Annotated in this window: 108 protein-coding genes (2 of these 108 running past the window's edge); 31 read left to right on the top strand and 77 right to left on the bottom strand. The window is 47.0% G+C overall.

All coding sequences use genetic code 11. The annotated features are described in order from the left end of the window. The 18 genes from QJS83_RS09590 to QJS83_RS09505 all read right to left on the bottom strand — a co-directional run. Positions 1 to 741, bottom strand: the 5' portion of a protein-coding gene (locus tag QJS83_RS09590; protein ID WP_284604338.1) for an aldehyde dehydrogenase family protein. Its footprint begins 642 nt before the window's first position; only the first 741 of its 1,383 coding nucleotides appear in the window; its start codon is at positions 739 to 741; its stop codon lies off the left edge, out of view. Between the two features lie 8 nt (positions 742 to 749). Continuing rightward, positions 750 to 2,315 carry a chemotaxis protein CheB gene (locus tag QJS83_RS09585; protein ID WP_284604336.1) on the bottom strand — a complete coding sequence of 522 codons (1,566 nt, stop codon included), beginning with the start codon at positions 2,313 to 2,315 and terminating at the stop codon, positions 750 to 752. Beyond that, positions 2,312 to 3,046: a chemotaxis protein CheW gene (locus QJS83_RS09580; protein ID WP_284604335.1), complete on the bottom strand. Its 735-nt coding sequence runs from the start codon at positions 3,044 to 3,046 to the stop codon at positions 2,312 to 2,314. The genes QJS83_RS09585 and QJS83_RS09580 overlap by 4 nt, the downstream gene beginning before the upstream one ends. Continuing rightward, positions 3,043 to 4,776, bottom strand: a complete 1,734-nt coding sequence (locus QJS83_RS09575) for a chemotaxis protein CheA (protein WP_284604333.1) — start codon at positions 4,774 to 4,776, stop codon at positions 3,043 to 3,045. Before QJS83_RS09575 ends, QJS83_RS09580 begins: the two co-directional genes overlap by 4 nt. 368 nt (positions 4,777 to 5,144) lie before the next feature. Beyond that, a complete protein-coding gene (locus QJS83_RS09570; RefSeq protein ID WP_284604331.1) occupies positions 5,145 to 6,656 on the bottom strand; it encodes a di-heme oxidoredictase family protein in 1,512 nt (503 codons plus the stop codon). Between the two features lie 13 nt (positions 6,657 to 6,669). Further along, a complete protein-coding gene (locus tag QJS83_RS09565; RefSeq protein ID WP_284604329.1) occupies positions 6,670 to 7,755 on the bottom strand; it encodes an imelysin family protein in 1,086 nt (361 codons plus the stop codon). Between the two features lie 21 nt (positions 7,756 to 7,776). Continuing rightward, positions 7,777 to 9,129 carry a hypothetical protein gene (locus QJS83_RS09560; RefSeq protein WP_284604327.1) on the bottom strand — a complete coding sequence of 451 codons (1,353 nt, stop codon included), beginning with the start codon at positions 9,127 to 9,129 and terminating at the stop codon, positions 7,777 to 7,779. A 184-nt stretch (positions 9,130 to 9,313) separates the two neighbouring features. After that, a complete protein-coding gene (locus QJS83_RS09555) occupies positions 9,314 to 9,553 on the bottom strand; it encodes a DUF1653 domain-containing protein (RefSeq protein WP_284604324.1) in 240 nt (79 codons plus the stop codon). Between the two features lie 8 nt (positions 9,554 to 9,561). Next, a complete protein-coding gene (locus QJS83_RS09550; RefSeq protein WP_284604323.1) occupies positions 9,562 to 10,101 on the bottom strand; it encodes an inorganic diphosphatase in 540 nt (179 codons plus the stop codon). 10 nt (positions 10,102 to 10,111) lie between these two features. Then, complete coding sequence (locus QJS83_RS09545; protein WP_284604321.1) at positions 10,112 to 10,513, bottom strand: HIT family protein; 402 nt, start codon at positions 10,511 to 10,513, stop codon at positions 10,112 to 10,114. A 162-nt stretch (positions 10,514 to 10,675) separates the two neighbouring features. Then, the gene (locus QJS83_RS09540; RefSeq protein WP_284604319.1) at positions 10,676 to 12,211 is read right to left on the bottom strand and encodes a L,D-transpeptidase family protein; all 1,536 of its coding nucleotides are present in this window, start codon (positions 12,209 to 12,211) and stop codon (positions 10,676 to 10,678) included. A gap of 131 nt (positions 12,212 to 12,342) precedes the next feature. Next, positions 12,343 to 15,819: a hypothetical protein gene (locus QJS83_RS09535; protein WP_284604317.1), complete on the bottom strand. Its 3,477-nt coding sequence runs from the start codon at positions 15,817 to 15,819 to the stop codon at positions 12,343 to 12,345. A gap of 174 nt (positions 15,820 to 15,993) precedes the next feature. Continuing rightward, positions 15,994 to 17,133, bottom strand: coding sequence for a citrate synthase (locus QJS83_RS09530; RefSeq protein ID WP_284604316.1), 1,140 nt, complete (start codon positions 17,131 to 17,133; stop codon positions 15,994 to 15,996). A 225-nt stretch (positions 17,134 to 17,358) separates the two neighbouring features. Further along, on the bottom strand, positions 17,359 to 18,249 hold the full coding sequence (locus tag QJS83_RS09525; protein ID WP_284604313.1) for a PP2C family protein-serine/threonine phosphatase: 891 nt from the start codon (positions 18,247 to 18,249) through the stop codon (positions 17,359 to 17,361). Between the two features lie 66 nt (positions 18,250 to 18,315). After that, a complete protein-coding gene (locus tag QJS83_RS09520; RefSeq protein ID WP_284604310.1) occupies positions 18,316 to 19,479 on the bottom strand; it encodes a hypothetical protein in 1,164 nt (387 codons plus the stop codon). Continuing rightward, a complete protein-coding gene (locus QJS83_RS09515) occupies positions 19,457 to 20,215 on the bottom strand; it encodes a class I SAM-dependent methyltransferase (RefSeq protein ID WP_284604308.1) in 759 nt (252 codons plus the stop codon). Before QJS83_RS09515 ends, QJS83_RS09520 begins: the two co-directional genes overlap by 23 nt. Then, positions 20,191 to 21,258, bottom strand: coding sequence for a prenyltransferase (locus QJS83_RS09510; RefSeq protein WP_284604306.1), 1,068 nt, complete (start codon positions 21,256 to 21,258; stop codon positions 20,191 to 20,193). Before QJS83_RS09510 ends, QJS83_RS09515 begins: the two co-directional genes overlap by 25 nt. Next, positions 21,255 to 22,211, bottom strand: coding sequence for a polyprenyl synthetase family protein (locus QJS83_RS09505; RefSeq protein ID WP_284604305.1), 957 nt, complete (start codon positions 22,209 to 22,211; stop codon positions 21,255 to 21,257). The genes QJS83_RS09510 and QJS83_RS09505 overlap by 4 nt, the downstream gene beginning before the upstream one ends. Positions 22,212 to 22,303: 92 nt before the next feature. On the opposite strand from QJS83_RS09505, the gene QJS83_RS09500 reads away from it, so the two are divergent. Next, on the top strand, positions 22,304 to 22,759 hold the full coding sequence (locus QJS83_RS09500) for a YkgJ family cysteine cluster protein (RefSeq protein WP_284604303.1): 456 nt from the start codon (positions 22,304 to 22,306) through the stop codon (positions 22,757 to 22,759). A gap of 24 nt (positions 22,760 to 22,783) precedes the next feature. Here the strand turns inward: QJS83_RS09500 and QJS83_RS09495 are convergent, their stop codons facing one another. Continuing rightward, positions 22,784 to 23,437, bottom strand: a complete 654-nt coding sequence (locus QJS83_RS09495) for a hypothetical protein (protein ID WP_284604300.1) — start codon at positions 23,435 to 23,437, stop codon at positions 22,784 to 22,786. A gap of 121 nt (positions 23,438 to 23,558) precedes the next feature. Here QJS83_RS09495 and QJS83_RS09490 point away from each other — a divergent pair, with 121 nt between their 5' ends. Both QJS83_RS09490 and QJS83_RS09485 read left to right on the top strand, forming a co-directional pair. Then, positions 23,559 to 23,972 (top strand): hemerythrin domain-containing protein, encoded by a 414-nt coding sequence (locus QJS83_RS09490; RefSeq protein ID WP_284604299.1) that lies wholly within the window; start codon positions 23,559 to 23,561, stop codon positions 23,970 to 23,972. 157 nt (positions 23,973 to 24,129) lie between these two features. After that, positions 24,130 to 26,046, top strand: coding sequence for a hypothetical protein (locus tag QJS83_RS09485; RefSeq protein ID WP_284604298.1), 1,917 nt, complete (start codon positions 24,130 to 24,132; stop codon positions 26,044 to 26,046). Here the strand turns inward: QJS83_RS09485 and QJS83_RS09480 are convergent. From QJS83_RS09480 to menA, 4 genes are read right to left on the bottom strand one after another with little or no spacing between them, the layout of a single operon-like run. Continuing rightward, positions 26,043 to 26,366 (bottom strand): (2Fe-2S) ferredoxin domain-containing protein, encoded by a 324-nt coding sequence (locus tag QJS83_RS09480; RefSeq protein ID WP_284604296.1) that lies wholly within the window; start codon positions 26,364 to 26,366, stop codon positions 26,043 to 26,045. The two genes, QJS83_RS09485 and QJS83_RS09480, sit on opposite strands and share 4 nt — an antisense overlap. Further along, positions 26,360 to 27,523: an AMP-binding protein gene (locus tag QJS83_RS09475; protein ID WP_284604295.1), complete on the bottom strand. Its 1,164-nt coding sequence runs from the start codon at positions 27,521 to 27,523 to the stop codon at positions 26,360 to 26,362. The genes QJS83_RS09480 and QJS83_RS09475 overlap by 7 nt, the downstream gene beginning before the upstream one ends. Then, the gene (gene menC, locus QJS83_RS09470; RefSeq protein WP_284604293.1) at positions 27,499 to 28,485 is read right to left on the bottom strand and encodes an o-succinylbenzoate synthase MenC; all 987 of its coding nucleotides are present in this window, start codon (positions 28,483 to 28,485) and stop codon (positions 27,499 to 27,501) included. Before menC ends, QJS83_RS09475 begins: the two co-directional genes overlap by 25 nt. Further along, complete coding sequence (gene menA, locus QJS83_RS09465) at positions 28,485 to 29,372, bottom strand: 1,4-dihydroxy-2-naphthoate octaprenyltransferase (RefSeq protein WP_284604292.1); 888 nt, start codon at positions 29,370 to 29,372, stop codon at positions 28,485 to 28,487. The genes menC and menA overlap by 1 nt, the downstream gene beginning before the upstream one ends. 105 nt (positions 29,373 to 29,477) lie before the next feature. Between menA and QJS83_RS09460 the strand changes: the two genes are divergently transcribed. Further along, positions 29,478 to 30,701 carry a DNA recombination protein RmuC gene (locus QJS83_RS09460; RefSeq protein WP_284604290.1) on the top strand — a complete coding sequence of 408 codons (1,224 nt, stop codon included), beginning with the start codon at positions 29,478 to 29,480 and terminating at the stop codon, positions 30,699 to 30,701. Between the two features lie 20 nt (positions 30,702 to 30,721). Here the strand turns inward: QJS83_RS09460 and QJS83_RS09455 are convergent, their stop codons facing one another. The 17 genes from QJS83_RS09455 to flgF form a co-directional block, all read right to left on the bottom strand. Continuing rightward, positions 30,722 to 33,748, bottom strand: coding sequence for a tail fiber domain-containing protein (locus tag QJS83_RS09455; RefSeq protein ID WP_284604288.1), 3,027 nt, complete (start codon positions 33,746 to 33,748; stop codon positions 30,722 to 30,724). Positions 33,749 to 33,938: 190 nt separating this feature from the next. After that, positions 33,939 to 35,021, bottom strand: coding sequence for a hypothetical protein (locus QJS83_RS09450; protein WP_284604286.1), 1,083 nt, complete (start codon positions 35,019 to 35,021; stop codon positions 33,939 to 33,941). After that, the gene (locus QJS83_RS09445; RefSeq protein ID WP_284604284.1) at positions 35,011 to 35,781 is read right to left on the bottom strand and encodes a DUF4423 domain-containing protein; all 771 of its coding nucleotides are present in this window, start codon (positions 35,779 to 35,781) and stop codon (positions 35,011 to 35,013) included. The genes QJS83_RS09450 and QJS83_RS09445 overlap by 11 nt, the downstream gene beginning before the upstream one ends. Before the next feature lie 75 nt (positions 35,782 to 35,856). Then, positions 35,857 to 36,792, bottom strand: a complete 936-nt coding sequence (locus QJS83_RS09440) for a hypothetical protein (RefSeq protein ID WP_284604283.1) — start codon at positions 36,790 to 36,792, stop codon at positions 35,857 to 35,859. A 177-nt stretch (positions 36,793 to 36,969) separates the two neighbouring features. Further along, complete coding sequence (locus tag QJS83_RS09435) at positions 36,970 to 39,777, bottom strand: hypothetical protein (RefSeq protein WP_284604282.1); 2,808 nt, start codon at positions 39,775 to 39,777, stop codon at positions 36,970 to 36,972. 124 nt (positions 39,778 to 39,901) lie between these two features. After that, complete coding sequence (gene fliW / locus QJS83_RS09430; RefSeq protein ID WP_284604279.1) at positions 39,902 to 40,429, bottom strand: flagellar assembly protein FliW; 528 nt, start codon at positions 40,427 to 40,429, stop codon at positions 39,902 to 39,904. 163 nt (positions 40,430 to 40,592) lie between these two features. Then, the gene (gene csrA / locus QJS83_RS09425) at positions 40,593 to 40,820 is read right to left on the bottom strand and encodes a carbon storage regulator CsrA (protein WP_041869353.1); all 228 of its coding nucleotides are present in this window, start codon (positions 40,818 to 40,820) and stop codon (positions 40,593 to 40,595) included. 60 nt (positions 40,821 to 40,880) lie between these two features. After that, positions 40,881 to 41,963: a flagellar hook-associated protein FlgL gene (gene flgL, locus QJS83_RS09420; RefSeq protein WP_284604276.1), complete on the bottom strand. Its 1,083-nt coding sequence runs from the start codon at positions 41,961 to 41,963 to the stop codon at positions 40,881 to 40,883. A gap of 97 nt (positions 41,964 to 42,060) precedes the next feature. Then, positions 42,061 to 43,467 carry a flagellar hook-associated protein FlgK gene (gene flgK / locus QJS83_RS09415; RefSeq protein ID WP_284604274.1) on the bottom strand — a complete coding sequence of 469 codons (1,407 nt, stop codon included), beginning with the start codon at positions 43,465 to 43,467 and terminating at the stop codon, positions 42,061 to 42,063. A gap of 73 nt (positions 43,468 to 43,540) precedes the next feature. Then, positions 43,541 to 44,062 carry a flagellar protein FlgN gene (locus QJS83_RS09410; protein ID WP_284604273.1) on the bottom strand — a complete coding sequence of 174 codons (522 nt, stop codon included), beginning with the start codon at positions 44,060 to 44,062 and terminating at the stop codon, positions 43,541 to 43,543. 58 nt (positions 44,063 to 44,120) lie between these two features. Then, a complete protein-coding gene (gene flgM / locus QJS83_RS09405; protein WP_284604270.1) occupies positions 44,121 to 44,450 on the bottom strand; it encodes a flagellar biosynthesis anti-sigma factor FlgM in 330 nt (109 codons plus the stop codon). A gap of 79 nt (positions 44,451 to 44,529) precedes the next feature. Beyond that, positions 44,530 to 45,273 carry a rod-binding protein gene (locus QJS83_RS09400; RefSeq protein WP_284604269.1) on the bottom strand — a complete coding sequence of 248 codons (744 nt, stop codon included), beginning with the start codon at positions 45,271 to 45,273 and terminating at the stop codon, positions 44,530 to 44,532. A 294-nt stretch (positions 45,274 to 45,567) separates the two neighbouring features. Further along, complete coding sequence (locus QJS83_RS09395; RefSeq protein WP_284604267.1) at positions 45,568 to 46,575, bottom strand: flagellar basal body P-ring protein FlgI; 1,008 nt, start codon at positions 46,573 to 46,575, stop codon at positions 45,568 to 45,570. Further along, the gene (locus QJS83_RS09390; RefSeq protein WP_284604265.1) at positions 46,568 to 47,308 is read right to left on the bottom strand and encodes a flagellar basal body L-ring protein FlgH; all 741 of its coding nucleotides are present in this window, start codon (positions 47,306 to 47,308) and stop codon (positions 46,568 to 46,570) included. Before QJS83_RS09390 ends, QJS83_RS09395 begins: the two co-directional genes overlap by 8 nt. Then, positions 47,305 to 48,237 carry a flagellar basal body P-ring formation chaperone FlgA gene (gene flgA, locus QJS83_RS09385; protein WP_284604263.1) on the bottom strand — a complete coding sequence of 311 codons (933 nt, stop codon included), beginning with the start codon at positions 48,235 to 48,237 and terminating at the stop codon, positions 47,305 to 47,307. Before flgA ends, QJS83_RS09390 begins: the two co-directional genes overlap by 4 nt. A gap of 3 nt (positions 48,238 to 48,240) precedes the next feature. Beyond that, positions 48,241 to 49,026, bottom strand: a complete 786-nt coding sequence (gene flgG, locus QJS83_RS09380; protein WP_284604261.1) for a flagellar basal-body rod protein FlgG — start codon at positions 49,024 to 49,026, stop codon at positions 48,241 to 48,243. Positions 49,027 to 49,054: 28 nt separating this feature from the next. Continuing rightward, positions 49,055 to 49,870: a flagellar basal-body rod protein FlgF gene (gene flgF / locus QJS83_RS09375; RefSeq protein ID WP_284604259.1), complete on the bottom strand. Its 816-nt coding sequence runs from the start codon at positions 49,868 to 49,870 to the stop codon at positions 49,055 to 49,057. 222 nt (positions 49,871 to 50,092) lie between these two features. Between flgF and QJS83_RS09370 the strand changes: the two genes are divergently transcribed. Together QJS83_RS09370 and QJS83_RS09365 are read left to right on the top strand one after the other, a co-directional pair. Further along, positions 50,093 to 51,049, top strand: coding sequence for a lytic transglycosylase domain-containing protein (locus QJS83_RS09370; RefSeq protein WP_284604257.1), 957 nt, complete (start codon positions 50,093 to 50,095; stop codon positions 51,047 to 51,049). Beyond that, positions 51,046 to 52,233 carry an aspartate kinase gene (locus tag QJS83_RS09365; protein WP_284604255.1) on the top strand — a complete coding sequence of 396 codons (1,188 nt, stop codon included), beginning with the start codon at positions 51,046 to 51,048 and terminating at the stop codon, positions 52,231 to 52,233. The genes QJS83_RS09370 and QJS83_RS09365 overlap by 4 nt, the downstream gene beginning before the upstream one ends. Before the next feature lie 8 nt (positions 52,234 to 52,241). Here QJS83_RS09365 and QJS83_RS09360 read toward each other — a convergent pair whose 3' ends face one another. Beyond that, the gene (locus tag QJS83_RS09360; protein ID WP_284604253.1) at positions 52,242 to 53,702 is read right to left on the bottom strand and encodes a hypothetical protein; all 1,461 of its coding nucleotides are present in this window, start codon (positions 53,700 to 53,702) and stop codon (positions 52,242 to 52,244) included. 72 nt (positions 53,703 to 53,774) lie between these two features. After that, a complete protein-coding gene (locus QJS83_RS09355; RefSeq protein WP_284604251.1) occupies positions 53,775 to 55,268 on the bottom strand; it encodes a hypothetical protein in 1,494 nt (497 codons plus the stop codon). Positions 55,269 to 55,496: 228 nt separating this feature from the next. Here QJS83_RS09355 and QJS83_RS09350 point away from each other — a divergent pair, with 228 nt between their 5' ends. Then, positions 55,497 to 55,982, top strand: coding sequence for a glutathione peroxidase (locus tag QJS83_RS09350; protein ID WP_284604250.1), 486 nt, complete (start codon positions 55,497 to 55,499; stop codon positions 55,980 to 55,982). Here the strand turns inward: QJS83_RS09350 and QJS83_RS09345 are convergent. Next, the gene (locus QJS83_RS09345; RefSeq protein ID WP_284604249.1) at positions 55,942 to 57,216 is read right to left on the bottom strand and encodes a cytochrome P450; all 1,275 of its coding nucleotides are present in this window, start codon (positions 57,214 to 57,216) and stop codon (positions 55,942 to 55,944) included. The genes QJS83_RS09350 and QJS83_RS09345 overlap by 41 nt on opposite strands. A 200-nt stretch (positions 57,217 to 57,416) precedes the next feature. On the opposite strand from QJS83_RS09345, the gene QJS83_RS09340 reads away from it, so the two are divergent. The 3 genes from QJS83_RS09340 to QJS83_RS09330 all read left to right on the top strand — a co-directional run bounded on the left by QJS83_RS09340 (position 57,417) and on the right by QJS83_RS09330 (position 60,930). Next, positions 57,417 to 59,636, top strand: coding sequence for a S8 family serine peptidase (locus tag QJS83_RS09340; protein ID WP_284604248.1), 2,220 nt, complete (start codon positions 57,417 to 57,419; stop codon positions 59,634 to 59,636). A 76-nt stretch (positions 59,637 to 59,712) separates the two neighbouring features. Next, positions 59,713 to 60,144 carry a hypothetical protein gene (locus tag QJS83_RS09335; protein ID WP_284604247.1) on the top strand — a complete coding sequence of 144 codons (432 nt, stop codon included), beginning with the start codon at positions 59,713 to 59,715 and terminating at the stop codon, positions 60,142 to 60,144. Between the two features lie 57 nt (positions 60,145 to 60,201). Next, on the top strand, positions 60,202 to 60,930 hold the full coding sequence (locus tag QJS83_RS09330; RefSeq protein WP_284604245.1) for a hypothetical protein: 729 nt from the start codon (positions 60,202 to 60,204) through the stop codon (positions 60,928 to 60,930). A 78-nt stretch (positions 60,931 to 61,008) separates the two neighbouring features. On the opposite strand, the gene recA is transcribed toward QJS83_RS09330, so the two are convergent. The 5 genes from recA to QJS83_RS09305 form a co-directional block, all read right to left on the bottom strand. After that, positions 61,009 to 62,139 carry a recombinase RecA gene (recA, locus tag QJS83_RS09325; RefSeq protein WP_284604244.1) on the bottom strand — a complete coding sequence of 377 codons (1,131 nt, stop codon included), beginning with the start codon at positions 62,137 to 62,139 and terminating at the stop codon, positions 61,009 to 61,011. A 45-nt stretch (positions 62,140 to 62,184) separates the two neighbouring features. Continuing rightward, complete coding sequence (locus QJS83_RS09320) at positions 62,185 to 62,667, bottom strand: CinA family protein (RefSeq protein WP_284604243.1); 483 nt, start codon at positions 62,665 to 62,667, stop codon at positions 62,185 to 62,187. Next, complete coding sequence (locus QJS83_RS09315) at positions 62,668 to 63,147, bottom strand: phosphatidylglycerophosphatase A family protein (protein WP_284604242.1); 480 nt, start codon at positions 63,145 to 63,147, stop codon at positions 62,668 to 62,670. 67 nt (positions 63,148 to 63,214) lie between these two features. Beyond that, positions 63,215 to 64,003: a substrate-binding periplasmic protein gene (locus QJS83_RS09310; RefSeq protein ID WP_284604241.1), complete on the bottom strand. Its 789-nt coding sequence runs from the start codon at positions 64,001 to 64,003 to the stop codon at positions 63,215 to 63,217. 46 nt (positions 64,004 to 64,049) lie between these two features. After that, a complete protein-coding gene (locus QJS83_RS09305) occupies positions 64,050 to 65,738 on the bottom strand; it encodes an AMP-binding protein (RefSeq protein ID WP_284604239.1) in 1,689 nt (562 codons plus the stop codon). 107 nt (positions 65,739 to 65,845) lie between these two features. Here QJS83_RS09305 and QJS83_RS09300 point away from each other — a divergent pair, with 107 nt between their 5' ends. From QJS83_RS09300 to alaS, 3 genes are read left to right on the top strand one after another with little or no spacing between them, the layout of a single operon-like run. Continuing rightward, on the top strand, positions 65,846 to 66,991 hold the full coding sequence (locus QJS83_RS09300) for a metallophosphoesterase (RefSeq protein ID WP_284604238.1): 1,146 nt from the start codon (positions 65,846 to 65,848) through the stop codon (positions 66,989 to 66,991). Positions 66,992 to 67,005: 14 nt separating this feature from the next. After that, the gene (locus QJS83_RS09295) at positions 67,006 to 67,479 is read left to right on the top strand and encodes a regulatory protein RecX (RefSeq protein WP_284604237.1); all 474 of its coding nucleotides are present in this window, start codon (positions 67,006 to 67,008) and stop codon (positions 67,477 to 67,479) included. After that, positions 67,466 to 70,189, top strand: a complete 2,724-nt coding sequence (gene alaS / locus QJS83_RS09290; RefSeq protein WP_284604235.1) for an alanine--tRNA ligase — start codon at positions 67,466 to 67,468, stop codon at positions 70,187 to 70,189. The genes QJS83_RS09295 and alaS overlap by 14 nt, the downstream gene beginning before the upstream one ends. 52 nt (positions 70,190 to 70,241) lie before the next feature. Here alaS and QJS83_RS09285 read toward each other — a convergent pair whose 3' ends face one another. The 3 genes from QJS83_RS09285 to QJS83_RS09275 form a co-directional block, all read right to left on the bottom strand. Further along, on the bottom strand, positions 70,242 to 70,805 hold the full coding sequence (locus QJS83_RS09285) for a hypothetical protein (RefSeq protein ID WP_284604234.1): 564 nt from the start codon (positions 70,803 to 70,805) through the stop codon (positions 70,242 to 70,244). Positions 70,806 to 70,918: 113 nt separating this feature from the next. Continuing rightward, positions 70,919 to 73,159: a hybrid sensor histidine kinase/response regulator gene (locus tag QJS83_RS09280; protein WP_284604233.1), complete on the bottom strand. Its 2,241-nt coding sequence runs from the start codon at positions 73,157 to 73,159 to the stop codon at positions 70,919 to 70,921. A gap of 47 nt (positions 73,160 to 73,206) precedes the next feature. Next, entirely contained in the window at positions 73,207 to 75,018 is a 1,812-nt protein-coding gene (locus QJS83_RS09275; protein WP_284604232.1) for a hypothetical protein, read from the bottom strand. A gap of 234 nt (positions 75,019 to 75,252) precedes the next feature. Between QJS83_RS09275 and QJS83_RS09270 the strand changes: the two genes are divergently transcribed. Continuing rightward, positions 75,253 to 75,636: a hypothetical protein gene (locus tag QJS83_RS09270; RefSeq protein ID WP_284604231.1), complete on the top strand. Its 384-nt coding sequence runs from the start codon at positions 75,253 to 75,255 to the stop codon at positions 75,634 to 75,636. A gap of 54 nt (positions 75,637 to 75,690) precedes the next feature. On the opposite strand, the gene QJS83_RS09265 is transcribed toward QJS83_RS09270, so the two are convergent. From QJS83_RS09265 to QJS83_RS09240, 6 genes are all read right to left on the bottom strand, one after another. Continuing rightward, positions 75,691 to 75,933, bottom strand: a complete 243-nt coding sequence (locus QJS83_RS09265; protein WP_284604230.1) for a hypothetical protein — start codon at positions 75,931 to 75,933, stop codon at positions 75,691 to 75,693. 5 nt (positions 75,934 to 75,938) lie between these two features. After that, positions 75,939 to 77,288, bottom strand: a complete 1,350-nt coding sequence (locus QJS83_RS09260; RefSeq protein ID WP_284604229.1) for a DUF3373 family protein — start codon at positions 77,286 to 77,288, stop codon at positions 75,939 to 75,941. Between the two features lie 238 nt (positions 77,289 to 77,526). After that, the gene (gene rpsI / locus QJS83_RS09255; RefSeq protein ID WP_284604228.1) at positions 77,527 to 77,925 is read right to left on the bottom strand and encodes a 30S ribosomal protein S9; all 399 of its coding nucleotides are present in this window, start codon (positions 77,923 to 77,925) and stop codon (positions 77,527 to 77,529) included. A 14-nt stretch (positions 77,926 to 77,939) separates the two neighbouring features. After that, positions 77,940 to 78,383, bottom strand: coding sequence for a 50S ribosomal protein L13 (gene rplM / locus QJS83_RS09250; protein ID WP_284604227.1), 444 nt, complete (start codon positions 78,381 to 78,383; stop codon positions 77,940 to 77,942). Positions 78,384 to 78,492: 109 nt separating this feature from the next. Beyond that, a complete protein-coding gene (gene truA, locus QJS83_RS09245) occupies positions 78,493 to 79,278 on the bottom strand; it encodes a tRNA pseudouridine(38-40) synthase TruA (RefSeq protein WP_284604226.1) in 786 nt (261 codons plus the stop codon). A gap of 75 nt (positions 79,279 to 79,353) precedes the next feature. Beyond that, complete coding sequence (locus QJS83_RS09240) at positions 79,354 to 79,944, bottom strand: L,D-transpeptidase family protein (RefSeq protein ID WP_284604224.1); 591 nt, start codon at positions 79,942 to 79,944, stop codon at positions 79,354 to 79,356. A 249-nt stretch (positions 79,945 to 80,193) separates the two neighbouring features. Here QJS83_RS09240 and QJS83_RS09235 point away from each other — a divergent pair, with 249 nt between their 5' ends. Then, positions 80,194 to 80,454, top strand: coding sequence for a hypothetical protein (locus tag QJS83_RS09235; RefSeq protein ID WP_284604223.1), 261 nt, complete (start codon positions 80,194 to 80,196; stop codon positions 80,452 to 80,454). Here QJS83_RS09235 and QJS83_RS09230 read toward each other — a convergent pair. The 6 genes from QJS83_RS09230 to QJS83_RS09205 form a co-directional block, all read right to left on the bottom strand. Then, positions 80,451 to 81,551 (bottom strand): porin family protein, encoded by a 1,101-nt coding sequence (locus tag QJS83_RS09230; protein ID WP_284604222.1) that lies wholly within the window; start codon positions 81,549 to 81,551, stop codon positions 80,451 to 80,453. The two genes, QJS83_RS09235 and QJS83_RS09230, sit on opposite strands and share 4 nt — an antisense overlap. Next, a complete protein-coding gene (locus QJS83_RS09225; RefSeq protein ID WP_284604221.1) occupies positions 81,551 to 82,939 on the bottom strand; it encodes a CFI-box-CTERM domain-containing protein in 1,389 nt (462 codons plus the stop codon). The genes QJS83_RS09230 and QJS83_RS09225 overlap by 1 nt, the downstream gene beginning before the upstream one ends. A 94-nt stretch (positions 82,940 to 83,033) precedes the next feature. Next, on the bottom strand, positions 83,034 to 84,044 hold the full coding sequence (locus QJS83_RS09220) for an aspartate-semialdehyde dehydrogenase (RefSeq protein ID WP_284604220.1): 1,011 nt from the start codon (positions 84,042 to 84,044) through the stop codon (positions 83,034 to 83,036). Beyond that, positions 84,028 to 84,885 (bottom strand): CDP-diacylglycerol--serine O-phosphatidyltransferase, encoded by an 858-nt coding sequence (gene pssA, locus QJS83_RS09215; protein WP_284604219.1) that lies wholly within the window; start codon positions 84,883 to 84,885, stop codon positions 84,028 to 84,030. Before pssA ends, QJS83_RS09220 begins: the two co-directional genes overlap by 17 nt. A 19-nt stretch (positions 84,886 to 84,904) precedes the next feature. Continuing rightward, positions 84,905 to 85,492: a diacylglycerol/polyprenol kinase family protein gene (locus tag QJS83_RS09210; protein ID WP_284604218.1), complete on the bottom strand. Its 588-nt coding sequence runs from the start codon at positions 85,490 to 85,492 to the stop codon at positions 84,905 to 84,907. Between the two features lie 208 nt (positions 85,493 to 85,700). Next, entirely contained in the window at positions 85,701 to 86,201 is a 501-nt protein-coding gene (locus tag QJS83_RS09205; RefSeq protein ID WP_284604217.1) for a hypothetical protein, read from the bottom strand. Positions 86,202 to 86,336: 135 nt separating this feature from the next. On the opposite strand from QJS83_RS09205, the gene QJS83_RS09200 reads away from it, so the two are divergent. Next, positions 86,337 to 87,377, top strand: coding sequence for an immunoglobulin domain-containing family protein (locus QJS83_RS09200; protein ID WP_284604215.1), 1,041 nt, complete (start codon positions 86,337 to 86,339; stop codon positions 87,375 to 87,377). A 36-nt stretch (positions 87,378 to 87,413) separates the two neighbouring features. Here the strand turns inward: QJS83_RS09200 and QJS83_RS09195 are convergent, their stop codons facing one another. Both QJS83_RS09195 and QJS83_RS09190 read right to left on the bottom strand, forming a co-directional pair. Next, entirely contained in the window at positions 87,414 to 87,818 is a 405-nt protein-coding gene (locus tag QJS83_RS09195; RefSeq protein WP_284604214.1) for an ExbD/TolR family protein, read from the bottom strand. A 2-nt stretch (positions 87,819 to 87,820) separates the two neighbouring features. Further along, positions 87,821 to 88,450 carry a MotA/TolQ/ExbB proton channel family protein gene (locus QJS83_RS09190; RefSeq protein WP_284604213.1) on the bottom strand — a complete coding sequence of 210 codons (630 nt, stop codon included), beginning with the start codon at positions 88,448 to 88,450 and terminating at the stop codon, positions 87,821 to 87,823. Positions 88,451 to 88,614: 164 nt separating this feature from the next. Here QJS83_RS09190 and QJS83_RS09185 point away from each other — a divergent pair, with 164 nt between their 5' ends. Next, positions 88,615 to 90,336 carry a sulfatase-like hydrolase/transferase gene (locus QJS83_RS09185; RefSeq protein ID WP_284604212.1) on the top strand — a complete coding sequence of 574 codons (1,722 nt, stop codon included), beginning with the start codon at positions 88,615 to 88,617 and terminating at the stop codon, positions 90,334 to 90,336. A gap of 3 nt (positions 90,337 to 90,339) precedes the next feature. Here the strand turns inward: QJS83_RS09185 and QJS83_RS09180 are convergent, their stop codons facing one another. The 6 genes from QJS83_RS09180 to QJS83_RS09155 are packed head-to-tail and all read right to left on the bottom strand — an operon-like array spanning position 90,340 to position 97,141. Continuing rightward, positions 90,340 to 91,029: a hypothetical protein gene (locus tag QJS83_RS09180; protein WP_284604211.1), complete on the bottom strand. Its 690-nt coding sequence runs from the start codon at positions 91,027 to 91,029 to the stop codon at positions 90,340 to 90,342. A 1-nt stretch (position 91,030) separates the two neighbouring features. Beyond that, on the bottom strand, positions 91,031 to 93,052 hold the full coding sequence (locus QJS83_RS09175) for an FHA domain-containing protein (protein ID WP_284604210.1): 2,022 nt from the start codon (positions 93,050 to 93,052) through the stop codon (positions 91,031 to 91,033). Further along, on the bottom strand, positions 93,052 to 94,227 hold the full coding sequence (locus QJS83_RS09170; protein WP_284604209.1) for an FHA domain-containing protein: 1,176 nt from the start codon (positions 94,225 to 94,227) through the stop codon (positions 93,052 to 93,054). Before QJS83_RS09170 ends, QJS83_RS09175 begins: the two co-directional genes overlap by 1 nt. Further along, on the bottom strand, positions 94,227 to 95,894 hold the full coding sequence (locus QJS83_RS09165) for an FHA domain-containing protein (RefSeq protein WP_284604208.1): 1,668 nt from the start codon (positions 95,892 to 95,894) through the stop codon (positions 94,227 to 94,229). Before QJS83_RS09165 ends, QJS83_RS09170 begins: the two co-directional genes overlap by 1 nt. Further along, positions 95,881 to 96,231, bottom strand: a complete 351-nt coding sequence (locus QJS83_RS09160; RefSeq protein WP_284604207.1) for a DUF192 domain-containing protein — start codon at positions 96,229 to 96,231, stop codon at positions 95,881 to 95,883. Before QJS83_RS09160 ends, QJS83_RS09165 begins: the two co-directional genes overlap by 14 nt. A 1-nt stretch (position 96,232) precedes the next feature. Then, positions 96,233 to 97,141, bottom strand: a complete 909-nt coding sequence (locus QJS83_RS09155) for a type II secretion system F family protein (RefSeq protein ID WP_284604206.1) — start codon at positions 97,139 to 97,141, stop codon at positions 96,233 to 96,235. A 29-nt stretch (positions 97,142 to 97,170) separates the two neighbouring features. Here QJS83_RS09155 and QJS83_RS09150 point away from each other — a divergent pair, with 29 nt between their 5' ends. The 7 genes from QJS83_RS09150 to QJS83_RS09120 all read left to right on the top strand — a co-directional run bounded on the left by QJS83_RS09150 (position 97,171) and on the right by QJS83_RS09120 (position 102,198). Continuing rightward, positions 97,171 to 97,752 carry a Maf family protein gene (locus QJS83_RS09150; protein ID WP_284604205.1) on the top strand — a complete coding sequence of 194 codons (582 nt, stop codon included), beginning with the start codon at positions 97,171 to 97,173 and terminating at the stop codon, positions 97,750 to 97,752. A 161-nt stretch (positions 97,753 to 97,913) separates the two neighbouring features. Further along, the gene (locus QJS83_RS09145) at positions 97,914 to 98,825 is read left to right on the top strand and encodes a hypothetical protein (RefSeq protein WP_284604204.1); all 912 of its coding nucleotides are present in this window, start codon (positions 97,914 to 97,916) and stop codon (positions 98,823 to 98,825) included. A 105-nt stretch (positions 98,826 to 98,930) separates the two neighbouring features. Then, positions 98,931 to 99,788 (top strand): S1 family peptidase, encoded by an 858-nt coding sequence (locus tag QJS83_RS09140; protein WP_284604203.1) that lies wholly within the window; start codon positions 98,931 to 98,933, stop codon positions 99,786 to 99,788. 18 nt (positions 99,789 to 99,806) lie between these two features. Next, positions 99,807 to 100,466 (top strand): YggS family pyridoxal phosphate-dependent enzyme, encoded by a 660-nt coding sequence (locus QJS83_RS09135; protein WP_284604202.1) that lies wholly within the window; start codon positions 99,807 to 99,809, stop codon positions 100,464 to 100,466. 9 nt (positions 100,467 to 100,475) lie between these two features. Continuing rightward, positions 100,476 to 101,303, top strand: a complete 828-nt coding sequence (locus tag QJS83_RS09130; RefSeq protein ID WP_284604201.1) for a pyrroline-5-carboxylate reductase family protein — start codon at positions 100,476 to 100,478, stop codon at positions 101,301 to 101,303. A gap of 61 nt (positions 101,304 to 101,364) precedes the next feature. Beyond that, positions 101,365 to 101,904 (top strand): DivIVA domain-containing protein, encoded by a 540-nt coding sequence (locus QJS83_RS09125; protein ID WP_284604200.1) that lies wholly within the window; start codon positions 101,365 to 101,367, stop codon positions 101,902 to 101,904. Between the two features lie 15 nt (positions 101,905 to 101,919). After that, positions 101,920 to 102,198: a DUF167 domain-containing protein gene (locus QJS83_RS09120; RefSeq protein ID WP_284604199.1), complete on the top strand. Its 279-nt coding sequence runs from the start codon at positions 101,920 to 101,922 to the stop codon at positions 102,196 to 102,198. A gap of 10 nt (positions 102,199 to 102,208) precedes the next feature. On the opposite strand, the gene QJS83_RS09115 is transcribed toward QJS83_RS09120, so the two are convergent. Next, complete coding sequence (locus QJS83_RS09115; protein WP_284604198.1) at positions 102,209 to 103,351, bottom strand: hypothetical protein; 1,143 nt, start codon at positions 103,349 to 103,351, stop codon at positions 102,209 to 102,211. 29 nt (positions 103,352 to 103,380) lie between these two features. On the opposite strand from QJS83_RS09115, the gene QJS83_RS09110 reads away from it, so the two are divergent. From QJS83_RS09110 to QJS83_RS09095, 4 genes are all read left to right on the top strand, one after another. Continuing rightward, positions 103,381 to 104,598 carry an MFS transporter gene (locus tag QJS83_RS09110; protein ID WP_284604197.1) on the top strand — a complete coding sequence of 406 codons (1,218 nt, stop codon included), beginning with the start codon at positions 103,381 to 103,383 and terminating at the stop codon, positions 104,596 to 104,598. A 2-nt stretch (positions 104,599 to 104,600) separates the two neighbouring features. Then, complete coding sequence (locus tag QJS83_RS09105) at positions 104,601 to 104,948, top strand: rhodanese-like domain-containing protein (protein ID WP_284604196.1); 348 nt, start codon at positions 104,601 to 104,603, stop codon at positions 104,946 to 104,948. A gap of 92 nt (positions 104,949 to 105,040) precedes the next feature. Further along, complete coding sequence (locus tag QJS83_RS09100; protein WP_284604194.1) at positions 105,041 to 106,090, top strand: porin; 1,050 nt, start codon at positions 105,041 to 105,043, stop codon at positions 106,088 to 106,090. Positions 106,091 to 106,642: 552 nt separating this feature from the next. Continuing rightward, entirely contained in the window at positions 106,643 to 109,321 is a 2,679-nt protein-coding gene (locus QJS83_RS09095) for a valine--tRNA ligase (RefSeq protein WP_284604193.1), read from the top strand. Positions 109,322 to 109,393: 72 nt separating this feature from the next. On the opposite strand, the gene QJS83_RS09090 is transcribed toward QJS83_RS09095, so the two are convergent. From QJS83_RS09090 to tsaA, 4 genes are all read right to left on the bottom strand, one after another. After that, positions 109,394 to 110,164, bottom strand: a complete 771-nt coding sequence (locus QJS83_RS09090) for a hypothetical protein (RefSeq protein WP_284604192.1) — start codon at positions 110,162 to 110,164, stop codon at positions 109,394 to 109,396. A gap of 7 nt (positions 110,165 to 110,171) precedes the next feature. Further along, complete coding sequence (locus QJS83_RS09085) at positions 110,172 to 110,642, bottom strand: hypothetical protein (protein WP_284604190.1); 471 nt, start codon at positions 110,640 to 110,642, stop codon at positions 110,172 to 110,174. 127 nt (positions 110,643 to 110,769) lie between these two features. Next, a complete protein-coding gene (locus QJS83_RS09080; RefSeq protein WP_284604189.1) occupies positions 110,770 to 111,753 on the bottom strand; it encodes an isopenicillin N synthase family dioxygenase in 984 nt (327 codons plus the stop codon). Positions 111,754 to 111,818: 65 nt separating this feature from the next. Further along, positions 111,819 to 112,526 (bottom strand): tRNA (N6-threonylcarbamoyladenosine(37)-N6)-methyltransferase TrmO, encoded by a 708-nt coding sequence (tsaA, locus tag QJS83_RS09075; protein ID WP_284604188.1) that lies wholly within the window; start codon positions 112,524 to 112,526, stop codon positions 111,819 to 111,821. Positions 112,527 to 112,648: 122 nt separating this feature from the next. Here tsaA and QJS83_RS09070 point away from each other — a divergent pair, with 122 nt between their 5' ends. The 3 genes from QJS83_RS09070 (at position 112,649) to QJS83_RS09060 (ending at position 114,947) form a co-directional block, all read left to right on the top strand. Next, complete coding sequence (locus QJS83_RS09070) at positions 112,649 to 113,059, top strand: hypothetical protein (RefSeq protein WP_284604187.1); 411 nt, start codon at positions 112,649 to 112,651, stop codon at positions 113,057 to 113,059. A gap of 81 nt (positions 113,060 to 113,140) precedes the next feature. After that, a complete protein-coding gene (locus tag QJS83_RS09065) occupies positions 113,141 to 114,730 on the top strand; it encodes a S8 family serine peptidase (RefSeq protein ID WP_284604185.1) in 1,590 nt (529 codons plus the stop codon). Positions 114,731 to 114,809: 79 nt separating this feature from the next. After that, on the top strand, positions 114,810 to 114,947 hold the full coding sequence (locus tag QJS83_RS09060; protein WP_284604184.1) for a hypothetical protein: 138 nt from the start codon (positions 114,810 to 114,812) through the stop codon (positions 114,945 to 114,947). A gap of 57 nt (positions 114,948 to 115,004) precedes the next feature. On the opposite strand, the gene QJS83_RS09055 is transcribed toward QJS83_RS09060, so the two are convergent. Further along, positions 115,005 to 115,343: the final stretch of a Crp/Fnr family transcriptional regulator gene (locus tag QJS83_RS09055; RefSeq protein ID WP_284604183.1), read on the bottom strand. 378 nt of this gene lie beyond the right edge of the window; 339 of the gene's 717 nt are visible here — the last part of the coding sequence; the start codon falls outside the window, past its right edge; its stop codon occupies positions 115,005 to 115,007.

Genomic DNA, 115,343 nt, shown 5'->3' with positions numbered 1-115,343 from the left:
AGCAAGAACCATGGCAGGATTTTTTGCGCCGCCACTCAATTGCAATTTTTTGAACTGGGTCAAACCCGCTTTCGCAATACTTTCTAAGGTTGCGGATTTTCCTGCCGCAGACACCGCGCGAATGCTGGGATGACCTGCGATCGTTGCACCGACTTCCGCCGCTCCCTGCAGAACATTCACGACACCCGCGGGAAGTGCGGCTTCTTGAAAAATCTCGCCTAGAATTTTTACCGTGATCGGTGATTGTTCGGAAACTTTAACAAGTGCGACGTTACCGGCAGCCAAGGTCGGAGCCAGTCTTTCAATCACAAGACGCAAAGACAAACTCCACGGCGTAATGATTCCAACAATGCCCGTCGGCTGAACAAGTGTTTGCTGTGGTAGTGGCTGCAACAAACTGGCGGCTGTGTCTCGCAAAACTTTTTCAGCGACCTTCACACTGTTTTCAAGAACGAAACTTTGTGAAAGTCCCTGATAAAGCGCCTCTTCATAGGCCACGTCTTCAGACTTCGCCGCAAGTGCATCCGCCATCTTTAACAACAACTGCGCTCTGCTTTCCAATGTCGAGTCTTTAAAAGAGACCGCCGCTTTTTTCGCTTGTTGCAAAGCCTTGATAACATCCATGGCGTCAGAAGATGAAACTTCAGCCAAAGAAGATCCGTCAAAAGGAGAGTACTTGGGAAAAGTTTTTTTGCTTTCGGCAGAGACAAAATCCCCGCCGATAAAATTTTGAAGTTCCAAAGAAAGTCCTAATAAAGGTTTTGGTTTCGATACTGCATCAGATGATGCGCGAGCATGTCTGACTTTAGTATCTCATCCGCGACCCCGAGTTCAATGGCTTTCTGTGGCGCATAAGGGAATTGCGCTTCCTCCGGGTGCTGCACCACAGTGGCGCCGCCTTTTTTCTGCACGTCGATAAGACCGTCAACACCATCTGTACCGAAACCACCAAGAAGGATGGCATACACGCCTTTACTGTAACTCTGCGCGGCCGATTGAAACAGGACGTTGCTCGAAGGAAGTTGTGAGCAAACAGGAGCTCCTTTCGCAATATGCAAAACAGGTCCATTGGCTCCCGGCGAAAGACGACCGTGATGCTCGGCAGGAATGAAGTACACATGCCCCATACGCAGGAACTCACCGTCTTTCGCAACGACGGACGTCACTTTGGAACCGATCTTCAGCTTTCCAATAAAGGCAGTGACAAAGTTAGCCACCGTACTGCACGAAACAACAACGGGAGGTGTATCGGCCGCCAAACCTTTTACGAATTTTTCCAAAGCATCCGCGCTGCCGGCATTTCCGCCAAGTACTATAACTTTTAACTCGGCCGCTTTACGCAAAGCCGTCGGCATGGAAGAAAGATTTTTTGTTTCAATGACAGGTGGAGCTTCCTTTAATTTCTTTAAAACATTCACAGAGGCCGCGGCCTTCACTTTTTCAACGAGCATGCCGGCAAGATCTTTTAAAACCGCCGGATCAAATTGCGAGGGCTTGTGAACGAATTCAACCGCACCTAATTCAAGAGACTTTAAAGCCGCTTCTCCGGTACTGGCCAAGGAAGAAACCATCACTACGGGAATAGGATGATGTTTCATTAATTTTTCCAAGAACATCACGCCAGACATTTTCGGCATCTCGATGTCCAAAGTCATAACGTCAGGTTTTTTTGTCAGAATAATTTCGCGGGCTTGATACGCGTCCGCCGCAGCACCCACCACTTCAAGACCGCTTTTCGTAAAGATATTCGTGAAGAGCGTTCGCACCGTCGCCGAATCGTCGACAACAAGCACTTTTACGTTCTTCGCGACTGTCAAGGGTTTGAAGCCCGAGACATCCACAGGTCTATCCACAGCCCCGGAATCTTTCGAACTATTATGTAAGACTTCAAAAGTCGCCGTATTCAGTTTAATCGTGCGCGCGGATTCACCGGCCACGTTGCGTTCCAGGATGGGAATGCCGTTTTCTTGCAAAATTTGTTCGGCAATTTCAATATTGCGTTTGCCAATACCCTCACCGATTTGCGATACGCTGATGACGTTTCCTCCGCCATAAATTTTCGCCTGCAGTTTATTGCGATTGGCGCCTAGACGAACACATTCATCAATTAATGTCGGAATCGCGTGAATCCCGTAGCGCATATTTGCGCGTTCATCTGGCAAACCATCCGGCAATAAGTAGTGATTTAAACCACCGATCTTTGTCGTCGGATCGTGCAATGCCACCGCTACACAAGAACCCAGAAGAGTTGAGATCACTGTCTCGTCCTTAAAAGCCGCTAGTTTTCCAGGAAATAAATAATGTGTGTTCATCATGCCACCAGTTTTTCAAGATTAAGAATCATGATGCTTTTGTTAGCCTTAATAAAAAACTGCTTATCATCTACGTTCTGAAGTTCCGACTCACGTAAAGCGATCAAATCGTCTGTCTCCGTCACCTGTAATGAAAAACGCACTCCCTGAAATTCACAGATAACAAAATATGTATTTTTATTTTCAAAAGAAGCAAAACCATGATCCTGCAAATTGATCACTGGAATAGCTTCACCGCGGAAGGGCACCACGCCCAAAATTCCAAGCTTCTGCTCCGGCAAGGCGAAAAGAGGCAGCTTGCCACTGATCTCGACGACACTGAGAATCGGAATCGCAAAACTTGTTGCGCCCGTTTTACAATGTAAAAAAAGCGCTTCCTGATTACTATGAGAGATCACCGCAAATCTTGACGCCAACTCCGCAGAGTCTTTTTTCTCAACAAGAAGAGCTTCCGCGTATTCTTTTAAGGCATGCAGGATTTTAATTAGATCCCGCGGAGCAGAAATGGAGGACGTTCTTTCCTCAAAGCCTTCGATCCAAGCGGCCAAAAATTCAAACTCGTTGGTTTTGGCGTCCACGGCCCAGGCCTGACATTGCTCCGCCACTTCCGAACGAATACGTTTCCACAAAGATTCATCGATAAGATCAATAAATTTCTCAGTCTCCTTGATAAGACTATCAAGGAAATAGGCTTTCAGTTCGGCGGTAAAGTCGTCGCTAAAAAAATCGCTCATGCCGCCTCCTCCATACTCGATGATTTCACAAGTAGCTGAACCATGCTTTCAGGGTCCACAATGTAAGTAACCTTTTCGTCCGCCAGGATCGAAACACCCTTAAAGCCTTTTTGCGAGTTAATAACTTTGCCGAAAGATTTTACGACCAAATCAGTCTGAGCCTCGATGCGATCAACAAGGAAAGCAAAAAGACCTTCTTTGACTTTAATAAAGACCGCCGCGGAGCTGCGCACCTTGTCCGTGTCTTCGCTGACTTGAAGATGAAGAATCTCTTGATAGTTTAAAAGCGGGACTGTGAATCCGCTGAATTGGCAGTAGCGAAGTTTGTCCACCGTTGTCAGTTGCAGCTCATCACAAGAACTGATGTGCGCCACCGAAGTCAAAGGAACGGCGAATTGATGATCGCGCCACGTACAAAGCAAAGAACTTTCCACCATAATATGCTGTGGAATCGGAATCTCCATACGGAAGCAAGCGCCTTGCCCCGGGGTATTCTCGATAACGATACGACCTTCATATTTTTCCACGGTCGCAAGGACGATATCCATACCTACACCACGACCGGAAATCGTCGTGACTTTGTCTTTGGTCGAAAATCCCGCATGGAAAATAAAACGATAAATCTCGTCGTCGCTGAGCTGAGCGGCTTGTTCTTCGGTAGTCAAAGACAAGCGCAGGGCTCGCTGCAAAATTCTTTCTTTATCTAAACCTTTTCCGTCATCCTTGTAGACAACGGAAACAGTGTTATTCTTCTCTTCAATTTCCAGCGTGAGTGACCCCAATGAAGATTTGCCCTGCACCGCGCGCTCGAATTGATCTTCGATCCCGTGGTCGATGGAATTTCTCACGATATGAACAAGGGCTTCGTAAAGATCCTTGCCCAAGCCCTTATCAATCAATTGCTCGCCGTTCAGGATATTCAGCTGAACGCTTTTATTCAGTTCCGTCGAAGCCTGACGAACCAGTACATAAAGACCGTTAAAACACTCGGATACTTTCTCTTTACGAACAATCTGTACCTGGCTTTGAAACTGGTCACAGATTTTCCCAAGGCTTTGCGAAAAATCCGACTGGCGCCGTTCAAAGAGTTCAGGTTCAGAACGGAAGTTCACCGTCTGATTCATCATTTGGAAGAAGTTTTTGAGAACTAAAAGTTCTCCGGAGATTCTTAAAAATTCATTCAGCTGTTTGGTCGATAGCCATACGCCCTCTTCATCAGAGGTTGGCGCAGATGACTTAAAGCTTTTGCCCAAAGCCTTCGTGGTGCTGTTTTCAACGAACGAGAAACTGCCGTAGCGGGCAATCAGTTCGATCGCTTCGCTGAGTTCTTCGGGATAAAGTTCGCTCTTGTCGCGTAGGCTTTGCGCTAAAACTTTAAGAATGCGCGAGCTTTGCAAAAACAAATCCACGCATTCTTTTGTCACGGAAAGAGAATCGCGTTTGATTCGAGTTAACAGCGCCTCGAATTCATGCGCTAAAGAGCCCATTAACTGGCCACCGGGAACGGCTCCAACACTGCCTTTGATCGTATGAATTTTACGGAATAGAATGTTGATCTGATCCTGATCATCAGGATTTTGTTCGATCTTCAGAATGAGTTGATCAAGTTCTTCGAGAATCTCTTTCGACTCTTCAAAGAAAACGCGCGAGACTTCTTCGACTTGCTCGAAATCGATAAAGGCAGCGACTTCCTGCTGCGAATTTTCTAATTCATCATTTTTGTCCGACATATTTTTGGAAGTCCTGCACTTTCAAGAGTTTCAAAGCTTCAGGAATTTATCGGACAAATCAGGGATTTAACTTAGATACTACGGACACTTAGGGAGACCAGTTTTTACGGTGGTCGAGGAAAAAAAAGAGCGGCTTTTAAGGGCCGCTCCGGTTTATGATTTTTAGAAACCTAGGCGAAGGTCTCGCGGTCCTCGTTAAGAGGCCGTCACCTCCGCCATGGTTATGTCACAGTTATTACTATTAACCATAAGCATCACCTCCTTTTCAGCCCCAATAGAAGCTTGAAGATGATCGTACTATGCGGCCACTGTTTTTCGCCACAGGATTGTGGTCCAGATTTCCTGAACCACTCGTTCTGATACACCTTTTAAAGAGACTTAATGAAATGGATCAAAGCGGTGCGATCCGCTTTGGGAAGGCGGGTGAATTTGTTCTTAGAATATTCACCTTCACCACCGTGCCACAAAATAGCTTCTTCGATTGTGCGAGCACGACCATCATGCAAGAAACCCGCGCGTGGATTGATGGTTTGTGTTTGACCGATACCCCAAAGAGGTCTTGTCTTCCACTCTCTTCCTGTGGCATCGAAGTCTTGGCGGCCATCCGCTAAGCCATCGCCCATATCGTGCAAAAGCATATCCGTGTAGGGGTAAATCTTTTGGTTGCTGAACGCTGCGATTTGATGAGGTCCCGTAACGTAACTAGGCTGGTGACAGCTTGTGCAGCTTACTTGGTGGAAAAGTTCTGCGCCACGAACAACTTCCGCTTCATCAACATTACGACGAGACGGAACCGCCAGAGTTTGCGAGTAGAATACGATATCATCAGCCACTTCGCGCGGCGCCTCGACTCCCATTGGAAGAGTGCGACCATTTTTAAAAATGTCATAGAGGATTGTGCCCACAATGCTTTCATCAGGAAATGCATAGTTGGTCACGCCGATATCACCGCGAAGAGCGCCCAAAGACTGGTGCATCACGGACGGCGTATTGTTTTTCAAGCCGAAACGACCCATAGAAACAGGATAAGGATTGTTCGCCAAAACTTTTTCGATATCAATAACGTAGTTTGGCTTCCCGCTGACACCTTCATCAGAAAGGTCGCGAGCTGCCAACGCGAGAATATCAGATTCTTTGATCGCCTCAAGCAAACCTAGGCCGATCATTGGAGTGCCGATACGCGCCCCCATTTTTACGTCGTTCTCATAAAGACGACTTCTTGTTTGACCCGTTACAGAGTCAAAGTACTCGTCGTAAGCGCCGGTGACTTTGAATAGCGGCTTACGCAAGTTCACGACTTCACCATCAGGATACGTGAATGTGCTTTTTTCGTATTTCATCCAAACTTGCGCTTGGCCGGAACCGGGAATGTCTTCACGAACTCCCATGGATCCTAAGTGGAAAAGCTGATCCGAAAAGCCAGGAACTGGAACCGGAGCTCCCCATTTGTTCTGAGCATTTTTAGGACGCTGGATACCGTCTTCGATGCTAATACGCAGGAAGACCGCTTCATTTTGTTTCAGTTGCACCCACTCTTGGTTGAATGGAATGACAGGCAATGCACCACGGCCGTCTTTCGAGTGACACGCGTTACAGCTTGTATTGTTGAAAACCGGGCCCAAACCGTATTCGAAACGATTTGTATCATCCGAGAAATTTCTTTCAAAAAGAGCATCCCCGGAAAGATGACGGCGAATGTCGTCTTCCGACAAGTTCGCCGCGGGATTACGAAAGGCTTGAACCGATTCGCCTTTAAAAAACACAGTAGTATCTCCACCTGTTTTTATAGCGCGAACATAGTCCATGTTGATTTGCGGAGCTGCAAGCGCCACCTCAACCATGATCAATTTCAATGAGAGAATTGCAATCCAAGCCTTCATATTTCTCTCCTAATTACATATCCAAAGTTGGAAGAACTTCAGACTCAAGTTTTGTGTGAAGCGCATTCAAAGCATCGATAGCTGCTTGAGTGCGAGCACGACCGTCTTGTGTGAAGATCGCTTGACCGAAGTCACCGCCATTTGCCGGGCGGATCGCCTGGATCAACTGCATGCAGTTCAAGATGTCTTGTTCAACTTGCGCCGCCAATGCAGGATTGACCTTTTCAACCAAAGCTTTTACGCCAGGTCCTTTAGAAGAACGGTAGTGACCAGTGTAGATGCTGTAAACAGAGCGCACGTTGTTTGTGAAGTCATTCAAAGAGTTCCATGCAAATGGAGACTCAACAAGAGCCATGTTCGCGGAACCGATATCAGCACCCATTGGATCTGACATTTTACCGTTAGCTACTTCGTCAACAATACCCATCATACCTTGGATGAACTCTTCCATAACTGCTCTGTCTGAAGAGTAGAATGGATTGTCGAAACCAGGTTTGCTGATCACAGTAACGTAACCAGGAGCAGATGGATTTTCTGGGTCATAGTTTGTAGACCAAGAATGAGCAAGGTAAGCCGTGTGCTCAGCCAAAAGAGCCGACGTTGCTTTAAGGTATTCGAATTGTTTTGCAGTGAATGCAGAAACAGCTTTTGTGTTTGAAGTTTTACCTTCGCCGAACAAAAGATATTCGATTGTATGGAAGCCTTGAAGATTTGTTCCCAACGCACGTACGAAATCAGTTGTGATTGTGCGGTTAGAAGCCAAAACGGCATCCAAGTCCAATTTGTTCAATGGCCAAGTATCCAAAAGAGGATCAATTCCCAAAGAATCTACCGGACCGAACAAGAAAGCTTCTGAACTTTCCCAGGGAATACGAGCTGCACGCCAAGCTGCTTGAGCTTGATCCAAGTTTGCCTGGTTTGGGTTTGCCGCCAAAGTGTCTACAGCGGATTTCAATTTCGCAGTAGCACCAGCCAAGTCATTGTAAGTTGCCAAGATCACATTGTAAGAAACGTGATTGATGATCTCTTGGTTTGTTGCTGCTTGAGCTGTCGCACCAACGAAAGCGAAAGCGGCCAACATCATTTTAAGAGCTTTCATGTTATCTCCTTATAGTGTTGATTAATTAAAACTATCTAAATCAAATCCAAATGCGATGTTTGCTTGATAGGTCTCAGGCAAGCCATCGAGTTCTGTCTTCTCGCGAGCATATTGAGCTTTCATGAACATGGCTGTATCCCACTGCCACATGAAACCTGCAGAACGTCTGTTCACGTTGTAGCGAGGATTTTTGTTAATGTTTCCTTCGACGTCCGCGAAAGTATCTACGTGCTCACCCTTCAAATAGAAAGTGAAACTGTCAGCGATGTCATAAGACACTTGAAGACTTTCCAAGTTCGCCTTGTGACCCAAAGGCGCGAAGGCTTTTGGTTTCGCAAGACCACCCAGTGTCGCATTGGCAGCGGAAACTTTATCTGAGTTCGATAATTCACCACGAATCACCTCGCCTGCCAAACCGAAGCGGCCCCATTTGTAAGAGCCCATCACAGTCAGCAAACTGACGTGAGCTTCATCTTTTAATTTGTCGACTTTGTAGCGGTTTCCAGTTGTGTCACTGAAATAGTAAGAAACCGCGGCACCAAGACCTTTACTCAAGTTGCCGTACTCAAGACTGACAAGAGTTGCCAAGTTATCCGCGTTCGTTGTTTCGAAGTGACGTTGATATCCGCCGCCCACCCACGCATAGGTTCTGAAAAATTCAGAGTTCAAGCCGCTCACAAGACCCAAACGGCCGGTGAATTGGTGATACTTCTGTTCCACTTGAACGCCAGTTTCGGTCCAGCTAAGGGGAATCATGCGGGCTTCAACGTCGGAAGGCAAAATGGAAGCATAAAGGTGCGGCTTCGTCAGGACAGAACCCAACGAAATGAAAAGAGGGAACTTACCGACTTTGAGAGCCGTGTTCGTCTTTGTGAATGTCTTCTTATAATAGATTTCCGGAAGGACAACTTCCCCGCCTTTTTCGATTTCTTGTTCGAATTCCCCGAACTCTTCGAAAGGATCGAACTCAATCGTTGTACCGACACCGCCGTGCTCGATTTCAACTTCGAACTCTACTTTTGAGGTCTCAGTAAGAATGAATTCCCCCTCAAAAGCGATTTCTGCCAAATCCATTTCGCGGCGAACGAAAGGCTCTAAATTTTGAACTGTTTTGAAAGTCTCTTTTTGACCAAAAACGATGTAACCGTAAGATTTGAACTCGAACTCAGGGAAAGAACGCTCTTTCTTAATAGACGTTGTAGAAGTCGTTACTGTTTCTACAGCCTTCGCATCGTCTTCCTCATCGCCAGGAACAGCGGGTGCTGTCACTTCCTGCGTAACTGTCGTCGTCGTTGTGGTTGTTGTCGTTGTTGCGGCTTCTTGCGCGAAGCCTTCCTGTGCAAATAGAATTGCTACCAAAAATAAAAATCTCATGGGCCCTGACTCTCCGTGAGGCCCGTTTGTAGAGAAGCGGCGTGCAAAGGTCAAAAAATGGGCGCCAATTCTCATCAACTGAGAATGACCTGAACGCTAACTGAAAGCTTAATGACAATGAGATTAGGAACTCCTGGAACACAGCGATTTTATTGAAAAATCTACCGGGTCGTAGGAGGCGATATTACTTAAAAAGAAAGCGGAAACGGGGGACTTTTTCTCCGTTTACGTCGACAAGTTCCGACCACATTTTAAGAGGTCGGCACCACAGACGGCCGAGTGAATTGTCGTAAAGAGCTTCATAGAGAACCACCTCTTCAAGGCTTTCACTGTGGCGGCCAATGCCGATCACGCGGTAGTGTTTTCCTTTATAGTGTTGGTAGATGGCGCCCGGAATGATCTCTTTATCTGTCAGCATCGTCATATAAACCTCTAGACACGAAGGTTGTGCTTTTCGGCTTCGTACAATCGAATCGAATCCGCGATGACATTGTAGGCTTCATTACGATCTTTGAAACCTTCCACTTCGATTTTTTTATTTTCCAAACCCTTGTAGATTTCAAAAAAGTTTTGGATCTCTTTCAACGTGTGCGGCGCCAAATCGGCAATGGAAAAAATATTGGCCATCTCGGGATCATCCGCATGAACGGCGATGATTTTGTCATCCATTTCGCCTTGATCCAACATTGTCATGCAACCGATGGGACGAGCGCGCATCAAAGAGAGCGGGTAAACCTGCGCCTGTCCCAAGACCAAAATATCCAAGGGATCTTTATCACCACAATATGTCTGCGGAATAAATCCGTAGTTCGCGGGATAATGGACCGAACTGTAAAGAACCCGATCCACTTTCAACAAACCCGATTTTTTGTCGATCTCAAATTTTGTCTTTGAACCCGATGGAATTTCAATAAGAGCCGTGACGATCTCAGGAACTTTTTCGCCAGGTGAAATGTCATGCCATGGGTTCATAAAAACATCCTTATTTGATCGCTTCCAAGTTTTTAATAATTTCCGCCTGAATCTGCTTCATTTCCGCATCGGAACGGCGCTGAGCTCTTTTAAAGTCCAAATCAGGAATGGACCATGCAGGAATCAAGTGCAAGTGATAGTGAGGCACTTCAAATCCCGCCACCATTTGTCCCACTCGCGGTGAGCCTGCCGCTTTCAAAATAGCCTTACCGATTTTTTGCGACACCTTATGCAAATGAGCATAAGTATCCGCAGGCACTTCCGTCCAATGATTGATCTCTTCTTTGCAGATTACCAAAGTGTGGCCGAGATTCACCTGGTCAAGAGCTAAAAATGAGAGAACCTTTTCATCCTCGTAAATTTTGTAAGAAGGAAGTTCACCACTGATGATTTTTGTAAAAACAGAAGCCATTGTATCTCCTTGATCTTGCTTATTATGGTGAGGCTCTGAAAAACGAGCAAGGATTTACGAGGATGGCGCACAAGCTCAAAACAAACGGATACGCTCGAAAAAAATCGAAAGACTCACAACCCAAACCGAGTTGTGAGTCGTCATTCCCTATTATTGCAGCGACTACCAGCCGCCTTTTTGCAACATGCGGCTGTTCTGTCCATACACGTCGTCAGCAAAACGGATCACACCATCTGAGCTTAACTGCGACGTCAGAAAAGCCATATACACCGGCATTGGTTTCTTTAAGTAAGCACGAGTGTCATTGGCGAGAACTTCACCCGGTTTTGCAGCGTAACGTTCAATCACGTCACGGCTCCACGGAGTTTCTTTTAACAAATACTCGGCTAGATCCATGGGACGCTCTAGGCGCACACAACCAGAACTGAGCAAACGGTCCGGTTCTTGGAAAAGCTCTCTTTGATTCGTGTCGTGCAAGTAGATCGCAAAAGAGTTCGTCAGCATAAATTTCAAAACACCCAAGGCGTTATAGTAATGCGGTTTCTGACGGATGAAAAAGTTCGCATCAGCGCTGGAATCCAAGTTCCACCAGTCGATTGTCGTGGGATCAATACGGCGAGTGAAGGACTGATTCCACACTTCGTAGTAACGCGTATCAAAGTAATTGCGCACTTCAGATGGCTTGAGATTGCGAATTTCTTCGACTTTGTCTTCGCGGAAAATCGTCGGTGGCACAACCCAGAACGGATTGATCACCACATAGACGATTTTATCTTTCATCGTCGGCGATTTTCTTTGGTTGCGTCCGTTGATTGTTCTGAAACTCATTGTGAAAAGTTGCGGACCTGTTTTATCGACCAGACTGAAGTAAGCCATGCCAAGGTTAATGAAGATGTATCTGTCTTCAAACTGTTGCGGAAACCAGCGCATCTTATCCATGTCGAGACGAATCTGACGCATGCGCGACTCACAGGAAACATCCAAATACTTCATCGTCTTTCCGTTCGGGGAAATCATCCCGTCGGGTTTCATACGCAACATCCATTGTACGTCATTGATGGCATTTACAGTTTCAGGATCGAAATTGTCATCGCTTGTCGAAATAACGTAACCCAGCTGACGCAGACGATCTTTGATCGCAGGAATTGCGGGATGTTTCGTTCCAGGTTTAATCATCTTTTTCACGGAAGGAAGATCAGGCCATTGATTTCGAGCGCAGTAATCGGCGATACGACGCAAACTTTCTTTCAAAGCGATATACGGTGCCGTCTGCGGAGCAAAACTTTCCAAAAGCGGTCCCGCAGCTGTTCCCGCAGCCAACAGCCGCACTTGCAACTGAGAAGGAGTGAGGAAAGGTTTCTTTTCAAGCTTAACGTCAACACCCATTTCTTCGGGGTTTACTAGCCCGGCATTCATATCGAGAAGAAGCTGAAGGTAGTTTTCATTCGCAGCCGCCTTAAGTTCCCAACTGGCTGCTCCCGAAGCCTGACCGCCATAGAGCAAGTCCATATCGTCAGTCCAATATTTTTTGGGATTCAAGCCATGGACGCCGACGCCTTTCATTGTGACCTTCATATCCTCAAGATTTAAGGCATCGATCACTTTGATAAACTCTTGGCGGTAGCTTTCGGTTTGCCCCACGCTTAAGGAAGAAAAACCAAAAACCACACAAAGAATGCACATTCGAAGCGTTCTCATCGGTCCCTCCTCTTTCCTTATCTCAGTAAGGATTTTCATCCTAAATAAGATTTTTTGGGAGATAACCTCTGGCCCTGTGACGTGAACATTTCGAAAACAAAACGTTGTCCTGCAAGCTGACAGATAAAAACTTACTGTTGAAGCACGGGCTCTAACAAATTCTCTCGACGAAAGCGGTCTAAAAAGCTATGGCCTTGATACTTCCCAATTTCCGGAGCCCAAAATTCACTTTCTTTTTGGTGCCGGAATGTCGGATGACTGAGCTCCAACATATTCGTGATATTTGTTGTCACCCAAATATTGTCGTCTTTTGTAAAGCGGCGAAGAGCGCCAATAAGCGCGGCCTTTCTGCCGATGAGGCGATCAAAAACATAAACAATGTCTCCGGCTTGAGCTTCTAAAGAATAAACGCGACCGTTGATGGCAACGGGACGATCCAAGGCACTTAATAGTTTCGAAGCCCGTCGGCTTACTTCGTCGCGAGGATCGTCAAAACCATGTTCATGCTCGCGATGAAACGTGCCTCCTCCGGGCAAAAGATAATCTAAGTTGTTGCTGTTGCTGGCGGCAGAAAGAATATCGCGCAATGCTTTTTTGGAAATTTGCCAGCGCATTGTGCCTGCAATCTCTGGATACGCATCAAGTTCATCAGGCATATTAAAGCGAATATAACTTGTTGAACCGGATCGTTTGTTAAAAAAGGTTTTAAAATCTTTTTCGAACTCTTTGCGCGTACAATAATTATCAAACATCGAAAGAGTGATCGTAAGCTCCATATCAGAAAACTTCTTTTGCGTCGAATCGACGACACCTTCAAGGGAGAGAGTGACATGCTTGCCTTCTCCCCAAAACTCTCCGACAAAATTAACGGCAGGTTCGACGTAACCGCCTTGGACTTTGTCATTCCAGATGCGACTTAACGACCGATCAAAACTGTCGTTCTTATGCGCGACAATCAGCTTTTGCCCGTCAACGGAAAGATCACTGACCCCTGAGCTGCGCGCTTTATTCCAGACGAAGAATGAAAAATTAAAGTATTTACTTTTTGCAGACTCAATCCACTCGTGCGTGCGCGCGTTTTTATCAAGAGCAGAAAAATCGTTGTCGATTAAAGCGGCATCAAACGCATCCTGAAGGCGAGCTTCATCTTCTAGGCTTTGATTTAAAAAATCCACGCGATAAAGACGGTAAACTCTTTTGGATCTTTCCGCTCGTGCGTTGGCGGCAAGACGAATGTACGTGCGCACGTCAATCCCGGTATAAGCGGAGGCCACGCGCAGATGATCCGTTGAAATTTCAAAAAGTGTCGGATGGGGCTTTGCAAAATAGACGGTTTTGACGGAAGCGATTCCTAAACCCAACAAAGCCGCTTCGATTTGTGCATCATCCAAAATTTTGACTTTGGTTTTGCCAACAGAGGCGCCAATAGAATGCGTTACTTTAAGCTGCTCCCCCATTCCTAAAGAGCGGCGGATCGCCAGGATACTAAATGGATTTAACAAGGAAAAGAACCGGCTTGTCCCTACTTCCTTCATTGTGGAGACACTGTGCGAGTACTCGAACGTGTAGGTATAATAAAGTCCTACAGGTGTCGTAATTTTATCCGAGAAGAATCCCATCGGAATGCTGATGCTCATTTTATCAACCAAAAGGTAGCGCCTTTGCCCGGGTCCTAACTCTGGATTCACAGCCACACTGCGGGAAGCTTCAAAGCCAACATTGCCTTGCACGGTGAAACGCCCTAAATCGACTGTAAAATTTCCCGTTCCATAATTCGCAGGGTTAAACAGCGCTAAGAATCTATTCTGCAAATTATTGATCGTCAGAACAATCGCTCCCTGAAAGGGAGTAAAACGATTTCCCAAAATGGGCAAAGTATTCCCAGGATATTCTTGGGCTCCTTCTTTAAGAAGCCCGTGTTCATTGATGTACTCAGGATATTCTCGGGAAAGTTCGTGTTTGCTTTTGACGGGATGAAGAACATATCCCTCTTTAAGAAGATCAAAGTCGACCATCATTTTGTTAAGGCGTGACTTTAGTTTTTCGCCATAAAGTTTTCGTGCGGGCTCTGGAAAACCGGAGGTGTCCATGATGCCGTCAATTTGCTCTGTGCGAATCTGCGCCAGACGGCGCGCGAGCCACTTAACGTCGCTGTAGGTCGTGTCTTTCCATGTGCGCGAGTTAAAAACGGAAAGCCAAAACAGACGAACCAAACCATGATCGCGCTTTGTGAATTCCCAGGTAAACTCATTCACCGTCCCGACATTGCCCAACATCGCCGGAAGTCCCAGCGCCGAACTCGTATCAGAAATAAAGTAAATGGGCAGCCAACCGCGCTGAGGATCTTTGACGGCATCGACGCGTGATTGGTACTCAAAATGATCTTGCAAAGAAATCAAAGAATTATAAAGCACCATGGCCCGGTATTCCCGGCGATTGCGAAGACCATTGTCGCCCATTCGAAAAGGCCCCATACGGCGATATTCCTCTTTGTCAGGATAGGCTTCGAGCGTGACGTTTTTAAGAATCACCGCGTTTTCGCCAGGGATGCGCTCGACATGAGTCATCGCGGAGCCCATCTCGAGACCATGACGTCTTTTCCATTGCGAAAGAAATTCTTCAAAGGACACATCGCCAAGCTCCAACTTGATCGCCGCACGAAACGTCGTTGGATTTGCGGGATAACCCACGATGCGAGCAAGATGATTCACCACCGAGGCATTATAGGCTTCAAAACCTAAACGGAGAGTGACATCCTTCTTTTTCGGTAAGCCTTTTTTATTGAGTTCATTTTCATCGAACCAGTGAGTTTTAAATTTGATTGTGCCATTGCCCATTCTTTCATAGTGAAAAACCGGCAAAGCCACATCGCGTGGAGGAAAGAATTTTTTCTTCCAATACACCTCCGCATAAGGATCATAAGCTTGAATATCATTGTCCGTCCAAATGGGCGAGGATGGCGGATCAATCTTGCTCACGTCACCGCCCTGGGCTCTAAAAGCGCGCAAGTCGTTTTGATTCGCAAAGCGTCCGTTAAGCAATAGGTTGCTGGCCTGGGTTTTTCCAGAATCATCAATGGCGAACTCAAAAAAATTCTCGGCTATATTTTTGGCGCGATCTACCCAAGACGAAATAATCGTCATGGGATAAGGCGTGTAGCCCGCTCCGATAAAAAGCAGAATCAGCTCGACCTTCTCATGAATCTGCAAAGGCGACATTGTCTTACAGTGTGCTTGCAAATCCCGCGTATGTTCCAAAGCGAAAATCAAAGGTGCGATGGTTTCTGACTCTGAACTTTGCGCTTCAAGACCTTCTTTTTCCGCTTTGTCGTTTTCGTAGCCGTGATCCAAAATAAGGTTCACTTTGCGATTCATTTTTGCAGAATCCATCAAGAGCGATTTTTGAAACTCCAGAAATTGCACAAGACTTTCCAGACGGCGCGGGCTGAGCTTACCGTCGTCACCATAAAAGTATTTGCGGCGATATTTGTTTAAGGCGGGATCATGCCCCTTATCCAAATAACCTTCCGAAGGAGAATAAGGACTTGTTGCCGAAGCCGGAAAGGCTGCTACGAGGCACAGGGAAAGGATGAATACCAAGAATTTCATATTATTTTCCTCTAAAAACGGAAGGTCTGTTGATAGAGGAACTTATAGAGGAAGGCCAGTTGCTATACTGACAGGTCTATTACTATGTTGAAAGGCAAAGGTGCTCCCTAAAAACAAAGAAGGGAAACTCTCGCAAGTTTCCCTTCTTCGGAAGTTTGAATTTAGAAATTCGAACTATCTTTGAGCGGCAGGCACCCATTTCAAACCTTCTTTACCAGCCCATTTTCCACGAGGACGGTAAATACGGTTGTTCGCATATTGCTCAAATGCGTGTGCACACCAGCCAGAGATACGAGAAGCCGCGAAGATCGGCGTGAACAAGTCTGTTGGGATACCCATAGAGAAGTAAACCGTTGCAGAGTAGAAGTCCACGTTCGGCATCAAACCTTTTTCGTTGAACATCGTATCGTCAATCAAAGTCGACATTTCGTACATGTGGTGGATACCAGCTTGCTTCGTCAACTTGTCAGACATGCTACGCAAGATACGAGCACGCGGATCGCCGTTTTTGTAAACGCGGTGACCGATACCCATTACTTTTTCTTTCGCCGCCAAAGCGTCTTTTACGAATTGTTGAGCTTTTTCCATTGTGCCGATTTTTTGCAACATCAAGATCACTTGCTCATTGGCGCCGCCGTGAAGAGGGCCTTTCAAAGCGCCGATCGCGGAAACGATCGCAGAATGAAGATCCGACAATGAAGAAGCCGTTACGCGAGTCGCGAATGCAGAACAGTTCAACTCGTGGTCCGCGTGAAGGATCAAACATGTATCCATCACTTTGACGTGCTCAGTGTTTGGCTCTTTACCACCGCCCAACATGTACATCATGTTCCAAGCAATAGATTTATCCATTTTCGGAGTCACAGGCTCTTGGCCTTTGCGGATCGCATCGAATGCACAAAGAAGAGTTCCCATTTTCGCCGTCAAACGAACAGATTTTTTCAAATTTGCAGCCGGAGAGTTGTCATTGGCATCAGTATCCCAGTGTGCCATCAATGAAACTGCCGTACGCAACCAACCCATAGGGTGAACGTTTGTAGGGATCGCTTTCAAAACTTTGATAAAGTCAGGGCTTAAAGCCATTTCTTTATGAAGTTCAGCAGAGAATGCTTGAAGTTCTTGAGCTGTAGGAAGCTTGTCATTCCAAAGAAGGTAAGTAACTTCTTCGAACGTAGAATTCGCAGCCAAATCTTCAATTGTGTAACCACGGAAATTAAGAGAATCACCGACGATAAAAGACACTTTCGTCGTACATGCAACAACGCCTTCCAAACCCTTATCCAAGGCGCCTTCGTAAATGTTTACTTCAGCCATTGTAGTTTCCTTTCGACTTACCATTTAGCATTTTAGTCTTATCAAAATTTCTCACAAGAAGTCACCGATATTGCAGACAGGTCGGTCAAAAAGGTCCAGACGCACAAAAATGCAAAGCATTTTTGAGGCGTAGCCCACGCGGAGGGCCTTATCTGAAACGAAGGCGTACTTTTAGTACGTCGTAGTGAAAGGTAAGGTCCGACAACGCAGTCGGATGGGCCTTTTTCACCGAGCTGCTAACTTAATCACCTTGTCTTTGACTTCGGTGATAATCAGCGTCTGATCCCGAACCGGGTCCTGTTTTCCGGTGTACTTCTCGTTGGCAAAGAGGATTTCGTTGCGCAATTCATGCACGCCCTGCTTCGGAGCCCGAGTAATTGCCTCCGACAAGCCATGCCCTCCCCAATTTACACCCAGGGAGTTCTGCGACATCTTCAAACCTTCTGTTGCGATGATAAGTCTATCACGGGGATTAAGTTGAACGGTGCGACTTTGAGGCTCCGTGTTAAAATCTCTACCGAGGCTCGGGCCCGTGGGCAGAAGCTCCACTAAACCGTCCTGACCATAGACTTGCAAGAACCCGTCGATCACGCCGACAGAACAATATTGCATCTCATAATTGCGGCGATCCACAACTCCATAAAAGAGACTCGCTTTGTCTTCGTTCTGAATACTCGGCACGACTTCTTTCGCCAGTAGAGCAACAACTTTATGCGCCTCGAGTCCACGACGCGCTTCCATTTGCGAGGAAATCTTAATAATCATCGAAAGCAACAACGAGGATAAAGAATACCCGCTGGCGCTGGAAACGAGGATTCCAAACTTGAGCTTGTCTTCGTGTTCAAAAATATCAAAGTAATCACCGCCCGATCGCGTGCCGGGCAAAAACTTTGTGCTGAATTCAAAACCTTGAACATTGGGAAGCTCAGTTGGAGAAAGAAACTTTTGCATCGTCTGCGCGAGTTTCAATTCCTGACTGATTTGCGAAATCATTTTTTCAAGAGCGGCATTGGCCTTAGAAAGCTCCAAACGATAACGGTGAAGTTCCGCCTCTTTCACCGCGAGTTCGTGTTCAAGTTCTGAAATACGTTCTTTAGAGTCGTTATCGTTTGCCATGCCGTCTATTGTAGAGAGCTAAAAACAAGGTGTCATCAACGGCGGAACCCTTGGCCCTTCGTCGAGCTACTCCAGATGGATGCGACTGAGCTGCTGCTCTTCTTCTTTCAACCGTTTCTGAATGTGCTCTGGCACTTGTCCTTCTTTTAAAGAATTCAGCCCCTGCAAGTGATAGCGCACTTCATTGAGTCTTTTATGGACGCGATCTTTTCCCCACGACATCGCCGCAGGAGATACCATCTCTGTTGAAATCCAGAAAGGAGGAAAATATTTTGCGTCCTGAAGTTCATCGACTTTAACTCGGCTGCCGAAATGACCCCATACCATTTGGGCAATCCACTGAAAAATCAGAATCACGGAAAATAAAATAATGAACTGCAGAGTTCTATCCTGAACCGAAGACATGTCCGACGAAAAACTGAAATAAAAAGCATTCCGAGCTTCGCCAGCGATTAAAAATCCCACGACGACACCGATGATGGAAGCGACACTCAGTTGCCAGCCAATACGGCGACAATCTTGGTTCAATGAACGTGTGTGCCACCAGAAAAGAATCATTCTAGCAGCGCGCTCACCCGTCACCAAACCGAGAGCTCCGTTAAAAGAAATCGTATTGGTCACAAGAAGGCCCAGAGCCAACGCCATCGACCAGAACTCCATACGAATCACAAAACTTAAAAGCAGTCCCGCCACCAACAGACTCAAAACAGCGGGAAAACGACCGTCCGCAAGAAAGAACGCCAAATCACTTTGTCCCAATGTCGTTTGCAAAATACTGGATTGGCGCAACATCAGCTCGCCGCCAATCAAAAACAAACCTGTCGCCAGAATCCATTGCAAAATATTTTTCGTTTTTGGAGTCAGCCACACTGTCACTAAACCCAAAGAACAAATTCCCAAGAGGAACATTCCGTTAAAACTCAAAAACAAAAGCCCCAGGAGCAACGCCCACCAGGCGCCTAGCGTGCTAAGACCCATGATAAGAACACTGCCACTGAGATTCAGAATGCGTAGATTGTACAAAGCCATTCCGGTGTACAAAGACTTCTGCGGGGAGGCCTCCAAAATCACAAGATCCAAAGCGCGAATGAATTGCAATCCCAAGGATGTCTCGAAACCTTTATCTAAAAATCTTTTTTGCAATCCAGAGAACACCACAGCCGCGCGCTTTTGTGATTCCGTAAGACCAAACATCATCAGGACAAAACTACCCAACCACATAAGTATCATAGCGAACCACCTTTCCTTCGTATGAATGGCGAACTCCCGGAAGAAGTTCTTCCGCATGCACCGGTCTTTTCACCACCACTCGCTGCACCGGCCACTGCAAAGCCACTTTCAAAACTTCGGCGGCATCTTCGTCATGACCAACCAGATCGCGAAAAACCACCATCTCTTGCTTGGGCAAAGCGGATTTCTTTTTATGCGGATACATCGGATCGAAATAGATACAGTCTATTTCCATTTTTCCTTTTTGTTCGCGCAAAAAATCCAAACTGTTGGCAAAGTGCAACTGATAAGACTTTAGATAGTCCTTGGAAGTTTTTGCGAAAGCTTCTTTCAGAAGTGCATACAAAACCGGCGATCTTTCCACACCCGTCACTTCAAATCCCAGCTGAGTCAAAAAGACGCTATCCACGGCCAGACCGACAGAAAGATCGAGAATCTTTCTGTAACCTTTGGCGACTCCCAAAGCTTTCGCGATCAATTCATTTTTCCCGCGATGGCCTTTGCGTTCATAGTCGAGATGATTTTTGTCGAAGTCGATTTCCAATAAACGCTTTTCGCGGTCCCGGACGTACACGCGGTCGGCTTCGACGTGGAAATGAAAAAAGAAATTTTCAGAAGAAGAAGGATTTAGAGGCGCTTTTAGAAACTCAGCCCAGCGCTGGGATTTTTCCAACGCTTCGGCAGATCCGATCACACAAAGGCTCGGTTCGCTTACTGAAGCAGATACCACAGACATTCAAACACCCAAAGGCCTATGGTCAAAAGAAACAGATAAAAGCCCGAACGAAATACGGCGCGCAGTTCACTTCCCACGGAACTTGAAATCGCCTTCAACTTCAAAACAAAGTTAATAGAGATAAATGCCAGAACCAAAGAAAGGTAAAAGCCCCAATAAAAACCTGCAAACCAAATATGGTAAGCGAGATTAAAGAGAACAAAAAGAACCCACCAACCCGCAATCATACGACGGGATTTATCAAATCCCAACCAGGTCACGGTGTTCGTAAAGCGAGCTTGGCTGCTTGGCAGGATATTCACAAAGTTGCGCAAATGAACGACGAAAAGAACCAGCCATCCCCACACGCAGCCGATCCAAACACTTTCCTGATCAAAAGGGGCGCCCATCGCCAACTGATAACCGACTGTGAGAAGCGGACCCAACATCACGAACAAAGCGACTTCGCCGCCAATACGATACTTAAAAGAGTTTTGTTTTTTAAACTGTGCCCATACGCCGATGGCCAAACCCAGCGCAATAACGACGGCCAAAATCGGAAACGCAAACACCAAAGGAACGGCGCAAAGAATGGACAAAAGCAAAAACACAGAAGAATAAGATTTCACCTGCGCTGCCGTCACCCAGCCATTTTGGATCGCGCGGCTCCCGCTGCGATCCAAAACACGGTCCACACCCTTCATGTGATCCATATAATCATTGCGCAAGTTCACCGCGATGAATGCAAGCAGCACTCCGACCGTGGCAATCAAAGTGGTCAAAGGATCCAGCATCGTTTGATCAACGATATTCTTAGTGAGAACCAAAAACAGAGGCACAAGGACAAAAAAGAAACTGCGCACTTTGAAAGTCTGCAGCAGCACTAACAAAGCCGACGGCTTTTTAATTCCCTGTGTGGAAACAATACGAAACGTGACCGTTTCAGAAGCGGAGTTCACATTGAGGGTCTGCACAGGCAAAGCCCGTTTATCTTCCGCAAAAGTTCCAAGGAGATAAGAATCGAATTCCGGCGAGTTCTTAGAAAGCGTAATCAACTCGCTCACGAAGGCTTCCTTCTCCAATAAAGAATCTCAGTTAGAGGACGAAGATGATCGATCAGTTTTTCTTCTCCCGGTTTCAAGAAAGTTTTCAAGCGCTCTAAATGATGGTTGTACATCTGAATCAGGCCTTTATTCATTTCATCGAACTCAAGTAGCTTTTGATCGAATTGCGCTTTGCCACCGATAGCGGCGTAATACTCTTCAAGGTTTTTGCTTTTTACGATGTTATCGATTTCCTGGCGGGAGCGGCCTTTGCAAACAAATGCTCCGAAAGAATTCAAATAACCGGATTTCAAATCTCCAAGGATGGCTTTACCTTCGTCATTACGAATGTCGTAATCCAAAAGATCATCACTGCGTTGGAACAACTGTCCTAGCAGAGTGCCCATTTCCTCTAACGTGCGATGAAGTTCGTCCTCGTATCTTTCCTGCGCAATGAATGGAGCGCGAATACACCATTTAAACAAACTGGCCGTTTTTAAATTGTGAATACGATCCAATTGTTCGAGTGTGACGAAGAAGTCACCGACCACAGAGTCCTGTAGCCACTCCCCTTCCAAAAGATCCGAGATCACTTCGGCTGTGTACTGCACAAGTTTGATATTACCGTGACCGGAAAGATTCACCATCACGCGCGCCAAAAGATAGTCGCCCGCAAGGACCGCGTATTCAGGAGTGTACTTCAACCACGCCGCCGGTTTTCCACGGCGCAAATGAGAGCGGTCGATGAGATCGTCATGCAAGAGAGAGGCATTATGAATAAACTCAATCGTTTGCCCTAAAAGAAGCTCGGCCCTCGCATCCAACGAAAGATTGGCAGACATCATGCGAATCAGTTTTGCGCGAAAACCTTTTCCACCTGCAAAGAGATCGTCATAAAGCTTGTTCAGCTTCGGCAAATAGGCTGGAAAGTCTTTCGGATCATAGACTTTAAGATCAATGACACTTCGCTGCAATTTAGGCTCCTTACAGAGCCGTTAACTTCGCGATTTATCTGCTTGCTGTCAAGGCTCTCCCACCGTAAAGTTCGAACTTTAGGGGCAATATCGTGGAAGAGTTCAAATTTACGGGTAAAGAATGGTGGCGCGAAGGCGTTCGTTTCGAATGCACTGGATCTGGAAAGTGCTGCACTTCTCACGGCGAATACGGTTTTGTTTATCTGAGCCTGGAAGACCGCCAACGATTCGCTAAACATCTGAAAATGCGTACAGCTGACTTCACCCGCAAATACTGCGATAAAACCGGCGGCATCTGGCACCTGAAAGAAGACCCTAAAAATCCTGATTGCATGTTCCTTAAAGGCAAGAGCTGCGGAATTTACGAAGCTCGCCCTACTCAATGTCGTACTTGGCCTTTTTGGCCGGAAGTCATGAATGCCAAATCCTGGGCGAAAGATGTTAAAGCCTTCTGCCCTGGCGTCGGCAAAGGTCCGTTGATTCCAGCAGAACGCATTGAAGCACAATTGCGCGAACAAATCGAAAGCGAAAAAGGCTGGGGCAAATAGAACCTTAAGCGTTTGAGGTGGGTTTTAGCGAAGACGGTATTTTCGCCGCACACCTTCAAGGCACTCTAATTTTCTGTTGTCGCCGAAAACGCGCTCACAGGCAGTCACTTCTTCGCGAACTATGAAACGATTTTTTAGTTTTGCTATGCAGGCGATTTTTTCGTCGTCCGAAAACAAACTTTCACAAAACTGAATCGCCTCGACAGTGTAGAGCTCGGCTTGACTCATTTCACGAACACATCTTTTTTTGTCGTCATCGCCAAAGAAGGATTGGCACAAACGCGATGCGGCCTGCAAACCTGGGCGAGCATCGACTTTGATGCGTGTTCGATAGGGAAAGGGCCGGCGAATTTCTGCAAGACACTGCGCCTGCTCTTCCGCAAAGCTGATTGATTCGCACACTTGCACTTCTTCGACACGAATTTCGTTGTTCACAATGCTGCGCAAGCATCCGACTTTTTCATTATCGAAACTTTGTGAAATACAAATCGGCAAAGCTTCCTTTGTCACCCAATCCGCCGCACTTTCAAGCTGTACACAGTCGATAATCGCCTCGTCTTCATCCAGGGTCGCGCAAAAACGCACAGCCGCCTGCAACCCAGGAATCGGGTCTGGAAATCGCTGGGCAAAACTATGGCGACTCAGCAGAAGAAGCAACAGCACTACGAAGTGTCTCATAATAAAACAATTATCAGATCAATTCCTCGAGTTCATCTAAATTGAGGAGATCTTTCGATTTTTTAACTTACTTAATATTCCTAATTGTCGATACGTGTATTAACAAAGGAGCTTTACTGAAATGGCACAACTTACGAACAAACTTAAAAACGATCACAAGGTTCTCGTCTCTGCGCTCGAGGAAATCAAAAACATTGGTATCGCACATCCTGACGCTCCCAAAAAATTGATCGCCGCGAAAGCAGCTCTTTTGGCACATCTCAAACATGAAGACGTCGAACTTTATCCGGTTCTAAAAAAGGCGGCCGCGTCTGACGGTTCGATGCAATCCACACTCAATGTTCTTGCCAAAGATATGGAGACACTGGCTCCGGCAGCGTTGGCATTTTTTGCCAAGTACGAAAAAGGCGGCGATCCGACAGAATTTTCTCGCGACTTCAGTAAACTTTTCTCTGCACTTGCGACACGCATTCGTCGTGAGGAAGAAACTCTGTACGCAATGTTTGATAAAGTGGCTGATAAGAAAGCCGCTTAAGAATTTATTTTTCTTTTTATCCTTTCTTGAGACCGAGGATTTCTGCCTCGGTCTTTTTTATTTCAATAAGAGACAGCAGTCTTACAATCTGCTTAGAAGCGTGAAGAATCTCATTCTGAGTCTTTAGAGCTTCCCCACCTTTGTCGAAAAGAACTACATGAAGAACGTAAGCGGTAAATATCTCAGCATTTTATTGTTTTCGACCTTGTTGTTAACAAACTGCAAAAGTCCGGAGCTCGAAGTTTCTTCCTTGGGGAAAAAACTGCCTGCGCCTTCGATGAAAGGCTCCAGCCCTTTTGATCAGGATTTCGAAACGCAAAATTATGCACTTGTGCAAGGCTCGTGCGACGCACGTGTCGGCAACCTCATGGTGAGCTTCGATAAATCCGTATGGCATCAGGCGCCAGCTTCACCTGATCTGACCGGAACAAATCTGCCTGTGGGAACACAGAACGACAACAACTGCTCCGATGGCTCTTTCAGTATTTATCTGACAAAGGGCGACCTATTGAATATCTGGGGTATTACTTCCGGTTCATCGGGAACCAATGTCGACTATATCTATATTAAAGGTGAAACTTTGATCGGCGACACAGAGACGCTGACGATTGTTGATAGCTCCAACGGTGGAGGCACCGGCGGCAACAACGGTCCTGCTTCAACCATCGCTTTGGAAAAAACATGGCCACGTGGTTTTGCCGGGTCCGCTCAGTGTGAAAACTTCCGTGTGAATTTGCGAAATTCCTCGGGCTTTACAACGACACATACATCTGATGTTTCTTTTAGTTTGGACAAAAAGGTCTCTGATACCACTTACCCTCAGGTGTCTGCCTTTAAAAGCTGGCAGGACTGCTATAACAACGCCAATGCCGCACAAACTTTCACGATCCCTGCAGGTACCGATGGCATTGATGTCGTTTACAGATTTCCAGACGCGCCTCTTGACGGCCTGTTGGAATTTAAACTTTCCTCTCCCTCTGCATTGACGGTTTCGTCGTCCTATATTGCCGTGACTTTGCGTGAATCTTCGGCCGGATCTACTTACCGTTTCCTTGAACTTGAAGAAAACCCCCATCAGATTGCAAAGAGCATTTGTTATCCATTTAAAATTCGTGCGCGCAATTATGATAAGGGTGATGCCTACGATCAATTTCCTGGCACGCTCACCGCCTCTTCATCTTCTCCGCAAGTTCAGTTTTATGATGACTCGAACTGCTCGACGGCTGTTTCTTCTTACAGCTTCGCAAGTTACACTTCGACTCTGACAGGATATATAAAATATGTTCCGTCAGCAGCGGACACGGGCAGTTTCAATAGCTTCAATCTTAGTTTTATGACGGCCTCGGGCTCGTTTACTTACGATGCAAAACCGTTTGAGATGCGCGTGGATCTCAGCTCCAGCACGTCACCGACGACTGTTCAGCTCTGGGGCCCGCGCTTTATGGACCGCGGAATGTGTCAACGCTTCCGTGTCGTGACAACAAACAACAACAACACCCAAGTTCCGGTATCAACACCGACAGACGTCAACCTCGCGACGTTGGATGCCGGCGCAGGCTCGTTCTATCATGACAGCACCTGCAGTTCTGTGACGACAAATAAAGTGACGCTTGCGGCGCAAAGCAGTTCTATGGAGATTTACTTTAAACCGACTGCGACAGCGAGCGGCACTTATAAATTTAATATTTCAGCTGCAGGTTTGACGGCGCATAATCCCGACTTCGTGATGAAGTTGGCGCCAACTAAATCGAAAATTTACATGTCTAATTTAACAGCCGGCGGGTGCCAGCCCGTTTCGATCGGACTTTCCGATGATCTCGGTAACACGTATGTCGCCACTTACAACATCACGATTCCATTAACGGTGGGCTTCTCGCCAAGTCAATCGAGCCGAACGTTTGTCGACTCTACTTGTACAACTCCCATGTATTCAAGCTCTGTGACTATTGCGAATGGCATGGGCGCGGGTGTCTTCTATATTCAAACCGACAGCCTGAATGGCGTGACGGTGAATATCAACACCAGTGGCACGAATGGCCTCATCGGAGATTATTTCACTGGTCTTTTCAACTAATCGTTAATCTCATCGCGAATAAAATTTAGCAACTCTTCACGGTCCTTCTCTGGATGGACCGTGAAGGTTTGAGTTTCACCTTCCACCGGCGCGTAAGTCACGGCTTGATAATCATCAATACAGACGTCAAGGCAACTGGTCGTCACCACACGAACTTTAGAGAGATCCCCCGTTTCTTTCAGGCTCTTCTTCAAAAAAGTTTTTAAGTTCTCACCGCTGTTCCCCTCTTCTTTTAAAGAAGATGAGCTAATAGACTTATGACATTTCGTACAGATCAACACAATTCCCTGAGACCAAGGTGTTTCTTCTGCTTTCAACATAATACTCTCCGCAACTCTCCCCACAAAACTTTACCAAGGTCACTTCGGGGGATCTCATTTATATAATAAATTTTACGCACTTTTTCGAAAGGAAGCACCTTCCTGTCGAAAAGCTCTACTACATGCTGGGTTTCACTCTCTGACAAAAGGCTCACAAGATGTATTTCGCTTCCCAATCTGTCAGAGGGCATATCGAGCAAGACCACTTTTCCAGACCAATGGGGATTCAGCAGAATGGCTTCGTTTTCCAAAACTGCGCGTAATCGAGCGAGGTTTGTTCCCTCACCGCCGATCTTTATATAGTCCTTACTGCGACCTAAAATATGCAGACCACGATTGATAACGTCGCCTTTGTCTTCGGTTTGGAACCAGCCGTTCTTTTTAGGGTCCCAGGAATGCCCGCCATGATCTCCGTTTTGCGCATAACACGTGAACAGAGAATTCGCAGTGACTTCCAAAAAACCTTGCAGGTTTTTTCTGGCGTCTGCGTGGGAAAGCAAAGTCATTTCTGGAAAGTCCTCTTGTGAAAGAGACTGCAAAGACGCGGTTGCGATTTGCGAAGCCGTTTCCGTCATTCCGTAACTGGGAAGAACCGGCCAGCCAAGTGAGCGCGCTTTTTTATAAAGCTCCGGCTCGAAAGCGCCACCACCAACCACAATCGCTCGCATTGTTGCCGGCGCTTTAAAACCATGCACAACAAGATCATACACTTGCGTGGGAACTAAAGCCGAAAGGGTGCACTTCTCCGCGATAAGAGTTTTATAAAAATGTTCAGCGTTCCAACGCTCTTCTTTCAATGCAGGAACAACCTTTGCGCCAGACAAAGAAGCGCGCACGGCAATTCCGAGTCCTCCAACATGAAAGTGCGGAAGAACTTGGGTCCAAACATCACCAGCGTGGCTTTGTAAATGGAAGTTTACAGATTGAGCGGACTGCACAAGGGCTTCTTTACTCAACGCCACAAGTTTAATCGAAGACTTCGAGTCCGCTGTCGAACCCGATGTTGCAATCCACACATGACCTTGCAGATTTCGTTCTTCTTGCTGCGACTTCGCTAGCTGCCACAAACTTTCATAGTCTTCACGCGGCCAGCGCGGATTCAGAAGAATTTCGTTATCCTGAGAGCTTAGAGTTATCGCATTTTGAGTTGATGCCACGGCAATCCCCCCAAAATCTTATCAAAGCCCACACCTGTGCCTTTGACTTTAAGAAGATACGGTCCTTGAGTCGAAATCTCGGCAGAAAAAACATCCATTTGATACAAACGATGAGTCAGACAGCCGCACTCTAAAATCATGTCGCTGTATTTTTCTTTCAACTCCATGGCGATGCCAACGGCGTGCGCCACTCCCACAGGGTGATCCATGTAGCTTGTGACGGCGGCTTTCAAATTCCATTTCAAGCAGCGCTCAACAGCTTTATCCACGTCCGTTTTTGCAGGTTTAATAATAACGACATCAAACGGAGCTTTTTGCAAACGCTCCCACGGAACCTTGTCGTATTGATTATCCAAAGCAATCTTGACGAGCTTTTGCGCCTCAGACCACGCACCGATTTCGAAAGGAAACGGGTCTTCGACGTACTCGATCAGTGCTTTCACCGTCAGAGGCAAGTTTCCAATAAACTTTTCAAAAATCTGCCAACTTCCCAATGCATTAAAATCCAAACGAATCTTAAAACCAGCCGCTGCAATGTGTGTGAGAATTTCGGCTTCCTCTTTTAAATTTCGTCCGACTTTAACTTTGAGAGTGGTGAAGCCTTCTTTTTTCAGCTCGTCCAAATAACCGGGCTTTAATGCGGCGAAGTCCGTGAGAAGCGCATTGTTTTTTACGCGCTCCCCTTGATCGAAAATATTCTTTTTATCTTTGCGAAGAAGAGCATCACGGCGAGCAAGCCAAATACTTTGTTCCGCTTGCGACGTGATTTTTCCCTGGCGCAACAACGAGAGTTGTTCGTCAAGCGCAAGATCGCCCAGCTCGGGCCAGGGATGAAGATCGGCATAACCGACGGCGTCGGCCCATTCCACTTTTAACAAAACCCCTTCGCGCGGTGCCGGTTTCGAAGCGGCATTCAAAGATTGGGTCGGTTTTAGAGTGTACGGGCTGTAGCTGATTTTCATTAAAGAGCAAATCCTATCGCAAGAAGAAGTCCAAAGACCATGTGCAGACCGGCTGCTTGTCCCAGGAACTTATTATAAACCGGTCCCGGCTCGGTATTGAAAACATTTTTTGTGACTTTAATCGCCAGAGGTAACGCAAACATCGAAGTGATTGCCGGAATTTTATAGCCTTCCGTCCACCAGTAAATATTCAGTACAAATGGCAAGAAACAAAGGGCCGCAATTTCACAGCGGGAAAACTTTTCGCCAAAACGAACGGCAAGAGTTCTTTTGTTCACAAGCACGTCGCCTTTAGCGTCGCGCAAGTTGTTGATGGCAATAAGGACTGTCGCATGCAAGCCGATTTGCAAACCAAGGACAAACGCCTCTGAAAGCCAGGATCCGGTGTTCAAGAAAACAATACCCATCACCGCAAGAAGCCCGAAGAACAAAATCACGAACAGATCGCCCAAACCGAGATAAGCCAAAGGAAACGGGCCCGCCGTATAAGCATATCCCATCAACACGGACGCCAAGCCGATAGCAACGATCACCCATCCGCCTTTCATCACCAGCGGAATTCCGCAAAGAATGGCAAGAGCAAAACAGAGAGAGCCTAAAGCCATGACCTGATTTGCAGAAAGAATTCCCGCTTGCGTGATGCGCTGGGGACCGATGCGCTTTTCGGTGTCAGCGCCTTTTTTAAAATCAACAGCGTCGTTCACCAAGTTCGTTCCGATCTGAATCAGAAAGGACGCCATCAAAGCGTAGAACAAAACCCATCCGTCCCAAGAAAGACCGATGGCTTTGACCAGAGCGGTTCCTGCCACACAAGGCACCAGAGCCGCTGTTAATGTTTTGGGACGAAAAGCGAGGAGAATACTTTTAATTTGAGTCGCAGAAGTCATTTTTGCATCGCATTGTTGGGGTTAATTTCCACTCAATTTGTATCATTCTTTTTTCTCGTGACCAAAAGAAATTCTAGAGGCAAAAGGAATGGGCAGGAGGACTTTATGACTCTCGGAACCGTTATAGCTTTTATTGCAGGCGCACTTATTTCAGGTGTTGTGGTTTATTTTAAAAATAAAGCCCAATCCGCCGCGGAAAAAGCCTCTTTGCAGGCCGACGTTCAAGCACTGCAAATGAAAAACGACCTCCTCTCACAAAGCATCCAAGAGCAAAAATCTTTAATGACCGAAGCCCGCAAACAACAAGAAGAGCTGGCAAACCGCATGAACGTGCAGTTTGAAGTGGTCGCGCAAAAAATCTTCGAAGAAAAATCCGCGAAATTCACAGATCAGAATCATAAAAACATCGCTTCGGTTCTTGAACCTCTTAAAGAACGTATCAAGGATTTCGAAAAGAAAGTGGAAGAAACTTACTCAACCGAGCGTTCCGAGCGCGGCGTTCTTCGCGGCGAGCTGACGAAGTTGATGGAGCTGAACAAAGTCATGTCGGCGGAAACTCAGAACCTCACCAAAGCTCTTAAAGGTGAAGTGAAGACACAAGGAAACTGGGGCGAGTTGATTCTTGAAAATATTTTGGAGCGCTCTGGTCTGCGCAAAGGCGATGAATATATTATTCAGGGAACGGATATGGATTTGCGCGGTGATGACGGCCAGATTCTTCGTCCTGACGTGATTGTGAATCTTCCCGACGAAAAACATCTGATCGTCGACTCCAAGATGACCTTGATCGCTTACGAACAATACTCGTCAGCGGAAACTTCTGAAGATCAAGAGCGCGCGGCTAAACTGCATGTCGAATCTTTGAAAAAGCACATCGACGGACTTTCAGAGAAAAAATATCACGCCGCGGACAAGCTGATCTCGCCTGATTTTGTGATCCTCTTTATGCCGTTGGAACCTGCGTTCGCCTTGGCGTTTAAATTGAAACCAGAGCTTTTCCAATACGCGTGGGAAAGAAACGTTGCGATCGTAAGTCCAACGACACTTTTAGCAACTCTTCGCACGGTGGCGGCTTTATGGAAACAAGATCGCCAAGAGAAAAACGCTTTGGAAATCGCGAAACGCGGAGGTCTTCTTTACGAAAAATTCGCCGGCCTTCTTAAAGATCTGCAAAACCTTGGGGAAAAATTGGGGGCCGCGCAAAAAGCACACGAGGACGTTCTTAAGAAAGTCTCCGAGGGCCGCGGCAACCTTATTGACCAGGTCGAAGACCTCAAACGCTTAGGCGCCAAAACCGAGAAATCATTACCCCAACTTGAGAATGCCTAAAAACCGCCAAAGTATCCGGATTACTTTGAGCGGGACTGCTTTGCAAGCACACGCTCCAACCTCTGAAGTCGAGCTTTTAATTCCGCATTCTCTTTTTTAAGTGAAAGTACATCTTCTTCAACGCTCGCCAGACGACGATCTTGAGAAGCCAGTCGTGCACTCAGACTTTTATTTTGTTGCTCACTCATTTTACAAGCGACATCCAGTTCCTTCACCGCATTGATCAAGGGTCCGACAAGTTCAGAGTAATTAACACCGTAATAATCGTCCTTTTTAGAAACGACTCCGACATTATCGGTTCCTTCCCGATTTACTTGGTCATGCAACTCCTGAGCGATCAAGCCCCAGTGAGTTGGCGCAGAAGACGGTTCATCGGAACGCCACTTGAAACTCACAGGACGCAGAGAGTTTATAAAACGAAGACCCACGTTTAAATCCTGAATGTCTTTTTTAAGACGGCGATCGGAAGTCTGAATGGTTCCGTTCGTGGCGTAAACAGCGGACCAGCGTCGCGCGGCCGATCCAAGAGTAAAGCTATTATCAGTCAGTGGCTGAAAGACAGCTCCAACCTGAACGACGCCACCGAAAGGATTTATGGCCAAACTGGAAGCAGCACCACTTAAAGAAGTTTGAATTTCATTTGAGTCAATACGCATTTGGTGAGTCGCTCCCGTATGAATAAGAATGGCACCACCGTCGACCGCACTGGTGATATCCGTGCTTTCCACAACATTTAATGGAGCCGTAGGCGCTGCCGTCCCGATGCCCACATGGCCCTCTTCAGTGATTCTCATCACTTCTATCGGAGCGGAAGTAGGACCTAGTTCAAATAAAAATCCGAGAGCACCGCTGGGAGTGCCGCCGGAATTATGCAGAGATCTAAATCGCAGGAGCTTTTTATTGCTTTCATCCGTATGACCAACAAAATAAATCCCGCCGGGATCTCCTCCCTGAATCTCGGCATATTGATTAGAAACACCAGCGCTTCGAGAGGAGCGAATATTTCCGGTTTGAACTTCCAATTTTGCACCAGGAATCGATGTGCCAATACCAACGTCACCAGTGGGTGTGATTCTCATTCTTTCGTCAGAGGCAGAAAGATCATTGGGTCCTCGCGTAGAAAATACCAATGAAGCCGCTCCCGTGGCATCCGTGAAATTTTCATTGGCAATAGCGGAAACTTTCGCAGCAGAGTAAGAATGAAAACTTGAAGCGCCGTAGCCGCCGAAAACTAAAACTCCGAGATCCGCTCCGCTCAACGTTGCCGTCGGAGCCGCTTTTGTGCCTGAAGTTTTTCGCATCACCAAACCGGCACTGCCTCCATAAGAATCCAAAATCGTACTTAAATCTCCATCTTTAGAAAGATGCATGAAGTGCTGGGGTGCCTCTGTGCCGACTCCAATATTGCCTGCCGAGGTGATTGTCATTCGAACAGCATTGTTGGTTTCTAAAGACAGAGCGTTGGCATCATTCGTTCCCACAGAAATCGCGGCACCTGTGGCATTTCCTCCGTCGACCAGAGTTCCACCAGCTCCTTGGGGAAGAAGTGAAACCGGAATTTTTGCAGAGCCATCAAGTTCAACGAGGTTTCCCGCTGATGTGCCGAAATTTTTTGTGGAAGCTGTTCCCAGTCCCGTGACTTGCGTATTGGCGATTGCAATCGTCGTACAAGAAAATGAATCTGTGATTGCACTCCAAGTGAGAGTCTTATCTGCCGTCGAACAAGATGCAGGAATTTGGGAAGTTCCTGTGACGGTCGAACGCAACTGTCCCATGCCAAAATACTGCACATTCCACTGAGTTCCATTATACAAAAGAGTTTGTCCTGTTTGCACACCCGAGGTGTTTAAGGAAATGACCGGAGTGGCTCCTCCACTGCTGGCCAATGGCGCTGTTGCTGTTACTGAGGTCACCGAACCCGTAGCGGGATTTATCCAAGATAAAATCCCACTGCCATCTGTCGACAAGACTTGTCCCGAAGTCCCCGCACTTGATGGCAATTGCAATGAATAGTCTGACGACAACCCTGCCGGCACCGTGATTGTGACCTTGTTGCCATTTCCGGTTTTATACACCTGCAAATTATTAACACCCAGAGTTCCCGTCGACATGCTGTTTGCCGTGACAGAGCCTGACGTATTCACTGTCGTAGAACCACCAATAGTTCCAGACGTGATGGCATTTCCGGAAACCTTGCCTGCGGATGAAATCGTCGCAAGTTTAGAATCCGCAATGCCAGCGCTACTGGAAATGTCTGCATCGACAATAGTACCGTCGACAATCTTTGCGGAGGTCACAGTACTGTCATTCAAAGTGACTGTGGCAGTGGGATTGCCTGTTGAAGAGACATCTCCATTCAACGTCGTGATGCCACCTACAGTCCCACTATCATCACTTGGAATCCAGCTTGTGCCATTGTATTTCAGAACTTTCCCTGAAGCGATGCCCGTCATGTCCAGCGCGACACCTTTGATTTTATCTACACTCGTCGCAGCTTGAGTTCCCGAAACATCGCCACTCAAATTCCCTGTGAAGCCTGCGGAGCTGCCGGCGATATTTCCTGTGACATTCCCTCCCGCAACAGAAGGAGCCGCACACTCGAAAGTTCCCAAAGGGGCGATGTGACGTAGGTATTGTCCGGCAGCACACAGCGGTACAGAAGATTTCAGTACAAAATCACTGACAACGTTACTTCCCAAAGAATTCGCGGTTTGCGCGATCTTCGCGTGTCCCGCAAAAGGAACCGAGCGGATCTCGCTGTCTGGACTGATTAACTTCCATCCCGTGCCGTCATAAAATTGCACGCGTAAAAGGCGCTTATCATCTGTCAGAGGAGTGTAAGTACCGCCGCCTTCACAATTAAAAGTGGTGCTGTTGGCGAAACTATCTAACAACTTAAAACCAGGATCTGCAGGATAGTTCTTTGTTCCCGGGCCAATCGGAACATCAAACACCCCTCCCGAATTTCGCATATCCAAAGAGCCGGAAGTTTCACGATAGAGAATACAACTGCCGGTAGGATTGACCACGGCAAACTCAAACTTCACTCCATTTATTTCTAAAGGAAGTCCGTCCGCATTTTTTATTCGACCTTGATATGTTAATGCCCCTGGAACAGCAAAAGCCGAGAGGGCATAGCAAAACAAATAAACAAATATTCCCGAAACGTACCAGTTATTCATTTGTATACTTATCGGAAAGATCTTACGCCCCCTTAAGGAGGAGGCTCAAATCAATTCACTTTTTTGATCTATGAGAAAGAGCGCTGGCACAGACGACGGAAGGATCTATTCCCGCCATTTTCTTTTGAGTCATTAAAGATTGATGAATCAAATGCAATACGCGTGTTTCGCAATGATCCACGCTGGCAAAGGAAATAAATTTACGCCCGTGATTCTGCAATCTCCTCGTAAAAAATCCCTGCTGAGTTTGCAAATCTCCTTGGATATCCATCGTGTAAATGTTGACATCTAAGGACTGCAGAAAAATTTGACTGTCGTACATCACAACAACTTTATTGTCTTTGTATTGGTCAGCAATCTGGCAAACTTTCTGAACGTCCTTTTTTAGATCTTCCAAGAAGGCGTGATACTGCGACTGAAAACTCTGATAAACGTGAGTTCTGTCGTTCTCTGAAACAACGGAAAACTGAAACCACGCGAGGGGCAAAGCACATAGATTTTCCAGTGATTTTATTTCCAGAACATCATGAAAACTTTTTTTCAGATCAATTTCAGGAACAGAAAAAAACAACTGCCCCACGACAGGGCGAACCTCCCGTGATTTTTGTTCACAGATGTTTTGATTGCAAGTCACCCGCGCCAAACCATAGACCCCTTCATGGATCAGCAATGCTGCCTTGGATTCCGGACTCATCTTTTTCCAAGCAGCGTTGGATATGTAAACCGTCTTGTAACGACGAATCGCGATTTGCACCCTTTGGGAATCCGGAACGGAAGGACTGTCATTTTCAAGCAATTCTAGTTTGTCGACAAAAAGATAAACGTATTTATCAAGAGCCTCTAAGGTTGCGAAGCCCAAGCCGGGATAAACATTTTCAATGTCCGTAAGTTTACGAAGGACCAAACTTCGTTCTTCAGAAAAATATTTCTCTAAGTTTGTTTTATTCCAGGCTTCACGCAAGGAAATCGAACTCTTGGTTCCGAACCAAGGGTTTAAGTGAGATTTTTGTTCATACAAATCACGAACGTAAATCTGTCCGTTTTCTAAAACACCTTCGCCGCCGTTCCCGATCCGCACATAGGCCGTGGCAGAAACAGACCACAAAAGCATTAATACGAAAACAGATTTAATGAACATCGACTTCTCCTAAATCCACGGGAAATAGTTGCACTGATAAACGAAAAACATGATCGTTCCCCTGATCTCGATTGAGAATATGGGCGAGCTTATCCGTGAAATCCCGGATCTCTTTTTTAATCTCTTGAATTGCCTCAGAGCTTCCCGCCACCGTGATGGTTTGAAACTCACGCTGCAGAACCGGCACTTGCTCTAAAGCTTTTTTTGCCAGATCCAAATTCGCCTTATGTAGCAGACGGATCGTTTCGCTTGATATGTCGTCCGTCGTCGCCAGATACTCGACAGGTCGCTTGATAGTTCCGTCGGCTTCTTTAACCAAAAAACGCCGGCGCAACAGATCTTGAACAATCATTTTGATTTCGGCCTGAGTCACTCCCAGTTTTTGTGCCATTTTATTTTCTGAACCCGCCAGAGTAGGAACATCATAACTACACAGCACGGGCCAATAGGCCCAATGATCGATGGCAAGCCCCGAGAGATCTTGAATGGTTTTAATCTCAACTTCAGAAGATTTGATTCCCATGCGGGCCAAAATTCTTTTTCGCTGAGTCGGTTTAAGATTCATTTTTTTAAGGACACTTATCGCCCACTCTTCGGAAATATTCCAAACTTTGGAACCTTTGATGAGAGCCGATGCTGGACCTGGGGCAATATCGAGATGTTTTGCCATCGCCCGCATCGAGTAGCGAGGATTTTTTCTTTTTTGATTTTGATAGTATTCGCGCAAAAGATTTAAGAAGTCATCCTGCCAATGTGCCATAAGAAATCATGCTCCCATCGACAAAATCGCAGGGTCAAGGATGGCAAATATATTCTGATCGCTTAGAGACGAGACCTACTGCACACCTTTGCATGTGCAAATATAATCTTGATACACTTCAGATCTGTCGCCATGAGGCCCGCAACTTCCCGACTTGTGGGCGCCTCCGATTTTCTCGCATCCCACCTTACCTGAGGGGCAGCAGTTCGCGGTCAATGGGTAGTTGTTATACATACTCGCTGAAAAATCAGTACATCCCAACCTCGCACTGCCCCTGCACTGATAGTTTGACGGAGCACTCACGGGAACGCCACACAACATCTTGCCTTGTGAATCAAAGCCCGTTGTTGTTTCTCCTTCAGGACATTGCCCCACAGACGCCAGCAAACGTTGCTTTAAGCTCGACATGTCACAGACCGAGGTCGCCTGATTATAAGTCCCTCCGAGACTTGCACAGGCCGAGCTGGCAACTCCCGATCCATATTCACTGGCAAAACAACCGGTGATCGTATTGGTCGCATCACTGACTTTTAAAAAAAGTTTACCGAGAGTTTTCTCTTTGTAAGTGTTCTTGCGGCCGCTGGTTGCCTGCACTTGCAAAGCCATATCACCAACGTACAAAGTCTCTCCAGCAAAGGAGCTGATCGCGACGGCGATATTTTCCAGTCGCATCGACAAAACCGTGAGACTCCAGTTTTGCAAAGTCGCGCCTTGAGTAACGGCACTCCCGGCATTAGAGGAATTCAGACGCACACTGATATTGCGCGTGGAAGCAGACGGATTAAAACTTCTATTCCCCACATCGAATGAAGCATTGCAAAGACCGGGTGTGGAAATCTGCTGACGTAAAGCCTGCACCAGAGAAAGCTCATTGCTTTTACTTTGCAAAGTCTGACTCTCAAGCCACATATCTTTCACTAAACCTGCAAACGCCAACCCCAAGATTCCAAGCAGCATGGCCGCCATCAAAGCTTGAATGATCATAAATCCGCCGTTTCCAGGACGCTTCATGAGTTCCCCCCATTATCAAGATCGGACTGAAATGAGGGCTTCTCAAGTAAGAAGCTGGTTTTTCAAGACTTATAAATGAACTTTTTGATCTCTTCCAGAGAGCATCGCCGTTTGTGTCCGCGGCCAGATTGGTAAAAATAAAAAAGGCAGCTTTTTTAAGGCCGCCTTTTTTTCTTTTTATAGTGTGAGAGACGTCGCCAGGAAGAATTGTCCTTTGACGACATTGTCTTCAAGAGTGTGAACGACTCGACCACCGAAGGTGATCGGGAGCAATCTTAAGAAGCGGGATTCGAACAGCAACTCCGCACCGTAACTGTTCAAAGTCGAGGGAAGTTCTGTGTCGTCGATCTCTGTCGAGTCGTAGAAGACTGTTGAGTACAATCTCTTCAAATAGTACCAACCGCCGAAATCCCAGTCAGGATACGTCCACGGGAAAACGTAGTTCCCTGAAATTTTATAATAACCGGGGACATCTTCATACGCATAACCACGCGAGAACGCCGAACCCACACCCAATGCCACATTCGGCTGGAATCTGTAAGCTGTCGGCGAACTTTCCTGTTTTTGCTGATCATAACTGAACATAAAACCGTCGTTAGCAAAAGCTCCCGGCGTTTTTAAAACCGCTTGCTGCAAAAGTCGATCGCCTGAGTTTTGCGGCACGGAGGGCTGCTCGGCTTTGTCATAGCGAATGTTGTAACCCAAAAGCCACGGCTCCATGATGGAACGATGGTGAGGATCTTTATTCCACACGAAAGAGAACTGCCCAAATGATTTGTAGAAGAAGTTGCCGCCATCGATTTCCGTTTTGTTGAATTCATACTCCGCAGCGTCTGCGTAACTTCCGCCTAAAGAAAGCGCCGTCGTCACATTGTAAAGACCATATTTCTTAACGTAGGGAAGAACGACCGAAAGCCCTGCCGATTTTTCGCTCCATGCAAGTTCGTCATCGGTATCGTAGAACTCCACTTTGCGGTTGCGCTGTTCGACTTCAAAGCTGAACAAAGGATAATACTTCTTCACGTCAAAACTAAGATTGAAAAAAGACTGGCCTTCTTCCGCGTCCGTTCCCGAAAAAGCCGCCCAGCTCAGAGTGCGCAGATAGTTGTCCGCCTCAACCCCCAATCCTCCACCGCGACCGACCATGATGCCCCAAGTATGAGGAATCGCCAGACGCTTGTCGAAATCACCGTGCTCTTCGGGTTTGTATTGAGCGGCATTCTTTGTAAAAAGCTCCGCCTGCTCCGGGAAAGGCTGCGGAGCAAATTTATTGTAGTTGTCTGACGGCGTATCACCAAGATACTTAAAATTCACAAGTTCATCCATCGGGAAACTCTCACAAGACGAAAGAGGTCCCTCAGAAATTTTTGCACCGTAAGTATCCATATTGCTGAAATAGAAAGACGTTCCATCCGAAGACGGCGTGAACGCTCCTAACTTCGTAAAGGTACAACGAGCAAGGCCTTGACTGTCGAGTTTGAAAATCTCGTTGCTTCCTTTGTACTGGGCTTCAAAAAGCAGATTGTGATTTTTATCCACGTAAAGTGCCGTCAAAAGATTGCGTGAGGGCGGCACCATCTGTTTCACGATTTTTCTTTGTTTCAAATCAACAGAGACGATAGATCTTTCACCGGTTCTGGAATTCAACAAAACCGCAGCGTGATCTTCGTCCGTATAGCGCGCTTCAAGCGCTTTGCCTTCGGCTAACGGAAAACTTTGCAATTTTTTTCCATTGAGATCAAATTCCGCGATATGCCAGCTTTGCCCGGGAGTGAACTCCACTGCAATGATTTTATTTTCAGCACCGTTGAAGCTAGGATTGTAAAGGCGTTGGCCCGAAGTGATTTTCGTTCGTGCGCCACTTTGCAAATCCATTAACACAAGATCCGAATAACCTTTGTCGGCATAACGAAAATGCGGCAGATACTCTGTGTAAATGGCAAAGCGCGTTCCCACACTTATCTCCATAATCTCGCGATTGAAATTAAGTTCCGCGACTTTTTCGGATTGGTTGCCAACCTTTTTATAAATTGCGGAAGAGGCATCCAGAGTGCGGTTTACGAAATACAAACTGTCGCCGACTTTGAATGGCGCTGTCTCTTCACGGAAATCTTCGGCAATCTGTGCTCCGGGAGCATCTTTAGACCACTTTTGACGAAGATCGTTCATCGCTTCGACATAAAAATCTTCGAAAGTTTGCCCGGTCACGCGTTCAAAGGAGTTATATAAACGGAATGGATGCGGAAACTCCGCCATGTCCGTAAGCACGCGATGCCAGATATCTTCCCCGTACTTGATTGTCGCATAAGAAATCAACGCGTAACCATAGACATACTGATTAGGAAGATCCGTATTGTAACTGCCATTGACGAACTGATCATAAGTTGGAATTTTCTCGCTCAACACCAAGGCTTTCATGCGAGCGATAAAACGCGGAGAACGACCCCGGCCCGCATCCGTGTACTTGGTCTCGGTCCAAACGGCGTCTCCTTCCATGTACCAAGAGGGCAACGAGAAAAACACCGCAAACTGCCGACCCATATCGCCCATCAAATAATAAAACCACCGCGCCGTGGAACGGTTGTAGTAATCGAATTGATTTACGTGACGATATTCGTGGATCGAAAGCGTTTGATACCACTCTGTAGAACTCACCAATGGAAAATAGTTCGTCGCTGAAAACCATTCGCTTCTTCGCGGCGCGAGAGTGACGAAACCATTGGGCTCCGCCATCTCAGGTCGTAAAATCAGCGTAAACTTTTCGGGCTGATCGATCAGATATGTTTTTCCAACGACATGAGAATAATGCTCGATCAAATTCGCGATGTAGACAGACTCCGGCTGCATTGATTCCGGATAGACGACCTGAACCACGTCATTCGAAATGCTGTACCACTTTAGCGACGGGGAACTTTGCGACAAATCGAGGACTGCATATGAAGGAGAACTCACCATAGTGAGAGCCAACAACAACCATTTCTTCATTATTTGAACCTCCAAGAACGCTCAAACAATAAACTAAGAAATGATTAAAGGATATTTGAAGATACAAAAAAGGCCTCAATCTTTCGATTGAAGCCTTTTATAATTTCTATTGAAAATACGCGGATTAAAGTTCAGCGTCGCGAACAACGTGCAACTTCGTCGCGACATCAATACCAGAAGACTGATTCTTGATCGCTACCGCAGGATTCTGCACAACACGTTGTTGCAGCTTCGTGAAGATCGGTTCGCGGATTGCCAAATTATTGTCTTGAAGAACGCACTGACGAGCAATTCTGTCTGCCACGTTGATAACAACCGGCGCTTTCAAGTTTGCTGTCATTTGTGTTGGATCATCTGGAATTGTGACGATAGAGAAATAACGAGCTTTCTCTGTATTCGTTAGCTTCAAAGCTTCTGAATCACTCTTTGTTAAATTGGCTTTGTATTGAGGAGCAAAAAGCTCGGGCTCAAGAACCGGGAATGCGATTTGAGGCGCTTCACAGCTTTGCAACCATGCGAAGATTTCGTCATTTGGATCATCGAGGAGAACGAACTTGCGTAAATCCGCAAAGCCTAAAAGGCCTTCTGGAAACGTCAAAACATCTTCTTGTTTCAGCTCAACTTGGCCGAAGCGCGATGTCGAAATGATCATTCATCCTCCCAAAGAAGCTCAGGATTCACCCATATTTTAGACACACCAAGGCAGTCCGGGGGTGAATACACTTATAAATCTGGACCTAAATCTAGGGAGACTCAATTAAATTCTAGAGGGCATGACAACCCGCTTCAGCGTGCTGGTAGCGGGTTTTGAGAAATTAAGGCTTAAGGAGCTTTGCCACGCTGCGCGTTTTATCGGCAGGGACACTAGCAGATTGCTGGTTTTGTTCCTGAATAGCGACGTAAACTTCTTCGCGGTGGATTTTCGTGTCTTTGGGCGCTTCGATACCTAAACGGACCTGTTTACCCTTGATTTGAACAACTCTGATTTTAATGTGGTCATCGATAGCGATGCTTTCACCCAACTTCCGTGTGAGAACCAGCATGACAACTCCTTTTGCTGCAGTCGTTATCGGCAGTTTTAAGCGGAACTGTAGGTATTATTTTTATCTGAGAAAGTCAAGAAGGCTTGGCTGAATAAGCTTTCCCGACGTTTCGAGGGTCGCTTTGAGGGTGCTATCGGTCTTATTGATATCCGAAATAACCTGGAAAGCATCCGCATCTTCGAGCTGGGACGCTGTGACCTTATTATCCACCACGGCCTTTTGCAGGGAATCCATGGTATTATTCACGGCCATAATTCTGGACCCAACCTCAGAACGAGCCAGAACGACCTGAGAGATCGCCTGATCCAAGGCGTCCAATGTTTCTTGTACGCCCTCTTTATCGTTCGTGCGTAAAGATACTTCCAGATTTCTCAATGTACTGAAAAGATTGATCCCCGCACCACCCGTCACCGGGTCTTGCTTGTCTGTACGGCTGGAACGGCGCTCAGAAGCCGGGCCGCGGGTTTCAAGATAATTGCTTTCAACTTCCTGATTGGTCTCTTGGCGATTGATTTCTTCCTGCTGGAACTCTTTCAACTGATCCACAGTTGTTGGAGATTCGTAACGAGGACGAACGATTCCGTCTCCGCCAAGGCCTTTCCCCAAAAACACCTTATTGCCTGAAATGTTCATGGCAACGAAAGAGTCTTTGTGAGTTTGGATCTTCATGTCGCCGTCATCACCGAAGTATTCTCCGGCTTGATTGAACGGCATTGTTTGCGTTTTATAACCGCCGAAAATATAGCGCTCGCCCAGTTTGCGATTTCCGATTTGCACAGCCTGATTGTAAATCTGACCGACTTCAGAAGCCGTCACCATGCGGGACTCTGAGTTTCCGCTGGCATCATTCGACTGGCTGATAGCGAGCTCTTTCGCACGCACAAGAATTTCCGAAAGTTCCCCGAGAGACTGATCCGAGAACTCCAAGAAAGAGCGCGCATTATTGATATTTTTAATGAACTGAGAGTTGCCTCGCTCTTCCGTACGGGCTGCAAGCACGCGAGCGGAAGCCAAAGGATCGTCCGAAGGTTTGTTGATACGCTTTTGAGTCGCAGCTTGGTTCTGCAAGTCAGCCATATCTGAACGATTCTTCGTCAGATTCTGATTCACTTGATTGAAAGCCATTTTATCCGCGATTCTCATTTTATCCTTTTTCTCTGCTTCAGTTTCACGACTCCGTCGCTACACTCTGCGGGCTACCGCCCCGACTCCGTCGCTACGCTCTGCGGGCTACCGCCCCTTATAATCTCTTAAGATTCAAAACCGTATCAAGCATTTCGTCGGCTGTTTTAATAAGTCGTGCCGACGCATCGTAAGTCTTTTGGAACTCGATCATCTTTGTTGTTTCTTCGTCCAAAGAAACACCGCTAATGCTTTCGCGAATGTTTGTGAGCTGACTCAAAACATTCTTTTGCGATTCTTGCGCCTTCACGGCTCTTTGCGCGATGGCACCGATCTGTCCCACTTGCGTGTTGTAGTAGTCATCCAACGTCGACGTTCCATCGCCCATAACCTGACGGTATTGCAAAGAGGAAATCACGTTGGCAACAGTGTTATCGCCCGTCGCACCCGCTTGAGCGCCCGCTGCGATTCTGCCGACGTCGTTGAAGATAGTTTTATTCACAGCGATCGCCGTCGCTGCACCCTTTTCAGCCGCCGGCATTTCGAAGAACAAAACCCCCGGGCGTCCGCTTTTATCGAAACCCTCAATATGTGCCTTATTGACTTCCTTCGCTAGCGTGTAGGCCATCGCATCCACATGCTGCAAAAGATCTTCGATCACGTTGTCACGCACATCCAGGGCACCACCAATACGGCCGCCTGTAATCTGCTTTGTGATATTTGCCGGAGCTCCCGTGCCCACGAAGAAAACTTCCACGCGATCACGGTCTTCCGTTTGTTGCGCTTTCAATTCTGAGGCGCCACTACCTGAAACCAGAATACCTGTACGACCGGCAGTCACTGTGACCATGCCGTCTTTACCTTCCGCCCATGAGATATCAATTTTTTCGCCTAATTTCTTAAGCAAAAGATCACGGCGGTCTCTTTCATCATTGGCAGGAGTGTTTTGAATTTCGACCATCTGAATTTTTTCATTCAGAGAAGCGATTTCTTTTGTCACTTGATTGATCTCTTCAACCGTCGTCTTGATTTGTCCGTCGATATCTTCCTGAACGTCTTTCAGTTGACCGACGACGCGGCTGAAATCTTTCGCCAGCGCCACGGCAGATTCACGAACCATCGTTCGCGATGCCAAACTTTCAGGATTATTGGAAAGCTCACGGAAGGAGTTGAAGAAATCAGTCATGTACTGATTCAATCCTTTGTTCGCCTGTTCATTGTAAATCTGTTCAACTCGGCTCAAAGCATTGGTGCGGGAATCTTGATACCCCATGCTTGTGCCTTCTTTTTGGATTTGTTTTTCTAACCAAGGATTATTAACACGAGTGACGACCCCTGCACGCGCGCCCATACCGATTTGAAGATTGCCTTCACTGATCGGCTGATTCGTCATGAGTTCGACTCTCTGGCGAGAGAAGCCCTCTGTCGATTTGTTGGCGATGTTATGACCGACCGTTTGCAACGCCGTCTGAGAGTTCATCAGAGAGCGCTTACCCGTATCCATCATAGCCGAGATTTTAGACATCCTATCCTCATCTCTGGGGTTACTGCTTCAGCCTTCGGGGCTCCGCCCCTGCGGCACTGCGGCCGTACGGCCCTTAAGCTTCTTTACTTACAAAATTACCGGACACTTGCGGGCCTTGTTTGTACTGGCCTTTGCCTCCGTAAGTTTTCTTGCCGGAGAGAGTGTCTTTGATGTCGTTCAAGGCGCCATTCAAAGTGCCCAATGCCGACTTCGTGTATTCTTCGTTCTCTTTGTTAATCTCGGTGATTCGTTTGATCAACATGTCCAAAGCGGCATGTTGGGTGCGAAGACGATCCGCCGCCGGGGAACCTGCCAACTTTTGCGCAAGTTCCAACAAACGTGGATTTTCAACATCTGCACCTACCAGAGTCGCCAGCTCCATCGCATAACGAGAACGCAAAGAATCCTGAGCGCGAAGTTTGAACAACAATTCTTCTTTGAGTTTGTTGCTTTCGTCCAAAGCATCGCGATCCGCTTTAAGGAGAATTTCTTTTTCTTTGCGTACGATATCGAGAAGAGAACGATAGATTTTTGTGAGCTCTTCGAGGTTTGCTTCTAACTTGTGAAACGCTCTTTCTACAGTTGCGTCCATCATTTCATCATCCTTGATGCTCCCGCCGAAGCTTTAGCGAAGGCGGAAAGTTTGATTAGAGTTACTTAATCTCCAAATGCTCGTCGACCATACGGTCAGCGATAGCTTTGGCGTCGATTTTGTATTTGCCATCGTCGATCAGTTGTCTGAACTTCGCCACTTTCGCTTCATCAACATCCGGAGCTGCTGTCGCAAGTTCCTTGATGCGTTTTGCTTCTTGAGCGCGAGGAGAAAGTTCAACGCGAGATGATTCACCCAGAGTTGATGAACTCAGTACATCCGCTTTGTTTGTCGCACCAGTTGCTTTATTCTTAATGCCCTCAGCTTTGTCGGAGCGAGCAGAATCAGTAAGATTCAAATTTTGTCCGACTTTGTTGTGCGTGATCTTCATTTGAGAGCCTCCTCATCGAGTGTCAGAAAACACTCTTCTTATTCATTTCATAGTACCACAATGAGACATTTCCACCAAATCATTCTGAGACAGTTTCTGGTCCAGGTTCTTCACCTTGTTCCACTGTCCAATAGAGCGATTTTGCTTCGGAACTTAAAAACCCAAGGGTGTCGCCAGCTTGCAGTTTTTCGCCTGTCGAAACTTTTGACATTCCGCCTTTGAATACCATCTGACTTTTAAGACCATTGTCGTGTTGAATCTCAATCATTGTTTGGTTGTCCGCTAAAGATTTCTTCCCAAGAAGAACTCCGTCCCATGGCGCTTTCACTGCTCCAGCTTCCGCGCCAGCTAACGCTTCCGCACCGCCGGCTTCGCCGCGATCAATGCGATAAGAGACAGCTTGTTTTTTCCCAGGATGCTGAAACTGATGAGCGGTGTATTCACTCTTCTTGTCGAGAGGAAGCGGCCCCTGCGGTTTGGTCACTGGCGCTTTGATTCCCATCATCGCGCCAAATTTTTCTACGAGCTGTGTGTAGATCATATCGGACAATCCGATACCGCCGCGTTCGCCCCACTTTTCAACGTAGTGTTCATCGAGTTGTTCGCGAAAAATTTTTTCAGCTTGGTTGCTCTTTACAAATCCGCTTTCATGAACTGTCGAGCGCATCGCCTTTGTCATTTCGCGAAGAAAATGTTTTTCGTACATATCAGAAACTTCCCGGAGTTTTTGCTCGGGAGATTTCTGAACAGGTTTGTTCATGAACTTAGAATCAAAGGCTTTGAAGTTTCCGGAAGAACCGGAAGAGCCACCAAGATTAGACATAGTCAAATCTCACTGTGCTTTTTGCTGTACTTGAAGAAAGAGAAAAAAAGGGGAGTTGAGTCGGAGAATCATGCACTTCCTGTGCTTGACTCTTAGAGTGCAGCTTCGGCTCAATTCGACCATTCCATGATCTTTGCTGACCTATTGCTCCTGTTTCCTGCGAGAAACTTTTGACTCTTGACCTTCCATGGTTCGCGATCTCTTCCTCACCCTCCCCGCGTTCCAAACACGTCCATGTGTCTGAAACATTACTTACAATTCTATTAAATACTGTGTCATTTCGAAACACAAATTTCATAATACTTCGAGTTCCCCGTGCAAAGCTCCAGCTGACTTGATGGACTGAAGTATAGTAATCAGGTCTTTAGGCGTGACTCCGAGCTTGTTCAGAGCCTGCACAAGCTCACCAACACTCACGCCACTTTCGAGAACTGCTACTTTTTCTTCGCTGCCTTTTTTGCCTTCTCCCACTTTCACTGCGAGAGACCCGTGCGAAATCGCAACTCTAGAAATCTTCACTTTATCACCGATCACGATTGTGCCGGTTTTTTCATTCACAACGACACGCGCTTTCATGTCAGGATTGATTTCGATTGATTCAATCGTCGCCAACAATTCCACGCCACGATTTTCATAGGCAAAAGGCGTGATGATATCGATCGTTCCCGCATCTTTCGCGGAGGCGTAGTGACCGCCCAATTCTTTGTTGATTGTCAGAATCGTGCGCGCCGCCGTCGTGAAGTCCGGATTGATCAATGTCAGACGGTACATCTTGCGAGAAGCAAAATCCGCTGTCATGTCTCTTTCGATGATCGCACCATTTGGGATACGACCTGCTGTCGTATGCGAATCTTTACCATCGCCGCCAATCACAATGCTTCCTTGTGCGACAGCGTAAACCTGTTCATTCGCTGCACGCAGCGGAGTTTGCAACAGCGTTCCTCCCTGCAAAGACGAAGCGTCACCGATGGCACTCACTGTGATATCAATTGGATTTCCCGATTTACCAAATGCCGGCATTGTCGCTGTAACGATAACGGCCGCCACGTTTTTACTCGCGAACTCTGGAGAGTCCAACTTCATTCCCAATTTGTCGAACATCCGCACGACACTTTTGCTCATGAATTCGTTTTTTCCGTCGCCCGTACCTTTAAGACCGACCACGATACCGTAACCGATCAATTGATTTTCGCGCACACCGCGAATGCTTGCGATGTCTTTCAAGCGAGCTGCATTCGCGGATTCAAACGCGATCACAACAAACAAAGCCGTCAGAGTGATGATTCCAAAAATTCTATTCATTGCGTGCGTTCCTTCTGATGCTGACCACGTCGTACTGAGGATCTAAAAGTTTTTCGGATGTGATTCCTTGGTCATTGAAATCTTCCGGACGGATCAAGCCCGTCACGATCACTTTGTATTCACGTTTGCCGATCATAAAAGGCTGCTGCCCTTTGATACGATAATTTCCGTCAGCCAACTTTTCCACGATGCGTGTTGGAATGTTCTCAACATCGGCGAGACCTTCTTTGTCGTCCTTTTCCTCTTTCACAGGCTCTGGCTTTTTCTGCTCGGAAGCCGGTGCGCGAGAAGGGTCATCTCCGTTTTGCGCCAAGGAATTGTTCAGTTGTTGCTGTTGTTGTTCTTCCAACTGCTTCAACAATTTTTTGATCACGGAAACTTTCGTTTCTACTTGTTTCAAAGCCGGGCCGTCCAATTTCACGTTCAGTAAATCGCCTTCACGACGCATTTTGTTTTGCGCGAAAAGATAAGCGCCTTGGCCTTCCATCACCCATGTCGATCCGGCGCTGCTGCCTAGATCCGATTCCTCTTCAAGACGATTGCGAGTCATGCGTTTGTACTGACGGTCGGTCGGCACACCCATGTTTTGATTATCTGAATAACGAGGTGCGGATTTGATGTTCTCCAGGGGCGCTGATTCAGCGGGAGAATTCAATGAAGACCACAAATCGTTCATCGTCGCGCATCCTGTCGACAACACCATTAGTACTAAAACACTCCATCGCATCATCATTGTAATTTCACCACACCTTTTTCAGTCACAATGCCGGAAAGAACTTTTTGAGTTTCAAGATTTTTTACTTTAATCACGTCTCCGACAAAGCCGTTGTCTTCAGCCACCATGTTGACGGAGATTTCAAAGTTCTCGTCACCCAAAAGCGCTTTAACAATCTGTCCCCTCTTAGCTGCCGGTTCACGTTTGAGATCGGAAGACCAAATAGTCGTTCCAACGGGAAGAGAGCGGGCCGCCAACTGCCCCTGAATATCCTCGATGCGAAGCGCGCCATCCTTAGCGAAAGTCACATCGGTCATAGTCATGCGAATATCTTCGGGCTGAACCCTCTCTCCTTGTAAGATCAAGCGAGTCGCCACCGGGGTTAATTGGGACACACGAATGTTTCCCGAGATCCACTTTAATTGACGCTGATCTCCGTCACGCACCGGTAAAAGGAACCCACCTTTGCCTGAAAGCTGCGTAAAATCGAGCTGCCAGTCTTTATTCGCCGGCTGGGGCGTGCTCTGCACCGTCACCTTATATTCACATTCATGGCAACGTGCCTGCAATACGTTGATAATTCTTCTTTCCATTTCTTGGCGCGAAATCGGTGTCGACGCAAAAGCGACCTTTACTTCGGAAGGAATTTTAAATGAAGGATTGATCTTTTTAAGTCCTTCTTGCGACTTCATCGCCGCACGAACTTTCCCAAGAATTTCTTGGGATTCAAGCTTTTGCGACAAAAGAAGTTCTCTGGCATCTTCGCGGATCACGATGCTTTCCAAAAAAGAAAGCAATTCGTCATTCCCATTTGTCACGACCGCAATATCGCTTAAACGCAAAAGCGGTCTTTGCGAAACCTCAACACTTCCGGGAATGGAGACTTCGGGGCGACCCGCCAAGACGTTAAAACTTAAAAAGAAGAGAACAAAAAAGAACTTCTTCATCCACTATCTCATGCTATTGATCGACTGAAGCATCTGATCGGATGCTTGGATTACTTTAGAATTTGTTTCGTAAGCTCTTTGCGACGTGATCATGTTCACCATCTCGTCGACGATGTTCACGTTGCTCGACTCCAGCTGTCCTTGCGCAAGATAACCAGTACCATTCAAACCAGGGCGAGACGCAATTGCTTGCCCGCTGGATGGAGTTTGCGCGAAAAGATTTTTACCCAAAGCTTTGAGGCCCGCCGGATTGACAAAGTTCACGATGTCAATCTGACCGATTGTCGTCGGAGCGTCGCTCAAACCTTGAATCACGCGCACTTCGCCATTCGGAGCCACTTCAATTCCCGAAACATCAGGCGGAACCGTGATTTCCGGCTGCAAAGCATTTCCATTTTTATCAACAATACGACCTTGCGGATCTTTTTTGAAAGCGCCATCACGCGTGTAAGCAACCTGCCCATCTGGAGTCAGAATTTGGAAAAAGCCGGAGCCCTCGATTTGAATATCCAAAGGATTTTTTGTGACTTGCGCATTTCCACCCGCAAAATCTTTTTGGATCGCGGCTGTGCGAACGCCCAAACCTGTTTGCACGCCATTCGGAGAATAAGAATTCATCCCTGTGGCTGTGCCCGGTTCCTTCTGCGTTTGATACATGAGATCTTCAAACTCAGCACGAGATCTTTTAAAACCCGCCGTTGAAACGTTGGCGATGTTATTGGCGATAACATCCATATTCGTCTGTTGTGCCGCCATGCCCGTTGCTGCTGTATTCAAACTCTTAAGCATTCACGAATCCTTCCGTTTATACTTTTAATTAATTAGTTTTTCCCACCACGTTGACCATTTTATCAGCCATCTGATCATAAGCGCTGATGGCTTTCTGCGTGCTCTCGAAGATACGATTGGTGGAGATCATATCTGTCATCTCTTGCACGATATTGACATTCGACGTTTCCAGAAACCCCTGCTTCAAGCTTGGATTGTTAATATTGGTCATATCAGGAGTGCTGTTTGCTTTGAATGTATAAAGAGATCCGCCGACTTTTTGCAAAGAATCGACATTATTGACGTTCACAAGCGAAAGACGACCGATGGCTTCGGTCCCTTCGAAAACTTCTCCGTTATCAGAGATCGTCAAAGGACCTGCGCCCGTTGTACGAATCACACGTGTCGCGGGATCAGCGCCAGGTTCACCGGCACTCAAAACCGGATAACCTTCTTTCGTAACCAGTTGACCGTTGCCATCCAACGTAAAATTACCTGCACGAGTCAGTTTCACTCCGCCTGGAGTTGCGATCTCAAAAAATCCTTTGCCGTCAATCGCGACATCCAAAGCATTCCCTGTCGGCTTCAAACCGCCTTGCGAGAAATCAGTGAATGTGCCTTTGGTGTCGACATAACTTTTGTCGCCACCTTGCATGTTATAGAAGCTTTCAATGGAAGCCACGTCGCGGGGAATCTGTGTCGTCTCTGGAGGTTTTTCGTTAGCCGTTAAATATTCCTGGAAGAGTTGCTGGTCGCGTTTGAACGCGGGAGTGTTCACGTTCGCCAAGTTATTGGCAATCGTATCCAACTTTAAACTTTGAGCCATCGCTCCACTTAGGGCTGAATATACGCCTTTTGTTCCCATTCACACTCCTCCACACTTTGTTGGAAAGCAAGGCGTGTGCCATGTTTTGACAGGACGGATTTTAGTCTAGGAAAAAGCTCCCAAGCTCGACTTCTGTCGAGAAAGAAAATTATGGACTCAAGTTTTTTTGGATCTGACCGAGCATTGACCTTTGTCGATGGTGCCAGAGTGTTGTCAGTTCTTTGTCGACAGTGTCAAAGAATCGGCTTCATAATTGAATTCATGAGAACGTGTGCCGCCCTGATTTTCGCCCTGACATTATCTTCGTTTGCGCAAGCAGAAAACCGCCCTGCAACTGTGGCGGCGCCTGCACCCGCGCTCACATTGAAGGAAAAATTAAAAACTCTGACGGCACGTTCAACGCACGCACAGTCTGACAATCTGATTTTTGATTTGCCCGTCACTTATAACAAAAAAGTCAGCAAGTGGGTCGCGTATTATCAAAGCCGCGGGAACAAATGGTTCCGCGAATGGTTGCAGCGTTCCTATAAGTACATGCCGTTTATTCAAGAAGAACTGAAACGCGCAGGTCTTCCTTTGGATTTAGCTTACATGGTGATGATCGAAAGCGGTTTTGCTCCCAACGCCATCAGCACCGCGGATGCCGTCGGCCCCTGGCAATTCATCGAAGCGACAGGTTCACGCTATGGTTTAAGTAAAAGTTGGTGGTTGGATGAGCGCCGCGATTTGAAAAAGTCGACCTTGGCAGCCACGCGCTACTTGCGTGATCTTTATTCTGAGTTCGGCTCATGGTATCTGGTCGCTGCAAGTTACAACATGGGTGAAAACGGTCTGCGTCGACAGATTAAAAAATACGGCACGAAAGATTACTGGTCTCTCATACAACTCAAAGCTTTACCGGAAGAGACACAAGAATACGTACCTAAAATCCTGGCCGCAATGTTGATCGCGAAAGCCCCAAATCTTTACGGATTTCGCGACTTAGAGAAAATGGATCCACTGGAGTACGAGGTTGTCCTCGTGCCGGGTGGCACAGATTTGGGACCTCTCGCCGACCATTTAGGCATCACGAGAAAGTCATTAAAAGATTTGAACGCCGAACTCTATTTAGGTTACATTCCTCGCCAAGTGGAGAAGCACTTCATCCGCGTTCCTAAAGGGGCCGGAAGACTTGTTTCATCCTATGTCTATCAGAATCGGAAAGTGGCCTTGGAATGAAACCCTTAATTGTTCAAAAATATGGTGGAGCGACCTTAGCTGATCCCGAAAAGATCAAATCCGTCGCCGCAAGAATTTCTGAACAAGCTAAAGAAAACTCCCTGGTGATCGTTGTCAGCGCCATGGGGAAAACCACGAACTCTTTGATTGATCTGGCAAACCAAGTTTCCGGACATCCACAACGCCGCGAGATGGATATGCTTCTCACGGTCGGCGAAAGAATCAGTATGTCGCTGATGAGCATGGCGCTCAATGACCTGGGTTGTCCCGCGATCAGCTTCACAGGAAGTCAGGCTGGCATTTTCACCGACGAATCCCACGTCAATGCTTTCATTCAAGACGTCAAACCGTTCCGTGTGGAAGAAGCTTTAAAAAACAATAAAGTTGTTATCCTCGCGGGCTTTCAGGGTGTTTCCCCTGTGACAAAAGAAATCACGACATTGGGTCGTGGCGGCTCTGACACTTCTGCTGTCGCAATGGCGGCGGCCTTTAATGCTGAACGCTGCGAGATACTTAAAGACGTTCCCGCAGTATTCACGGCCGATCCTAATGTTGTGAAGACCGCGCGTCCTTTGCAAGAACTCAGCTATGATCAGTTGATGGAGATGACTTTCTGGGGCGCCAAAGTTTTGCACTACCGTTCGGTGGAACTCGCAAAACTTCGCGACGTCACTTTGTACATTGGCCCTGCTTCAAGTAAAACTTCCGATGGAACGATTGTTAAAAAAGGATCGAATATGTTTGAATCCTGCAAAGCTCTTTCTTTGAACTCCCACGAAACTGTGGTCGGCATTCTTTGCAAAGAAAAAAATCCAGCAACCGCTCTTAAAAATCTGCAAACGCTTTTCGACGACAAGCAGATCGCATTCCCGCAGCTACTTCACTGCGAAATGAATCACGAGAAAACCGAGATGCTTTTGACGGGTCCGCAAGAAATTGTTGGCGCCGTGAAACGAGAACTTTTGAATCATCCTGATTTTTCACTGCAACCCACGGATTTCTCAACAGTGACATTGACGTGCACGGGCGCAACGTCGCCGCAAATCACGCAACAAGTTTTGAATATTCTTTCAGATAGAAAATTGAATAGCCGCAAACTTATGATGAGCGCGATGAGCGTGACTGTTTTAGTTGATGCTCCCCTTCGCAAACAAGTTATCGAAAGCTTGCATCAACTTATTTAAGATGGCGCTTATGGCAGAAGTGAAGGACTCATCACTCTGTAGCGGTTCTGAATCTTTTGCCAGATATTTGTATGCGGTCCTGTGATTCCATCCGGGCCGCCCATTCCTGAAAGACCGCGTTTAGGATCGAATTGACCACCAGGTAAAAATCTTCGTAAGTCAGGACCATTTCCAGCCTGACCGTTTGCTCCTGCCGCCCCTGCATAATTTCCAGCTGCGCCCGCACCGTAGCGACCTGATCCGCCGCCGAAGGCTCCACCAGCGCCACTGCCTCCGCCATAGAAACCCGCTGTGACAGCTTGTGAATCGTCTTCACCTGCCGCGCCACCGCCGCCTCTTCCAGAGGGACCGCCGCCGCTGCCGCCGCCATCAGAACCCAGATTTGCGCCGGCACCTTGTTTTCCGTCGACGGCTTCGCCGCTTCCGCCACTTGGCAATTTGCCATGCTCTAAACCTGGCAAACCGGGAATATCCCCAAGACCGCTATCGCCTGTGCTTGCTGCAAGTTTTCGCGATGACGAGTCGATGCTGCCGCCAACGCCAACACTGGTATCCGGTTTTGCTTGAGTAATACATATCGGATCTGTCGGAGTCTTCGTACACACACAGATTTTATTCGTCGCCATTTCCGGCTTTGAACAATCGATCGGTCCCGTTGGCGTACAACCCGCAATTTGTGGGTTCTGTTTACAGACATCAGGTGGCGGTGTTGCGTCTCCGCTTGTTTGCTCTTCACACTGAGCCGCATTCGCAGCCGTCGCGCCATAGTTTTGAATCGCTTGTTGCGCTTCCGCCACTTTAGACTGGAAGTCGTCGCAACGTTTTGCCTGCGATTCCGCAGAAGACAACATTTGCACATTCTCTGCACTTACAGGCGAACAATTTGGATTCGCACGAATAAAATCCGCCGCTGCCGCACAAGTCGATCGACACTGGCCAATGGAACTACTGCATAACAATCGATACGCAGCCACTGCACCTTGCGCCGCTTGGGTTAAACCCGCCATTCTTGAACAAGCGGCTTGAATACTTGCCGCCGTTTGCTGGCCGAATAAAAGAGAAACTTGCGAAGCCGTATCAGCAACACCGTTCATACCAGAATCATTTTTTTCATCACAGGTATAAGACGTTTCCTGAATTTGCGTTTGGCAAGATTGCAACAGATTGTTGAACTGCGTACGACAGTCAATAGCTGTATTGTTGTTATTGTTATTATTATTGTTGTTTGAATTTGGAAGACATTCGCACGAGCCCGCGCTATTAAGTCGCGCACTATATCCAGGATAGCACTCGCCGAGCTGCCGTGTGCATTCATCACGGCGCTCCGGTTCACACATTTCATGCCCTCGAGAATTGTATACGCATTTAAAACCTTCAGCACATTGAGCTCGACAACGGGCATACGCGTCTTCAGGAAAAGTGAAAAGACTGATCGCTAAGAGTATTACTGAATAGAAAACATTCCCCATGCTCCGAGTTTATCGGAACATATGAGGACGAACTTAAAAGAACGTTCCTGAGTGTCTCAAAAAGAGACACGATCAAGGGATCAACGAAGGGCTGACCACTTGATATCGATTCTGAATCTTTTGCCAAATATTTGAGTGAGGTCCCGTGATGCCATCAGGTCCTGACACTCCCGCAACTCCTCGTCGCGGATCAAATTTTCCGCCTGGAAGAAACTGACGAAGATCTGCACCCGGCGCTTTTCCATTCGCGCCGACTTTACCGTAAGAGCCCGCGGCACCTCGAGCGCCGCCGCCTCCGCCGCCACCTCCGAAGACACCGCCGCCGCTGCCTCCACCATAGAAGCCGGAACCACCACCTGTCGCGTTGTCAGCAGCACCACCACCGGCACCACTTCGACCTCCGCCCGCACCGGCAAGACTGCTGCCACTCCCCGGATTCGTCGCAAGATCAGCTCCGGCGCCTTGTTTTCCGTCGACAGCTTCACCGGGTCCACCGCTTGGCAATTTGCCGTGCGAGATGGCCGGCGTGTCGGGAATATCACCACCGAAGTCATCGCTGGATCCCGAATTCAAGCGCGATGCAGGATCAAAGGAGCCTCCACCAACCATAACGTCGGAAGCTTTACCTAAGTTTGTACACATAGGGTCTGTGGGAGTTTTCGAACATACACACACTTTATTTGTCGCCATTTCAGGTTTTGAACAATCAATGGGACCCGCAGGTGTACATCCTGCGATCTGAGGATTTTGCTTACACACATCCGGCGGTGGCGTAGCTTCGCCTTTGGTTTGCTCCTCACACTGAGAAGCATTCGCCGCCGTCGCTCCATAGTTCTGAATAGCTTGTTGTGCTTGTTGAACTTTCGAATCGAAATTATTGCAACGATCGCGAGCGGACTGCGCGCGCGACAATGCATAGACACCGTTATTGGCAGCGCCTGCACCACCATTGAAACAAGTTGCGTTCGAGTTCACATAGTTTTTCGGAGCATCGCAAGTTTCCCGGCATGTCTTAATCGAGTTACTGCAATTCAAACGATACGCTGCCACCGCACCTTGCGCTGCCTGAGACAAATCCCCCATCTTTCCGCACGCGGCTTGCACACTCGCCGCCGTTTGCTGCCCCATCAAAAGAGCAATCTGCGAAGCGGTGTCTGCAACTCCCGTCATACCTGAATCGTTTTTTTCATCACACTGGTAAGAGGTTTCATCGACTTGCGAGTTGCACTGAGATAACAACGCTTCAAACTGCTGAACACACTGGTTCGCTTGCTGTTGATTTTGGTTTCCGCCTTGATTTTGATTGCGGTTCTGGTTTTGATTATTGCCGTTGCCGTTGGTACGCGTGTTTTGCGAACCGAGGTCAGATGGTCTAGAAGGAGGGAGGGGCCCTACTTCGGGAAGATCAACAGTGTTCATGCTTCCATAACAATCCTGTAAACAGTTTTCATACATCGCGGAAGGATTGTTAGGATGTCGTGCATTGCATGTCGTGTGGCATGCGGCATAAGAATCCGCATGACCTTGCAAAGGCGAGAGCACAAGCCCCACTATGGTGATTGCCAAAAAATACCTGATCCCCATGGTATTCCTATCGGAACGTAGTCTAGTTCGCTAAAGTTTCTCATAATAGAATTTCGTAATTTTACGAGATCTTAACTATAAACCCCGTTTTATTCGCTCTCACAATCTCATTATGAGATTTGCGTCCTTTTCAGTTCACCTGGAGGACTCATGGCCAGAAACAAGAAGGAGTGGTATGCTTTGAAGCATCTTTCCTGAAGGAGAAACACCATGAGTAAAACATTGCATTCATTCGCCGTTAAATCCGCCGACGGTTCTTCCGTTCCTCTTGAAAATTTCAAAGACCAAGTCGTGCTGGTCGTGAATGTGGCGAGCAAATGCGGATTCACTCCGCAGTATAAAGGCCTCGAGGAACTTTACGAAAAGTACAAAGGCAAAGGTTTCACAGTTCTTGGCTTTCCATGCAACCAATTTGGCGCGCAAGAGCCCGGCAACAATCAAGAGATTCAACAGTTCTGCGAACTCAACTATGGCGTGAAGTTTCCCGTGATGGCAAAGGTGGATGTAAATGGAGACAACGCGGATCCTCTTTTCCAATGGCTAAAAGAATCTGCTCCAGGAATCCTTGGCACTGAAATGATTAAATGGAATTTTACAAAATTCCTGGTTGGCAAGGACGGCAAAGTGATCAAGCGCTATGCTCCACAAGAAGAGCCTAGAGATATTGCTGAGGATGTTCAGAAGGCCTTAGCTTAAGCTGCACATGACTGATAATAAACCGGCTTCTTGGTAAAGCAGGAAGCCGATTTTCTTCCAGTTGAAAATCTTGTCTCGGAACCGCATAAGAAATCGTCTCCCTTAAATAACGAGTCGCCATTCGCAACAACTCTAAAGTGATTTTCTCTCCCGGGCAGCGATGTTGAGTATAATGATCGCCTCCGCCTTGCGGGACGAAGCTATAGGGGCTGCCATTCCACGTCGCGAATCTTTCCGGAATAAATTTGCGGGGCTCATACCATAAATTCGCATCGTGATTAATACCATAAAGATCAAGTATCGTGCGGGTCCCCTTCTTGAAGGAATACCCCTGCCATTCAATATCCTCACGCACCTTTGCTGCGACAGCGGGGAAGAACGGATAGAAACGGCGAATCTCCTGCACAAAATAATCTAAATAAGTGTCGTCATGAACTTTAGCGCGGCACTCGGGATGCACATACAAAGCATGAGTTGCAAAAGTCAGGTAGACAGCAACAGCCACCGTCGGGCGCAAAAGATTAAGAATTTCTACGGCCGCGGTTTTGTCATCCAAAAGACGGCCATCCATTTCTTGATGCCACGCGATCACACCCACAGGCGAATTCGGTTCCACACTGCGCTGGGCCTTGCGCACTTGTCGAATGATGTTGCTGATCCAAGCTTCCGCATTCTTTCTGGCTCGTCGCGAATGAAGATGCCGCAGGCCCGCCGAGCCCGCGTCGTCAAACATCGCCCGAAGATCTTCACTGCGCACCGAAACTTCCGCAGGTTCCAACGGAATTCCCGCCCACTCGCACACACTTTGCGTAAGAATACGAATATATTCATCATAAAGATTTATGTGCTTCATCTTCATCCACACGGGGACAGTTTTATCCCAGTGCTTCTCCGTCAGAAGAACGAGCTTTTGCACGCTTTCGTCCGTCATAAAAGACATGAACATCTTTTTGCGATGTCTGTGTGCCACATCATCAAGGCTTTGCACTCCTTTTTTACCTAGCAAAGTCGCCACGATGGGCTCCGGCATTCCGCCTTTGCGAATAAAGTTTTTTTCGTCATAAAAAAACTGCGCGGCCTCGACGCCCGTCATGCAAATCGTATTGCGTAAAAGCACGCGCGTTTGAAACACGGGCGTATTCATGTCTTGGCAAGTGCGCGAAATAAAATGATAGGGATCTCGCAAAAGCGAAACCGTCGAATCAAATGCTGCCTGCGGAATTTGCTGAGCCATAGTTTTAACTATCGCTTTTTTTCTTCTCTGCGACGACCGTGACATGAAAAACATGCAGAAACACATTCGTAAAAATGACACGAGTCAAACAGCGACCAAAATGGGAGAGTGTCAGAAGTTTAGACGGTCAGCTTCGATCAGATAAAACTGTTTTTAGCTCTGGGGGCACTTACATTGCAACTCCCATCGCTGAGGTGACCATGCCATTTTCAGCCCTTTGCAACAGCGTCTTTGTTTGTCTCATTTTGGGATCGCAAACCTTGTATGCAGCCTTTGACGTGATCAAGGAAAAGTTTGATAACGGCGTTGTCGCCAACGAATCTTACTATCGCGATGGTGAACTTGTTGAACAACGCTACTACAACATCGAAGGTAAATTCTCTACGTGGCTGCGCTATTCTTATCCCCAACAAGGTCACGTTATTAAGAGCAAACTTTCCGTAGAAAAAGAATCCTTTGGACGAATTGAAAACAAAGAGGAATGGACCGGCCTCGACAAAAAGAACAACTCGACAGAGACTTCCCTTCGCCTGAAACGGTGGGTCTATTCGGATAAAGCGCCTTTTACACTGGAATGGGTGGAGCATTACGAAACCCTGAAGCCTTTCCGCGTCGTGCAAAAAGACTATTTGAACAAAAATGAAGAACTGCTGTCCTTCATTAATTTTACCTATCAAGACGATTCGGAAAAACCGGCCGCCTTTGTTGAAAAAAACAAAGATGGAAAAATTATTTCGCAGTTTTCCCTTTATGAAAAGTACGACGTTGCAAACTCACTTCGCCGTGCCGGTAAAACCGCCGCTGAAATTGAAGTTTTAAAGCGTCAACGGGAAAATCCGCACAAGTTTCTGATCGCTATTATCGATTCCGGTTTCGATTACAATCACAGCGAACTCGCAGCCAAGTGGTGGAACAATCCGCTAGAGCCCGTCGATGGCATCGACAACGACGGAAATGGTTGGGTTGATGATAACTTCGGCTGGGAACAAGTGAAGAATGTCAGTCTTCCCACAGAGTCTTCCACAAGCATGGCGAAAGATCATCGTCCGTTGTCCCATGGAACTCACGTCGCCCACATCGCTATTCGCGGACTCGACAATGCGGCCCTGATCGGATTCGCCGGAGACTATACGCAAGCTTCCTACATTGATAAAATCTCCGCCTTCCTGAAAAAGCATCATGTGAAAATTGTGAATATGAGTTTGGGCCTGCCTCACGACAACAAAGATCTTCTTGGTCTGCGTGATGCAATCAAAGCTTACAAGCGAATGATTGATGAAAATCCGGAAACTCTTTTCGTTGTCGCCGCGGGAAATTCAGAACAAGATCTCGACCAATCGAAAAACCGACAGTATCCCGCAAGCTTCACGCAACCCAATGTTTTAAAAGTCGGTGCCTTGGATGCTTCCGAGATCGCAAAGGTGACTCCGCAGAATGCAAAGATGGCGTACTTCAGCAACTTCGGAAAAGCCAACGTCGACATTCTTGCTCCCGGAGTCGATATTCTCGCAGCAAGCCTCGGCGGAGGTTTGATCGCGCATTCAGGAACATCCATGGCTTCGCCTTATATGGCAAATTTGGTTGCCCAACTGTGGACCGAGCTTCCTCATCTTAAAGCGACAGAGGTGCGTGAGCTCTTCGTGCAAACCGCGCAGGTGATGCCGACACCAGCACCCGTGCGCTCCGGAGGGTATGTCGATTTGAAAGCGGCGCTTTTAAAAGGAAAGATGGATTTTCTAAAGGGTCGGTTTGCAAAATCCGATGGACCGAATTGCTGGAACTCCTCCACATACTTAGCAGGTCTTGCGAAGGGCGTTCACCACACCTACGGTTCTGAGTTCGCATTCTTGATGGATTCACCTTTGTGTGAAAATGTTCCCTTGGAACAAATGCAAAAAGGCGACATCGTTGCTCTTCGCCGTTTTGATCGTCACGGTCGCTTGCTACCCGCCGCCTTTCTTTCCGAAGTTCATGGATATACTTATGCCGGAGAAGGACTTGGCTTCACGAAAAATGGCGTACACCGAAGCGCTCCCTATGAGTTGCAAACCCGCGAAGAAATCTTCCGTTTTTATAAATCTTCCGAAGCAAGAAACTGCAAAATGAATGGCTTGGACAGAAAAGACTGCAACCTCAAAGAGCTTGCCTATCGTTGTATTGATTTTGAAACCTACATGAAGGCCCACGGAGGACTGAATGTTTTCGAAAAAGACGTTCTTTACCGAATCTCTCTGTTCGAAAAACATTTGCAATCAGAGCTCTTATTGGGGCAGAAAAGCCCGCTCTCTCGCGAACAAGCGCTAAGAGCGATACAGCAAGCCTTGGCCCATCTCAAACAAGGCGGCAGTTCTGCATTTGTTCTTGATTACCTGGAATCTCGTGTTGAATCGCTCGATACGGTTTTCGCGGTTTCTCAATGAGTTTTTAATACAATTTTTTCTATTGCCAAGACAGGGCTGCCCCCGCTAGACCGCTTTGTCTAGGCAAGGAGAAAAAATGAAACTGTTTATCGCCATCTTCGCACTTGTACTCAGCGCTGTCACAGGCCACGCGGCTTCAATTCAAAGACTGACTTGTATTCCGAGCTTTACTGACGACACGAAAATCGAAATTGTTTTTTCTCGCTCAATTGATCCACTTAAGCCTTTCATCGGCACTTACAACTGGCCAGCAGCTTTGAAAATCAGTCATCCTGGCACAACACAAGGTTATACCCGCCAAGACGTCACAATCACTCCCGAGATTACGTACGACGACATTAATCTTCGCGGCGATGCCGGTGGATATGTCTACTTACGTTTATATCCAGAAATTAAAAACGGTGTCTTCGTTCGTTATACAGGACAGCTTTTTATCAATGACCTCGACGTTCGCGCTTATTACAACTTCAAAAGTTACAACGGCGTTCCCGGATTTATCTGTCAGTAAACAGCCGACCTAAAAACAAATCTGCCGTCGTCCGCAAACACGCTAGAATAAAGAATCATGATTGACGATTATGGTCTATACGTTCAAGCCGACGGCAGCAACGGTGACTCTGCTCACCGTACGGGTCTTGCCAGCGCTCTGTATGCACTTCTGGGTGCACGCATTCTTGCCACTGAAATCGCTCAAAGAATTAAAAAGTATCTGATTGTAAAGCCAGGGGTTTTTCGCCGCTCTCCCTATGGCGACACATGGGACACCAATCCCCGCTGTATGAGCCGCGATCAAACCAGTCGAATTATTCTCGCTTTAGCCATCGTCGGGGAAAAATCAGAAATCAAAGCGTGGCTTAAACAAATGCTCAAAAGAGGTTTCTTTCACCAAAACAATCTTAATGACGAAACAGGACGCTGGAAATTTCCAGACATCATGGGCCTCGGCGAATGGAGCAATGTCATTCGCGGTTTAAATTGGTGGTGGTGTTATCCGCTGCTGATTTTCTTCGATATCAATTTCATCGGGATGGTCTACCTAAGAAAAAAATGGGACGGCGTCAGCCTTTACGTTCCCGATCTTAAATATGCTCTCGAAAAATATTGGACACCCACGGCTTGGATTGCCGACAAACTAAATCAACGCACACCTTGGCTCCAAGAAGCTTTAGAAAATCATTCTGCCAAAAACAATGGCTGCGAAGAACTGTGCGATCTTTTCATGCGCTTACGAAGCGAAGAAATTCTTGAAGAAGACATCAAGCCACGCTCAAAACGCTACAACGGCATTTCTTAAAAGGCCGACGAGAGCGAGCAAAAAAAAAGCCCGGTTTTCACCGAGCCTTTTAGAGCTATTCACTTTGAAAGTGGAAAACTAGTGTTTTCCTTTTTTCGCTTTCTTAGGTGCTGCATCTTCTGTTTCTGCAGGAGCTTCTTCATTCATGTGCTCTGCATTTTCAGGATTATTCGCATCCATCAAAAGTTTACCGATACCGTTTGCAGCCAAGATCTTCGCGCGAAGTTCCGTTTTGTATTCTGGGTGCTCTTTCAAGAAGTTCTTAGCTTGGTCGCGACCTTGACCCATACGCTCGCCATTGATGGAGAACCATGCACCTGATTTTTCAACCATGTTTGCAGTCACTGCCAAATCCAAGATATCACCTTCTTCAGAGATACCTTCACCGTACATCAAGTCGAATTCCGTTTTTGTGAAAGGAGGAGCCATTTTATTTTTCACAACTTTAACAGCTGTGCGGTTTCCGATCACGTCTTCGCCGTTCTTGATCGCGCCTACACGGCGTACATCCAAACGCACTGAAGAGTAGAACTTCAAAGCGTTACCACCCGTTGTTGTTTCAGGGTTACCGAACATAACACCGATCTTCATACGAATTTGGTTGATGAAGATAACAAGTGTGTTGGAACGGTTGATAGCCGCAGTCAATTTACGAAGAGCTTGAGACATCAAACGCGCTTGAAGACCTACGTGAGAATCACCCATCTCACCTTCGATCTCCGCACGAGGAACCAATGCCGCTACGGAGTCGACAACCAAGACGTCGATCGCGCCAGAGCGAACAAGAGTTTCTGTAATTTCCAAAGCTTGTTCACCTGTGTCTGGTTGAGAGATCAAAAGATCTTCTGTGTTCACACCCAATTTACGAGCGTAGTTAACATCCAAGGCGTGTTCCGCATCGACGAAAGCAACAACGCCGCCTTTTTTCTGAGCTTGCGCAATTGCAGAAAGAGCGATTGTTGTTTTACCTGAAGATTCAGGGCCATAGATCTCAACGATACGGCCTTTTGGAAGACCGCCGATACCTAGAGCGATATCCAAGCTCAATGCACCTGTGCTGATCGCTTCAACGTCTTTGACAAGACTTTCGTTCGCGCCCAAACGCATGATGGAACCTTTACCGAATTGCTTTTCGATTGTCGAAACAGCCAATTCCAAGGCTTTGATTTTTTCGTTGTTAGCTTTACTGTCTACAGAAGCATTTGCCATCTGAATCTCCTTAATAGTTATTTTCTAGCAGCCGGGGCCGCAATTTTATTTGTCGAGAATTTCACACAGCCAATTTACTGAATAGTCGACGGATGCTTGTTGGATGGCTTTGCGATCTCCCGAAAAGAGTTCCTTTCGCGAGTCTTCAAAGTTCGGTCCAACAACGGCAATGCATACAGTCCCAACAGGCTTCGTGGGTGTTCCACCACTCGGACCTGCGATACCTGTGATCGCCACAGACCAGTCAGTTTTAAGCTGTCGACGCACTCCGTGCGCCATTTGACGAGCGACACTTTCGCTCACCGCACCCTCTTGCATGAGAGTGTCTCGACGGACCCCCAGAAGATCCACCTTCGCCTCGTTAGAGTAAGAAACCACAGAGCCTAAAAAGATGTCGGACACGCCTGCTTGCTCTGTTAGAAAACTAGAAAGTGCACCTCCAGTACAACTTTCCGCAAAACTCACTGTGAGTTTTTGGTCGCGAAGGGATCGAATGAGTTCTTGCAGTTTCTCATCGCGAAGGCTCATTTACAGAACCACCACTTGAGAACCTAACCAGTTGGTTTGAGTGTAGAGAACTTGCATGATGAGACCCGCAATTATCCCCGCGGCCACATCGTCCACCATCACTCCAAGACCTCCTTGGATCTTCTTATCTAAATATCCTATGAATAAAGGCTTTGTAATGTCCAGTAATCTAAAAAGGACAAACCCGATTAAAATGGCTTGCCATGTCAAAGGCAACCAGACCATGGTAATAAGAAAACCCAAAACCTCATCGATTACGACCTCTTTGTGATCGTGACCGCCTTTATCCTGCTCATAAAACTCGCAGGCCGCGATTCCGACTGGGAGCAGCAAAACAATCGCCGCCATATGAAAGAAAGGCCCCGCTTTTAACAAAAGCATCGCCAAAGGAATAGTCGCCAAAGTCGCGATCGTTCCTGGCGCTTTTGAAAGACGGCCCAGGCCAAACAAAGTTGCGAGATGAATCAAGAAGTTGCGCATAGTTTAGGAGGTACGCTCTCCCCATTTCGGATGCAAAGCAAAATGATAAGCGTCAGAAGAAGATTCGTCACAGATCCTGGTAGTACACCAGATCTTCCGGCTGAACGTATCTGGAAACGATTTTGCGAAGAGTACCGTCCTCTTGCATCTGTCGAACGATTTTTTTTATTTTCTCTACTTCGACGGCAGAAACCCTTTTCTTCGAAGTGTACATGCCGATTTCGAACCGGCTTTCAGGATCCCGGATAGCGACGATTTTATCGCCAAACTTTTTTGTTTCAGAATAATATTTTTGAAACGTCGGCGACGAAAAAGACGCCTGCGCTTTGCCGTTGATAAGATAATCGTAAATCAACGCGGGACTGGGTCTGCGCACAAGACGACCTTGCTCCTCCAACTCCAGAGTTTCATGAGGAAGGTAAAAGAATCTTCCTCCCGTGTGATCCACGAATTTAATTTTTGGGTCTTTCAAATAGCCAAGAATTTTTTTACCCGGAACATAAACGGATTTAGACACGATCAGCAGTCGCGCGGCTTTGTAAAGCGGAATGTAATTTCCGTATTTTTCCCAATTAAGATCGGGACCGCTGAAAGCATACATATCCGAACGATAACTTTTGAAATCTTCGTAAGCCCGGGGGATATCGACGGGTTCTAAATGAAACGGACAGTTCAAGCGTGACTCCACTTCACGCAACAACTCGACGGAAAGACCTTTCGCTCCTTGAGAACTCGCGAAATAGACAGGAGGCTGATTGTTAATTGAAATACGGAAGCGTCTTTCGCAGTTCTTTGCGTAGACCTGCGGAAGAAAGCCAAGACTCCAACAAAAAAAGATCAAAGCCAACTTTGTCACTCACTAAAGAGTAACAAGAACTTTGACACAAAGTCAGAGAGAATTTTTAAGGCAGTTCCTGAGCCCAGGTTTCCGGCAAACTGATTTTAGCATCTTCTTCCCAAAATTCGTAAGGCCCCTTTTCGCCACGGAAACGTTTGTCCTTTTCCATCGCGATCAACTCGGCCCGTTGCACTTCACCTGCGGTATTTTTGGGAACCTCTAAAAATTCCACGCGACGAATTCGTTTAAACGGCGAAAGTCGTAGTCGCGAAAAGTTCATAATATCCAAAGCCAATTCCTTAGTAGGTTCAACACCTTTCACCAAAGTGACGATCGCTTTGGGAACATACTCGCGAATAGGATCTGGACTAGGGATCACCACCACGTCACGAATCGTGCCGAAATCCTTCAGCACGTGTTCCAGCTCATAAGGACTGATGCGATAATCCGACGATTTAAACAAACCGTCGATGCGCTCACTGAAAGTATAGTTCCCCGCCTTATCGATATAGGCCGAATCTCCCGTGTGATAGTAATCTTGCGTTGAATCCAAGCCGGACATGATTCCCCAGGGATGGTCTTTAAGCAAGACGCACACTTCGCCTGCATCCGTTTCTTGTTTTTGTTCATCAAGCAAAGTGATTTTAAAACCCGGCAACGGTTTGCCCATCGTTCCGAAGCTGTCCTTTTCTTCCGGCGGAATACCGATCAAAGTAGGCGTTTCCGTTTGCCCATAACCGTCCCGAACAAAAATTTTCCACGCTTTATAAACTTTCGAAATGACTTCGGCATCCAAAGACTCGCCCGTGCTGATCGCCTCGCGCAGATGCTGATCGTACGACGACAAATCTTCTTGCACTAAAATCCTCCACACCGTTGGCGGAGCACAGAACGTCGTGATTGGATACTCACTTAAGGTATCTAAAACAAGTTTCGCATTAAAGCGCTCGGAGACAAGGATAAAAATAGTCGCCTCGGCATTCCAAGGAGCAATAAAATTGTTCCAGTCATGCATCGCCCATCCCGTCGAGTTCACACCAAAATGCACATCGCCCGGCCGCAAACCCATCCAATACATAGTGGAGAGATGGCCAATCGGAAATCCCGCATAAGTATGTTCCACTATGCGAGGCTTCACCGTGTTCGAGGAGGTAAAGTAGTGGAAAAGGGGATCTGTGGCTTTTGTCTTTTCTGACGTCTCGAAATCCATACTTTCGGAGCGGCATTGTTCGTAAGAAATCCATCCCGGCATTTCACCGTCGACTAACAGAGGAACAATGCTTGATTGGGACACGTCAAACTTACCCGCGTGGCGGGATGAGGTCGCGATCAGTTTGATTTTTTCGCGATCCAAGCGATCCTTAAGTTCTTGTTGCGACAAAAGCGGATTTGTCGGCACAAGAACGGCGCCCAGTTTCATTGCGCCCAACATAATCTCCCAAAGAGCCACATTGTTTTCGATCAATAAAAAGAGGGAATCGCCCTTTTGGATGCCATGCCTTCGCAGAAAGTTGGCCGCCTGATTGGAGCGTTCATACATATCGTGAAAGGAATACTTTTCTTCTTCGCCATTTTCTTTCACTATCCATAGGGCCAAGTTTTTATTTCCTTCGGCCATTGAATCAAAATAATCGAGGGCCCAGTTAAACTCCTCAAACTGCGGCCACTGAAAATGACTGTATGCATGGGCGTAATCTGAACGATGCAAGATTAGAAAGTCTCTCGCTTGTTCGAAACCATTGCGAAAACTCATGCAGCACCTCCAGAGATTCTCTAATATTACACCTTTCAAGCGCGACCACCGAACTGTGTTTTTACAATCACCTGTGCAAAATCAGCAAAGCGTGGTATCCCCTTGTTATGGGTTTATTTAGAACCATTGCCAGCACATTGATTCTCGCTATTTTCATCTATGTTTCCCATCAACTGACTCGCTTTACAGATTTGACATGGATGGGGACCAGCGCCATTGTCGCGTTTCTTGCGATGCTGTTTTCCATGGTGATCGGGACTTTTTTATTTTTCTGGAAAGAAAAGAATCTGGACCACAAACCATGGCGGGATTTCTTTTTGAATGGTTCCCTGATGGTCATGGCTTACATTAATTTCCTCGTCAGCTTCGTCATTCTTCGCGACATCTTTGCCTTTGCGGAAAATTTGATCGCGACAAAGCCGTTGATTGAAAATCTTTACAGTTCGCAGGCGACGGCGGCGCTGCTCACTTTACCGGTGGCCCTTCTGGTTCTTGGAAATATCATTGTACAGGCGGGACCTCGTCTTAAAAAAGTGACTTTGTCTTTTAAGAATCTGTCGCCGGATCTAGAGAACCTCCGCATCGTTCATATCACGGATTTGCATATCAGTCCGAGTCTGCCCGTTTCTTTCGTGTCGAAACTTGTGGGGCGAGTTCGCGAAATGAATCCGGACGTCATCGTTTTTACAGGCGACATTCTGGACAGTTTCAGTGAAAAACATCAAGAGGAATTCAAAATTCTCAGCGGACTTCAAGCCCAGTATGGCATTTATTACGTTCCAGGCAATCACGAATACTACTGGGACGTGCAGCGCGGCCTTCAGTCTTTCCGCGATTTGGGATTTAAAGTTCTTCTGAATGAAACTGCCGAGATCCGCAAGGGCACCGCGAGTTTGCAGATAGCGGGAATTCCTGATCCTGCCGCGGGCCACTTTGGGCAGCCTGGCCCGGATTTTAAAGCCGTCCAAAGTCAGTTAAAGCCGGGCAGTTTCAAAGTTCTTTTGTCGCACCAGCCGTCACTGGCTAAACATTCGGAAAAGATCGGTATCGACTTACAACTTTCCGGCCATACCCACGGCGGACAGTTCTTCCCATGGAATTGGCTGATTGTTTTCTTTGAGAAGTACGCCAAAGGCCTTTATCGCATCGGGAATTTGCAGCTCTATGTCAATCAGGGCACCGGGTATTGGGGGCCTCGTTTGCGACTCGGAACATATTGTGAGCTGACCGAAATTGTTCTTCGCAAGGGCTAAAAAACAGAGTAATAATGGCACCCATGCCAGAAGAGAAAGACCCGCAAAAAACCCGACAAGCCGCTAAAAGAAAAGTGATGGATCTTTTAGCCCGCCGGGACCACTCCGAAAAAGAGTTGCGCAAAAAATTGCGAGAAAAGTTCTCAGACGACGAACGGGTCGGCGATGTCGTGGACGAAGCCATTGAGTTCGCCAAAGACAACAACTGGCTGGGAGACCCCGCGGACCTCGCCCATCGTATGGCCGAGATGCTCCATCGTCGCAATAAAGGCATTTACTACATCAACAACTACCTCCGTGAAAAAGGTTTGCCTGCTGTGGAAAGCGACCGCGACTTGGAGCTTGAAAAGGCTCTCTCAATTGTCAAAAATAAGTATGATGAAGATCACAAGTTTTCTCGCGAAGACAAAGCCAAAGTCGGCCGTCTTTTAGCTTCGCGAGGATTTGATTCCGAGACCGTAAGAAAGGTTATTTATGAAAAGCTCTGATATCCGCAATGCCTTCGTGGAGTATTTTAAAAAGAAAGGTCACACACATGTGCCCTCTTCTTCTTTGATTCCTGAAAATGATCCGACCCTTCTTTTTGCGAACGCCGGAATGAACCAGTTTAAGAATACTTTCTTGGGTCTTGAGAAGCGCGGCTACAACCGTGCCGTCACCGTGCAAAAGTGCGTGCGCGCCGGCGGTAAGCACAATGACTTGGAAAACGTGGGTTTCACCGCTCGTCACCACACGTTCTTTGAAATGTTGGGGAATTTTTCTTTCGGCGATTACTTTAAAAAAGACGCGATCCACTTTGCTTGGGAGTTTTTGACGAAAGAGCTGAACATTCCCAAGGAAAAGCTTTATGTGACAGTTCACTTGTCCGATGATGAAGCCGCGGATATCTGGCATCAACAGGAAGGCGTTCCTAAAGAACGGATCTTCCGCTTTGACTCTGACAACTTCTGGAAAATGGGTGACACAGGTCCTTGCGGTCCATGTACGGAAATCTTCTACGATCACGGCCCTAAAGCCGGTACTATCTCGGATCCTTACAAAGGTATTGCCGCTGGCGAAGACCGCTTCGTGGAAATCTGGAACTTGGTATTCATGCAGTATTTTGAAAATCCTCCAGGAACTTTGACTCCGCTTCCAAAACCTTCTGTGGATACAGGTTCGGGCCTTGAGCGCGTTGTCGCGGCGATGCAGGGCAAGTTCAACAACTACGACACTGATTTGTTCATGCCGATGATCGAGCGCGCTTGCAAGATTGGAAATCTTGAATACGTCACCGACAAAGAAGTTTTGGCGAAAAACAAAGAGGTGATGGAAAGAACATCGGCCTTGCGCGTTCTCGCGGATCATTGCCGTTCCACTTCTTTCTTGATTGCGGATGGTGCCCTTCCTTCCAACGAAGGACGCGGTTATGTTCTTCGCCGTATCATGAGACGTGCGATTCGCTATGGCCGTAAACTTTCTGCCGATAAATCTTTCTTGCCGGCGATGGCGGAAGCTTTGATCGAAAGCATGGGCTCTGTTTATCCGGAATTGAAAGACCGCCGCGATCATATCTTGAACACGATCCGCGATGAAGAAGATCGCTTCATCAGCACTTTAGATAAAGGAACAGACATCTTGATGGACGAATTGGCGAAAGCAAAAGCCAAAGGCATCAAAGAGCTTTCCGGTGAAGTGGTATTCCGTATGTACGATACTTACGGTTTCCCTGCAGACTTAACTCGCGTGATCGCAAACGAAAACGGTATCGAAGTTAACGAAGCCGCTTTCGAAAAAGAAATGGAAGCCAATCGTGCAAAATCCAAAGCGTCCTGGAAAGGAAAAGCTTTGGGTGCGGATGAACAGCACTTGATCAAATTCGCAAAAGACTATGCGGCGTCTGGAAAATCCGTGAAGTTCACAGGCTATGAGGGTTTTGCCGACGGCGGACGCATCACGGCTCTTTCTAACGGCCACGAAGTCACGACGGTCTTGAAGCAAGGTGAAACAGGCGTTATTATCCTGGATCAAACTTCATTCTACGGTGAAGGCGGCGGTCAAGTGGGTGACGTTGGTTACATCATGGAAGGTCCTTCTCGCGCGAAAGTTGTGAACACGACAAAAATCGACGACGTGGTTCTTCACCACGTCGAGATCGAACACGGAGACTTCAAAGTCGGCGCGAGCGTTGATACGATCGTGAATCCTTTCGAGCGCCGCAATACGATGAGCAATCACTCCGCAACGCACTTGTTGCATTCGGCGCTTCGTAAAGTCTTGGGGCCTCACGTAACTCAAGCGGGTTCTTTGGTGGACTCGCAAAAAACGCGTTTCGACTTTACTCACAACAAGCCTTTAACTGCGGAAGAGATTAAGCAGATCGAAGATCTTGTAAACGAGCAAATCGCGCAAGCGAATGAAGTTAAAGTGGAAATCATGAGTCCGAAAGAAGCGAACGAAAAAGGGGCAATGGCTCTTTTCGGTGAAAAATACGGCGACAAGGTTCGCGTATTGACGATGGGTGATTTTTCTTGCGAGCTTTGCGGCGGTACGCACGTGAAAAACACGTCACAAATCCGTTTATTCAAAATCATTTCTGAAGCCGGCGTCAGCGCGGGCGTTCGCCGTGTTGAAGCTATCACGGGTGACGGAGCCGTTCGTTACGCTATGAACTCAATCCAACACTTCGACGACGCTTTGGCTTCCGCAGGCTTGCAAAAAAGCCCGCACTACTTGAAGCATTTAGAGGCGACAGGCGAAACGTCCACTTTGGCAAATCGCGTGGAGTCCCTGAAAGAGCAAATCAAGCAGATGGAAAAAGAGATGAAGAAGTTGCAAGGCGGACAAGTGAATGTCGACGATCTTGCGGCGAAAGCTTTGAACTTCAAAACGAAGTCCGGCTCTTCAGCGAAGTTGGTGCTTGCGGATCTTGCATTGGACGACAGACAAGTTCTTGCTGAAGTCACGGACCACTTGAAAAACAAAATTCAAAATGGTGTTGTCGTTGTTGTCGGTCAAGGTGAAGGTTCACACCCGATTATCGTGAGCGTTTCCAAGGATATTTCCGGTGAAGCTAAAGCCGGCGATCTTCTGAAGGAAGTCGCAGCGGTGATGGGCGGTAAAGGCGGCGGTCGACCTGACTTTGCGCAAGGGGCTGCTCCGAACCGTGGCAACCTGAACGACGCTTTCAACAAAGTAAAATCTCTTTTAGGAGTTTAGGAAAAAGGTACCTTTTTCCTATAAAAGAAAAGGCCCTTTGCAGGGGCCTTTTTTATTCGCAATTCATCGAAGTCCAACCGGACTTTACGTGACTTATATAAGCTTGAAATACTTCTGTGAGGCCTCCGCAAAGATCTTTGCGGCCTTTGCCACAAGAATCCCTCGCTTCCCCCAGATTTACACGTTTTTCATTTGCGTAAAGAGACGCATAAGGCGGAGTGTATCTCGCCGCACACATGTCAGCCTCGACTTCAGGCTGCGCGCACACAGAAGAACCGCTAAGGATCGTTTGCAACTCTTGCAGATCACTGGAGCTTAAACATTTCTCTTGCAAGATTTCATTGGCATCATCCATAAGCTGAATTCGGCCCGTCGCCGTTGAGATAACAAGGCGATAAGGAGTCAACTCGCTGGCTTTCGCTGCAATACCACTGCTCTGATCTTGCATGTTCGGGATTTCGACGTAAGTTACTTTGGAAGAACTTGGCTCTTCACCTTCAACCGAAGGAGGCAAAGAGATAGAAACTTCATTGGCTTCTAATCCAGCCGGATTAAAAGCGCTTTGGCTACAGTTCTGGAATCCTAAAATGAGACACAGAACTGATATTAGTGCCAAACCTCTTTTCACAAATCCCCCTTTTTTCACGTATCAATATGAATAAAGGCAAGATCCATTCCGCCCTCTGATAGGCGTAATATCGGGATAAGGTGTTAAAAACTTAACTCTGTCTAAGAGTTAGCAGGTACCGGTTCGGGCTCTGTACTGCAGTACTTTTGCACGATCTCGATGACAGTTTGCTTGCGCACAGGTTTTCCGCAATGTTCGTCGGCTCCCGCCTGAACACTTTTTTCTATATCTTCTAAAAAGTTGTTCGCAGAAATCACAACGATAGGCGTCCGTCGGCGGTTTTGCATTCGTTCGATCTGTCGCAGTTTGCGAATCGTATCCAGGCCGGAAATCTTTGGCATCTGTACGTCCATAAAGATCAGGTCGTAAGAGCCCTTTTCCCACAACTCTATGGCTTCGTAACCGTTATAGGCGGAATCAATACTGATGCTCTCGAATCTTTTTATATATGCCTTGAGCAGCGTATGATTCTCTTCCATATCATCCACAATCAAAATTCGGTGACAGGACGATCCTTCCCATTTCTTTTCTACGACAACGGGATCTTGCAGAATCATGCGCCGAGCGCTCCACGGTTCTGCGCGGCGGCTGGGCATTTCAATCGCAAAGAAAAACCGGGAGCCCACGAACTGCTGGCTTTCGCAGCGAAGCTCGCCCCCCATTGTTTCAACGATCTTTTGTGAAATACTAAGCCCTAATCCCGTACCGCCAAAACGCCGAGTGACCGACGAATCCTCCTGGCCAAACTCATCGAATATTTTTTCCAGATTGTCCTTTGCGATTCCGATACCGGTGTCTTTCACTTCAAACAAAAAGATTTCATTCTCCGCAGTTGTTCCAGGCAGAGGTTGCAAACTAAATTCCACACTGCCGCGGTCCGTGAACTTCACGGCGTTCCCCAGAAGATTCATCAGGACTTGTTTTAATCTTAGTGAATCGCCAATCACCCAGCGGTCGTCTTCAGGGCAGCGTAAAGAAAATTTCAACCCTTTGCGCATCACTTCTGTCGCAACCAAGGCTTCAAGATCCCGAACCAGATCGCTCAGCAAAAATTCGCGGCTTTCCAACTGCATTCGGCCCGACTCGAATTTCGAAAAATCGAGAATATTGTTCAACATTCCCAACAGGGTCTCGCCGGCACTTTCCAAAGAATGCAGCCACCCTTTCTGTTCCGCCGTCAAAGGTCCCTCTTTAATAAGTTCGGCCGAGCCCAACATTGAATTAAGAGGCGTTCGAATTTCATGACTCATCGTCGAAAGAAATAAGGTCTTCGCACGCATCGCCGCTTCCGCGCGATCCCGGGATTCTTTCAGTTCATTCAAAACGGCTCTGTCGTTATTGACGATGTACTTTCCCGTCAACCACACCATCAACGTTAAAAGGAAATAAGCTCCGAAGGCGACAAAACCGAAAAAGACGAGACGGAAATAAAGATTTGAGTACGCTTCCGTTTTTTCCTGAAAAATCACCAAGTGCCAAGGACGGCCTTTAATAGATTTCGAATAAGTGATGTATGTCTTCCCGTCGGCCCCCAGAAAGTCTTGCAGACGAGCTCCCTGCAGATTAATCACTTTCTGCGAAATTTTCGGAAGATTCTTAAACTCCGACTTACTGAACGCCCGCAGATAACGGTAATCAATCAGCGGCAAGTTCTTCGCAATCAACGGCAATAACGGACGTCCGTGATTATCGACAATCATTAAGCCGCCGGTTTCTCCAAGCTTGAATGCTTCCAAGCGGTGCGCAATATCGCTTGATAAGGTATCGACCCCGACAACGGCCTCAAGTTTGCCATTTTTGTATATTCCGGTTGTGGTGCTGAACATGATCTTTTCCATGTAGCCCTTGTCGAAATAAAAATCGGAGTAATTAATGCCGGGGCTGTTTTCATTCATCGCCCACCACTGCATCTCGGGATCCGTATCGTATCCCGGAGCATTGAATTCTTCGGAAACAAAATATTTCGGATCATTGTACTTCGGACTCGCAAACAGAGAGTAATCGCGATGCACGACAAAGACGTAAGATTTTCTGCCAAAGTACTCTTGGGACAGGCGCGGTCCCAAGGCGAAATAAGTATTAAACTGATGCGGATGTGGCGCAATTGAAGTTGCCGCGAAACTGCGAAACTTTTCTTTGCGTAAGGAGGCCGGCATGACTTCAAAAAGATCCACCATACTCTTTAAACGAAGAACGTTGGCTTCCAAGCTGATAAAATCATTATTAAGACGATCCACTTCCCGCGTAAGGGCGGGCTCCATGCGCTCACGCACAGAACGTTGTTCAGAGATGTATAAATGCGTACCGTAGACCCCGATCACAAGTAGAAGGATCAGAGTCATGATCAACTGATTGAGCCAGAAAATATGGATAAGCGTTATGTTTCTCTTCAGAAATTAATACCCATCCCTAGCGTGCCGTAAAAAGTTGAAAGCTTCGCGCCGGAGCCGTCAGAGTCTTTTTCAAAGTAATAACTTTTAATTCCAAAGCCAGCTTCGCCAAAAAAGCGCGGCGTCCACATGACTTTGCCGTGAAAATTAAGGACGTAATCGTCACCCAGCGACACGTCGCTATCCATCGACTGAATGTATTTAATAAATTCCATGTCGACCCATTTCGGGTAATTCATAAACGGAATTTTACTAAATACGGTGTCGATACCTTTGGGCATCGAGCGCGCCCAAAAAATTCCCGCACCCACTTTTGGAATATTGAACTCGCCGAGAGTGACTGCTTCATAAGCCAGAATCAATCCGAGCGCTTCATCCTTTTCCCAAAGACCGGGATTAAATCTGTAACGAAGATCGGCATCCATCACTTTCAAATCGACATCTTCTGAAGCTCCTGTGGAATCGGAAGCTGGCAACTGATTCAAGGACGTAAAATATTTCGCTGTGACTCCCCATCTTTGCTTCGACAAATAATAATTCTGCCAGCCAAACAGATCGTTGAACCACCACGAAACGTGGCCTTCACCCATAATCACATATTCGCCGTCATTCGTGACAACACCCGTAAGACGCAGACTGGCCTCGCCCGCTCCGCCACGATAAATATCCAAATATCCCTGATGCGTGGATTTTTCGCCCGTAATATCCAACATCACCGTGTTCTTCGCGTATTTCTGCGGAGCTTCGAATTCCCAAACATGAAGATTGTCCTCCATGTCCTTGTACATCATTTTGTCTTTAGAAAGATAAGTCCCGGTCAAAGTTTTTTCAGAAATAAAACGGCGGTCTTTCTGACGAGGAGGATCCGTGATTTCAATCTGATAAGTGAACACCCCGCCCGCTTTTCCCGGAATGTGCAGCTGTGCATTCTTCTGAACGATGTCTGCCTGCCACAAGTCATTCGTGATGTCGATGGTTCTTTGAAACCCTAGAAGCTTTGTGACTTTGCCATAATCATTTCCCACCAGTGTTTTTGTCTCAACTCCAAGAGGCGCCGGCATCTCTCCCGTGAGAGTCACCATCTCTGGTTTTTCAGATTGAATCATGTCTTTAACAACTAAAGGTAAAGGTTCAGAAACAAATTCGTAGGTTGCTTCTGAATTGAGAGTCGCCAAAAATTGCACGGGTGCTCCGACAGCAACTTCCTCTGAACCCTGCAATTTCTTTTCTTCGTTTTGCAAAATCACACGCGGAGAAGCCGAAGACTTTGCCAGTCCCATCTGCATGCCGCTGTCATTAATCTCCATTCCATACCACTGTGTGCACATGCCGCTGTAGCCCTTTTCCACTTCAGTGCGCAGACAGAAACGGAACTTCTCGCCATCTTTCCATTGTGGAGCTTTACTTCCTTTCAAATCATTAAAAGACCAGGCACCTTCACCTTCGGCTTTTTGCTTCCACAGCTCTTTACCCTGTTGATTGATAATGGAAATTTCCCCGGAGGAGACAAGTTGCTTATCCCACGTAAAATTCAAAGCATCGTTTTCCAATTTCGCGACAAACGAATCATTCGAAAAAGTCAGAGAACCAATTTCTAATTTCGAACCTTTGGATTTTTTCAGATCATACTCAACGCGGGGATTTTTTATTTTGAGCTCTCGGTCCATCACCGAGAAAAAAATAGGACGATTGAATTCGGGATGCTTGCTTTCATTTTTACTTTCTGTTGTTTCCGCGGCGACCGGCGGAGTCTGTGCGTAAGCAAGTGAAAGTCCGGCGGCATAAATCAAAGATGCTAATATCCACTTCACAAGATGTCCCTTATCTATTCGAATTTTCCTTAACGTACTCTAATTAAAGAATAGACAAGATCTGTTAAGGTGTCCGTTAATTCCCAGCGAAAACGGACCTTTCTCTAGTTGGACACTGCGGTCAGTTTCCGCCAATTTTTCATCCACTCGAACGGATATTGCGTTGCATTTGCATTGCGCCCCCGCCCCTCGTGAAATAGCCTTCCTAGCCGAACACCTAAATGGAGGGTTTTAATGAAAAAGCTAGTTATGGCAGCGTTGATTCTTATGGGTTCCTCTGCAATGGCAGACACAACTGTTTTGAAATGCGCAGTTCCTGAAAGCACTTTCGTATCTTTGAACATCGATCTAGCAGACGATCAATCTGTTGATTTCGTGATGGTGAACTTGAACGAAAAAAGCAAACAATCTGTATTCTTCTCGCAAATGGAAAAAGGCACAGTGGCTGCACAAATCGGCGCTGGCTACCTTCAACTTTTGGCTTTGACTGACAAGTCTGCTCAAGAAGATGGCGTTATCAAAAACACAGGCTTCTTGGCTCTAGGCAAAGAAGCTGATGGCACGTTCGGCGGTTTCTTGGCTGCCAACGGCAACATCTACCCATTGTCTTGCAAATAGTTTTTTATTTCGCGAGTTCAATTAAAAAGAGATCCTGCAAAAGGATCTCTTTTTTTATCGGCCAATTACACCTGAATTCGGCTTCAAACAAATCACCTTACAAGTTTCGTCGACCTTTACTAACGTGCCCGGAATACAACTCAAATAGAGCGAGCGGACCAAAGACAACGCCTCTTCGTTCGAAACTTTTCTCTGACATTGTTTGACCAAGGCTTCCTGGACGGACTCCACCTTGCCAGCGTAAGCACGAGGCACCAATGAGATTAGAATAAGAAGTGTTCCTAATACCCTCTTCATAACACTTAAAAGTCCGTTCTCATATTGACGTACAACGTTTCAACCTTACGATCTGTCGGGGCCGCCGGTCCCAAAAACACCGGCAAATTCGTCAACTGCTGCAGACGATAACCGCCACGAAGAGTGACGTAGCTCATCCATTTTTTTGTGACATAGACGTGATGGCCGACACCATTTGTGCGGTAGAAGTCGGTCAAATCTTCTTCTGCTCCAGAGAAATACACAGAGTTTTTGGAAGCCTCCAACCACTCATAGCCAAGCGACCATTTCTCCCAACGATAGCGCGTAGAAATCAAAGCAAGATTTCCGTAAATCGTGTCGGACTCTTTCACTGTGCCGAAACCTGTTCCGGGCCCGTTAAAGAAACCGCGGCTCTCGTTCTGGTTGTAACTAAAATTCAATGAAATATCGAAACCGCTCTGCCCAAGACCATCGAGTTCTACCGAAGCTGTCGCTGCACGATAAAGAATATTTAAATTCGAAGTTCCCGCTCCCGAAGGAATAGGTAAATCCGTGAGTTGGTAACCCTGCAAAATAAATCCCAACTGATTCGTGAAATCGACATTTTTGGAAGAGTAGTCCGACTGAAACGAAATCAAATCCATGATCGTGTTCGTCACACTTCCCGTCGGAGTTCCCGCATTAGTATCTTGCCGCGGAGGATTCAGAAAGCCATCGGCACCTCCCGGAGTTCCACCGTTAACCGAAGTGAACGGCGTGTACAAAAGGCGCAAAGCCCATTGATTGCCTTCCGCAAGATAACGATCCAAGCGATATGTCCCGGCAATGCCGTCCAAAATCGAATTGTACGACATCATCGCATAAGTTCCCGAACGAGGAAGCAAATCCCAGAAGTTGCTGGGCGAACCATGAATCGTCGGCAAACGACCCACAGAAAGAGTCCAATCGCTTCCCATAGGAGAAAGATCCGCATAAGCCCGTTCAAGATAAACTTGGCTGCCCGCTTCGGAGTAAGCGATTTCTAAGTCTTCATTGAAGACGCCGCTATTACCTTGTTGTTGCCAACGATTGAAAAACTTCGTGACGGTCGTGCGCGAATACACCTTCACCTGTGGATTCACTTCAGCATCAATATTCAGAGAGAAGCGCAGACGCAAGTAATCCAAGGCATCGTGATCGCGTTTCACAGGATAGGTTTCTTCAGCACGAAGGTCGTCATAAGAAGTGACAAGAGTTCCGCTAAAGGAAAAGTAATTCAAACTTTGCTGGGCTTCCAGCTCTGCCAATCGCTCTTCGACAGTTTTCTTTTCTACGACAGTCGTCGTAACGGGCTCTTGCGCATGAACCGCCGAACTGCAAAGCAATACTGAAATGATCTCTCTGATTATGCCCATGAAGCCCCTTCGAAATAGGAGTTATCATCCACGAACATTGCAATCAATCAGAGGAAAATTACAATTTGCACACTATAATAAACAAATTCGAATGAAGATCGTGGCCGCATTGACCTAAGAAAGACAAAAATGCCAGGAAAGCCTTTTTGCGCGACTGCCCCGAAGGGGTTGAGGGCCGGAGCAAAAAAAAAGGGAAGCTGAAACAGCTTCCCTTTTCTTCTCCGATAACTCGAAACGATTAACGTTTAGAGTATTGGAATCTACGGCGTGCACCTGCTTTACCGTATTTCTTACGCTCAACCATACGAGGGTCACGCATAACAAATCCTGCTTTCTTAAGAGTTCCTTTGAACTCTGGGTTGAAAGCGATCAAAGCGCGAGTGATACCCAAACGGATCGCACCAGCTTGTCCAGACTCACCACCACCAGAAACAGTGATTTTTGCGTCGAACTTACCAGTTTGAGCCAAAAGGTCTAGAGGCTGTACGATCACCATGCGTGATTGCATACGGCTCAAGTACTCATCGGCTTTTTTACCGTTGATTGTGATGTTACCTTTACCAGGTTTCAAGAAAACGCGCGCAGAGCTCGTTTTTCTTCTTCCAGTTGCATAATAGAATTTATCTGCTGCTGCCATTGTCTATCTCCCGATTACTTCTTTTTAGAAGGGATAGTGTAAACAGCTGGCTTTTGAGCAGCATGAGGATGCTCAGCACCAGTGTAAGCCTTCATTTTCATGATGATTTGACGAGAAAGCTTGTTTGTAGGAAGCATTCCGCGAACAGCTTCGTGAATGATGAAAGTTGAATCTTTCTCTTTCGCTTGAGCTGCAGTCATCTCTTTCAAAGAACCGAAGAAACGAGAGTGACGGTAGTATTTTTTGTCATCCCATTTAGTTCCAGAAAGCTCCATCTTGTCCGTGTTGATGATAACAACGAAGTCACCAGTATCAACGTTCGGAGTGTAGATAGCTTTGTTTTTTCCACGAAGGATAGTAGCTACAGTAGTCGCAACACGGCCGACTTTTTGGTCAGCGGCGTCGATGATCCACCATTTTCTTTCAACTTCTTCTGCTTTTGCATTGAAAGTTTTCATTAGGGTCTCCAGTTTCTTATTGAACAGTCAGTTTTACCGTCTGCCTGTTCGGCAAAATTTTGTTTGAGTTTACAACGGGCTCTTACACTATTTTGCGGGAAGGGATGTTTTAAAGTTCTATACACCTATTGTCAAGGTCCTGTGGATAATAAACGCGCATTAAATAAAGGCCTTGAGCGGGCGCCGGAGGACCGGCTTGGCGGCGGTCTTTTAAATCCATTATCTCTTTGATTTTGCTAGGATTTTGACCTTTTTTCTCGATCATCAAAGAAGTCCCGACGATGTTACGTACCATCTGTTTAAGGAACCCACTCCCAGTTACCGTGAACTGCAGAACCCCCGGTTTGCGCCATTCCCAGTCCGCTTGATAGATTTCGCGGATCGTATCCTTAACCGGCGTACCTACGGATTGAAAGCTCTTAAAGTCATGATTTCCCAAAAGAAACTTCGAACTCTCTTGCAAGTGCTCGATTTGGATAGGCAGTCGAGCCCACTCTGCATAACGGTTCAAATGCGCACTCGGGCGGGGGCGATTGATGATCAAATAGCGATAAGTCTTGTGAGTCGCCGACAACGTCGCATGAAAATCCTGGGGCGCCAACCACGCCTTTTTCACGACGATGGATGGAGGCAATTGAGAGTTCAAAGCCCAGCAGATATCCCACTTTTTCGCAGGATCTAAATTTCTTGAAGTCTCGAAGTGACAAACTTGATTGAGAGCATGGACGCCGGCATCTGTGCGACCGGAAGCGAACAAAACAATCTTCTCGTTAAAAACTTTCTCTAACGCTCTTTCGATCGTTTGCGCTACGGAGATTTGATCTTCTTGCTTTTGTTTCTGCCAACCGCAGAACCCGGTTCCGTCATAGGCCACCGTGAATCGCACTTTAGTCATGGGACGGAAGGTACCAGCTTCCTTTTGTCTCCACAAGTAACCCGGTACCTTTTTCTCACGAAGGGAAGCAGGTACCTATTTGGATTTGCAGATTTCGATGACGGTGCCTACGTCGACGATATTGTAGATCTCGTACATTTCAGAGTCTGTCACAGCGATACAGCCCGCTGTCCAGTTGTAAGGGTGAAAACCCTGCACGAAGTTTCTAAAGTCAGGACGGCTCGGATTTGGGAAGCCGTGAACCATGATGTCTCCACCCGGAGATTTTCCTTTAGAGCGCGCAAACTCCACGTCGCTTTTATTAGGGTATGAAACATGGAGGCTCAAGTAGTAAGCACTTTGCGGGTTCTTGCCGTCGATATAATAAATTCCTTCCGGAGTTTTATTATCGCCCTCAAACTGCTTATGACCGCGCGGCTGAAGACCGAACGCCACTTTATAAGTCTTAAGAACAACCTCATCCTTCATAAGATACATCTCGCGGCGGTCTTTCGAAACCAAAAGGCGATCCACTTTCTTCCCGTCTTTTGAGAAGCGCGAAAACTGATCCGCATTCAAGCGAGGCATATTATCCACGCGCTGAAGATCATTACAATACTCAGTTTGCGCAGCGAAGGCAGATGTAGCGAACAACGTATGAACGAGAATTAGAAGAAGTGTTTTCATGAGGGTCTTTGTAGCACAAGCCGGTATTTTCCTCTTGAAGATTCAACGTAATTTAGCGGAACAGGCTGAGCTAAAAATAAACGCAACATGAGAGTGTCAACGAAGTTGACGTTCCTGAAGTGACTACATGACAGGACAGAAATGGTCACTCTTGAGAGTGTTCTCTTTTCATAGTCCCTTGACGGCAGCTTGGGATCAGCGTACTTCATGCCATCTTTTTAAATGAACAAAAAATCCAAGGAGAAAAACATGAAATCATTAATCGTGGCTTTGATGATGGTAGCGGGTCCTGCAATGGCGCAATACAACTCTTCAGAAGAGATCAGCTCTCGTCCAGACGACTTCGAAGTTCTTTTCTTGAGCTGGTGTGAAAACAATAACGTAATGGCTGAAAACAACGGCCAAGTTTACGTTCGTGCGAACTGTTCAGATGCAGGTCTTAAGTGCCAAGCTATCGAAACGTTCCGTCACAACAGAACGATCTTTTCCGCTAGTTGCCAAGAGCCTTAGTAGTCGACTGTAATACCAGCCCCTGCAATACCTGACGTGAAGTCAACATCTTCACTGAAGGTATTCAGGTAGCGGTATTCCAAAGTCAGCCAAAGATTAGCGATGCCGTATTCGGAACTCAAAGTAAAAGCGGTATCGCGATCCAACGCGGAGATATTAAACATCATACCTCCCGCTCCATAAACGCCTGGCGTCCCCACAACAGACGGCGACTTTCCATCATCACGATATTCGACAACACCAATATAAGTTCCACCGCCCGAGACATAGGGTGCGAGCCACTGACGACTCATCCACTCCAAGCGATAGACGACTCCTAAATTCAACGGAATTGCGATGAAGGTGTATTTCTCTTTGGCCTCTTCACCGACGTGATCGCCTTCGATAAAGCGTCCGTTTCCGTTAGCAAGCATGATCCCGCCACCGAATTGCACGCCCAGCTTTCCGTAATGATTGAAAGGCTGCCATTCGTAATCGAACATAAACATCGGCTGCTGCGAACCTGAATACATTGAATCAAAAGTCGTCGTACCGTCGGCCGAAGTGATTTTTGGCGGATCAATCATGCCGACGCGGAATGTTCCGCTCTTGTCATGCTCTTCGCCTTCTTTGGTCTTATAAATGTAGGCGCCTTCTTTGGTGATCGTCAGCAAACCTTTGGCTGCTTGCGGATGCTCGATATACTCGACGCCCCCTTTAGCGGAGCGACGAACCGCCTTGCCTGGACGAGATTTCGGCAAAGGCTTCACCTCTACAACAGGCGCTTCAGGAACGGAAGGCTCTTCCACGATCGGCGTGGCTTGGGGCTCTTCGAAGATCAATTCGTCTTCTTGTTTCTTTTCTGATTCTTGCAGCTGTTCATTCAGGTTCACCGTGCTCTTTTTTTCGGGCTCGGCTTGCTGGAGTTCGTCTTCGATACTTAAAACGTCATCGCCTTCGACAGCCTCTAAAGACTGATGTTGTTCCGGCAGAGTTTCAAATTCGTTTTCCTCTTGGACAAACGGCGGCTCTTGGGGAGCTGACTCGGTTTCTTGCGCCCAGGAAGATTGAAAAGCTGTGACGGCAAGAAGAGCGATGAAATAGTTTTTCCAAGTCATCACGGCTCTCCTCTATAACGTCGGCCTACGATCACACGGCGATAGAGTTCATAAGCGCTGACGGCCACCAAAGACCAAATCAAAAGGGTCGCCCAGAACCCGAACGACACACTCATTCTTGCAAAGAAAAGAAGAGGCCATAAAGCCGCACGCACAACTGTTTTCGCCACTTCGCTTTCCGCGATCATATGCGCGTAATAAGGACTGTGCTTGTAATAGAATTTTACAAAACTTTTTCCCCAAGAGTACGGAAGCAGATATTTGTTTCTGAAATCGCGGAAGCTTTGCACTTCGGGAGCCATCTCGCTGCCAAACGCCGCCGTCGCAATAAAACATTTTTTATCATCAAGCAGACCGACGACTTCAGCAGGCGTCGTACACAACTCCCCGATGGGTACTGGTGTCGGAGTCGTCGTGTGTCCCGGAGCTGGCGTGAAGAACGAAATAATTCCCGTCGCATCCTGATTCGCCATCACCATGCAATAGCGCGTTCCGTTCGTCAGGCCGTCGATACGATTGTCTGCAACCGGCGGACTGGCTGTTTCTTGAACGCCGATAGTAAAGAAGGGAGACGCATTTGAAATACGCGCCACCGTGGCTGTATCCGCTTCCGCCGTTTGTTGTTCTTCATAGAAGAAAACGAGGTCTGTGTAATTGATGCCCGCCGCTGTTGAAGCAGGATATCCCGGCGCGACCACTAAATTATCCGCGTAAATTTTTTGATCGCCAGGGAAGGTCTCGAAATGACAAAACCCGATCGAAGCGGTTGCATCCGCCGTATTACAGTCTGTGTAGAACCAGTCACTGCCGTCCGTCGCCGCCGCACGCACGGAAACTTTAAACGGTAGAGTATCCGCCGTCGTTGTTCCTGAATTTGTGATCTCGAAACCAACTTGCAGGTCGGCCGAAAAACTTGTCGCACAAGAAGAGCCCTGTCCTGCGGCATTACAAAACTCACCCCAGGTCATTTGCACAGTAAGAATACCGTCAGCAAACGTCGGAGATATCGTCGGCGTGAATTTATCTTCATTAACCTTGATTAAATAATTCGTCGCACTCGCGCCTGCGGTGTTCGTCGACACCTGAATTGTCATGCGCAAGTTCGGATAAGCATTCGTCTTATTACATGTCCAAAGTTTGGAGCCGGAAACTGCAGCCCCAGTACAACTATCGCAAGTGGAAATTCCGTCGCCTGTACAACCACCGGTAAAACCGCCATAAATAAGCGGCTTAGTCAGTGTCGTGAGATCTTGATTAGAGACGCCAGAAATAGAAACAAGTTCAACCGTCGCCAGTGTCTGCGCAGAAAATAAAGACAACCCAGCACCGAGCAAAAGTGCGGGAAGCGTAAGACCTTTTCTAAATCCAATCCTTGGAAGTAAAGCCATATCCCTTAATCGAACCATGCCAAGGTCGGGATGTCAAAATAAGCAGCCCGACCAGACCTTCGTCGGTTCATCTCGATACTGGGCGGCTTCGGCGCTAAGAGTGGAAGATTTTTTCGGCGATTTGAATGCCGTTCAATGCGGCCCCTTTGCGGATATTGTCTGAGACAACCCACATCAACCACATTTTGGCATTTTCCGGATCGCGATGGATACGACCTACATAGACGGGGTCTTTGCCGGAAACATCGCGAGCCAAAGGATAATCCGATTTCTTAGGATCATCTTGAACGACAATACCCGGAAAGTCCTTCAATGCGGCCATGATGTCATCGCGTTTTACTTCTTTATTCAAAGTCACCCATACGGATTCGCTGTGCGCGTTCAATGCAGGAATACGCACGGTGAAAGCGGACACCTTAAGATCTTTTTGTTCCAAGATCTTGCGTGTCTCTTTCATAATCTTCACTTCTTCACTGCAATAACCGTCGTCGTTGAAAGAACCGATTTGCGGGATGCAGTTAAAAAGAATTGTGTGCGGAAATGTTTTTGCTTCGTGGTTGTCTTTCTTATGGTTCGCTGTTTGTTCCATAAGTTCGTCATAACCACCTTGACCGGCACCGCTCACCGCTTGATACGTGCTCACGCGCACTTCTTCCAAACCAAACTTATCTAGAAGAGGTTTCAAAGCGACAACAAGTTGGATCGTCGAGCAGTTCGGGTTCGCGATAATTTGCGGCTTAGAACCACCATTGATTAAATGACCGTTCACTTCAGGCACGATCAAAACAGTGTTCGGGTCCATACGGAAAGCGGCCGAGTTATCGACAGCAAACGCACCGGCTTGAACAGCCTTCGGAGCCCATTCTTTGGAGATGTCATCTCCGGAAGAAAAGAAAACAAGATCGAGGCCGTCGAAACAGCCGTCCTTCAAAATTTGCACGGGCCACTGTGTGCCCTGCAATTCGATTTTTTTACCCAGGGAATTTTCAGATGCAAAAGGGCGCAACTCAGCAATAGGGAAGTCACGCTCTGCCAGGATATTCATGAAGGTTTGGCCGACCATTCCGGTCGCGCCTACCACTCCGACTTTAAGTTTTCTTTTCATCTTTCTTCGCCTCTTCTTCCTCTTCTTCGAGGACTAAGTCGCTCTCATGCACTTGGGCCGGAGCATACACACTAGGCTTAATCTTACGGATGTTTTTACCAAGTCTGAAAATACCAAAAATCGCCCCAAGACCAGCATATCCCATGAAAAGGACAAACAACATAACTTCAGGACGTAAAGCCACAACCACAAGAACACCGACACCCAAAATGAGATAACGGAATGGCAAACGCTCTTTCAAATCCAAGTCTTTGAAGCTGCGGAAACGGAAGTTGCTGACCATCACAAGAGCCAACAAGATCGTCATCACAAGAAGACCATAATTCCCCATAGGATCCAATTCCAAATCTTGGAATGCCAAAACAGAGGAGGCAACGATACCCGCCGCCATTGGAATCGGAAGTCCTTGGAAATAGTTCTTCTCTACAACGTTTGCTTGTACGTTAAATCGCGCCAAACGAAGCGCACCGCAAGTGACAAAAAGGAAACATGCGACCCAACCCAAACGACCGAAGGGTTGAAGCGCCCACAAGAACAACAACACGCCCGGAGCCATACCAAAGCTGACAAGGTCGCAAAGAGAATCGTACTCAGCGCCGAACTTACTTGTTGAGCGAGTCAAACGTGCCAAGCGGCCATCGAGCTGATCGAAAACCGCAGCGACAACAATCGCATAAGCGGCATAAAGAAAGTTTCCTTTGATGGCTTGAATAACAGCGAAGAAACCCGAGAAAAGGTTCCCCGTTGTCATCAAGTTAGGAAGAATATAGATGTACATTGCCAAGCGCTGAGCGCGAGCTTCTTCAGAGTCAATTTTGTCTAGATGAGTTTCAGTTGCCATTAGTTCTCCCGCGAGAACTTTATCCTACGGTGGCAAAAAAACCAAAGAAATAAAACAAGATAGTAAGACCGACCGCACTCATCAGAGGCAGAGTCAAATTGTCATCAAGTTTACCTACGGGAATAAGCTCCGCGAACGCGCCGACAAGGCCTGCAAACAAGCTCACGATGATCAAACGATCCATCAAATAATTGTGATACAGCAGATAGAAGAATGTCACCGCGGCACAAACGAAGAACGCCGCCATAAACCCTTGAATGGATTTGTGACCGAAAATTTTGTCTTTACCGTAAAGAATACCAAAGTAACTTGCGATAGGATCCGCGAATGCCAAGAACAGAAGAGTAAGGCCCACGATCTCGCGCGGAAACAAAACATCAACGATAAGAACACCGCTCAGCAGGTAGGTTGTCCCCGCCAGTTTTTTCACTTCGCTTTGACGCATGATAGGCTTAAACGCGTGGACAGCAAGGTCATTCAATGCAGGATATTTTTGACGAGCGAAATCAATCGGAACAAAAAGAAGCCACGCTGTTACAAGGATCGTCATGGAGACAGCCGGTGGAAGGTAGACGTACGCCAGGAACATCGTGAAGACTCCCGACATATGCCAGATCTTTCGAGCATAATGAATGTCCGATCGCTTCTTTAAATCCACTGGTTGTAAAAATCCTTCAATCAACATCAATCCAAATCCAGCCGCATTTTTAGTGTGCAAATTCCGCAACGCCGGCTACCTTAAAGGCAGAGGAAAGGAAGATCAATTTAATTGATCTTACTCTAGCGATACGCATTAAGATATTGATTTGTTTATGTTAAATCTGTGATGAACGAACGCGAACAACCTCTTCCACGGCTTTTCCGGAACGTTCGCGATAACGAATCGCAATTTCGTTCTCCCCGTTCTGCAATTGGATGAGGTCTGTTTGATATTTGTCAGAGCCGCGGCTGAATACCGAGGCTGTATAGCCGTTGCTTTTGTTAATGATTTCGATGTCTCCAGTTTTGTAATTCTTCAGGCAATTCTTGCCCTGGAATTGCACATACGAACCCGTAATCTTCAGCGAAGCTTGGCCTTTTTTTGCACAGCTTAAATCATACTGCGTGAAAGAACTCAGCGCGGAAGGAACTGTGTGCGGTTGTTGTTGCGCAATGCTCGCAGGCACACGCGCTGGCGATGGCTGCGCCGCCACCTCTGAAGACGGCACTTCGTCATCATTGTTGGCCAATGTTTGAAACGTTGGAATCCCCATTAAGAGAACTAAAATCAACGTTACAAAAATCAATTGTGTGTCTGTGGGTTGACGCTTGAACATGATGTCTTGATCGGATATCCCGCCCAGGACTTTAGCTGTGTCATTTTGAGAAAATGACCGACCTAAACCGGTTTTACTCAAGTTTTTCCACAATTCTTCCGTATTTTAGTCCAGGTAAATTCGGGGGAAGTTACTATGACCAAACGTATTCTCAAAAGGATCCGCAATTTTCGCGTCCTCTCTGGTCTTTTGATCACTTTCCTCACTATTTTAAGCTTTCAAAACTGTGCGCCACAAAATTCATTTAATTCGAATGAAGGGGCCAATTCTAGTCCTTCGACGGACGGAAATAAATCGGGGGGCTCTATCTGGGATTCCCGCCCTGGAAGCGGCTCTGGCAGCGGCATTAACATCGGCGGAGGTTCCGGCGGTGGCGTGAACGTAGGTGGCTCCGGTGGTTCTGGCGGCGCGATTGTCGTCGGTGGCGGAAGCTCGGGCGGAGGTTCCACAGGAGGTGGCAGTGTCACGCCGGGCGGCTCTGGCGGAGGCGGCACCGTGAACAATACGTTCCGCATCACTTCACAACCAAAAAGTTTAAGCGTGCTTGAAAAGAACGACTTTCAACTTGAAGTGGTGATCGCGGGTGGTAAAGCTCCTTTTACTTTCCAATGGTACAAAGACGGCAAATCAATTGATGGCGGTTTCGGAAACTATGCTTTTTACTATGACAATGCATCGTCATGGTCGAAAGATGGTAACTATCACGTTGTTATTAAGGACGGCTCCGGCCAAGCCCTGCAAAGCAGTATCGCGCGAGTCACGATCAGCGAACCTGCAACAGGCTGCAGTGCCACGTCTTATTTCACATTCACGAACGCAAGTTACGATGCAGCCTACAATTATTTCGGCGAATACTTTGATGGACCTCGTGGAAAATTTTTGTTGAACCGAAGCTACGACGCTCATGGATTCCTTTACAGTTATCCAAGTTATGTGGGCTTGAGCGCTTACAACGTAGGGGCTTTGAGTTATCTGCAAAAAACAACGTTTAGTTGCAGAACGACGATTCCGCGCATTCATACTCCACAACAAAATCCGTCGTGGGATTACGAATACGGATACAACAATCGTTATGAGGACAACGACCAACATGTTTATTCAGGCGGTATTGTCTTCGAATGTCGAAATCAAAAGCTGAAACTGATTTCAAACACCTGCCAATGGGTGAGACGCTAAAAGAAAAAGGGCTCTGTGCAGAGCCCTTTTTTATTTCTATTTTTTATCGATACTGATTGCAAACTTTTTAACTCCGGCGCCCTTGACGATATCGAGGACTCCGACAACTTTCCCGTGCGGAACGTCTTTATCCGCCGAGATAATTGCTTGCACTTCCGCGTTCTTGGTGAACTCTTCGGTCGCTTTAACTTTAACGTCTTCTTCATTCACAAAAGAACCGTTCAAGTTGATGCGTCCGTCAGCTGTAAGCGCAATGTTCAGCTTACTGGGAGCGGTTTGATCGCCACTCGCCGCTTTAGGCAAATTAACGTTGATCGTGGGTTTCATGAACATGGGCGCTGTCACCATGAAGATGATCAGAACCACAAGGATGATATCCACCAACGGAACAACGTTAATGTCCGCTATGGACTCGTTGTCTCCATCATATTTCATTCCCATGACTACACACCTTTTTTCTTAGCGTAAGCAAGGCAAAGTTCTTTGACGGATTCAAGGCTTTGGAAAACGCTTTTAACTTGTTTGCTGTAGTAGTTGTAGAAAGCAACAGCCGGAATCGCCACGAAAAGACCTGCCGCCGTCGCAACAAGGGCCATCGAGATACCTGCCATCACAGTTTGTTGACCTGCCTCAGGAGCCGTTGCCAAATCGTTGAACGCTTTCATGATACCCAAAACCGTACCGAACAATCCCACGTATGGAGCGTTCGAACCCACAGTCGCCAGGAAGCCCAAGAATTTTTCCAACTCAGGGCGCTCAGTCAAAGCAAACGTGTTGAAAATTTCTTCAAGTCCTTTGCTGCCGGAGTCTTTCATGTGTTTAAGAGCATAGCCTGCAGCGCGGCCTTCAAGAGAGTTTGGATCTTTCGCAAGATCTTCAACGTCTTCTACGCTATTGCTTTGTAAAGCAAGTTTGATGCGCGCACGTACACGTTGAGATTCCGCAGCCACTTTTTTCAATGCAAAATAACGTTCCAAAATCATTCCGATGCTCAAGACGCTCAAAAGCAAAAGAATCCATAGAACCACTTGATCGGCTAAGTGAGCGACCGTAAATATTTTTTCCGCGAGCATGGGTGATTTCCTCCAAATCTTTGACTGTGCAAAATTATTGATCCATTATCTCTAAAACCCTTCCTCTTGGTCAAGGTATGCGAAAAATCATTTTTGTACTTCTCGTCACTCTCATGAGCTTAGTCCAGCTATCCTGTCAAACCAACGACAGGAGTTCTATTCTTGTGATCGCCGTCGACGAGTTGACGATCACAGATGTGACTTGCAGTCAGGAAAGTGTCGAGAGGTCTGGTTTTCAATTGCTTTGCAACGAGTCTGTGCGCTTTACGCACGCGTTCTCTCCATCCACGCTGACTGTTCCTGCGTTGTCCTCCCTTCTCACGGGACTTTATCCTTTCCAACACAAAGTCCGACATAACGGCGGACCGGGACTGGCTGCAGAGATAGATCTTGTTTCTGAACTCGCCCTTCGCCGAGACTACCGCACTAGTTTTTTCTCTGGCGGGGCCCCCGTCTTTCGTCGCACGGGATTGAATCAAGGCTTCGAACTTTTTGAGGACAACATCGTTCCTAACTTCAAAACACTGATTCGCCCATTTAATAAAAACGCCGAAGCGTTCACGCAATGGCTTGACCAGGAAGTTGGAAAAAATTCTTTCTTCAGCGTGATCTACGTGCCTGATCTTTTGTTTTCGACGACAGAGACTGTGACGGATCTGGGGGAAACGCGGAATCTCAGTTTCGAAAGTCAGGTCGACGAACTGGATGAGAGTCTTTACGAACTTATCAACAAGCTTAAAGCCACGCAGCGCTGGGATAGTACGACGGTGATCTTCGCAGGTCTGAATGGACATACGACAAGCGAGCGCTACCGCGAATTGTCCTCCCTCAACTTGCATGGCGAAAACACGCAAGTGGCTTTGTTCATCAAGCCCGCGCAAAAAAAGAAACGCGATGAAGCTATTCACTGGAAGATCGATCAGAACGTCAGTATTGTTGACGTCGGTCGTACGCTTTATGAACTTTTGGGCGAAACGATTGTCGAAACAAATCCTTCCTTTCCCGCACACTCTCTGCTGAACGTTTTAAAAAGTCCGAATGTGAATTGGCCCGAGGACCGACCTCTTCTGATCGAATCCGGTTGGGCTTTGTGGAGAAAAGCGGGTCCTTTGCGAACGGCGGCGATTTCCAATCATGTTCTATACATCAACGACGAAAAACCTCTGCTTTACAATACGCTTGTCGATCGTTTTGAGGTCAACCCTTTGCCTCTTTTGCAAGAAAGCATTCTGCCGACGACGCAAAGACTGCAAGGCCTTTTAAGCAAATTTCAGTTCCCGGCGTTTCCACCTTTGAGTTCCGAATGGAATGCAAAACTAAGTATTCCCTATGCACGCTGGATGCGACCGGATCAAGAGTTTTCATTGCTCAAGGACCTGAAACGCCTTTCTTCTTCTCAGACACAAAGTTTGGATCTTTTGAATTGGACGGCGCAAATCGCCCTCAACCAAAAGGACTGGGAAACATTGAAACAATTGGGCAGTAAAAATAGAGTGCAGGCATGGCAATATGTCGGCGAAAAAAATCTGAACAGCAAGTCCGCGAAAATTTCGGATCCTTGTTTTCTGCTTTTGACCGACAAAGTGCTTGAAGCAGAACAACTAAAAAATTGTTCAGACCCGTTGTTTTTGGAATTTATCGACTGGCTCCGCGCGGAAGATCGCGGTTTGGCGAAGGACACGCAAAAGAAGCGCTTCGAGAGATCTTTCAGAAACTATATGCTGGATCAGCAAATTCAAAGAACCAACATCGCCGCCGGCTTGATCTGGGATACGTCCCGCGACAACATCTTTGCGCCCTCACGCACGGAATTAGCTTTGCATTTGCCTGAATACGGAAAAATCCGCGCGCAAGTTTATAAATCCATTCAAACGGAAGAGTATTAAGAATCAGTCTTGATTCATTTGCACAAGTCCCAGCCAAAACGGCGATTCGGGACTTTCTTGAATCATGCGATTTGTGATCGTACTTAACTCAGCGGCTTGACCGCTGTGCACCCATAAAGAAGAGGCTACAGACGAACTGGCCAGCAAAACCAATTGATCCCCGTCTTGCACATGCGTGTGACCGCATTGCACGTAGCAAGTCGGATCAAGCCCCAGAAGCTGCGCCGGTAACGGAGGCAAAGCCTCTGAATCCACAGGCAGCTCGCTAGACAGATCCAAACCGATCGACAAAGGTTGCAGGCTTTGATTTTTTCTTTGAATAAAAAGACTTGGACAACCCACCTGGCCCCACGCGACTTGCTGGCCCCTTTTAAAAAGAGCCAAAATTTCAACGCCCGAGAAATACTCCATCTTGTTTTCACCGCGATAGAGGATGTCATTCGCAATCAGCATTCCCGTGCGCACATAGTTCACTTCATCTGAAAGGCAGGTTAAGAATTCAAACGGAGACGTGACTTCCACGTCGGACTTCGCGGCGTTGACGTATTTAACGACCTCGTCCATCGCGCGTTGTGCATGCTCAGGCTGTCCCCATGATGTGGCAATGACAATCAAAGAACCGTCGTCTTCTTGATGGATCGCCGGCTTGGGACGCATGATCTTGGTGCTGTACGAACGTTCTTGCAACTTCACTTTACAGAGCTCCGTATTTCTTCAACTTGATGTAAGCCTTCTTGTAGTATTCTCCGTCCGGAATATCGAGTTCGAGAATCTTCTTCCACTTGTCTTTGGCACCGGCCTTCGACTCGCCTCCATCAACGTTACCGAAGCTCTCTTCAAGAATACCTTCTTGATAAAGAGACATCATCTGCTTGCGAAGTTCGACGACATAGCGTTCGATTTTCTCGGGCAATTCTGGATTTGTCGGATCCAACATGCGCGCTTTACGAAGAGCGGTAATGGCGCCTCGTAAGTTCTGAGCTTGATAAAACTTTTCCGCTTCCGCCTGAAGGCTGGCTGTTTTCGAGTTCATCATTTGGCGGATGGAAGCAATATTCCTCTTCGACTGACCTTTGAAACCATTTGGATCCGGCAGTCTTGCGTCGATCACTTTCTCGTAAGCCGCAATCGCATCCAAAGGTTTGCCTTTTTTATGCACTTGTTGAGCCCGATCAAACAAATTACGCAATTTCGAAACCTGCGACTGATAAGCTATGCGCTCCGCTTCCTTGGCTTCTCTTTGCGCATTGATCGACTCCACTTGCGCTTTCAAGTCAAGGATGCGCGGATGCTCTGGATTGAACTGCAACACAGAGGACAAACATTCATCCAAATCGGCCATCGTAATTGAAGGATTGATTTTCTTCTGGCACTCCGCCGTTTGTTTTTGGATTTTTTCTTCCGTCTCCGCTTTCGCTTTTTCGATCTCTTCCTGACGGCGTTGCTGCTCTTGAATGAAGATCGCTTCTTTGGAAAGACGTTCGATTTCTTTGATATCTTCATAATCAGGAATTACTTCCTGAATTTTGATGATCTCATCTTGAGCAAGCTGATACTTTCCTTGCATGTAAAGATTCTTGGCGTCTTTATAGCGCTGACGAACCAAAGCTTGTTGTTCAGGTTTTAATTTCGCAAATGCCTCTTGCGGAGAACCCGGAGCAGAAGCACTGCCCGGCGCCGGCGCAGGAGGTTTTTTCTCTCCGCCACTAAAGAAATACGCTAGCGCCAACAGTAAAACAGCGGCACCGATAATTTTCGGGCGATTCTTTTGAAAATCAAACTTACCTGTTTCTACCGGAGCATGCCCCGGCATTGCGCCACCCATCGCAGGATATTGCATCTGCTGTTGGTAAGGCACCGGAGCCATACCGCCATGATTTTGGTAAGGCATCAACTCGTGAGACATCTGCTGCTGATATTCCATAGGCACGGAATCCGAGCCCATAGGAACCAGCGGATTCGGCGGCGCTACGTTCACCATTTCCAATCGACTTTGGAAATGAGAATCATGCAACTCAAAGTACAAATAGTTTTCTAGAACGCTGATCGCATCGCCACTTTTAATAGGCGTCGGCTCCGAAGAAGAAATCGGAGTCCCGTTGAGAAGCGTTCCATTCACGCTCCCCAAATCCAGAATCACATATTGAGAACCCGCTCTGCGAATCTCAAATTGGCGACGACTGACGCGTTGATCTTTGATATGAATCTGGCAGTTCGGATCACGTCCCGCTACCCAAGAATCCCCTTCATCAAGACGGATCAATTCCTTGGCTTCGTTCTGTGAATCCACGATCTTAATATAAGCCGCCGTCGGCGCGACCCCGATGACAGTTTTTTCTTCACTGCCGTCGAAGCCTTCGCCTTCTCCGCTTACTGCGGGAAGATTCGAGGAGGTTCCTTGATGAACGGCGGCAACATCATCCGTCGTATTCAAATAATCGAATTCATAAGGAGGAATTGAAAACTGTGTGCCGTGATCCAGGTTAAACTGCTGAACCTGCTCGCCGTTATGAATGACTTCTCCATAACGGGAAACAACTTCTACGCTCCAAACGCCATTCGCGAAAGAAACTTTAAAATGCTCGCGTGAAATCCCTTTTTCCGGCTGTAAAACAATATCACAGTCTTCCTTGCGGCCCGCGACGTAGGAGCGGTCCTCCGAAAGAGTGATATCGTAAACAGGTTTTCCACGCAGACGAACTCGGAGACGTGCCATTAGAAACGACCCTCCAAATTCAACGTGCATTCTTCAAAGAACTGTTTTGCTTCTTTATAACTAGGATCATCTTTACGATTTGCAAGCATGGTCATAACGTTCGAGTAATTGGACTGACACATTCTCCAGTTCTTCTTTTCTCTATAGCGGTTGCCTTGAATCATGTTGAACTTCACCAGTTCATCAAACTTAATTTTAGCGAGATGATAATAACGTTTCGCCAATTCATTTTCAGGATCTAAGTTTAAAACAACCTGGAAAGCTTCGCGAGCTCTTGCGTACTGACCTTGCTGAAAGTCGCGGAACCCTTTAATAAAGTTTTCTTGGGCCCGGCGATATTGAACGGAATCATATTTTTCTTTTTTGATTGTGAGAAGTTCCTGAGAACGTTTCTCTGCATCTGCGACGTCCTGCATGGAAATTGCGGAAGTCCGGAATGCATTCGGATCCTTTTTCTCGCCATTTTTGGACGGTGACAGCAAAAACCATCCGACCAAAGCCACGATCGCAACGATTCCATAGAATCTTGCTTTCGGATTTTGCATAAGACCTCCGCCCGATGAGGCTCCTCGCGGAACTCCCATTGTCGGTGTAGGTCCTGATGGTGGCGGCTGATAACCACCATATTGCATCGGCTGCGCCGGAGGCATAGAGGCGGACGGCATCGACGGCAAACCACCTTGATTCATTGTCGGCGTTTGCATAGGTCGAGGTTGCTGGAATGCCGGTGTTTGGGCCGGCATCGGCTGTGGCATTTGCGGTTTTAGAATCGAACTCGAAATCGGAGATGGTGTTGGCGCTGCCGCCGGCATGGATGCCGTTGGGGCAGCCGGTGTCGGAGCGGGCGTCGGCATTTCCATGTGGAAACGAATTTCTGTATCACCAATTTGAACCACAGACTCATTATTGAGAATTTCAGACTGAACGTTCTGAGAATTCACCAAAATGAAATTCTTCTGACTCAAATTGACGATCACAAACTCGTTACCACGCTGTTTGATCTCGGCATGTTGACGACTTGCGCGTGGATCACCTGACAAAACGATATCGTTCTCCGGCCCACGACCAATGGACACGGAGGCTTTCGTAAAGGTCGCCTTAAAACCGATGTGCGGCCCTTTCACGATTTCAATATCGAATTTCAAAGTGTCTTTCACTTGCGGAGCCGCACTCATCAAGAGCCTCCGCCATCAGTGGGTGACACTGTCACTACGTAGTAATCCACTTCTTGTCCTGTCGCAAAAGCCTGACAGCTTAAAATACAAAGATGACCGCTAAACTCGAGCTGATCGGTGTGAATCGCGCGCGGATTTTCACGCGTGCGCACCATCAAACCGTCGATATTCTGTTGCAAAGCCACATCCGGAATCGCCTTAAAAAGCTGGCCTTGCAGTTGCGCCACTTCCGCGCGCGCTACTTGAGCAAACGCGGGACTGCACGCGATAATGCGACCCTCTTTGGAAATCGCGATACTTGGGAAGCCGATCAACTGCACCAGATTTTCCGCTTCTCCGTCTTTATTAACAAAGCCCGCGGCTCCCGGCGAACCGCTGTCGGTCTCTCCGTGAATATACCGCGTAAGCAAACTGTTGATATTGCCGATCAACGCCTGCAAAGGCGGGAACATAAAGTCTACTTCGGTGTTGTCTTTCTTTTCACGCATCGCTATATCCAACTGCGTATTGAGAGAAACCAGCGGATACTCGATCAGCTTATACATAAAGAAGTAAATAATCAGCCCAATCAAAGAAGCGATCACTAAAGTCTGCATGAACAAACTGATCGCACGACCGTCGTCGAACGCTAAGCTGCCAATATCGTAAAGCACGATCGCATGCGCCTTTACTGACTGCTCACCCGTATTCGGATCAAACAAGCCAATCGGAAAACTTGCGCCAATGGTAGACGAGTCCACCTCGACGGCCTGCGGTCGCATTTCGCGACGAGCCGAATGCACGAACGGCAGATCCGGTGTCGTCCCCGCGCGTGTCGCCGGAGCGAGGATCATACCGTCTGACTGCTGCACAATTAGAACTTGTTTTACACCATCTTCCGCTTCTGCGGCATTGGTGCTCAATGAAGAATAACTGTTTTGTAAAAGCGCCGCTTGATTGATTGTAGCCACCGTACGTGCGATGGAGGCTGCACGACGTTTGCTTTCGTTGATGATACTGGCGCGTGTGATTTGCACCATCGGAATCATCGATAAAAGTGTCGTTGAAAAAATGAAGAGAACCACAAACCCTAACAGAACCATTTTCAGTTCTAAGAATTGCGGCAATTTATAAACGCCCGGCAGAGCCACGCGATCTAAATAGTCATTCAATTTATCAAGAAGACCTTTTAAGCCACCTTGTTGATAAGCGGGTGCCGGTGCTGGCGCGGGACCCGCTCCGGGCATTCCGGCCATGGGCTGCGGCATGCCCTGAGGCATTCCATGCGGCATCCCCATTTGTTGCGGCATTTGCGGAGCAGCCCCACCGCCATAATAAGGCATTGGCGCCGGCACACCTGTATTCGTCGCCGTAGAACGTGTGTTCTGCGCACGTATCTCTGGAGCTGGAATCACGTCGACAAGAATATCGTGAACTCCCAGTTTATCTCCTAAACGCATCAAACCATTTTGAATACGGATCCCGTTAAGATAAGTTCCATTGCTGGATTTCAAATCCGTGATCACAATCTTTTCTTTGAAGACGGAAACTTCCGTGTGTTCTTTAGAAACACCAGGACTCACAAGTTTGATATCACATTGAGGTGCCCGACCAATCAGGTTTTTCCCCATTTTTAATTCTATAATTTGTCCCGCTTGCGGGCCGGTCAAAATTCTAAGCGCCCACATAAAGTTGATCTCCCACGCTGAGTTTCATCTTGCTGACGGAGCCTGAAGCCATTTCGATGACGGAACTGGCTCCCCATACAGGAAGGACCAATCGCCAAGGACGGACGTCTTGATAGACCGCCTTCACTTTTAAGTTCTTATCTACAAAAACACAATCAATTGAAAACTTCATAAAGAAAGTATGAATGCTGTTGCAATGAAGAATCCACAAGGCTTGGTCCTCCGCCAAAGACGAACGTCCCAACAAACCTTTTCCGCGCGCGGCAAAAGAGCGAGCCACTTCCAGCTTCGGAATCAATGTTTGATTTGTCGTTTTATTCTGCAACGCTGTCATCATACTATTTATTCCCGTACATGAACGACACGGCCACGGGACCGAATACAATAATAAATACCGCTGGAAGGATAAACACCATCAACGGAATAAGAATCGCTTGCGATGCTCGCGCACCGGCCTTTTCCGCACGCACGAATCTTTCCAAACGCATTTGCACGGATTGATCTTTCAATACTTGCGAGATACTTGCGCCCGTCGACTCGGCATCCACCAAGACCGCCACGAAACTTGTCATCTCGTTCATATCCAAACGCTCTGCCATGTCCTTCAAAGCTTGCGCTTTGGAAGCACCGATTTTGATATCTTTCAAAACTGTTCCCAGCTCGTCGGCCAGAACGCTGTCTGTACCGGAAGCTTTATCCACGATTTTTTGAATTGCAGAGAAGAAGTCCAAACCCGCTTCCACCGACAACGCCAAAAGATCGATAAAGAAAGGCAGATCCGCACGGACAGAAAGTTCGCGGCGTTTCTTTTCACCTTTCGCATGGATTTGCGGAAGATAAAAACCAATGAGTCCCATACCCATCACCATCATCGGCGACAGTCCCAACTGCAGCGAGAAGTTCATGATCAAAAGGAAAATGGGGAACATGATACCCCAAAGCAGCTGCAACCCAATGAATTCATCTTCGTTCAACTCGCGCGAAAGACCCGAAGTAAGAATGTATTTACGGACGCGTTTGCGATAGCCTTCACTGCGAATCCTCATGGCGTGCTGCAAAGTGAACTGATGTACAAGCGGACGCGAGAAATTGATCACCGGATTTTTTGATTTTGCCGGTTCATCATTGTTCGCCCAGGAAAGCTGTTGTTTGTCGGCATTACTTGCGAAGATAGAGCTGACAAATAGGAAGACGGCCACTCCTGCGAGCAGCAATCCTAGAATGAGCATTAACTCTGCACTTCCCATTTTCGCCTCTTTGTGTTCAAGTAAAACTCATGACACCACTTGTTTTGGCATCTGAGTCCCCACGCCGTCGTGAGCTTCTCAAAGAAGCTGGTTTTGACTTTGACGTGGTTCCAGTTAAAGTATCGGAAATTCCTAACAAAAACCTGAATGTAAACGAGCAGATTTTAGATATCGCGCGACGCAAAGCTCGAGCGGCTTTTGACCAACTAAAGTCGAGCAGAACAGGCCCCTTTCGTGTCCTGTCCGCCGATACCGAAGTGATTTTCGGCGGGGGCCCCCTCGGCAAACCCGCTGATCGTGAAGACGCCTATCGAATTTTAAAACTTTTGTCTGGAAATTTTCATGAGGTGATCACCGCCGTTTGTGTGATCGACTCCGTTACGGGTAAAGAAGTGTCTCAAGCTGAGACGACACAAATTTACTTCCGCACGCTCTCCGACGAAGAAATCTGGACCTACATCGACACCGGAGAGCCCATGGATAAAGCCGGTGCTTACGGAATTCAAGGCAAAGGAAGAATGTTCGTCGAGCGCTTTGAAGGACCTTTCGATAATGTCGTGGGCCTCCCGATCGCAACAGTTCGCAAACTTCTTTCTCTTTTTCCTTCGTAGAATTAAGACGTTTCCCTGTCGCCTCTACGCCTGACTTTTTAGATGTGCTGTCTAAAGTTTAGACGATCACCCAGGGCCCTTGTCGCCTATATTGGCCTCTCACGACATTCTTCATGGGTATGGCTATTGCTCTTTGATTGCCTCAGAGAAATGAGGAAAAGATGCGCATCAAGAGTTTGCTGTTAGCCGTTTTAATTTTCGGGCTTTTTACACAGAATTCCTGGGCACAATGCACGGATTGTACGACTTTGGAGTTCGGAAAAAAAGTTCAGCTTCCTCTTTTAAGTCCTCTGCTCCCCATGGATTCCAAAGCGAAGCTGGAATACATCGCCAGCCTTGGAGTTGATCTTTTTAAAATGCCGAGCCCTGACGAATCTCCGACGATTGCGTTTTTAGCCAGTCCCCCTGTAGAGATTATGAAACGCTACGAAAAATACTTTCGTGACGAAGGCGTTTTAGGTTTGTTCCTTTCTCACAATGCCACGTACAACCGCGTTCACACCTCAACAATTTTGCTTATTGAAAGTTCCGATGCGTGGACGATCACGCACGAGTTCATGCATTATCTTTTCGATCGTGCCCGCCTTTTGGAAGATCCCACATCAGAATCGCGAATCGTCAACAACATGAGCGATGCCCGTGAGGATTTTTTTGGAACTTGGGAGCGCTATAAGATGTTCGACGGTTATGCGAACGAAGAACACAAGCAAGCCACGGTTGCAAATTTCATTGCCTATTCAGATCGACTGCAACAGCTTCTGCTGGGATTCGAGATGGAGGAAATGGCCATCGAAAAGTTTTTGCGCGTCATCTACATCCATCACAAACCTCCGGGTTTTGATCAAAACAGCTTTGATCGCAGTACCCGATATATCAAATCGACCGGAACGAAGGCGCTGATGAACCTCGATATCATCCTGGAAATCTGCTCGGATGTGCGTAAAACACTGAACGCCTCTGACAAAACTTTGACCTCATCACTTGCGCAATCGTGCAACCGCGCTCTTTCTTATAAAAACGCGATTTTAAAAATCGGTAAGGATCTTGAAATTGAGTTCGAGAATGGAAAATAGTCAGTAGTGAACTTTCTACCGTCCATACTTTTGACAGCGCGGTTCTTTTAGGGGTTTTCACAAAACTCTGCTAAATTGAGCCACCCTATTCACGAGGAGACTTCTGTGTCCGTACGTATGTCGTTGTTGCTAGCTTCTCTTATCGCTCTTTCCGCTTGTTCAGAGAAAACTTCTGAAAGTCTCACGCTTGGCGGAGCCGACACTTCCATTATTGGCGGTGAAGCGGCTAAAGCAACCGATACAGTGACTTCCTCCACAGTTTCCCTTATCTACAATCTTGAAGCCTCTCCTTACTTGTTCTGCACAGGAACTGTTATTTCAAAAAATCTTATTTTGACGGCAACACATTGCTTAGAACAACTTGATCCGGAAAATGACAAAGAGAATGTCTCTATTTATCTTGGCGAAACACTTCCGACTTCTTTTGAAAAGAACGCGGGCTTTGAAGTGGAGTCATGGAAGGTCCATCCCGAATATAAAATGGTACTGGATTCTAATGGATTTCCTCGCACCGGCGTGAATGATGTTGCTTTGATTAAACTCAAAAAAGACTTGCCGGGGACGGCTCAAATCATTCCGATTCTCGAGGAAAATATTGCTCTTGCAAACGGTCAATCGCTTTTGCTTGCCGGTTATGGCCTAACAAATGAAATCAACCAGCCTGTCAGAGCGAAAGGCTTGAATTACGTACGCGTTCCTTTGGCAAAAACTTTCGATAACATTCTTGTGACAGACCAAACTCGGGCAAAAGGTGCGTGCAGTGGTGACTCTGGCGGACCTGCTTACCTTGAAACCTCAAGAGGTTTGATTGTGGTTGGTATTACTCGCGGCCCTCATGAACTGGCGCCAGACTGCCGTCATTATGGCGAATATACTTTTGCGTCCCGTTTCAAAAAGTTTATTTTGGAAACGGCGGCCGAGCTGGGCGCTGACGCTCCTCATTTTGTCGACCTCCCTCAGTAATTCTGCTACGTTGAAGGCATGGACCTTCAAACTATTGTAAAAAACTGTTCTCCGGCGCAAGTCCTTGCTGTTTCTAAATTGCAGCCGGAGGAAAAAATTCGCTCGCTCTATCACCACGGCCAACGCCATTTTGGCGAAAACTACGTCCAAGAAGCGCTGACGAAACTTGAGAACCTTCAAGACCTTCCCGACATCCGTTGGCATTTGATTGGCCACTTACAAAAGAATAAAGCAAAACTTGTCGTTGGAAAGTTCCACTTAATTCATTCCGTCGACTCACTCGAGCTGGCGCAAGTCATGAGCCGCCAGTGCGAGCAAAAACACACAACCCAAAACATCCTTGTGCAAGTCAATTTAGCGGGCGAAGAAACAAAGGGCGGTTTTGACAAACAAAGTCTATTGCAAAGTTGGGCGCAGATTACAAATCTGCCTCATCTGCAAATTCACGGCTTGATGACGATGCCTCCATTAACCGAAACAGGTGCGGAAGTACGTCCTTATTTTAGCGAACTCCGCGAGCTGCTAAACCAGCTTCGCACCCAAACAGATTTGGCTCGGCATCCGCTGACAGAGCTGTCAATGGGCACGAGCCACGATTTTAAAGTCGCCATTGAAGAGGGAGCGACAATCGTGCGTCTTGGGACTATTTTGTTTGGCGAACGTCCTTCGAAACGGTAGGATGATCTTATGAACCCATTTTTGAAATCGCAAAAAATCGGATTTTTGGGTGCAGGGAATATGGCGCAAGCCATGATTAAGGGCCTCCTTGAAGGCGGAATCCCCTCCAAAAATATCTTCGCTACAAATCGCTCCGAAGGAAAACTTCTAAAACTGGCCGAGACATTTAAAATCAACCCGGTTTCGAGCAATGAAGTTCTTATCGACACTTGTGACATTATTATCTTAGCCGTGAAACCGCAGGATTTGTTGCAAGCGCTCGAGCCTGTCACCAGAGCTTTTGATGAAAACAAAGTCGTTATCAGCGTGGCCGCTGGTATTCGCATGGAAAAATTGGAACGCTTCATTCAAGGCGCCCGTCTTTCTCGTGTGATGCCGAATACTCCGTCGCTTATCGGCAGAGGGGTCATTGGCTATCTTCTTAACGACGATGATGACAACGCTTTGGAAAGCACAGTCGAAGATCTTTTTGCGCCGCTAGGTCGCGTGATCAAAGTGAGCGACGAAGATCAGTTTGAAGCATTGATGGTGTCTTGCTCCAGCGGAACGGGTTTTGTCTTTGAAATGATGATGTACTGGCAGGATTGGATCGAAGAGCATGGTTTTTCTCAGGAAGAGGCCCGCCTTATGACGATCGAAACTTTTGTGGGCGCGTCCCTTCTGGCAGCCCAGGCTCGCGAAGGAGTTGAGGATTTACAGGCCCGTGTTACTTCTAAAAAAGGTGTCACCGCAGCTGGACTTCAGTCCATGAGAGAGCTTGAAATCGAACGCGCTCTTCGCATTAGCTTTGAAAAAGCCGCGATGAGAAACAAAGAAATGGCCCGGGAAATCAAATAACCTTGCGCGGATACAGACTCGGCCTTTATCCTTAAGTCATATTTGTTCAAGGAGGAACAAGATGAGAATTACTCCTATCGACATTGCTCACAAGTCTTTCGGAAAAAAGATGATGGGTTTGGACGCTGATGAGGTTGTGGATTTCCTCCAGCAGATCGCATCGCAAATGGAAGCTCTTATTCAAGAGAGAAACTCCCTCAAAGAGGCCATTCGCGAAAAAGAACTTTCCTTGATGGAATATAAAGAGCGCGATCAAGTCCTTAAAGACACTATCGCGACAGCAACGCAAATGGCGGAACGTCTTCGCCAAGACGCCGACCGTGAAGCTAAACTAATTATCGCAGATGCTCAACAAAAAGCGGAAATCATCACTCGCGACTCTCGCGATTCATTGAAAAAAATGTATCAAGAAGTCACAGAGTTGAAACGTGCTCGCTTGCAGTTTGAAGCAAACTTGAAGGCGTTGGCGCAAGCCCACTTGTCTTTGCTTGAACAAGGCGAAAAGTACATGCCGCAAATGCAGCTTCCAGGTCACAACATTGTGAATGGCAATAATGGCGGCGGACGCACAACAAACGTGTCTCCTCTTTCTGCTGAGTAATCGCGGAAGACCCTCATGATTGAATCAATAAAAGGTGGAGTTCGGCTCCACCTTTTTATTCAGCCTAAGGCCTCTAAAAACGAAGTTGTGGGTCCTCACAACGGCGAACTCAAAGTAAAAATCACCGCACCTCCAATTGACGGCAGAGCCAACGAAGGACTGATCGAATTCCTTTCCGATCTTTTTGACGTGCCGAAAAGAAATATCACTCTTGTCAAAGGGGATACCGGTCGACACAAAACCGTCGACGTTCTTGGTATTGACGTAAGCGCCGTTCAAGAACTACTGCGATAGCGCGCAAACGCTATCGTCGTCTTTTTTTCTTATTTGATTTCAACTCAATTTGGAATTCAGTGTCGTCCAATTGCTGTTGCAACTGCTGCTGATTCACACGTGGTTTTTTCGTCGGGCGCGGTTTGAAAAGATTTTGGTCTACGCCATCGTCCGTTTGCTCTTTGAACTGACGCACTTTTCTTTCCGAACTCATTTCATCCTGATCGTCGTACATGTTCGAACGGTAACTCGGCACCGGGGAATCCACAGGAACATAAGTCGGCTCTGTGTAACCCTCTGTCATATCAAATGAGTAGCGGACAAAAGCGCCGACATGAAAACCAGCCGCCGAGTTCGAGCCCATCAACGTCATTCCGCCATTGGCCTGCAAAGTCCAATTGGGACTGATAAGCCAAGTTGCAAAAAGTTGCGAATCCATCAAGGAGGGATTCACGCCATAAAATTTCATCGAGCCTGCATTCACGCCGTTGATGTAAGCCGTACGTGTCGCCGGATTTTTATTGGGATCGTCAGTCACACTTTGATAACCGAAAAGTTCCGCCCCCAAGCGCAAACGAGACAGTTTCAACTGCGTGCCCACTCCCCAAGGCATAAGATAAGACCGGTCGTCGCCTCGAAATGTAAAACCCAACCATCCGTAGGCACGCACAGAGCCGAAGTCTTTTTGTGCGATCAAACGAGAACGAACTTCAATAACTCCTTCGGAATTCAACACGGTATCTGAAGTCGGATCTACTTTTTCGAACGGGATCACGCCGATGATCTCTGGAATGAGTTGGAACGCTTCTGAGTACATAAGAAAATCAAAACCCACGGCCGCTTCCGTGATCGTACTGTTGGAGCGCGTTGCCACGGAGTCCTTACTTTCCGCACTTCCGACATTCCCCCAACCAAAAACCGACCAATTCCTGCGCGGAGTATAGCGTGAGCCCAGATAAACATCTAAAAGGGAGTAATGGTTTCCGGAAGGAAGGTTCTGACTGCCGCCACCTGAAGACGGATAGTTTGCCTCCGAATAGAAATACTGAGTGCCCACCTCAAAATCCCAGCGATCTCTTCTGTATTCTTTAAAATTGTCGAGAGCCAAAGCCGAAGAGCACGAGAAAAGAAGACCCACGAATACGAACGTCAAACGCTGAAGATTATTTGCCATTTTCATAACTTCCTAATATTAACAACCCTATGACTTCGACATCAAATAAATCACGGCTGGCGATTATCTTTTTCACTGTTTTCCTCTATTTAGTGGGCTTTGGTGTGGTTATTCCCGTGATCCCGATCTTAAGTCGAAACTTTGGTGCTACGGCTTTGCAAACGGGACTTTTGCTTTCCGTGTATTCTTTGATGCAATTTCTCTTTTCACCGTTTTGGGGTCGCTTGAGCGATCGTTTAGGTCGCCGTCCTATTTTGCTGTTCTGTCTTTTCGGTGAAGGACTTTCTTATATTCTTTTTGCGTGGGCGCGCTCTCTTGAATGGCTCTTCATTGCGCGCATTCTCGCCGGTTTTTTTGGTGCGAGTCTTTCGACCGCTTCGGCATATATTTCCGATATCACTCCTAAACATGAACGCTCGAAAGGCATGGCTCTTATCGGAGCCGCTTTCGGTTTAGGATTTGTGATTGGTCCTGCCTTAGGCGGAGGCTTGGCGGTTTGGGGACATCATATTTCAGCCGAACCTCATTTCGACACGTCCTTTTCTGCTTACTGGGTCGCTGCCTTGTGTTTCGCGAACTTTTTGTTCGGTTTGAAATTCCTGACCGAGTCTCTCAGCGAAAAAAGCGAATCCGCAGAAAAGAAAAAACGATTTTCAATTATGTGGCATTACTTGAACGTCAAAACGGTCGGCTCCTTGATGACGGTCTTTATGCTTGCATCTTTGGCGATGTCTTCGATGGAAGCGACTTTGATTCTTTTCATGGGCGAAAAGTTTCAATGGGACGTAAAACAAGTCAGTTTCGGTTTTGCTTACATCGGCGTGATCATCGTCTTCACTCAAGGTTTTTTGGTGCGCCGTTTGATCCCGAAGTGGGGCGAGCGCAAAGTTCTTCGTCTTGGGCTTATCTCATTCGCTCTGGGCCTTACGTGCATTGCCATCGCTTCTTCAATTCCGGTGATGGCTGTGGCGATGACATTGCTGTCGATCGGCAACGGTCTCTCCAATCCTTCCACATTGGGAAGCATCAGCCTTCTTACCGATGCGAAAGAACAAGGAGTCACCATGGGTGTCACACAAAGCATGGCGTCTTTGGGCAGAATTATCGGACCCGCTCTTGGCGGAGCTCTTTATGGATCCGTGGCCATCACGGCGCCTTTTTGGGCCTCAGGGCTTCTTGCTGCGATAGCACTGATCATCGTCATCAAAATTTATAAACTTATTCCCGAGCACGGGCGCGTAGGATAACCATGGAACTTAATCAAATCGGCTTTTTTCAATTCGAAAACCTTGTTCAGAACCGAATCCCTCTGATCCTTGTGCTCTTAGATCCCGTCGATCTGAAACCTTGGTACAATAGTGTTGTGAACATGCACTTGCAGAACGTGACTTTGCATTGTTCGCCGGAACAAGTGTTGCCAGAGATTCAAAATAAAAAACTGCCCCCGCATTTCGCGGTCATCATTCTGGATCAGAATGCGGAAAAGAGTCCCGCCGTTGCAAAGACTTTGGAAGACGCCGGCTATATCAATGTTTATTACGTTAAAGGTGGCTTTACCCACTTGGCGAAGGAACGCGAACAAGAATCTAACAGATAACTGACAAAACGAAAAAAACTCATTGTTGGCTAACGTCCGCCTCTATAACATACTTAAGACTCACAAATAAAACTTTAAAGAAGGATGTATCCATGAAAAAGTTTTTGTTCGCGTCTTTGATTTCAGTTATGGCGGTGCACGCTCAAGCAGGCTCTTTGAGCCTCGACATGCGCGCTGACTACAACTCAACAACTTACGATGAGTCTCCACTTCCAGACTTCACTAAGTTCTATTTTAAAACAGGCCGTCTTGATTACCAAGGCAAAGCGACGGAAGATCTTTCTTACCGCGTTCGTCTTGCTTTCAATAAAGACGCTGCTGTGCAAACAACAGACAGCACGCAAGTGGCAGTGGAATACGCTTACTTGTCACACAAAATGTCTGAGCTTTTCACTTTGTCCGTTGGTAAATTCAACACTGAATTCGGTGGTTTTGAAGGCGCGACAAGCGGAGCGGATCTTTACCTCACGTCTGAGTTCTATACGATGAGAGGCCTTGACGGTTCTCTTGATGGTTTGAACCTAGGTACGACAAACTTGCTTTACATGACTGGCGTTAAGGGAACTTTTTCTTTCGCAGGTCAACAAGTTCACGTTATGGCGACGAATGAAACAAACGGCGCAACAGAAGCGGGCGATCCAGCGGCGCAAAACTCTTCTCTTTACGGTGTTGTATGGAGAGGCGGCTTCATGGAGAAAGCTTTGAACTTCAACCTGAGCTATCACACGATGAACGGTCCTGCGGCTGATGACAAACATCAGTTCATGGCTGCCGGCGTAATGTGGAATCTGGCACCGATCACGGCTTCTGCTGACTACCTTGTTTCTGAATTCAAGCAAGATGCTTCCGGCGACAAAGACACTGTGACTTCGATCGTTGCGAAACTTGCTTACACAGGTTGGGAACAATGGACGCCACGTCTTGAATTCACGACTTCTGAAGAAAAAATCGAAATCGGTGGCGCGGCTACTAACAAGTTCACTGGTTACGGCGCAGTTCTTGAGTACAAACCTTGGACTGATACAAACTTCCGTTACCATGTCGCTTACAACACAATCAAAGAAGCTCCAGAAGTGGGCGAAGACATGACAAAACAAGAAGTTGTCGTAGGTGCCCGCCTTCTTGCAGATTTCTTGAAATAATTTTTCCAGAAAATTCCAAAAACAAAAAAAGGGAGGCTCTACCTCCCTTTTTTAATTTCGGAAAAAGGTACCTGGTACCTTTTTCCCGTTCCGTGCCTCCACCAAACCCGCCTCCCTATGAAACTCCGTCCAAGTTTATAAGCCCGTTTCCCAGTCACTGGTCCTTGGGCTAAGTAACACGTCGAGAAGTATCAGCATTTAAAGAGCTTTTAGCTTTATAACTATCGTCAAGATCAACAAAACGATAATCACAAATTCTTTAGTAATTCTTAAAATGCGCCGAATACGTAAATACCGTGTTTTACGCATTGGACACCTCCCGTTATTTTCGGACGGGAGTTCCACAACAGCGAGTTTGGCTTCGGCTAAGACTCGCTGTTGCATTTTTAAGCCCAAGATCTTGCCTCAACTGCGATCTCCCGGGACATTTGACGTCCGAATTGTAAATTGCCCGCTGGATTAAACCTTCCGCATTGCGCCTATTTTTGTTAACCTCTTAAGGTTAAAAACCTAAGGATTTCTTGTCCTTAAACCTTTCAGAGGTCGTTTACAATGTCAGAACAATTATCAGATCGCTACAATCCCGCAGATGTAGAAACACGCACGTATCAGTGGTGGGAACAGTCCGGCTATTTCAAAGCACAGGATCAATCAACAAAACCTCCGTTCTCTATCATTTTGCCTCCTCCCAACGTCACGGGTTTCTTGCATATGGGTCACGCCTTGGATCACACAATCCAAGACATGCTTATTCGTTGGAAAAGAATGAATGGCTACAATGCCATGTGGTTGCCAGGAACGGATCATGCCGGCATCGCGACCCAATCTGTTGTTGAGCGTGAACTTAAAAAAGACGGTGTAACTCGCCATGAATTAGGCCGCGAAAAGTTCGTTGAAAAAATCTGGGAGTGGAAAAACCAATATGGCGATCGTATTTATTCACAAATGCGCCGTCTTGGCGACTCTTGTGATTGGGATCGCGCTGTTTTCACTTTGGACGAAGGCGTATCCAAGGCGGTTCGCAAAGTGTTTGTGACTCTTCACAAAAAAGGTCTGATCTATCGTGGTCAGCGCTTGGTGAACTGGTCAGGTCCACTTGAGACAGCTATTTCAGATCTTGAGGTTGAACACAAGCAGATCAAGGGATCTCTTTATCACATCAACTATCCGCTTGAAGATGGCTCCGGCTTCTTGACGGTGGCGACAACTCGTCCTGAAACCATGTTGGGAGACACCGCTCTTTGCGTTCACCCTGAAGACGAACGCTACAAACACTTGATCGGTAAAAACGTGGTGATTCCTTTGATCAACAGAAAGATCAAAATCATCGCTGACACTTACGTGGACAAATCATTTGGCTCGGGTGTTGTAAAGATCACTCCTGCGCATGACTTTAACGATTACAAAATCGGCAAAGCGCACCACTTGGAGTTCATCAACATCCTGACAAAAAAAGCCGAGCTCAACGAAAATGCAGGTCCTTATCAAGGCCTTAAAGTTCAAGAAGCCCGCAAGCGTGTTCTTGAAGATCTGAAGGCGCAAAATCTTTTGGTAAAAGAAGAGCCGCATGTTCACTCAGTAGGACATTGCTCTCGTTCGGGCGCCGTTGTTGAGCCGTTCTTGTCAGAACAATGGTTCGTAAAAATGGATCAGCTTGCTACTCCTGCAAAACGTGTCGTTGAAAGCGGTACGATTCGTTTCGAACCGGAATCTTGGACAAAAGTGTACTTGCATTGGCTGAATAACATCGAAGACTGGTGTATTTCCCGTCAGCTTTGGTGGGGCCACCGCATCCCTGTATGGTATTGCGACGAGTGCAATCACCAAACTGTCAGCGAAACGGACATTACGTCTTGTGAAAAATGCGGCAGCACTAAAGTACATCAAGATGAAGACGTTCTTGATACATGGTTTAGTTCGGGTCTGTGGCCGTTCTCCACTATGGGATGGCCAAACGAAACGGAAGCTTTAAAGACATTCTATCCAACAAGTTATCTTGTCACGGGTCACGACATCATCTTCTTCTGGGTGGCGCGTATGATCATGATGGGTCTTGAGTTTAAGCGCGACGTTCCTTTCCGCACGGTTTATATCCACGGTTTGGTGCGCGATTCTCAAGGTCGTAAAATGTCGAAGTCTCTTGGTAACTCTGTCGACCCGGTAGAAATGATCGAAAAGTACGGTGCGGATGCTCTGCGCTTTACTTTCGCGGCTCACTTATACTCGGGCAAAGACTTTAAGTTCAGCGAACAGCGCCTGGAAGGCTACCGCAATTTCATGAATAAAATCTGGAACGCGGCCCGCTTTGCCCTTTCGAACTTGTCTGATTTTAAAGCTCCTGCAGAAGGCGTAAAAGCTTTGCCGGACAAAGCGCACATCAGCGTGTTCGATCAATGGATCATCACGAAACTTGCGGAAGTTACAAAAGAAGTTGAAGACGCGATGGAGTCTGAAAGATTCTCTGACGCTGCCAACTCTCTTTATCAGTTCATTTGGAATCAATTCTGTGATTGGTACATCGAATTCACAAAACCAATCATGAACGGCACAAACGCAGACGAAAAGAAAGCGACTCAGCTTGTGATTGCGCAAGTCTTGAATCGCATCACACGTTTGTTGCATCCATTCGCGCCGTTTATCTCGGAAGAGATTTACCAAAAGCTGCCGATCAAAGGTGCCGCTTGTATCGTGGATCAGTTCCCGAATACCAGAAACGACCGCGAGTTTTTAAGCCTTGGTTCACCGCAAAGTGCGTTTGAAATCGACGTGGTTAAAGAGGTCATCACGGCCATTCGTAATATCCGTGGTGAAAACCGCATCAGCCCGGCAACGAAAATCAACGTTCGTTTGGGCGTGATGAACGATCAAGTCCAAAAAATACTTGGCAATAACCGCACGGCTATCATTACAATGGGCCGCGTGGAAAATCTTGAAATTGGTGCTGAGGGCGACTTGATGAAGTGTGCGGTGGCTCCGGTGATCGTGAAAGATGCGAGCGTGAAGGTGATCATCCCTCTTGAAGGTTTGGTCGACTTTGATGAAGAAGTAAAACGCATCAACAAACTCGTCGAGAAGTTGCAAAAAGATATCTCTATGCTGACGAATAAACTTTCTAACGAGAAGTTTATCGCCAACGCCGATGAAGATGTCGTTGCGGCTGACAAGGCTCTTCTAAGTCAGTCTAAGACTCAACTAGAATCTTTGCGCGAAGCTTTGACACGTTTCCAATAAAACAAAAGCTCTTAAAAAATAAAAAAGGCGAGATATATTATCTCGCCTTTTTTATTTAGAGACTGCTGAAATCTATTTACATTCGCAATTCATTGTCGCGGCCACATCGGCGCCCTGACAGAAGAATCGTTTTTCGTCATGAGAAAGATCGAAAGAAAAAATCTTTCCATTCTTTTCCACCAGCAAAAGATCGTCTCCGTTTTCATAGGCGATACGACGAGCTTCCGCGCGACCGAAAATTTCTCCGTCCGCCTCAAGACTTGCAATCAACGCATCTGTGGGACCTGTCATTTGTTCTTGGGAAAGACTGATTTCTTTTTGTTCCCCGCTGGGTGTATAGGCGAAATATTTTAGGAAACGTCTTTCTTCCTGACCAACACCGCCTCGGCTTTCAAGATAAATACGACGAACCTCGCCGGCTTTTGTGCGAATGTCTGTTGTCGTCCACTCAACGTGTTGAGCCACGATATCTCCAAGATCGGGTGAAATAGCTTTATTAAGAGAGTCAAAGCCGATCTCGCTTTGTGGATCTAGCTCTGCCATCTCCATGTTCAAACATTTCGCCATGGCCCCGAGATTTTTTTTGTAGGCTTCAAACTTAGCGGGATCTTCCATTTCCGTCGGCAGAAAACCTGCGGTCGTTGCTGTCGGAGACGCTTCTTTAACGATGTCTGGTGGCGGCGGTGTGGGCATTGAGCGCGGGGCGCCTTGCGAAGGCACCGTCCCCATCGCTTCCATATTCACAGGAGCGGGAGCATCTTCCATTTTCCAGAAATGGCAGTAAGAGAGAATCAAAATAATAGCGACAACAATAGCAAGAGAGATGATCGTTTTTTTCTTCATCCTTCAGTTATCGACTGATATCCACGGCGACGTCAATGGGTTCAAAGTGCAGCAAAGAGACTCCCATAAAACGCAAGCGCACTTGCAGAATATCAAACATCTCGCCGACTTTTTGACAACCGGCGCCCTTTAAGGTCACAAACATTAAATAATCAGGAAGGCCTGGCTGATAATCAAAATGCCATTGGGAAACTTGTTCGCAATTTTCACCGATTTCAGGCAAATCCAACGCGATAAACTGGGCTTCGCGTGCCGTCTGAAAGGAGATTTCTTTGTCTTGCAAGAGAGGATCGACTTTATCTACGACGAGCCCCACGCGCAGAAGAACTTCTTCTGTCACTGGATTCCAAATCGCAGAATAGTCGTATTGATTGTTGCCAAGTTCCTGAATGCGAAAGCTCATTCGCGCATCAGCGGCATAACTTTCTATGGACCACATACCGATAAGAACCAGAAGTAAAAACACAAAATATCGCATGACATCCCCCTCATGTGCTATTCGTGGGTCTCACTCCTTCTAGCCAATCTTGCCCTCAAAACGCAAGAAAGGGATCTTTTCAGATCCCCTTCTTGAAGTCATTTCAGTTTTGGTGACAAGAATCGTCCTATTTGATGAGACCGATCTCGCGCAAACGCTGCATCAAGAAATCATGACCAGTGATATCAGGGTATTTTGCCCCTGTCCCTTTACAAGAAGGTAAGCAGCTCAACATCGCTTCTGGATGTGGGTGCATGAAGAAAGGCATTGAATAGCGGCTTTCGTTTCTACCGTCTTGAGGATTGATCACACGGTGAGTAGTTGAAGGTAAAACGTCGTTCGTCAAACGCGCCAACATATCACCCACGTCCACGATCAATGTGTCTGGTTCAGAATCGATATCCAACCATTGGCCGTCGCGATCTTTCAATTGCAGACCGGAAGCTGTCGCTGCAGGAAGAATCGTGATGAAGTTGATGTCTTCATGAGCCGCCGCACGCACACAACGAGGATCCACACCTTCTGGAATCGGTGGATAGTGAAGAAGGCGAAGAATGGAGTTTCCATCTTTCGTCATTTTCGCGAAGAAGTCTTTTTCAACTTCAAGAGGCATTGTCAAAGCTTCCAACATCACGTTCCCCGCTTCTTCCAAAGCATCATACAAAGCCGTGAAGTGAGTTTTGAATTCAGGAATTTCTGTGGGCCATACGTTCTCGGGATAAACCGTTTTCAAAGCGTTGCCTTCTTCAAGAACGCGTCCTACGTGCCAGAACTCTTTCAAGTCCATCACTGGAGAATCTTTCGCGTGTTCTTGACCAAACGGAGTGTAACCACGCTGGAAACCTGCTTTAGGAGAGATATAAGATTTTTTTACGTCCGTAGGCAAAGAGTAGAATTTTTTAAGAATGTCGTAAGCCTTGTGCAAATCTTCGGCTTTTACGTTGTGATCTTTAAGAATAATAAAACCGTATTCTTTAAGACCCGTGAAAAGATTGTCGATAAATTTCGCGCGATCTGAATCAGAGCCCTTTGTATAACTCGCCAAGCTCAAAGTTGGAACTTTACGAAGAGTGCTGTTTTCAGAATGAGAAGCAGTTTCCGTCGTTCTCATGAATCCCTCCCTTTTTTAGGTTCATAGGGAACTTACCAAGGCGCCTATTTAAAAGGCAACTGCAACTAATTATGCGTAAAAAGAATATCTAGTACTTTCACGAGCGTCGGTGTTTCAAATTTGAAATGGATATCTCCATCGAAGAGTCGCACCGCATGTGTATTGCGATATGGAGAATCTGAATCTTCGTAGCCGCGATAGACGACGGGGCGCGGGTCCAATTTCAAAGTCTCTGCGATGATCTCGCGAAGGTCTCTGTCTGGATTTTTTTCCTGCCAAGAGCGCAAAAGGGCCTCGGCTTTTTCAGAAAATTCTACATGAATGGGATCTTTGGCGACCTCGCTCGGCCAGCCCGTGCGTGCCTCAGGAACCGCCTCCACCTCGGGAAGATACGGCTTGATATCCAAAATCGGAGTGCCATCAACAAGGTCAGCACCCGCAACCACGATGCCGTCTTTCTCCACTTTTACCAACTCAACAAGGGAAAGGCCGATGGGATTCGGGCGATGCGGAGTGCGCGTCGCAAACAACCCCATACTCTTGCCGCCCAAACGCGGAGGATGAACTTTGGCGTGATAACGTGAAACTTTATTCTGGTGAAAAACCCAGATCAGCCACACATGGCTGAATCCTTCGAGCCCCTGAAGAGATTCCTCGGGCTGAAGATCCGCACGAATCCGGAGTCGCGCCCAAGCCTTCTTCACGAGGCCCGGCTGGCGCGGAGTGCCAAACTTATCCTTAAAACACGACTCTAAATAACCGATGGGTTCCATAAAGGTAGGCCGTACCTTTTGGAGATGTTTTGCGTCAAGGACTTTCAATTCACATGTCCTTTTTGGATGACAACAGCGCTGTAAGGATTAAAAGAGGGCCATCAAACAAAAAGGAGATGTCTATGAAACACCTTATTCTAGTAGCCGCTCTCATTTTAGGCGCGAGCTCTTTTGCTACCGCTGGAGAACTTGATAACGAGTCTTCAGTCACAAACCAAGCAATGAACGGAACAGTCGTTATCCGTGTCGACACGCGCACAAACAAAGCTTCTGTTTTGACGACAGAACAAGCCTTGTCCAGCGACGTTGAGGCTCAAGCCTTGGCGCAATCAGGCTCTTTCCAAGATCTTTCCGCCGCTCATGTCGGTAATGAGTTGGATCGCGACGGTGGAGCTTCCAGTTGGTACTTCTATAATAACTACAACTCTTACTATTACGCTTCAATGTACTGGTATGGTTCGTGGTACAACCCATGCTACTCATACGCGTACAGCTACTATCGTTACTACTACTATTCTTACTACGGCTGGTAATATCCAGCGTTCGTAAAATGGGGGTTTTAAAAAAAGGTTCCGCGATGTCGGGACCTTTTGTTTAAAGAGGGAGAGTTAGTTATGAAGGGGTTCACTTTCTTTGCCGCTATCGTGCTCACAGGTTTCACAGCGTGGGCGGGTCCGTTTACTAATATCGATACTTACAAAAACTCTTTGGGATTTTCTCGTTTTTACTCGCAAGAGAATACCGGTCGCCGCTTAAAAATCGCGGTCTTAGATAAAGGTTTCTTCGGATACGAAAAAGAAATCGGCACAACACTTCCGTCCTCGACTCGCTATGTGGCGGGGCCGGTCTCTTCTCCTGAAAACATGCACGTCGAGCACGGGCTTCGCATGGCGCAGATTCTGACGTCATTGATGACGAATGATCTGCAAGCATCGCAGTGGGTGCCTGATCTGACTCTTTACAACGTGTTTGGTTTTTCAAATTTAAAAGCGGCGATCGACGACATTATCGCCCGCAAAGTGGATTTGGTTCTTTACTCTGAAGTGTGGGAATACGGAGGCAACTTCGACGGTGCGGGCTTCATTAACCATGAAATCAATCGCGCCACACGCAACGGCGTGATCTGGGTGAATGCGGCTGGAAACTTTGCACTGACGACTTTCAATTCTGGCATCCGCACAATTGCTGACAATTGGGTGCAACTTCCAGATCAAAATAACGGCCTGATGATTCGCTGTGAATACAACACAAATGGCACTTGCCCTGTGAAAATCGTATTGTCGTGGAATGACTTTAAGAACAACGTGGATCTGGGAACGGATAAAGATCTTGATCTAGCTTTGACGGACGATCTTTTAAATATTGTTCAGTCGAGCGCTTTGAAACAATCCAAAGATGCGAATGAGTCGCGCCCTGGTTTTTCAAAGTATCCTCGTGAGATCATCACTGCGGAGTTAAATCCCGGCACATACTTCATCCGCGTGAAAAACCGCTCGCAGAACTTTGCTAGCAACGACCAGCTTCGCATCACGGTTGATGGCGACAATGTTATCATGCCTTCGCACAGCCGCGGTGAAACACTTTTAAATCCTGCCGACAACGCGACGGTCATCACCGTGGGCGCCAGCGACTCCCCTCGTTCTTCTTCATCACAATCCTTAGGCAAACCGGACCTCTTCGCGCCGTCTTCGTTATTTCTAAATAACGGCGCCGAATATCGCGGAAGTTCTAACTCTGCCGCGATAGTCGCTGCAGGTTTGGGAATTTTGAAATCGCAACAACCGAAAATGACTCGTGTGGATCTTCTGAAAGCCGTCAGCTCTTATGGCGGCGGCGCTTGGGATCAGCGTGGACTTTCTTTGCATCTTCTTGGTTTTGCTCCGACAGGCCCCGGCTGTTTTATCGATGTGAACTACAATCCTTTGCCGCATTACTTGCGTGAGGTCGTTTCCAAAGGCGGTTATCTTGTGCAAACGACTGTGGGTATTCGTGTGATTGTTCCTTTTGATCCGATCACTTTGGCTTCGCATCTTCGTCGTAATTTGATGAACGATATGATCGTGGCATTGCCTCAAGGTGGCTACGCCGTTTACCCGCGCAATGCGATGATTCCTGCAGGCGCCGCGGAAATTTTCCAGCGTCCTCTTGAGGCCGGCTTGTGCCGAATAGCAAACAGCGGAAACGGCAAAAATTTCCGTCTATAAAAATGCTTTGAGGCAAGAAGTCCCTCTAAGAATTTACTCTTGCGGGCATTGCGGTACCCTCTTTTCCAGGAGGACCGCCATGCCTGAGGAAAAAGACAAAAACAAACCCGACGTGACCGAAGGAGCCAAAATTTTTGGCTGGCACAGCATTCTACTTTTGATCGCGGGATGCGTCCTCGGGCTGATCGCTTACTTCTCGTTCTTCTCCGACAAATAAAAAAGCCCAGGTTTTTCCCGGGCTTTTTCATAAGTAAAGTTTAGCAGAGTCAAAAACCTAGAAGTTTCCAGATCTTCTCATCAAACCTTCTTTATTTTTGATGATGATCTCTTTGCCATTCAAATCAATCAGTCCCTCGTTTTTGAACTCTGTCAAATGACGAGAAAGTGATTCGTTGATCGTACTCGCCAGCTGCGCGAATTCGTTGCGTGTCAGCTTCAAGTTCAAAGAAATACCGTTAGGAGTTTGCACTCCGAACTTATCGGCAAGAAGAACAAGCTGATAAGCAATTCTTTCCTGCACAGACGCCAAATAATGCAACTGACTTGTCGTCTCGAACGCTTCAAGATCACTGACAGCCTGATTAAGAAGAAGTTTTACAAGCGGGCTTGCTTG

This window comes from Bdellovibrio sp. 22V (assembly GCF_030169785.1).
Lineage (GTDB): Bacteria > Bdellovibrionota > Bdellovibrionia > Bdellovibrionales > Bdellovibrionaceae > Bdellovibrio.
Note: the sequence above shows the minus strand (reverse complement) of the source record. Positions and strands in the feature narration are given on the sequence as shown.

Bases quoted from the DNA above. Each gene is read 5' to 3' on its own strand.
- QJS83_RS09205 (WP_284604217.1), bottom strand. From the start codon at position 86,201: ATGTTCAAGCGTCAACCCACAGACACACAATTGATTTTTGTAACGTTG.
- QJS83_RS09410 (WP_284604273.1), bottom strand. From the start codon at position 44,062: ATGATGGACGCAACTGTAGAAAGAGCGTTTCACAAGTTAGAAGCAAAC.
- QJS83_RS09235 (WP_284604223.1), top strand. From the start codon at position 80,194: ATGAAATCATTAATCGTGGCTTTGATGATGGTAGCGGGTCCTGCAATG.
- QJS83_RS09190 (WP_284604213.1), bottom strand. From the start codon at position 88,450: ATGCTCGCGGAAAAAATATTTACGGTCGCTCACTTAGCCGATCAAGTG.
- flgF (WP_284604259.1), bottom strand. From the start codon at position 49,870: ATGGGAACAAAAGGCGTATATTCAGCCCTAAGTGGAGCGATGGCTCAA.
- flgA (WP_284604263.1), bottom strand. From the start codon at position 48,237: ATGAAGAAGTTCTTTTTTGTTCTCTTCTTTTTAAGTTTTAACGTCTTG.
- flgG (WP_284604261.1), bottom strand. From the start codon at position 49,026: ATGCTTAAGAGTTTGAATACAGCAGCAACGGGCATGGCGGCACAACAG.
- QJS83_RS09315 (WP_284604242.1), bottom strand. From the start codon at position 63,147: ATGCGCAACTTCTTGATTCATCTCGCAACTTTGTTTGGCCTGGGCCGT.
- truA (WP_284604226.1), bottom strand. From the start codon at position 79,278: ATGACTAAAGTGCGATTCACGGTGGCCTATGACGGAACCGGGTTCTGC.
- QJS83_RS09125 (WP_284604200.1), top strand. From the start codon at position 101,365: ATGAGAATTACTCCTATCGACATTGCTCACAAGTCTTTCGGAAAAAAG.
- flgL (WP_284604276.1), bottom strand. From the start codon at position 41,963: ATGAGAATCGCGGATAAAATGGCTTTCAATCAAGTGAATCAGAATCTG.
- QJS83_RS09440 (WP_284604283.1), bottom strand. From the start codon at position 36,792: ATGAAGCGTCCTGGAAACGGCGGATTTATGATCATTCAAGCTTTGATG.
- QJS83_RS09330 (WP_284604245.1), top strand. From the start codon at position 60,202: ATGATTGACGATTATGGTCTATACGTTCAAGCCGACGGCAGCAACGGT.
- QJS83_RS09240 (WP_284604224.1), bottom strand. From the start codon at position 79,944: ATGAAAACACTTCTTCTAATTCTCGTTCATACGTTGTTCGCTACATCT.
- rplM (WP_284604227.1), bottom strand. From the start codon at position 78,383: ATGAAAACTTTCAATGCAAAAGCAGAAGAAGTTGAAAGAAAATGGTGG.
- QJS83_RS09260 (WP_284604229.1), bottom strand. From the start codon at position 77,288: ATGGGCATAATCAGAGAGATCATTTCAGTATTGCTTTGCAGTTCGGCG.
- QJS83_RS09345 (WP_284604249.1), bottom strand. From the start codon at position 57,216: ATGGCTCAGCAAATTCCGCAGGCAGCATTTGATTCGACGGTTTCGCTT.
- QJS83_RS09195 (WP_284604214.1), bottom strand. From the start codon at position 87,818: ATGGGAATGAAATATGATGGAGACAACGAGTCCATAGCGGACATTAAC.
- QJS83_RS09340 (WP_284604248.1), top strand. From the start codon at position 57,417: ATGCCATTTTCAGCCCTTTGCAACAGCGTCTTTGTTTGTCTCATTTTG.
- QJS83_RS09120 (WP_284604199.1), top strand. From the start codon at position 101,920: ATGATTGAATCAATAAAAGGTGGAGTTCGGCTCCACCTTTTTATTCAG.
- QJS83_RS09090 (WP_284604192.1), bottom strand. From the start codon at position 110,164: ATGAAGAAAAAAACGATCATCTCTCTTGCTATTGTTGTCGCTATTATT.
- QJS83_RS09400 (WP_284604269.1), bottom strand. From the start codon at position 45,273: ATGTCTAATCTTGGTGGCTCTTCCGGTTCTTCCGGAAACTTCAAAGCC.
- QJS83_RS09480 (WP_284604296.1), bottom strand. From the start codon at position 26,366: ATGTTGAAAGCAGAAGAAACACCTTGGTCTCAGGGAATTGTGTTGATC.
- QJS83_RS09565 (WP_284604329.1), bottom strand. From the start codon at position 7,755: ATGAAAGCTCTTAAAATGATGTTGGCCGCTTTCGCTTTCGTTGGTGCG.
- QJS83_RS09135 (WP_284604202.1), top strand. From the start codon at position 99,807: ATGGACCTTCAAACTATTGTAAAAAACTGTTCTCCGGCGCAAGTCCTT.
- QJS83_RS09570 (WP_284604331.1), bottom strand. From the start codon at position 6,656: ATGAAGGCTTGGATTGCAATTCTCTCATTGAAATTGATCATGGTTGAG.
- QJS83_RS09305 (WP_284604239.1), bottom strand. From the start codon at position 65,738: ATGAGTTTTCGCAATGGTTTCGAACAAGCGAGAGACTTTCTAATCTTG.
- QJS83_RS09160 (WP_284604207.1), bottom strand. From the start codon at position 96,231: ATGATGACAGCGTTGCAGAATAAAACGACAAATCAAACATTGATTCCG.
- QJS83_RS09525 (WP_284604313.1), bottom strand. From the start codon at position 18,249: ATGGCAAACGATAACGACTCTAAAGAACGTATTTCAGAACTTGAACAC.
- QJS83_RS09105 (WP_284604196.1), top strand. From the start codon at position 104,601: ATGGAACTTAATCAAATCGGCTTTTTTCAATTCGAAAACCTTGTTCAG.
- QJS83_RS09085 (WP_284604190.1), bottom strand. From the start codon at position 110,642: ATGCGATATTTTGTGTTTTTACTTCTGGTTCTTATCGGTATGTGGTCC.
- QJS83_RS09070 (WP_284604187.1), top strand. From the start codon at position 112,649: ATGAAACACCTTATTCTAGTAGCCGCTCTCATTTTAGGCGCGAGCTCT.
- flgM (WP_284604270.1), bottom strand. From the start codon at position 44,450: ATGAAGATCACGCACAACAAAGTCGGACAAAATTTGAATCTTACTGAT.
- QJS83_RS09095 (WP_284604193.1), top strand. From the start codon at position 106,643: ATGTCAGAACAATTATCAGATCGCTACAATCCCGCAGATGTAGAAACA.
- QJS83_RS09210 (WP_284604218.1), bottom strand. From the start codon at position 85,492: ATGTCGGGAGTCTTCACGATGTTCCTGGCGTACGTCTACCTTCCACCG.
- QJS83_RS09550 (WP_284604323.1), bottom strand. From the start codon at position 10,101: ATGAACCCATGGCATGACATTTCACCTGGCGAAAAAGTTCCTGAGATC.
- QJS83_RS09490 (WP_284604299.1), top strand. From the start codon at position 23,559: ATGGCACAACTTACGAACAAACTTAAAAACGATCACAAGGTTCTCGTC.
- QJS83_RS09170 (WP_284604209.1), bottom strand. From the start codon at position 94,227: ATGAGTGCGGCTCCGCAAGTGAAAGACACTTTGAAATTCGATATTGAA.
- QJS83_RS09575 (WP_284604333.1), bottom strand. From the start codon at position 4,776: ATGTCGGACAAAAATGATGAATTAGAAAATTCGCAGCAGGAAGTCGCT.
- QJS83_RS09540 (WP_284604319.1), bottom strand. From the start codon at position 12,211: ATGAGAACGCTTCGAATGTGCATTCTTTGTGTGGTTTTTGGTTTTTCT.
- QJS83_RS09065 (WP_284604185.1), top strand. From the start codon at position 113,141: ATGAAGGGGTTCACTTTCTTTGCCGCTATCGTGCTCACAGGTTTCACA.
- QJS83_RS09295 (WP_284604237.1), top strand. From the start codon at position 67,006: ATGGCACCCATGCCAGAAGAGAAAGACCCGCAAAAAACCCGACAAGCC.
- fliW (WP_284604279.1), bottom strand. From the start codon at position 40,429: ATGATCATTTCGACATCGCGCTTCGGCCAAGTTGAGCTGAAACAAGAA.
- QJS83_RS09360 (WP_284604253.1), bottom strand. From the start codon at position 53,702: ATGGGGAATGTTTTCTATTCAGTAATACTCTTAGCGATCAGTCTTTTC.
- QJS83_RS09390 (WP_284604265.1), bottom strand. From the start codon at position 47,308: ATGATGATGCGATGGAGTGTTTTAGTACTAATGGTGTTGTCGACAGGA.
- QJS83_RS09350 (WP_284604250.1), top strand. From the start codon at position 55,497: ATGAGTAAAACATTGCATTCATTCGCCGTTAAATCCGCCGACGGTTCT.
- QJS83_RS09200 (WP_284604215.1), top strand. From the start codon at position 86,337: ATGACCAAACGTATTCTCAAAAGGATCCGCAATTTTCGCGTCCTCTCT.
- QJS83_RS09280 (WP_284604233.1), bottom strand. From the start codon at position 73,159: ATGACTCTGATCCTTCTACTTGTGATCGGGGTCTACGGTACGCATTTA.
- pssA (WP_284604219.1), bottom strand. From the start codon at position 84,885: ATGGCAACTGAAACTCATCTAGACAAAATTGACTCTGAAGAAGCTCGC.
- menA (WP_284604292.1), bottom strand. From the start codon at position 29,372: ATGACTTCTGCGACTCAAATTAAAAGTATTCTCCTCGCTTTTCGTCCC.
- recA (WP_284604244.1), bottom strand. From the start codon at position 62,139: ATGGCAAATGCTTCTGTAGACAGTAAAGCTAACAACGAAAAAATCAAA.
- QJS83_RS09230 (WP_284604222.1), bottom strand. From the start codon at position 81,551: ATGACTTGGAAAAACTATTTCATCGCTCTTCTTGCCGTCACAGCTTTT.
- QJS83_RS09520 (WP_284604310.1), bottom strand. From the start codon at position 19,479: ATGATACTTATGTGGTTGGGTAGTTTTGTCCTGATGATGTTTGGTCTT.
- QJS83_RS09080 (WP_284604189.1), bottom strand. From the start codon at position 111,753: ATGAGAACGACGGAAACTGCTTCTCATTCTGAAAACAGCACTCTTCGT.
- flgK (WP_284604274.1), bottom strand. From the start codon at position 43,467: ATGTCTAAAATCTCGGCTATGATGGATACGGGTAAGCGCTCTCTGATG.
- QJS83_RS09110 (WP_284604197.1), top strand. From the start codon at position 103,381: ATGACTTCGACATCAAATAAATCACGGCTGGCGATTATCTTTTTCACT.
- QJS83_RS09270 (WP_284604231.1), top strand. From the start codon at position 75,253: ATGAAAAAGCTAGTTATGGCAGCGTTGATTCTTATGGGTTCCTCTGCA.
- QJS83_RS09300 (WP_284604238.1), top strand. From the start codon at position 65,846: ATGGGTTTATTTAGAACCATTGCCAGCACATTGATTCTCGCTATTTTC.
- QJS83_RS09130 (WP_284604201.1), top strand. From the start codon at position 100,476: ATGAACCCATTTTTGAAATCGCAAAAAATCGGATTTTTGGGTGCAGGG.
- QJS83_RS09545 (WP_284604321.1), bottom strand. From the start codon at position 10,513: ATGGCTTCTGTTTTTACAAAAATCATCAGTGGTGAACTTCCTTCTTAC.
- QJS83_RS09060 (WP_284604184.1), top strand. From the start codon at position 114,810: ATGCCTGAGGAAAAAGACAAAAACAAACCCGACGTGACCGAAGGAGCC.
- QJS83_RS09515 (WP_284604308.1), bottom strand. From the start codon at position 20,215: ATGTCTGTGGTATCTGCTTCAGTAAGCGAACCGAGCCTTTGTGTGATC.
- QJS83_RS09555 (WP_284604324.1), bottom strand. From the start codon at position 9,553: ATGACGATGCTGACAGATAAAGAGATCATTCCGGGCGCCATCTACCAA.
- rpsI (WP_284604228.1), bottom strand. From the start codon at position 77,925: ATGGCAGCAGCAGATAAATTCTATTATGCAACTGGAAGAAGAAAAACG.
- QJS83_RS09585 (WP_284604336.1), bottom strand. From the start codon at position 2,315: ATGATGAACACACATTATTTATTTCCTGGAAAACTAGCGGCTTTTAAG.
- QJS83_RS09450 (WP_284604286.1), bottom strand. From the start codon at position 35,021: ATGTTCATTAAATCTGTTTTCGTATTAATGCTTTTGTGGTCTGTTTCT.
- QJS83_RS09220 (WP_284604220.1), bottom strand. From the start codon at position 84,044: ATGAAAAGAAAACTTAAAGTCGGAGTGGTAGGCGCGACCGGAATGGTC.
- QJS83_RS09445 (WP_284604284.1), bottom strand. From the start codon at position 35,781: ATGGCACATTGGCAGGATGACTTCTTAAATCTTTTGCGCGAATACTAT.
- tsaA (WP_284604188.1), bottom strand. From the start codon at position 112,526: ATGGAACCCATCGGTTATTTAGAGTCGTGTTTTAAGGATAAGTTTGGC.
- QJS83_RS09580 (WP_284604335.1), bottom strand. From the start codon at position 3,046: ATGAGCGATTTTTTTAGCGACGACTTTACCGCCGAACTGAAAGCCTAT.
- QJS83_RS09530 (WP_284604316.1), bottom strand. From the start codon at position 17,133: ATGGCTGAAGTAAACATTTACGAAGGCGCCTTGGATAAGGGTTTGGAA.
- QJS83_RS09100 (WP_284604194.1), top strand. From the start codon at position 105,041: ATGAAAAAGTTTTTGTTCGCGTCTTTGATTTCAGTTATGGCGGTGCAC.
- QJS83_RS09265 (WP_284604230.1), bottom strand. From the start codon at position 75,933: ATGAAGAGGGTATTAGGAACACTTCTTATTCTAATCTCATTGGTGCCT.
- QJS83_RS09145 (WP_284604204.1), top strand. From the start codon at position 97,914: ATGCGCATCAAGAGTTTGCTGTTAGCCGTTTTAATTTTCGGGCTTTTT.
- csrA (WP_041869353.1), bottom strand. From the start codon at position 40,820: ATGCTGGTTCTCACACGGAAGTTGGGTGAAAGCATCGCTATCGATGAC.
- QJS83_RS09165 (WP_284604208.1), bottom strand. From the start codon at position 95,894: ATGTGGGCGCTTAGAATTTTGACCGGCCCGCAAGCGGGACAAATTATA.
- QJS83_RS09115 (WP_284604198.1), bottom strand. From the start codon at position 103,351: ATGGCAAATAATCTTCAGCGTTTGACGTTCGTATTCGTGGGTCTTCTT.
- alaS (WP_284604235.1), top strand. From the start codon at position 67,466: ATGAAAAGCTCTGATATCCGCAATGCCTTCGTGGAGTATTTTAAAAAG.
- QJS83_RS09175 (WP_284604210.1), bottom strand. From the start codon at position 93,052: ATGGCACGTCTCCGAGTTCGTCTGCGTGGAAAACCTGTTTACGATATC.
- QJS83_RS09395 (WP_284604267.1), bottom strand. From the start codon at position 46,575: ATGAATAGAATTTTTGGAATCATCACTCTGACGGCTTTGTTTGTTGTG.
- QJS83_RS09485 (WP_284604298.1), top strand. From the start codon at position 24,130: ATGAAGAACGTAAGCGGTAAATATCTCAGCATTTTATTGTTTTCGACC.
- QJS83_RS09155 (WP_284604206.1), bottom strand. From the start codon at position 97,141: ATGGGAAGTGCAGAGTTAATGCTCATTCTAGGATTGCTGCTCGCAGGA.
- QJS83_RS09460 (WP_284604290.1), top strand. From the start codon at position 29,478: ATGACTCTCGGAACCGTTATAGCTTTTATTGCAGGCGCACTTATTTCA.
- QJS83_RS09150 (WP_284604205.1), top strand. From the start codon at position 97,171: ATGACACCACTTGTTTTGGCATCTGAGTCCCCACGCCGTCGTGAGCTT.
- QJS83_RS09560 (WP_284604327.1), bottom strand. From the start codon at position 9,129: ATGAGATTTTTATTTTTGGTAGCAATTCTATTTGCACAGGAAGGCTTC.
- QJS83_RS09435 (WP_284604282.1), bottom strand. From the start codon at position 39,777: ATGAAGAAATGGTTGTTGTTGGCTCTCACTATGGTGAGTTCTCCTTCA.
- QJS83_RS09370 (WP_284604257.1), top strand. From the start codon at position 50,093: ATGAGAACGTGTGCCGCCCTGATTTTCGCCCTGACATTATCTTCGTTT.
- menC (WP_284604293.1), bottom strand. From the start codon at position 28,485: ATGAAAATCAGCTACAGCCCGTACACTCTAAAACCGACCCAATCTTTG.
- QJS83_RS09320 (WP_284604243.1), bottom strand. From the start codon at position 62,667: ATGAGCCTTCGCGATGAGAAACTGCAAGAACTCATTCGATCCCTTCGC.
- QJS83_RS09335 (WP_284604247.1), top strand. From the start codon at position 59,713: ATGAAACTGTTTATCGCCATCTTCGCACTTGTACTCAGCGCTGTCACA.
- QJS83_RS09535 (WP_284604317.1), bottom strand. From the start codon at position 15,819: ATGAAATTCTTGGTATTCATCCTTTCCCTGTGCCTCGTAGCAGCCTTT.
- QJS83_RS09365 (WP_284604255.1), top strand. From the start codon at position 51,046: ATGAAACCCTTAATTGTTCAAAAATATGGTGGAGCGACCTTAGCTGAT.
- QJS83_RS09225 (WP_284604221.1), bottom strand. From the start codon at position 82,939: ATGGCTTTACTTCCAAGGATTGGATTTAGAAAAGGTCTTACGCTTCCC.
- QJS83_RS09495 (WP_284604300.1), bottom strand. From the start codon at position 23,437: ATGAGACACTTCGTAGTGCTGTTGCTTCTTCTGCTGAGTCGCCATAGT.